Origin of the sequence: Marinomonas primoryensis (assembly GCF_013372285.1) — a bacterium.
In the GTDB taxonomy this organism is placed as follows: Bacteria; Pseudomonadota; Gammaproteobacteria; order Pseudomonadales; family Marinomonadaceae; genus Marinomonas; species Marinomonas primoryensis.
In genome coordinates this window covers 3,593,701-3,708,420 of record NZ_CP054301.1, presented here as the reverse complement: position 1 = coordinate 3,708,420, position 114,720 = coordinate 3,593,701, and the positions used below count along the sequence as shown (strand labels likewise).

Annotated in this window: 114 protein-coding genes and 1 tRNA gene (2 of these 115 cut by a window edge); 80 read left to right on the top strand and 35 right to left on the bottom strand. The window is 44.5% G+C overall.

Annotated features, from left to right (window positions below):
- Positions 1-978: the 3' portion of an aldehyde dehydrogenase (NADP(+)) gene (locus MP3633_RS17315; RefSeq protein WP_176336474.1), read on the top strand. The gene continues 531 nt to the left of window position 1, outside the view; the window shows 978 of its 1,509 coding nt (coding positions 532-1,509); its start codon lies beyond the left edge, outside the window; its stop codon occupies positions 976-978.
- A 112-nt stretch (positions 979-1,090) separates the two neighbouring features.
- On the opposite strand, the gene MP3633_RS17310 is transcribed toward MP3633_RS17315, so the two are convergent.
- Entirely contained in the window at positions 1,091-2,041 is a 951-nt protein-coding gene (locus tag MP3633_RS17310; RefSeq protein ID WP_176336473.1) for a LysR family transcriptional regulator, read from the bottom strand.
- 85 nt (positions 2,042-2,126) lie between these two features.
- Here MP3633_RS17310 and MP3633_RS17305 point away from each other — a divergent pair, with 85 nt between their 5' ends.
- The 8 genes from MP3633_RS17305 (at position 2,127) to MP3633_RS17270 (ending at position 8,997) form a co-directional block, all read left to right on the top strand.
- A complete protein-coding gene (locus tag MP3633_RS17305; protein WP_244959724.1) occupies positions 2,127-3,374 on the top strand; it encodes a multidrug effflux MFS transporter in 1,248 nt (415 codons plus the stop codon).
- A gap of 112 nt (positions 3,375-3,486) precedes the next feature.
- Complete coding sequence (locus MP3633_RS17300; RefSeq protein ID WP_217909024.1) at positions 3,487-4,830, top strand: MATE family efflux transporter; 1,344 nt, start codon at positions 3,487-3,489, stop codon at positions 4,828-4,830.
- 134 nt (positions 4,831-4,964) lie between these two features.
- Positions 4,965-5,792 (top strand): helix-turn-helix transcriptional regulator, encoded by an 828-nt coding sequence (locus MP3633_RS17295; RefSeq protein ID WP_176336470.1) that lies wholly within the window; start codon positions 4,965-4,967, stop codon positions 5,790-5,792.
- Between the two features lie 71 nt (positions 5,793-5,863).
- A complete protein-coding gene (locus MP3633_RS17290; RefSeq protein WP_176336469.1) occupies positions 5,864-6,448 on the top strand; it encodes a LysE family translocator in 585 nt (194 codons plus the stop codon).
- 126 nt (positions 6,449-6,574) lie between these two features.
- Entirely contained in the window at positions 6,575-7,252 is a 678-nt protein-coding gene (locus MP3633_RS17285; protein ID WP_176336468.1) for a MotA/TolQ/ExbB proton channel family protein, read from the top strand.
- Positions 7,242-7,664: an ExbD/TolR family protein gene (locus MP3633_RS17280; protein WP_176336467.1), complete on the top strand. Its 423-nt coding sequence runs from the start codon at positions 7,242-7,244 to the stop codon at positions 7,662-7,664. The genes MP3633_RS17285 and MP3633_RS17280 overlap by 11 nt, the downstream gene beginning before the upstream one ends.
- On the top strand, positions 7,661-8,092 hold the full coding sequence (locus tag MP3633_RS17275) for an ExbD/TolR family protein (protein WP_176336466.1): 432 nt from the start codon (positions 7,661-7,663) through the stop codon (positions 8,090-8,092). Before MP3633_RS17280 ends, MP3633_RS17275 begins: the two co-directional genes overlap by 4 nt.
- The gene (locus tag MP3633_RS17270) at positions 8,089-8,997 is read left to right on the top strand and encodes an energy transducer TonB (RefSeq protein WP_176336465.1); all 909 of its coding nucleotides are present in this window, start codon (positions 8,089-8,091) and stop codon (positions 8,995-8,997) included. Before MP3633_RS17275 ends, MP3633_RS17270 begins: the two co-directional genes overlap by 4 nt.
- Positions 8,998-9,082: 85 nt before the next feature.
- Here the strand turns inward: MP3633_RS17270 and mltA are convergent, their stop codons facing one another.
- Together mltA and MP3633_RS17260 are read right to left on the bottom strand one after the other, a co-directional pair.
- On the bottom strand, positions 9,083-10,270 hold the full coding sequence (gene mltA / locus MP3633_RS17265; RefSeq protein WP_176336464.1) for a murein transglycosylase A: 1,188 nt from the start codon (positions 10,268-10,270) through the stop codon (positions 9,083-9,085).
- A 161-nt stretch (positions 10,271-10,431) separates the two neighbouring features.
- Complete coding sequence (locus MP3633_RS17260) at positions 10,432-11,010, bottom strand: DNA-J related domain-containing protein (RefSeq protein WP_176336463.1); 579 nt, start codon at positions 11,008-11,010, stop codon at positions 10,432-10,434.
- A 108-nt stretch (positions 11,011-11,118) separates the two neighbouring features.
- On the opposite strand from MP3633_RS17260, the gene MP3633_RS17255 reads away from it, so the two are divergent.
- The 4 genes from MP3633_RS17255 to MP3633_RS17240 all read left to right on the top strand — a co-directional run bounded on the left by MP3633_RS17255 (position 11,119) and on the right by MP3633_RS17240 (position 17,485).
- On the top strand, positions 11,119-11,796 hold the full coding sequence (locus tag MP3633_RS17255; protein WP_176336462.1) for a zinc metallopeptidase: 678 nt from the start codon (positions 11,119-11,121) through the stop codon (positions 11,794-11,796).
- A 587-nt stretch (positions 11,797-12,383) separates the two neighbouring features.
- Complete coding sequence (locus tag MP3633_RS17250; RefSeq protein ID WP_176336461.1) at positions 12,384-12,863, top strand: hypothetical protein; 480 nt, start codon at positions 12,384-12,386, stop codon at positions 12,861-12,863.
- Between the two features lie 168 nt (positions 12,864-13,031).
- On the top strand, positions 13,032-14,966 hold the full coding sequence (locus MP3633_RS17245) for a bifunctional 2',3'-cyclic-nucleotide 2'-phosphodiesterase/3'-nucleotidase (RefSeq protein ID WP_176336460.1): 1,935 nt from the start codon (positions 13,032-13,034) through the stop codon (positions 14,964-14,966).
- Positions 14,967-15,262: 296 nt separating this feature from the next.
- Complete coding sequence (locus tag MP3633_RS17240) at positions 15,263-17,485, top strand: methyl-accepting chemotaxis protein (RefSeq protein ID WP_176336459.1); 2,223 nt, start codon at positions 15,263-15,265, stop codon at positions 17,483-17,485.
- Positions 17,486-17,568: 83 nt separating this feature from the next.
- Here MP3633_RS17240 and betA read toward each other — a convergent pair whose 3' ends face one another.
- The 3 genes from betA to MP3633_RS17225 all read right to left on the bottom strand — a co-directional run bounded on the left by betA (position 17,569) and on the right by MP3633_RS17225 (position 21,285).
- Positions 17,569-19,251, bottom strand: a complete 1,683-nt coding sequence (gene betA / locus MP3633_RS17235) for a choline dehydrogenase (RefSeq protein WP_176336458.1) — start codon at positions 19,249-19,251, stop codon at positions 17,569-17,571.
- Between the two features lie 12 nt (positions 19,252-19,263).
- Positions 19,264-20,721: a betaine-aldehyde dehydrogenase gene (betB, locus tag MP3633_RS17230; RefSeq protein WP_112134992.1), complete on the bottom strand. Its 1,458-nt coding sequence runs from the start codon at positions 20,719-20,721 to the stop codon at positions 19,264-19,266.
- A gap of 258 nt (positions 20,722-20,979) precedes the next feature.
- Positions 20,980-21,285: an isoamylase early set domain-containing protein gene (locus tag MP3633_RS17225; protein WP_112134990.1), complete on the bottom strand. Its 306-nt coding sequence runs from the start codon at positions 21,283-21,285 to the stop codon at positions 20,980-20,982.
- Between the two features lie 314 nt (positions 21,286-21,599).
- On the opposite strand from MP3633_RS17225, the gene MP3633_RS19055 reads away from it, so the two are divergent.
- On the top strand, positions 21,600-21,734 hold the full coding sequence (locus MP3633_RS19055; protein WP_280526385.1) for a hypothetical protein: 135 nt from the start codon (positions 21,600-21,602) through the stop codon (positions 21,732-21,734).
- A 13-nt stretch (positions 21,735-21,747) separates the two neighbouring features.
- On the opposite strand, the gene olsF is transcribed toward MP3633_RS19055, so the two are convergent.
- The 5 genes from olsF to MP3633_RS17200 form a co-directional block, all read right to left on the bottom strand.
- On the bottom strand, positions 21,748-23,478 hold the full coding sequence (olsF, locus tag MP3633_RS17220) for a bifunctional ornithine lipid synthase OlsF (protein ID WP_176336457.1): 1,731 nt from the start codon (positions 23,476-23,478) through the stop codon (positions 21,748-21,750).
- 162 nt (positions 23,479-23,640) lie between these two features.
- Positions 23,641-23,844: a hypothetical protein gene (locus MP3633_RS17215; RefSeq protein ID WP_176336456.1), complete on the bottom strand. Its 204-nt coding sequence runs from the start codon at positions 23,842-23,844 to the stop codon at positions 23,641-23,643.
- A 159-nt stretch (positions 23,845-24,003) separates the two neighbouring features.
- A complete protein-coding gene (locus MP3633_RS17210) occupies positions 24,004-24,192 on the bottom strand; it encodes a hypothetical protein (protein ID WP_112134985.1) in 189 nt (62 codons plus the stop codon).
- A gap of 128 nt (positions 24,193-24,320) precedes the next feature.
- Positions 24,321-25,016, bottom strand: coding sequence for a ChrR family anti-sigma-E factor (locus MP3633_RS17205; protein ID WP_112134983.1), 696 nt, complete (start codon positions 25,014-25,016; stop codon positions 24,321-24,323).
- A 5-nt stretch (positions 25,017-25,021) separates the two neighbouring features.
- Positions 25,022-25,597: a sigma-70 family RNA polymerase sigma factor gene (locus MP3633_RS17200; RefSeq protein ID WP_112134981.1), complete on the bottom strand. Its 576-nt coding sequence runs from the start codon at positions 25,595-25,597 to the stop codon at positions 25,022-25,024.
- 255 nt (positions 25,598-25,852) lie between these two features.
- Here MP3633_RS17200 and MP3633_RS17195 point away from each other — a divergent pair, with 255 nt between their 5' ends.
- The 10 genes from MP3633_RS17195 to MP3633_RS17150 all read left to right on the top strand — a co-directional run bounded on the left by MP3633_RS17195 (position 25,853) and on the right by MP3633_RS17150 (position 34,562).
- On the top strand, positions 25,853-26,296 hold the full coding sequence (locus MP3633_RS17195) for a nuclear transport factor 2 family protein (RefSeq protein WP_217909023.1): 444 nt from the start codon (positions 25,853-25,855) through the stop codon (positions 26,294-26,296).
- Between the two features lie 15 nt (positions 26,297-26,311).
- Complete coding sequence (locus MP3633_RS17190) at positions 26,312-27,079, top strand: SDR family NAD(P)-dependent oxidoreductase (protein ID WP_176336455.1); 768 nt, start codon at positions 26,312-26,314, stop codon at positions 27,077-27,079.
- A gap of 58 nt (positions 27,080-27,137) precedes the next feature.
- Positions 27,138-28,388 (top strand): NAD(P)/FAD-dependent oxidoreductase, encoded by a 1,251-nt coding sequence (locus MP3633_RS17185; RefSeq protein WP_176336454.1) that lies wholly within the window; start codon positions 27,138-27,140, stop codon positions 28,386-28,388.
- 5 nt (positions 28,389-28,393) lie between these two features.
- Entirely contained in the window at positions 28,394-29,200 is an 807-nt protein-coding gene (locus MP3633_RS17180; RefSeq protein WP_176336453.1) for a DUF1365 domain-containing protein, read from the top strand.
- A 26-nt stretch (positions 29,201-29,226) separates the two neighbouring features.
- Entirely contained in the window at positions 29,227-30,495 is a 1,269-nt protein-coding gene (locus tag MP3633_RS17175) for an SAM-dependent methyltransferase (RefSeq protein ID WP_176336452.1), read from the top strand.
- Between the two features lie 14 nt (positions 30,496-30,509).
- Positions 30,510-31,019, top strand: coding sequence for a DUF2878 domain-containing protein (locus tag MP3633_RS17170; protein ID WP_176336451.1), 510 nt, complete (start codon positions 30,510-30,512; stop codon positions 31,017-31,019).
- A gap of 14 nt (positions 31,020-31,033) precedes the next feature.
- A complete protein-coding gene (locus tag MP3633_RS17165; protein WP_176336450.1) occupies positions 31,034-31,762 on the top strand; it encodes a hypothetical protein in 729 nt (242 codons plus the stop codon).
- 23 nt (positions 31,763-31,785) lie between these two features.
- The gene (locus MP3633_RS17160; protein WP_244959722.1) at positions 31,786-32,346 is read left to right on the top strand and encodes a DUF3833 domain-containing protein; all 561 of its coding nucleotides are present in this window, start codon (positions 31,786-31,788) and stop codon (positions 32,344-32,346) included.
- Positions 32,347-32,572: 226 nt separating this feature from the next.
- Entirely contained in the window at positions 32,573-34,141 is a 1,569-nt protein-coding gene (locus MP3633_RS17155) for an EAL domain-containing protein (protein WP_176336449.1), read from the top strand.
- A gap of 70 nt (positions 34,142-34,211) precedes the next feature.
- Positions 34,212-34,562 (top strand): DUF6164 family protein, encoded by a 351-nt coding sequence (locus tag MP3633_RS17150; protein WP_176336448.1) that lies wholly within the window; start codon positions 34,212-34,214, stop codon positions 34,560-34,562.
- Positions 34,563-34,579: 17 nt separating this feature from the next.
- Here the strand turns inward: MP3633_RS17150 and MP3633_RS17145 are convergent, their stop codons facing one another.
- A complete protein-coding gene (locus MP3633_RS17145; RefSeq protein WP_176336447.1) occupies positions 34,580-35,545 on the bottom strand; it encodes a DMT family transporter in 966 nt (321 codons plus the stop codon).
- 112 nt (positions 35,546-35,657) lie between these two features.
- Between MP3633_RS17145 and MP3633_RS17140 the strand changes: the two genes are divergently transcribed.
- Together MP3633_RS17140 and rlmF are read left to right on the top strand one after the other, a co-directional pair.
- Positions 35,658-36,590: a LysR family transcriptional regulator gene (locus tag MP3633_RS17140; protein WP_176336446.1), complete on the top strand. Its 933-nt coding sequence runs from the start codon at positions 35,658-35,660 to the stop codon at positions 36,588-36,590.
- 72 nt (positions 36,591-36,662) lie between these two features.
- Positions 36,663-37,646, top strand: coding sequence for a 23S rRNA (adenine(1618)-N(6))-methyltransferase RlmF (gene rlmF, locus MP3633_RS17135; RefSeq protein WP_176336445.1), 984 nt, complete (start codon positions 36,663-36,665; stop codon positions 37,644-37,646).
- Positions 37,647-37,681: 35 nt separating this feature from the next.
- Here rlmF and MP3633_RS17130 read toward each other — a convergent pair whose 3' ends face one another.
- Positions 37,682-38,587 (bottom strand): pseudouridine-5'-phosphate glycosidase, encoded by a 906-nt coding sequence (locus MP3633_RS17130; RefSeq protein ID WP_176336444.1) that lies wholly within the window; start codon positions 38,585-38,587, stop codon positions 37,682-37,684.
- Positions 38,584-39,660 carry a carbohydrate kinase gene (locus MP3633_RS17125; protein ID WP_176336443.1) on the bottom strand — a complete coding sequence of 359 codons (1,077 nt, stop codon included), beginning with the start codon at positions 39,658-39,660 and terminating at the stop codon, positions 38,584-38,586. The genes MP3633_RS17130 and MP3633_RS17125 overlap by 4 nt, the downstream gene beginning before the upstream one ends.
- Before the next feature lie 190 nt (positions 39,661-39,850).
- On the opposite strand from MP3633_RS17125, the gene MP3633_RS17120 reads away from it, so the two are divergent.
- Both MP3633_RS17120 and MP3633_RS17115 read left to right on the top strand, forming a co-directional pair.
- Positions 39,851-42,157, top strand: coding sequence for a putative bifunctional diguanylate cyclase/phosphodiesterase (locus tag MP3633_RS17120; protein WP_176336442.1), 2,307 nt, complete (start codon positions 39,851-39,853; stop codon positions 42,155-42,157).
- Between the two features lie 38 nt (positions 42,158-42,195).
- A complete protein-coding gene (locus MP3633_RS17115; protein WP_176336441.1) occupies positions 42,196-42,912 on the top strand; it encodes a 1-acylglycerol-3-phosphate O-acyltransferase in 717 nt (238 codons plus the stop codon).
- Here the strand turns inward: MP3633_RS17115 and MP3633_RS17110 are convergent.
- Positions 42,909-44,267, bottom strand: a complete 1,359-nt coding sequence (locus MP3633_RS17110) for a DUF3482 domain-containing protein (protein WP_176336440.1) — start codon at positions 44,265-44,267, stop codon at positions 42,909-42,911. The two genes, MP3633_RS17115 and MP3633_RS17110, sit on opposite strands and share 4 nt — an antisense overlap.
- Positions 44,268-44,270: 3 nt before the next feature.
- On the bottom strand, positions 44,271-45,596 hold the full coding sequence (locus tag MP3633_RS17105; RefSeq protein ID WP_176336439.1) for a DUF2868 domain-containing protein: 1,326 nt from the start codon (positions 45,594-45,596) through the stop codon (positions 44,271-44,273).
- 359 nt (positions 45,597-45,955) lie between these two features.
- Here MP3633_RS17105 and MP3633_RS17100 point away from each other — a divergent pair, with 359 nt between their 5' ends.
- Positions 45,956-47,569, top strand: a complete 1,614-nt coding sequence (locus MP3633_RS17100; RefSeq protein ID WP_176336438.1) for a methyl-accepting chemotaxis protein — start codon at positions 45,956-45,958, stop codon at positions 47,567-47,569.
- A 91-nt stretch (positions 47,570-47,660) separates the two neighbouring features.
- On the opposite strand, the gene MP3633_RS17095 is transcribed toward MP3633_RS17100, so the two are convergent.
- Positions 47,661-48,116 carry an Lrp/AsnC family transcriptional regulator gene (locus MP3633_RS17095; RefSeq protein ID WP_176336437.1) on the bottom strand — a complete coding sequence of 152 codons (456 nt, stop codon included), beginning with the start codon at positions 48,114-48,116 and terminating at the stop codon, positions 47,661-47,663.
- 155 nt (positions 48,117-48,271) lie between these two features.
- Here MP3633_RS17095 and MP3633_RS17090 point away from each other — a divergent pair, with 155 nt between their 5' ends.
- The 5 genes from MP3633_RS17090 (at position 48,272) to MP3633_RS17065 (ending at position 55,095) form a co-directional block, all read left to right on the top strand.
- Positions 48,272-49,216 carry a DMT family transporter gene (locus MP3633_RS17090; protein WP_176336436.1) on the top strand — a complete coding sequence of 315 codons (945 nt, stop codon included), beginning with the start codon at positions 48,272-48,274 and terminating at the stop codon, positions 49,214-49,216.
- Between the two features lie 61 nt (positions 49,217-49,277).
- Positions 49,278-50,462 carry an amino acid aminotransferase gene (locus MP3633_RS17085; protein WP_176336435.1) on the top strand — a complete coding sequence of 395 codons (1,185 nt, stop codon included), beginning with the start codon at positions 49,278-49,280 and terminating at the stop codon, positions 50,460-50,462.
- A 96-nt stretch (positions 50,463-50,558) separates the two neighbouring features.
- Positions 50,559-51,242: a hypothetical protein gene (locus MP3633_RS17080; protein WP_176336434.1), complete on the top strand. Its 684-nt coding sequence runs from the start codon at positions 50,559-50,561 to the stop codon at positions 51,240-51,242.
- Between the two features lie 848 nt (positions 51,243-52,090).
- On the top strand, positions 52,091-53,281 hold the full coding sequence (locus MP3633_RS17070; RefSeq protein WP_176336433.1) for an SIR2 family NAD-dependent protein deacylase: 1,191 nt from the start codon (positions 52,091-52,093) through the stop codon (positions 53,279-53,281).
- Positions 53,278-55,095, top strand: a complete 1,818-nt coding sequence (locus tag MP3633_RS17065) for an ATP-binding protein (protein WP_176336432.1) — start codon at positions 53,278-53,280, stop codon at positions 55,093-55,095. Before MP3633_RS17070 ends, MP3633_RS17065 begins: the two co-directional genes overlap by 4 nt.
- A gap of 204 nt (positions 55,096-55,299) precedes the next feature.
- On the opposite strand, the gene ettA is transcribed toward MP3633_RS17065, so the two are convergent.
- Together ettA and MP3633_RS17055 are read right to left on the bottom strand one after the other, a co-directional pair.
- Positions 55,300-56,961, bottom strand: a complete 1,662-nt coding sequence (ettA, locus tag MP3633_RS17060; protein ID WP_112134933.1) for an energy-dependent translational throttle protein EttA — start codon at positions 56,959-56,961, stop codon at positions 55,300-55,302.
- 114 nt (positions 56,962-57,075) lie between these two features.
- Positions 57,076-57,981 carry a DMT family transporter gene (locus MP3633_RS17055; RefSeq protein ID WP_112134931.1) on the bottom strand — a complete coding sequence of 302 codons (906 nt, stop codon included), beginning with the start codon at positions 57,979-57,981 and terminating at the stop codon, positions 57,076-57,078.
- Between the two features lie 161 nt (positions 57,982-58,142).
- On the opposite strand from MP3633_RS17055, the gene nrdR reads away from it, so the two are divergent.
- From nrdR to MP3633_RS17015, 8 genes are all read left to right on the top strand, one after another.
- Positions 58,143-58,634: a transcriptional regulator NrdR gene (nrdR, locus tag MP3633_RS17050; protein WP_176336856.1), complete on the top strand. Its 492-nt coding sequence runs from the start codon at positions 58,143-58,145 to the stop codon at positions 58,632-58,634.
- The gene (ribD, locus tag MP3633_RS17045) at positions 58,631-59,797 is read left to right on the top strand and encodes a bifunctional diaminohydroxyphosphoribosylaminopyrimidine deaminase/5-amino-6-(5-phosphoribosylamino)uracil reductase RibD (RefSeq protein ID WP_176336431.1); all 1,167 of its coding nucleotides are present in this window, start codon (positions 58,631-58,633) and stop codon (positions 59,795-59,797) included. Before nrdR ends, ribD begins: the two co-directional genes overlap by 4 nt.
- Positions 59,798-60,065: 268 nt before the next feature.
- Positions 60,066-60,569, top strand: coding sequence for a transcription antitermination factor NusB (nusB, locus tag MP3633_RS17040; RefSeq protein ID WP_112134925.1), 504 nt, complete (start codon positions 60,066-60,068; stop codon positions 60,567-60,569).
- A gap of 411 nt (positions 60,570-60,980) precedes the next feature.
- Complete coding sequence (locus tag MP3633_RS17035) at positions 60,981-62,285, top strand: MFS transporter (RefSeq protein WP_176336430.1); 1,305 nt, start codon at positions 60,981-60,983, stop codon at positions 62,283-62,285.
- A 212-nt stretch (positions 62,286-62,497) separates the two neighbouring features.
- Complete coding sequence (locus MP3633_RS17030) at positions 62,498-62,794, top strand: DUF6172 family protein (RefSeq protein ID WP_112134920.1); 297 nt, start codon at positions 62,498-62,500, stop codon at positions 62,792-62,794.
- A 199-nt stretch (positions 62,795-62,993) separates the two neighbouring features.
- Positions 62,994-63,944 (top strand): thiamine-phosphate kinase, encoded by a 951-nt coding sequence (thiL, locus tag MP3633_RS17025; protein ID WP_176336429.1) that lies wholly within the window; start codon positions 62,994-62,996, stop codon positions 63,942-63,944.
- A 33-nt stretch (positions 63,945-63,977) separates the two neighbouring features.
- Positions 63,978-64,460 (top strand): phosphatidylglycerophosphatase A family protein, encoded by a 483-nt coding sequence (locus MP3633_RS17020; RefSeq protein WP_176336428.1) that lies wholly within the window; start codon positions 63,978-63,980, stop codon positions 64,458-64,460.
- A gap of 362 nt (positions 64,461-64,822) precedes the next feature.
- A complete protein-coding gene (locus MP3633_RS17015; RefSeq protein WP_112134914.1) occupies positions 64,823-65,572 on the top strand; it encodes a sulfite exporter TauE/SafE family protein in 750 nt (249 codons plus the stop codon).
- A 71-nt stretch (positions 65,573-65,643) separates the two neighbouring features.
- Here MP3633_RS17015 and MP3633_RS17010 read toward each other — a convergent pair whose 3' ends face one another.
- Together MP3633_RS17010 and MP3633_RS17005 are read right to left on the bottom strand one after the other, a co-directional pair.
- Positions 65,644-66,483 (bottom strand): isopenicillin N synthase family dioxygenase, encoded by an 840-nt coding sequence (locus MP3633_RS17010; protein WP_176336427.1) that lies wholly within the window; start codon positions 66,481-66,483, stop codon positions 65,644-65,646.
- A gap of 108 nt (positions 66,484-66,591) precedes the next feature.
- Positions 66,592-66,747, bottom strand: coding sequence for a hypothetical protein (locus tag MP3633_RS17005; protein ID WP_176336426.1), 156 nt, complete (start codon positions 66,745-66,747; stop codon positions 66,592-66,594).
- Positions 66,748-67,044: 297 nt separating this feature from the next.
- On the opposite strand from MP3633_RS17005, the gene MP3633_RS17000 reads away from it, so the two are divergent.
- Genes MP3633_RS17000 through pyrR form a run of 3 tightly spaced genes read left to right on the top strand, consistent with a single transcriptional unit; the run spans position 67,045 to position 68,642 of the window.
- Positions 67,045-67,617 carry a YqgE/AlgH family protein gene (locus MP3633_RS17000; RefSeq protein ID WP_244959718.1) on the top strand — a complete coding sequence of 191 codons (573 nt, stop codon included), beginning with the start codon at positions 67,045-67,047 and terminating at the stop codon, positions 67,615-67,617.
- Positions 67,617-68,090: a Holliday junction resolvase RuvX gene (gene ruvX, locus MP3633_RS16995; protein WP_176336425.1), complete on the top strand. Its 474-nt coding sequence runs from the start codon at positions 67,617-67,619 to the stop codon at positions 68,088-68,090. Before MP3633_RS17000 ends, ruvX begins: the two co-directional genes overlap by 1 nt.
- Positions 68,091-68,144: 54 nt before the next feature.
- A complete protein-coding gene (pyrR, locus tag MP3633_RS16990) occupies positions 68,145-68,642 on the top strand; it encodes a bifunctional pyr operon transcriptional regulator/uracil phosphoribosyltransferase PyrR (protein WP_112134908.1) in 498 nt (165 codons plus the stop codon).
- Here pyrR and MP3633_RS16985 read toward each other — a convergent pair.
- Positions 68,639-68,806, bottom strand: coding sequence for a hypothetical protein (locus MP3633_RS16985; protein WP_176336424.1), 168 nt, complete (start codon positions 68,804-68,806; stop codon positions 68,639-68,641). The two genes, pyrR and MP3633_RS16985, sit on opposite strands and share 4 nt — an antisense overlap.
- Before the next feature lie 71 nt (positions 68,807-68,877).
- Between MP3633_RS16985 and MP3633_RS16980 the strand changes: the two genes are divergently transcribed.
- From MP3633_RS16980 to MP3633_RS16940, 9 genes are all read left to right on the top strand, one after another.
- Positions 68,878-69,882, top strand: coding sequence for an aspartate carbamoyltransferase catalytic subunit (locus tag MP3633_RS16980; RefSeq protein WP_176336423.1), 1,005 nt, complete (start codon positions 68,878-68,880; stop codon positions 69,880-69,882).
- A gap of 1 nt (position 69,883) precedes the next feature.
- Positions 69,884-71,161: a dihydroorotase gene (locus MP3633_RS16975; protein ID WP_176336422.1), complete on the top strand. Its 1,278-nt coding sequence runs from the start codon at positions 69,884-69,886 to the stop codon at positions 71,159-71,161.
- Positions 71,162-71,280: 119 nt separating this feature from the next.
- Positions 71,281-72,387, top strand: coding sequence for a diguanylate cyclase domain-containing protein (locus MP3633_RS16970; protein WP_176336421.1), 1,107 nt, complete (start codon positions 71,281-71,283; stop codon positions 72,385-72,387).
- Positions 72,388-72,509: 122 nt separating this feature from the next.
- Entirely contained in the window at positions 72,510-73,238 is a 729-nt protein-coding gene (locus MP3633_RS16965; protein ID WP_176336420.1) for a YggS family pyridoxal phosphate-dependent enzyme, read from the top strand.
- Positions 73,239-73,320: 82 nt separating this feature from the next.
- Positions 73,321-74,148 (top strand): pyrroline-5-carboxylate reductase, encoded by an 828-nt coding sequence (gene proC, locus MP3633_RS16960; RefSeq protein WP_176336419.1) that lies wholly within the window; start codon positions 73,321-73,323, stop codon positions 74,146-74,148.
- A gap of 17 nt (positions 74,149-74,165) precedes the next feature.
- Positions 74,166-74,708 carry a YggT family protein gene (locus MP3633_RS16955; protein WP_112134900.1) on the top strand — a complete coding sequence of 181 codons (543 nt, stop codon included), beginning with the start codon at positions 74,166-74,168 and terminating at the stop codon, positions 74,706-74,708.
- Between the two features lie 167 nt (positions 74,709-74,875).
- Complete coding sequence (gene coaD / locus MP3633_RS16950) at positions 74,876-75,361, top strand: pantetheine-phosphate adenylyltransferase (protein ID WP_176336418.1); 486 nt, start codon at positions 74,876-74,878, stop codon at positions 75,359-75,361.
- 70 nt (positions 75,362-75,431) lie between these two features.
- Positions 75,432-75,683, top strand: coding sequence for a YfhL family 4Fe-4S dicluster ferredoxin (locus MP3633_RS16945; RefSeq protein WP_112134898.1), 252 nt, complete (start codon positions 75,432-75,434; stop codon positions 75,681-75,683).
- A 21-nt stretch (positions 75,684-75,704) separates the two neighbouring features.
- Entirely contained in the window at positions 75,705-77,441 is a 1,737-nt protein-coding gene (locus tag MP3633_RS16940) for a potassium/proton antiporter (protein WP_176336854.1), read from the top strand.
- A 14-nt stretch (positions 77,442-77,455) separates the two neighbouring features.
- On the opposite strand, the gene MP3633_RS16935 is transcribed toward MP3633_RS16940, so the two are convergent.
- Positions 77,456-78,556: an ion channel gene (locus MP3633_RS16935; RefSeq protein ID WP_176336417.1), complete on the bottom strand. Its 1,101-nt coding sequence runs from the start codon at positions 78,554-78,556 to the stop codon at positions 77,456-77,458.
- 14 nt (positions 78,557-78,570) lie between these two features.
- Positions 78,571-79,044 carry a tRNA (uridine(34)/cytosine(34)/5-carboxymethylaminomethyluridine(34)-2'-O)-methyltransferase TrmL gene (gene trmL, locus MP3633_RS16930; protein WP_176336416.1) on the bottom strand — a complete coding sequence of 158 codons (474 nt, stop codon included), beginning with the start codon at positions 79,042-79,044 and terminating at the stop codon, positions 78,571-78,573.
- 119 nt (positions 79,045-79,163) lie between these two features.
- Between trmL and MP3633_RS16925 the strand changes: the two genes are divergently transcribed.
- The 10 genes from MP3633_RS16925 (at position 79,164) to MP3633_RS16880 (ending at position 89,841) form a co-directional block, all read left to right on the top strand.
- A tRNA-Phe gene (locus MP3633_RS16925) sits at positions 79,164-79,239 on the top strand.
- A 238-nt stretch (positions 79,240-79,477) separates the two neighbouring features.
- Positions 79,478-82,645 carry an ATP-binding protein gene (locus tag MP3633_RS16920; RefSeq protein WP_176336415.1) on the top strand — a complete coding sequence of 1,056 codons (3,168 nt, stop codon included), beginning with the start codon at positions 79,478-79,480 and terminating at the stop codon, positions 82,643-82,645.
- A gap of 27 nt (positions 82,646-82,672) precedes the next feature.
- A complete protein-coding gene (locus MP3633_RS16915; RefSeq protein ID WP_176336414.1) occupies positions 82,673-83,020 on the top strand; it encodes an Hpt domain-containing protein in 348 nt (115 codons plus the stop codon).
- Between the two features lie 246 nt (positions 83,021-83,266).
- Complete coding sequence (ugpB, locus tag MP3633_RS16910; protein WP_176336413.1) at positions 83,267-84,568, top strand: sn-glycerol-3-phosphate ABC transporter substrate-binding protein UgpB; 1,302 nt, start codon at positions 83,267-83,269, stop codon at positions 84,566-84,568.
- A gap of 82 nt (positions 84,569-84,650) precedes the next feature.
- Complete coding sequence (gene ugpA / locus MP3633_RS16905; protein ID WP_176336412.1) at positions 84,651-85,529, top strand: sn-glycerol-3-phosphate ABC transporter permease UgpA; 879 nt, start codon at positions 84,651-84,653, stop codon at positions 85,527-85,529.
- Positions 85,526-86,374, top strand: a complete 849-nt coding sequence (gene ugpE / locus MP3633_RS16900; RefSeq protein WP_176336411.1) for a sn-glycerol-3-phosphate ABC transporter permease UgpE — start codon at positions 85,526-85,528, stop codon at positions 86,372-86,374. Before ugpA ends, ugpE begins: the two co-directional genes overlap by 4 nt.
- 2 nt (positions 86,375-86,376) lie before the next feature.
- A complete protein-coding gene (gene ugpC, locus MP3633_RS16895; RefSeq protein ID WP_176336410.1) occupies positions 86,377-87,444 on the top strand; it encodes a sn-glycerol-3-phosphate ABC transporter ATP-binding protein UgpC in 1,068 nt (355 codons plus the stop codon).
- A 7-nt stretch (positions 87,445-87,451) separates the two neighbouring features.
- The gene (locus MP3633_RS16890) at positions 87,452-88,240 is read left to right on the top strand and encodes a glycerophosphoryl diester phosphodiesterase (protein WP_176336409.1); all 789 of its coding nucleotides are present in this window, start codon (positions 87,452-87,454) and stop codon (positions 88,238-88,240) included.
- Between the two features lie 31 nt (positions 88,241-88,271).
- Complete coding sequence (locus tag MP3633_RS16885; protein ID WP_176336408.1) at positions 88,272-89,030, top strand: DeoR/GlpR family DNA-binding transcription regulator; 759 nt, start codon at positions 88,272-88,274, stop codon at positions 89,028-89,030.
- Positions 89,031-89,037: 7 nt separating this feature from the next.
- Positions 89,038-89,841: an HAD-IIB family hydrolase gene (locus MP3633_RS16880; protein WP_176336407.1), complete on the top strand. Its 804-nt coding sequence runs from the start codon at positions 89,038-89,040 to the stop codon at positions 89,839-89,841.
- Between the two features lie 3 nt (positions 89,842-89,844).
- Here the strand turns inward: MP3633_RS16880 and MP3633_RS16875 are convergent, their stop codons facing one another.
- Both MP3633_RS16875 and MP3633_RS16870 read right to left on the bottom strand, forming a co-directional pair.
- Positions 89,845-90,771: a DUF808 domain-containing protein gene (locus MP3633_RS16875; protein ID WP_176336406.1), complete on the bottom strand. Its 927-nt coding sequence runs from the start codon at positions 90,769-90,771 to the stop codon at positions 89,845-89,847.
- A 39-nt stretch (positions 90,772-90,810) separates the two neighbouring features.
- The gene (locus MP3633_RS16870; RefSeq protein WP_176336405.1) at positions 90,811-91,578 is read right to left on the bottom strand and encodes an IclR family transcriptional regulator; all 768 of its coding nucleotides are present in this window, start codon (positions 91,576-91,578) and stop codon (positions 90,811-90,813) included.
- 186 nt (positions 91,579-91,764) lie between these two features.
- Between MP3633_RS16870 and MP3633_RS16865 the strand changes: the two genes are divergently transcribed.
- From MP3633_RS16865 to MP3633_RS16855, 3 genes are all read left to right on the top strand, one after another.
- Positions 91,765-92,949, top strand: a complete 1,185-nt coding sequence (locus tag MP3633_RS16865; protein WP_112134812.1) for a GAK system CofD-like protein — start codon at positions 91,765-91,767, stop codon at positions 92,947-92,949.
- Positions 92,950-93,093: 144 nt separating this feature from the next.
- Positions 93,094-94,113 carry a response regulator gene (locus MP3633_RS16860; RefSeq protein ID WP_176336404.1) on the top strand — a complete coding sequence of 340 codons (1,020 nt, stop codon included), beginning with the start codon at positions 93,094-93,096 and terminating at the stop codon, positions 94,111-94,113.
- Entirely contained in the window at positions 94,110-94,595 is a 486-nt protein-coding gene (locus MP3633_RS16855) for a nitrogen regulation protein NR(II) (RefSeq protein ID WP_112134808.1), read from the top strand. Before MP3633_RS16860 ends, MP3633_RS16855 begins: the two co-directional genes overlap by 4 nt.
- 47 nt (positions 94,596-94,642) lie before the next feature.
- Here the strand turns inward: MP3633_RS16855 and MP3633_RS16850 are convergent, their stop codons facing one another.
- A complete protein-coding gene (locus tag MP3633_RS16850; RefSeq protein WP_176336403.1) occupies positions 94,643-95,143 on the bottom strand; it encodes an ATP-dependent zinc protease family protein in 501 nt (166 codons plus the stop codon).
- Positions 95,144-95,360: 217 nt separating this feature from the next.
- Between MP3633_RS16850 and MP3633_RS16845 the strand changes: the two genes are divergently transcribed.
- Positions 95,361-96,281 carry a D-hexose-6-phosphate mutarotase gene (locus MP3633_RS16845; protein ID WP_112134804.1) on the top strand — a complete coding sequence of 307 codons (921 nt, stop codon included), beginning with the start codon at positions 95,361-95,363 and terminating at the stop codon, positions 96,279-96,281.
- Between the two features lie 87 nt (positions 96,282-96,368).
- Here the strand turns inward: MP3633_RS16845 and MP3633_RS16840 are convergent, their stop codons facing one another.
- Positions 96,369-97,145 carry an exodeoxyribonuclease III gene (locus MP3633_RS16840; protein ID WP_112134802.1) on the bottom strand — a complete coding sequence of 259 codons (777 nt, stop codon included), beginning with the start codon at positions 97,143-97,145 and terminating at the stop codon, positions 96,369-96,371.
- 116 nt (positions 97,146-97,261) lie between these two features.
- On the opposite strand from MP3633_RS16840, the gene pyrE reads away from it, so the two are divergent.
- Positions 97,262-97,909 (top strand): orotate phosphoribosyltransferase, encoded by a 648-nt coding sequence (pyrE, locus tag MP3633_RS16835; protein WP_112141388.1) that lies wholly within the window; start codon positions 97,262-97,264, stop codon positions 97,907-97,909.
- Between the two features lie 35 nt (positions 97,910-97,944).
- On the opposite strand, the gene slmA is transcribed toward pyrE, so the two are convergent.
- From slmA to coaBC, 4 genes are all read right to left on the bottom strand, one after another.
- The gene (gene slmA, locus MP3633_RS16830; protein WP_112134800.1) at positions 97,945-98,538 is read right to left on the bottom strand and encodes a nucleoid occlusion factor SlmA; all 594 of its coding nucleotides are present in this window, start codon (positions 98,536-98,538) and stop codon (positions 97,945-97,947) included.
- A 59-nt stretch (positions 98,539-98,597) separates the two neighbouring features.
- Positions 98,598-99,506 carry an acetylglutamate kinase gene (gene argB / locus MP3633_RS16825; RefSeq protein ID WP_112134798.1) on the bottom strand — a complete coding sequence of 303 codons (909 nt, stop codon included), beginning with the start codon at positions 99,504-99,506 and terminating at the stop codon, positions 98,598-98,600.
- A 324-nt stretch (positions 99,507-99,830) separates the two neighbouring features.
- Entirely contained in the window at positions 99,831-100,289 is a 459-nt protein-coding gene (gene dut / locus MP3633_RS16820; RefSeq protein ID WP_176336402.1) for a dUTP diphosphatase, read from the bottom strand.
- Positions 100,290-100,343: 54 nt separating this feature from the next.
- The gene (gene coaBC / locus MP3633_RS16815; RefSeq protein WP_176336401.1) at positions 100,344-101,567 is read right to left on the bottom strand and encodes a bifunctional phosphopantothenoylcysteine decarboxylase/phosphopantothenate--cysteine ligase CoaBC; all 1,224 of its coding nucleotides are present in this window, start codon (positions 101,565-101,567) and stop codon (positions 100,344-100,346) included.
- Between the two features lie 92 nt (positions 101,568-101,659).
- Here coaBC and radC point away from each other — a divergent pair, with 92 nt between their 5' ends.
- The 10 genes from radC to MP3633_RS16765 all read left to right on the top strand — a co-directional run bounded on the left by radC (position 101,660) and on the right by MP3633_RS16765 (position 109,979).
- A complete protein-coding gene (gene radC, locus MP3633_RS16810) occupies positions 101,660-102,334 on the top strand; it encodes a RadC family protein (protein WP_176336400.1) in 675 nt (224 codons plus the stop codon).
- Between the two features lie 256 nt (positions 102,335-102,590).
- On the top strand, positions 102,591-102,827 hold the full coding sequence (gene rpmB, locus MP3633_RS16805) for a 50S ribosomal protein L28 (RefSeq protein WP_112134785.1): 237 nt from the start codon (positions 102,591-102,593) through the stop codon (positions 102,825-102,827).
- Positions 102,828-102,838: 11 nt separating this feature from the next.
- Positions 102,839-103,009 (top strand): 50S ribosomal protein L33, encoded by a 171-nt coding sequence (rpmG, locus tag MP3633_RS16800; protein ID WP_024023741.1) that lies wholly within the window; start codon positions 102,839-102,841, stop codon positions 103,007-103,009.
- Positions 103,010-103,127: 118 nt separating this feature from the next.
- Positions 103,128-103,946: a bifunctional DNA-formamidopyrimidine glycosylase/DNA-(apurinic or apyrimidinic site) lyase gene (mutM, locus tag MP3633_RS16795; RefSeq protein WP_176336399.1), complete on the top strand. Its 819-nt coding sequence runs from the start codon at positions 103,128-103,130 to the stop codon at positions 103,944-103,946.
- Positions 103,947-104,167: 221 nt separating this feature from the next.
- Complete coding sequence (locus tag MP3633_RS16790; RefSeq protein WP_112134782.1) at positions 104,168-105,157, top strand: BMP family lipoprotein; 990 nt, start codon at positions 104,168-104,170, stop codon at positions 105,155-105,157.
- Positions 105,158-105,361: 204 nt separating this feature from the next.
- The gene (locus MP3633_RS16785) at positions 105,362-106,912 is read left to right on the top strand and encodes an ABC transporter ATP-binding protein (protein ID WP_176336398.1); all 1,551 of its coding nucleotides are present in this window, start codon (positions 105,362-105,364) and stop codon (positions 106,910-106,912) included.
- A complete protein-coding gene (locus MP3633_RS16780) occupies positions 106,909-108,006 on the top strand; it encodes an ABC transporter permease (RefSeq protein WP_112134780.1) in 1,098 nt (365 codons plus the stop codon). The genes MP3633_RS16785 and MP3633_RS16780 overlap by 4 nt, the downstream gene beginning before the upstream one ends.
- Positions 108,007-108,015: 9 nt before the next feature.
- Positions 108,016-108,984 carry an ABC transporter permease gene (locus MP3633_RS16775; protein ID WP_176336397.1) on the top strand — a complete coding sequence of 323 codons (969 nt, stop codon included), beginning with the start codon at positions 108,016-108,018 and terminating at the stop codon, positions 108,982-108,984.
- A gap of 1 nt (position 108,985) precedes the next feature.
- A complete protein-coding gene (locus MP3633_RS16770; protein WP_176336396.1) occupies positions 108,986-109,396 on the top strand; it encodes a cytidine deaminase in 411 nt (136 codons plus the stop codon).
- A gap of 199 nt (positions 109,397-109,595) precedes the next feature.
- Complete coding sequence (locus tag MP3633_RS16765) at positions 109,596-109,979, top strand: septal ring lytic transglycosylase RlpA family protein (RefSeq protein ID WP_176336395.1); 384 nt, start codon at positions 109,596-109,598, stop codon at positions 109,977-109,979.
- 56 nt (positions 109,980-110,035) lie between these two features.
- Here the strand turns inward: MP3633_RS16765 and MP3633_RS16760 are convergent, their stop codons facing one another.
- Positions 110,036-112,444, bottom strand: a complete 2,409-nt coding sequence (locus MP3633_RS16760; protein ID WP_176336394.1) for a bifunctional acetate--CoA ligase family protein/GNAT family N-acetyltransferase — start codon at positions 112,442-112,444, stop codon at positions 110,036-110,038.
- Between the two features lie 155 nt (positions 112,445-112,599).
- Between MP3633_RS16760 and MP3633_RS16755 the strand changes: the two genes are divergently transcribed.
- Positions 112,600-113,523 (top strand): histone deacetylase family protein, encoded by a 924-nt coding sequence (locus MP3633_RS16755; protein ID WP_176336393.1) that lies wholly within the window; start codon positions 112,600-112,602, stop codon positions 113,521-113,523.
- Between the two features lie 3 nt (positions 113,524-113,526).
- Here the strand turns inward: MP3633_RS16755 and hxpB are convergent, their stop codons facing one another.
- On the bottom strand, positions 113,527-114,189 hold the full coding sequence (gene hxpB, locus MP3633_RS16750; RefSeq protein ID WP_176336392.1) for a hexitol phosphatase HxpB: 663 nt from the start codon (positions 114,187-114,189) through the stop codon (positions 113,527-113,529).
- A gap of 45 nt (positions 114,190-114,234) precedes the next feature.
- A protein-coding gene (locus MP3633_RS16745) for a GlxA family transcriptional regulator (RefSeq protein WP_176336391.1) crosses the window boundary here: on the bottom strand, positions 114,235-114,720 show its 3' portion. Its footprint extends 582 nt past the window's final position; only the last 486 of its 1,068 coding nucleotides appear in the window; its start codon lies beyond the right edge, outside the window — the gene reads right to left on this strand; the stop codon is at positions 114,235-114,237.

Below are 114,720 nucleotides of genomic sequence, written 5' to 3'. Positions count from 1 at the left end.
GTTAAAGGACATTCTGCCCATCCGGGAACGGGCGAATTAGTCGCGCAAGCGGTTGAAGCCGCGATAAAACGTTGCAAGATGCCAGCGGGTGTTTTCTCCTTGATCCAAGGGGGAAATCGTCAAGTTGGACAGTCATTAGTACAGCACCCACTGATCAAAGCCGTTGGCTTTACGGGCAGTTTAGCTGGAGGTCGAGCCTTGTTCGACTTGTGTGCTGCGCGTCCAGAGCCGATTCCTTTCTTTGGCGAATTGGGTTCTGTGAACCCAATGTTTTTGATGCCAGAAGCGGTGAAAAATCGTGCTGAAGAATTGGGTAAAGGCTGGGCTGGTTCATTGACTATGGGCGCTGGACAGTTTTGTACCAATCCCGGTATTGCGGTGATGCTGGATAACGCAGATTCAAAAGCTATGATCGCAGCAGCGAGTGCGGCGTTGTCCGACGTAGCGGCGCAAACCATGCTAACCGACGGCATTGCTGATGCCTATCGTTCTGGTGTGGCGGCGATTGATAAAACTGGTATTCCGGCGGCTGTGCGTTCGAAGGATACAGAGGATCGTACGGTACTGCCTAACTTATTCACAGTGACTGGTCAGGCTTGGTTAGATCATCCAACGCTGCATCATGAAGTTTTTGGCCCACTTGGTTTGGTTGTATTAGCAGACAGTGTTGAACAAATGGTTGAGCTTGCTCGTCATTTGGAAGGTCAACTGACGTGTACGATTCACCTTGATGAAGGTGATTATGCCGCGTGTCAGAAACTTCTTCCTGTGTTGGAACGTAAAGCGGGTCGTTTGCTCGCGAATGGTTTCCCAACGGGTGTCGAAGTGAACGATACCATGGTGCATGGCGGGCCTTATCCAGCGTCGACAAATTTCGGTGCAACTTCAGTCGGCACTTTGTCGATTCGTCGTTTCTTGCGTCCGGTTTGTTACCAAAATATTCCCAGCGCATTGTTACCGAAAGACCTCACCGAATAGCCATCCCAGGCGGCAGTTTGATGTGAGTTTTGAGCGAGTCCTGCTTTGAAAAAAGCAGTACTCGCTTTTTTTATACGTCGTTTGGTTTTGTCGCTTGGTTTATTTTGGCGTATTAGACGTTTTTGTCCGCGGGTTTTTGTTCTAATTCCGCTAAGACCAAGCGCTTGAGCTGATTCGCCAATGGCGACAATTGGCGGCCGCGCATTTGCAATAAATAGTATGGGCTCATGACAATACTGCGGTCTAATTTGAGGGTTTTAAGACCGGCATGAACCTTCTGTCCCACGAGAAGATCGCTGACTTCGCTGGCCATAGGCGCAATCGCATTAGAAGACACCAGAATGGCGATCAAGGCCAATAACGACGTACTGTTGGTGATGCTCAATGGCAGTTCGGCGCGCTCCTCCATAAACACCGCCTCCACCGCTTCGCGTATCGGCGCGCGATGAGATTGCATGACCCATTCAAAATGCACCAAATCTCGCACACCGACTTTCTCTAGATTGGCCAATGGGTGGTCTTTTCGAACGATCAGTCGGACAGACTCTGTTCGTGCTGGGTAAATTTCGAATTCATTGGCGTCGTACTGTTTTGGAATGCGCGCGAGAACAAAATCATTGTGACCCGCAATGAGATCACGAACCAAATTGTCACTGGTTTCGACATTAATATCAATTTCGGCTTTGGGGGCAATGGCGCGTAATTGTTGAATGGCAGGAATGACAAAACCAACTGCTGCGCCCGTGACGGCGCCGATGGCGGTTGTTCCGCCGCCGCCTTCTTTGAGTTCGCCGACTTCTCTGGCCAGATCTCGTAATTCGACCAGTAAATTGTGCGCGCGACGTGCAACGGCTTGACCGACTAAGGTTGGCTCCATGCCTTTTGCATGACGAACAAATAAACGCGTACCGATGGTTTGTTCAATTTCGCTTAACATACGGGATGCGGCAGGTTGCGTCATCGCCATTTCGTCAGCGGCAATACTGAGCTGACCGTGCTCGGCGATCACCGAAATTAAACGCAGTTGATTGAGCTTTAAATGTTTCGCCAGACCTATGTCCATGCTGCTCTCAGTTGTTATTTTTGTTGAAAGGTCTCAATATCGTAAACCGATTAATACACCACTACTTTATAAGGATGTTCGCTCCGTGTCGATCTTGAAAAAACGCACCAGTGCCGACGGTTTTTTACCCGAAAAAGAGTTTATCGCGCTGTTTGCTTTGATGATGTCGTTGACGGCGTTGAGTATGGATTCTATGTTGCCAGCGTTCCCAAATATCGCAACATCTTTGGGCATCGAGGATTATCAAAAAACACAATGGATCGTGTCGGCGATGATCTTTGGCATGATGTTCGGCGAGATTATTTTCGGGCCTTTGTCGGACGCAATCGGTCGGAAAAAATGCATTCTGATCGGTATTGGTATTTATATTGGCGGTTCGGTTATTGCGTTGTCCGCGTCGTCGATTGAGGTGTTTTTACTCGGCCGTGTGATTCAAGGTTTTGGTGTGTCGGGGCCAAAAATCGCGTCGCGGGCGTTGGTTCGAGATCTTTATAAAGGCGCGGCCATGGCGCGCATTATGTCGTTTGTGATGATGGTGTTTATTTTGGTGCCGTTGCTGGCGCCGTCGATCGGGCAATTGGTGATGCAGGTTGCGGATTGGCGCTGGATTTTTGCCTTGTTGGTGTTTCAAGCGTCGGTGGCGGGTGGTTGGCTGTTGCTACGCCAACCCGAAACTTTGACGAAAGAGAATCGCATCCCGCTCAATCGAAAACGCCTCATTGCCGACGTGCGCATTATTTTGAGTCGCCGCGATGTGATGGCGTTTACGGTGTTGTTGGGCTGCATTTTTGGCGGTTTGATGCTGCACATTAGTACGGCGCAATCGATATTTCAGGATGTGTATCAAACAGGTGATCGCTTCCCGTTGTACTTCGCGTTATTGGCGATTGGGTCGTCTGTTATAAATTTTTCGAATGGTAAAATTGTCCAGCGTGTTGGCATGTTACGCTGTGTGATTGCGGCATTAAGCGTGTTGTTGGCAGCGTCTTTTGTGTTGCTGTTGTCTACATTGTATTTTGATGGTGTGCCGCCTTTCGTGCTCTTCATGGGCTTGGGCATGATTATGTTTTCTTGCTTCGGCATGGTGTTCGGTAATGTGAACGCCATGGCGATGGAGCCATTGGGGAAAATAGCGGGTCTTGGCGCGTCGGTGATTTCGTCGCTATCGAGCTTTATTGCGATTGTGTTTTCGACATTGGTTGGTCAGTTTTATCATTTCACCGTGACGCCATTGGCAAGCGGCTTTGTGATTTTTTCCATCATGGCTTTAGTGATGTTGAGATATGGAAATCGATATCGACAACGCTCAGGTGAAAACGTAGATGTCGGCTGATGTGTTTTATATTTCTTTGTTTGGTAGAGATAGATGTCATCCTGTCTTCCTCTCTGCTGTTTTCAGTAAAGTAGGTTAGAATACGGGCTCAATTTATTCTATGAGTGCTTCTATGTCCTCCCAAACCTCTTCTTCGACATCCTTAGGCAAACAACTTTTTTCGATGACGTGGCCCATGATGTTTGGGATCTTGTCGTTAATGAGTTTTCAGCTTGTCGACAGTGCCTTTATTGGTCAATTAGGCATCTTGCCTTTGGCGGCGCAGGGTTTCACTTTGCCGATTCAGATGATTGTGATTGGTTTGCAAGTGGGGCTTGGCATCGCGACGACGGCGATTATTTCTCGCGCTTTGGGCGCTGGCAATACGCGTTACGCTAAGCAGCTTGGCGGTTTGGTGATGACAATGGGCAGCGTGGGTATTGTGTTTTTCTGTGTGCTGATTTGGTTTTTGCGCCATCCTATTTTGGCATTATTGAGTGCGCCAGACTCTGTATTTCCGGTTATTGATTCTTACTGGCCGCATTGGTTATTGAGTGCGTGGGTTGGCGCGTTAATTTATTTTTATTACAGTATTTGTCGCTCCAACGGGAATACACTGTTGCCCGGCATCATGATGATTGTGACCAGCGTGTTGAACTTAATATTGGACCCTATTTTTATTTTCACCCTTGATCTTGGTTTGAACGGTGCCGCCATGGCAACCACTGTAGCATTCAGTATTGGTGTGCTGATTGTGGCGCCACTGGTTGCGCGTAAACATTGGATGACCTTTGATTGGAAAGACTTGAATGTGACTAAAAGCTTGGCGTCCATTGGTCATATCATGGGGCCGGCGATGGTCAGTCAGTTGTTGCCGCCGGTGTCTTCTATGTTGGCGACGAAGTTAATCGCAGGGTTTGGTACGGCGGCAGTGGCGTCTTGGGCGCTGGGTTCACGATTTGAATTCTTTTCGATTGTCGCTGTGTTGGCGTTGACCATGTCCATGCCGCCGATGATCGGGCGTTTGTTGGGCGAGAAAAAAATCGACGACATTCGCGTTGTGGTGTGGATCTCTTGTCGTTTCATTTTGATCTTTCAGCTTGTTGTTGCACTGGCGACATTCTTTGCGTCAGGCGCGCTTTCTCGTTTATTAACCAGTGAAGAGGCCGTGTCTGAGATTCTCAATTGGCATCTGACATTGGTACCGATTAGCCTTGGTGCGTTGGGTATTTGCATGCTGATGGTGTCGGTATCGAATGCCTTGGGCAAGTCATACACGGCACTGACCATTTCGGCGTTGCGATTGTTCGCCTTTTTCTTGCCTTGCTTGTGGATTGGATCAGAAATAGCGGGTTTAAAAGGCATTTTCGTTGGCGTGTTAATTGGTAATTTACTGGCTGGATTGTGTGCTTGGAAAATGTACTTACGTGCGCTGGCGAAAGTTGAGCTGTCTGTGCAATCGAGCACTAACTCATAACGCGTCTTGCTCTTATTGCGCAATATCGTCCAATCTTTTTGCCGTCGTATTGGGTAATCTCTTCCTATTGGTAAAGCGGTTCTTGTTAGGACTGATATGAGCCAGGTCAGTTATTGAGTATAGAGGAGGTTGTGATGTCGACAGAAAATCGTTTCCAGTTTGCGAAAAGCGTGGCCTTCAACGAGGTGATGTTGCTTGAGGCATCGATGAACGATTTCACCTACGACACGCACGCGCATGAGGAATTTTCTTTTGGTGTGACCTTGTCAGGCCGTCAAGATTTCTTCGCGTTGGGCGAACATCACAAGAGCCATTCTGGCAATGTGATTGTGTTTAATCCTGAAGATGCACACGACGGCCATTCTGGCGGTGACGACACGCTGCACTACAAAATGCTCTATGTTCATCCAGATCAATTGTCTCCCATGCTGGAAAGCGCGGGCGTTCGCCGTGTAAAAGACTTTCGGGTTGAGCAAATGGTTCAAGACGATCCAGTGTTAAAAGCGCATATTTTGCGTTTAGCTCAGCTGGTTGAAGACCCAGCAACGTCAGCGTTGGAGTATTCTTCCGCATTATTTGAATTTGCTGAGTATCTTGCTCGCCAAAAAGGCATTCAGGTTGAATCTAAACTGCGTTCTAAAGACCTCGTTTTTGAACGTGTCCGAGAGTATTTACATGCGTACGTTGGCGAAGACGTTACGCTCGATGCTTTAAGCCAAGTGGCGCATATGTCGAAGTATCACTTGTTGCGCTGCTTTCGGGATTATTTTGGCATGACGCCGCATCAGTACTGGCAAAATTACCGTATTAATCGCGCTAAACAGGCGATCGAACGTGGTATGCCGTTGGCCGATGTGGCATTTATGTTTGGCTTTACGGATCTGAGTTATTTTAACCGCCGTTTCAAACCAATTTTCGGCGTCACACCTTATCAATTTAGACGGCATTTACTGCGCACCTAGCGTCATTTTACTCACACGTTAATTCTTTTCTCTTTTCTAATGCTTATCAAATTATCTTTTGAGGAATACCCATGCTCGAAATACTCGTTTATGCCTTTGGCGTCATGTACAGCCCGGGTCCTGCCAATATGTTGGCGCTGTTTGCGGGCGTTAACGGACAAGGCTGGCGCGCTTTTTTGTACTGCGTTGGTGTCGGCGTCGCCATGTTTATTCTGTTTTTACTGATTGGTTATCTTGGTGGTGGAATTATCCCACAACAATATCAATCGGTTGTTGGCATTTTGGGTGGTATTTACATCGCGTATCTTGGTGTGAAAATCATGAAGGCGAGCTTCCAGCAGACGGAGATTAAGGCGAGCGCGTCGACGATCAGTTTTAAAACGGGGCTAATTTTGCAGCTTTGTAATCCCAAATCCTTGGTGGCGATTGTGCCTATCGTGACGGTGCAATTTCCACGCTTTCATATTGAAGGTGTTCAAATTGCATTATGGTCTTTGGTTCTGGCGATCATGGCGTGTGGTTCACCGAGTGTGTATTTGTTTGCGGGAGCACGGATAAAAAAAGCGGCGATGAATCCTACCGTGATGGCATGGGTGAATCGAATCATGGCGTTGTTGTTATTTTTCGTCGCCTACCGGTTTGTGTTTGCGGCGTAAAGGAAATTGAGAGACCGAGAGTAAGCGTGGATCACTGTTCTATTTGTGCCTTTGTATAATTATGTATTGAAAATAGAGTTGAGAATGACTACCATTTGAATAATATTTTATTCAGTGGAGAGTCTTGTGGAAAATACAGTGCAACAGAAAATTGTTGATTTTTTGCAGGTCGGTGGGCCTGTTGTTTGGATATTGATGGTGTTTTCTGTCGTTGCTCTGACGATTGTTCTGTTGAAGTTATGGCAGTTTTCATCTCTTCGCGCCGAAAGCCTTAAAACCACAGAGTTGGCATTGGATGAATGGCGCCATGATAACGGTGAAGGGGCGCTTGAAAAACTCGATGAAAAACGCCCAATTGATGCTCTTGTTGGTTACACCATGCGAGCTTTGCTAAGCGCCAATCTCAGTGTTGATTTGATTCGTGAAGAAGTAGAACGCCGCGCGATGAAGCAATTGAATCAATTACGCTCTTACCTTCGTCCTTTAGAAATTATCGCGACTTTAAGCCCGCTACTTGGTTTGCTTGGTACGGTATTGGGTATGATCACCGCGTTCCAACAAATGGAAGGTGCAGGCAATCAAGTGGATCCGTCGGTTTTATCTGGTGGTATTTGGCAAGCTTTGTTAACAACGGCCGTTGGTTTGGCCGTGGCGATTCCTGTGGTGACATTACATAGCTGGTTAGAGCGTAAAGTGGAGCGCATCGCACATAATATGAATGACGCAGTGACTCAGGTTTTTACCAGCAAAGAAGCAAAGCACTTGGTTGAAAAGGCCACCAAAGAGATGCTGCATGCCGCTTAACCTTTCTCAGCCCAAACGTAAGAATGCGATTAGTTTAACGCCGCTGATTGATGTGGTTTTTATCTTATTGCTGTTCTTTATGTTGACCTCCAGTTTTGTGCCTTGGCGTATTGTTGATACGCCGCTGTCTGTTGCTTCTGAACCACGTGTTAACAGCGAAGAAAAAGACAATGTGGTTCTGACATTGAAACTAAATGATGATCAGGTTTGGATGAATGATCAACCGATTCGTTTTGCAGATCAGGCACGCTTTCAAGCGTTGATTGCCGAGCATAGCGAGGGCATTTTTATCATCAAAGCAGAAGAAGGGGTGACGCTTCAAACTCTGATGCATCTTGCCGATCGTCTAAAACTGAATGGCGCAAAAATCGTATCGATTGCGAATGCTTTTGCTATGCCGGAGATAAAATGAAAATAGGCGAAAAATACGCCGCAAGAGCCGCCAGCAACGATGACAACATGGTGCCATTAATTAATGTGGTTTTTCTAATGTTGGTCTTCTTCATGGTGGCTGGTCAAATCAGAAAAGCCGATCCTATTCCGGTGATTCCACCACATTCTATTAACGACACTCGTTCCGTGACAGACCCTAATGTGGTGATCGTGGTGGGGATTGATGACGGCTTGTATGTGGATGATCAATTGTTCGCTATAGACGAGATACAGTCTTATCTAGAAACTCAATTTATATCGACGACGAATAAAGAGGGTTTTTGGGTGCAAATTAAAGCCGATGGCGGGATTTCATTAGAAAAATTACGGCCTGTGTTTAATCAAGTGCGTTTAGCGGGTCTCACGAAAGTCAGTTTGGCAACGCAGCTAGAGCGAGGAAAAGAATGATTTCCACGCGACATTGGATTATTGCGGGTAGCTTGGCTGTCTCGGTTCACGCTGGGGCTTTTTACACGGTATTTTATAATCCGACAGAAGGTAGCCAAGCGGCGGGCTCCCAAGGTATTGAATTTGACCTTGGAATGATGGGTGACCTTGGTGCTTCTGCACAAACAACGTTGGCTCAAGAAGAGGCAAAAGAAGTGGAAGAAGTGGTTGAGGAGCCGATTGAAGAGGTTCAAGAAGAAATTGAACCAGAACCTATCGTGGAGCCAGAACCCGTTGTAGAACCTGAGCCAGAACCAATCGTTGAACCAGAGCCTGAAGTGATTCAAGCGCCAGAACCTGTTGTGGTGAAACAAAAGTCTCCTATTGAAGTAAAAAAACCAGAACCAAAACCAGAGCCTGAACCAAAACCAGAGCCTGAACCAAAACCAGAGCCTGAACCTGAGAAAAAGCCTGAGCCAAAACCGAAGCCAGAGAAAAAACTAGAACCGAAAAAAGTTGAAAAGCCTGTCGTTAAGGCTGAGCCTAAAAAAGTGGCGCCGCCTTCAATGGCGAATCAAAAAGCGACAACGGGTCGTTCTAATTCCGCCAGCAGCGGTGGTAATCCTGGCGCGAAAGCCAGCTATTTTTCTCAGCTAAAATCGGTGTTAGCACAGAATAAGCGTTACCCAAGAGCATCGCGTAGACGCAATGAAGAAGGCGTTGTGTCCTTGTCTTTTGTGGCGTATGCCGATGGTTCCGTGTCCGATGTAAAAATCACCCAAAGCTCAGGACATAGACGTCTTGATAACGCGGTATTGGATATGATCAAACGCTCTACGCCTTTGCCTCACTTTACCAAGGGCATGGTAGAGAGCGAATTACGCATCAACTTACCTGTCTCTTTTAAACTCAGTGATTTGAGGTAGTTGATCGTTTAAGAGCGATATACAGGAATAAAAAAACGCCGCGCTTTATCACTCAAGCGCGGCGTTTTCATGTCTGACGAATGGGTTACTGAGCGATCAGTTGTTGTGGTGTCGGGTGTTGAGGCAATAGCAGCCAGACTTTCCCAAATTGCTTGAGTTGACCTGCATGAAAGCGGGCTTCTTCGCCTATGCCTTGATACCAATCAATGTGCCCCGACCCTTTAATCGCGCCACCTTTGTCTTGCGCAAGCAAGAGACGAAACTCGTGTCCGATTAAGTTTCCATAAGCATCGAGCTTAGGCACTTGTGCCAACAATATTGAACCAAGAGGAATGATGCTTGGGTCAACAGCCGCAGAATATAATGGGGTTAATGGCACATTGGCGGCACCCACTGGTGCTTGAGGTCCTTCACTGAAAAACAAATAGCTTGGGTTAGTCGACAGGATTTCGCGATTACGTTCTGGATGGTCACTTAGCCACTGTCGAATACTTTGAGCTGAGATATTAGCGCGATTTATCTCGCCTCTCTCAATGAGTTCTTTGCCTAAACTTCGATAAGCGTGGCCGTTTACGCCACCCCAAGACAACAGCTTTTGTTCGCCATTTTCGTATTCAACAACGCCGGAACCTTGTACATGTAAGAAAAAATTGTCGACTAAATCGGCTGTATAGGCAATCTCCAACTGTTGCCCAGCTAGCGCGTTTTCGAAGTCAATCTCTTCTCTAGAAGGGAACTCCCCTTTGGCATTTCGTTGTGTTGGTTTACGATAAAGCGGATAGCGATACACTTCGTCAGGTAAGTGGCGCACCGATAGGATAGGGACATAATAGCCCGTGATCTGTACGTTACCTCTTTGATCTTGCCCTGCAAGTTGGTGAGCCACCAGTTGGGGTTGCTGCGTTGGGTAGCGCAGCCAATTGTCTATTTCTGTCGCCACGCGTTTTAAATCGGCGACACTCGTTTGTGTGTTTTCAAGTAAATAGGGTTTATCGGATAAGCGATTCAAATACGCGATTTGTTGCTGCAAGCCCGCTTGGAAACTGGCGTCTGGATACGGTAGCCCAGGCGGTAGGCTTTCTTTTAAATACAAGGATTCTCTTTTGAGCGCCGTGGTGTCTCGGCCATTATTTTCAAAGTCATTGGAGCTATCGATTTCATTAAAGCTGCAACTTGCCAATAAGCTAAAAGAAACAAGACAAAGTGGACGAAACAGGGAGCGATAGTGCTTTTTTTTGGGTAAAACATGCTGAAAAAAAGAAGAAAAATTCATAAGCCCTATGTCTATAAAATAAATGAGTAAAGTGAAGCCGCTTAGGGTTGGACCGCAAGTAAAGAGCGAGGTTCATCTTGAGTATTTATAGGCGCTAAAGCAATGCTTGGCGGAGAATTTTACAATTCACTTTCGAGCACGTTCTAGGGGTAGGGTAGCATTTAAAACATGAGGTATTCGTAGGCTTGTCGCAAGTCGATGAATAGATCTTGGTCTCCACCTCGGTCTGGGTGGTGTTGCTGTGCTAATTTACGGTATTGCTGCTTGATGACGGTTTTTGTTGGGTTGGTGCTTTGGATTTGCAGCGTTTTGAGTGCTGACTCTCGATCGCCGCTTAAGCTGATACCTTTATAAAAACTATTCAGCAAGTGAGATACCTCGTCTATCCCCGTTTTTTCGTATTCTTCCCAGTCTAGGTAGTAAGCGGCCAGTTTTGCGTCTACGCTATCGCTCAATGTGGTGCTGTCAGATCGATTGATTTGCGTGGCACTGACTAAGTGAATGCGCATGGCACTGATATGAAGCGTTAAGTTATCTTCTTGCCAAAGACTACTTTGGAGTTGATACAAGGCATTCATGATGAGAAAGTGCTGACGAAACAGAAGTAAGTTGTTGTCTTCTGCAAGTTGACTAAACTCTGGAAGCCGTTCTTTTAGTGCTTTAAGAATATCAAATTCACTCATACCGTTAGGGTGGTTTTTTAAGATTACTAGAATCGGTCCAACTAAAGGGTTTTTCATATCTGACTCTTATAGTGTAAGTATTACTCACAGTGTATGTGATGAGGCCGAAAAGGGTCAAAGCCGAGGCGGCTTTTTTATTAATTAGGTGCATGGTAAAAACAAAATATGTTGTGGATTATTGTTATTCTGATCGCGGTTGTGCTGATCGTTGGACCGAGCGCTTGGGTAAAATTTACGCTGAAACGCTATGCAACGGAGCGCAGGGATCTATCTGGAACAGGTGGCGAATTGGCGATGCATTTGGTGAAACGCTTCGAACTAAACGACGTAAAGGTGGAAACGACACAAGAAGGACAAGATCATTTTGACTACGGACAACACGTGGTTCGTCTTAGTCCGAGTGTGTTTAATGGTCGCTCTTTAACCGCCGTCGCAGTGGCCGCTCACGAAGTAGGACATGCGATTGCACATGAGAAGAAACAAAAAATATCGAATTTAAGCTCCCGCTATTTGCCGTTTGCCCATGCCGCACGAAAGATTACTGCAGGTTTGTTGGTCGGCTGGCCAGCCATCTCCATGTTATTACATTTACCCTATGCCGTACCGCTACATGCACTCGTTGTCGGTTTGTCGGGTCTGTTAGCCGTTATCGTGCAACTGGCGATATTGCCAGAAGAATGGGATGCCAGCTTCAATAAAGCACTACCGATTTTGAGAGAAGGCAACTACATAGCACAGGAAGATTTACCCAAAGTGAAGAAAATTCTAACTGCCTGCGCCATGACCTACGTCGCCGCAGCTTTAATAAAAGTGCTCTTCGTATGGCGATGGTTTAAGCGCTAGCGCCTTCCTTGTCATATATCTACTCGTAGGGCACGATGAGCGAAGCGTAATCTGCCGCGAAAGCGAAGCTTTCATGTATTGATGTAAGTCGCGCCTTCAGGCCGACAGATCGCGTACTCACATGACTCGAACCAAACGGCGTTTTTCTTCGAAACTATCGCCTACCTCATCAAAACGCCGTTTGGTTCATTTATGCATACAGAGATCTGTCTCTTTTATCGCTGAAACATTGGTATAGACGTATCAAACTAATAAGCATTAGGTTGTTTGCTTGCGAGATGTAATAGTTTTTCTGGTATAACTTAGTATTCAATTAATATAAGTTGGAAATATTAGAGATGACTACAGGAAAGAGTGATAAAAAATGTTCGTTTTGTGATGGTACAGGTGTAAATAAGTCAAATATCCAAGATTTAGGGGAGCCTAATGACAGTACTGTTATTCAATATCAACCTATTGAGTGCCAGCATTGCAAAGGCTCAGGTAAAGAGTAATAACCATGAATAGTTACCACTAAGAGTCATAGAAGTCTGACTTTCAGTTCGTTTTTTGATGGACTAATAAAAATCATATTATTTTGGAATGCTATGTTTAACTTTTTTAAAAAGCATAATCATGCTGAAAATGCTCATGCAAAAGCACTGGATATTTTGAGCGAAATTGGTGTTGTTGAAATGATAGGTTCTCTTCACAGGGAAGCTCTGTTAGGAAATCTTGATTCTGCAGAGATCCGAGCTTTGATGATCGGTGCATATAGAACCGTTGGAATCGGAGCTGGAATTGGGTTTTGTATTATGCAAGAAGCTCACATGCCAAAGGAAGAAATTAGCAAAATGTATTGGGGATTTGTTAATGAAAGCTCTATACGACAGATTGCTGTGAATATTTATGCTTCTCTAAATGATGTAGTGAATATGCCTCCACTTATTAGTATTGTCGAAAGAGAGAGAGAATTATTAACTAATGTGGGTTTTGATATATACCATTCATATATAAACAATATGTTAGAAAGGGCGCATGAACAGTGGCGTGTAGGAGTGCAAGGTGAAGTGGCATCCCCGACCTAAATAAAATAGCTGACCCTTTATGATTTCTTACTCACCACCCCCACAAAACCAATAAAGAAATTGTCATCAAAAAGGCATGAAGTTCGCATAAAATCGTCTTACTATGAAAGCTGACTGTTTGGTTAGTATTTTTAATAAGAAAGATATTTGAATGAATGGAGTAATGTCATGACGTTTTTTGTTCCTAAGGGCGCGACGCTTTTCGCCTCTTCTTTGCTTTTTGCTGCGATGGCGCAAGCTTCTACCATCGACTTACGAGTTATGGAAACCACGGATATTCACATGAATTTAGTGGATTACGATTACTACGGCGATAAGCAAAGCGATGCGGTGGGGTTGTCTCGCGTCGCGACGTTGATCAAGGCAGCACGCGCCGAAGTGACGAACTCTGTATTGGTCGATAACGGTGACTTATTGCAGGGCACACCATTGGGCGATTATGTTGCCAAAGGTCGAGTGCTGCGCTTTGGTGAGACGCATCCTGCGTTTAAAGCGATGAACTTGCTGGATTACGATGTGGGTAATATCGGTAACCATGAGTTCAATTACGGCTTGGACTTTTTAATGAAGAGTTTAAGTGGCGCTAATTTCCCTTACGTGAACTCAAACGTTTACGTGGACGATGGCGACAACGATGCGTCGAATGATCAGTCGTATTTCCAGCCTTATATTATTAAAGACAAAACCTTCATCGATTCTGACGGCAAAAAACAAACGGTTAAGATAGGTTACATTGGCTTTGTTCCGCCACAAATCATGACGTGGGATAAAGACAATTTAACCCATAAAGTTATAGCAAAAGACATCCTTGAAACCGCCAATAAATATGTACCTGAAATGAAAGCCAACGGCGCAGACGTGATTATCGCGATTCCACACAGTGGCATGATGAATTCGCCTTATATGAAAGGTGAAGAAAACGCGTCTTATCATTTAGCAAAAGTGGACGGCATTGATGCTGTGTTATTTGGTCACTCTCATCGTATTTTCCCCGGTGACAAAGTGTTAGATGCCTTTGACGGCGTCGATGGTGAAAAGGGGACGGTATTTGGCAAGCCAGCGACCATGCCGGGCTTTTGGGGATCTCACCTTGGGGTGATTGATTTAACGCTTGAGCCTGCTGGTGACGGCTGGAAAGTCGCCGATGGTAGAGCCGAAGTGCGCGCTATTTCACGTCGTGAAGGCCGTAAAACGGTGGCGCTGGTTGAAGCGGACGAGAGCATTAACCAAGCGGTTGAAACGGAACATCAAGGCACTTTAGTGTACATGCGCCGTAAAGTGGGGGAATCCACCGCCGACATCAATAGTTTCTTTGCGTTGGTTCAAGACGATCCTTCTATTCAGATCGTGAACAACGCGCAAGTTTGGTACGTGGAAAATATCGTTCGTGGTACGTCTTATGAAGGTATGCCGATTCTGTCTGCGGGTGCGCCATTTAAAGCGGGCGGCCGAGGCGGTCCAGATTATTATACCGATGTTCCAAAAGGCGACATCGCGCTGAAAAACGTCAGTGATTTGTATATTTATCCGAACGATTTAAAAGTGGTGAAGCTGACAGGGGCTCAAGTCGTCGAGTGGCTAGAAGCGGCGGCGGGGCAGTTTAATCAAATTGATGCCACATCAAGTGCGCCACAAAACTTGATCAATGCCGCGTTTCCAACCTATAACTTTGATGTGATCGACGGTATTTCATATCGTATCGATGTAACACAGCCTGCTCGTTACAATGCGGATGGCGAAGTGGTTCATAAAGACGCGCATCGTATTAAAGATGTGATGTTTAATGGTGAGGCATTAAGGGCGAAAGATGAGTTCTTAGTCGCAACGAATAACTATCGAGCGGGTGGTGGCGGGCATTTCCCGAATTTGTCAGGCGATACGATTGTGATTGATGCGCCAGATAAAAACCGAGATGTGGTGGCAAATTATTTGTTAAGCCAAAAAACCATTAATCCAGCAGCGGATAACAACTGGTCGTTTACGGATTTTGGTAAGGCAAAAGTGTTGTTTACTACATCACCAAAAGCGAAAGACGCAGCCAGTAAAAACATGACTTATCAGTCTTTAGATGAAAATGGTTTTGCGGTTTTTGAACTACAATAATGGTGTTCATCGCGTTTTGATAAAAAATATTGGGATGTAAGAGGGGGATCTCTTCATCCCAATTTACGTATGAACGCATAATAATGAAAAATACGTGAGGGAATAACACTTTAGGCTGAGTTGGATACAAGTATTTACGGTTTTAAGGTAGAATCCTGAAAAATCCATGACCATTATTTACTTAGAAGTGTTGTTTTTTCTAATAAAAAATATGTATCGAAATGTGACGCTTTTACCTCATTTAAAGAGGCTACAGCTTATACTTATTAACCTCTTTATAAAGAAGATGCCTGCTAATGACCTTTAAAAATAAGATACTGATTACTTTAATGTTGGTCGGGTTAATCCCTGTTTTTATCTCTTCCGCCATTTCTGTTAATTTTTCAAGCAAAGCATTAATTGACATGGGCAATAATCAATTAATGTCGTTGCAAGAAACAAAGAGCCATTCTGTTACGTCGTATCTAGACACTCTATCAAATGGCCTTTCGCTTTTGGCGGAAAACCCGATCGTGGTGCGTATGTTGCCATTGCTGGGAAATGCTTATAAAAGACTCAATAAAATCCCCGTTAATGATCAAAACCTGGATGATGTTGCGCGCTTTTATGACAGTGAATTTAAGACTCGATTGTCACCGGATGAAGCCAGTGAATTTGAATCTGATGCCTTAATATCACAACTTTCACCGGCCGCTATTCTTCTTCAAAGTGCCTATATTGCTCAAAATACCAACCCTGTTGGAGAAAAAGATAAAACGCTTAACTCACAACATATTCCAGCCTACGATGCTTTCCATCAAGGTGCACACCCATACTTACAAAAAGTGCAGCAAGAGTTTGGTTTTTATGATGTTTTTTTAATCTCAGATACTGGAGATGTTGTTTACAGTGTATTCAAAGAAATTGATTTTGGTACGTCTTTAACGACTGGCCCCTTTAAAGACTCAGGATTGGCGAAAGCATTCACCAATTCATTAAATAACGATGGCGTGAGTTTTACTGATTTCTCTCTCTATATGCCTTCGCATCAATCACCAGCAGGCTTTTTGTCGGTTCCTGTCTTTAAAAATGAAAAGCGCATTGGTGTGTTAGTTGCTCAATTTCCAATCAGCACATTAAATAACATCATGACGGAAAGAGCGGGATTGGGCGAAACCGGTGAAACCTACCTGATTGGTATGGACGGCAAGATGCGGTCTGACTCTTATCTTGATCCAGAAAACCATTCTGTCTTAGCGTCTTTTAGAAACCCAAAAGAAGGCAGTGTTGATACGGTTGTTGTGCAAGAAGCCAGCAAGGGTATTGCCAATACGAAAATGATTGAAAACTACAAAGGCAATTCTGTATTGTCTTCTTATAGCCCACTTGAATACAAAGGTTTGAAGTGGATTGTTGTCGCGGAAATGGCGGAGGATGAAGCGTTAGCCAGTGTGCATAAGCTGAATTATGTTATTTTGGCTTTGTGCTTGATTATTGCTGTTGCGATCGCCTTTATTGCACTTTGGTTCGCTCGTAGTATCTTGGCGCCTCTGGGTGCAGAGCCTAAAGAAATGCAGGCTATCGCAGAAAAAATAGCTGCTGGTGATTTGTCTATTGAGTTTAATAACACAAGTTCGCCCTCTAGTATTTATGGTGCGATGCGTACGATGTCGGAAAACTTAAATCAGCTGATTAGGCAGGTGAAAAGCAGTGCGATGTCACAGTCGGTGTCTTCATATAAATTGGCAGAAATTTCTGAAACAGCCAGTGCTAATATCCAATCTCAGCACAGTAGTACGACTGAGATTGGGAATGCTATGCAGCAAATGGTCATTTCCGTAACAGAAGTGGCTCGTAACATTTTAGATGCCACCAGCGCTGCTGGTGACGCAAAACAACGTGTTAATGATAGCAGAGAAGATCTCTTGATCGCTGTGAAAGACATGGCGCAAGTGTCGGAAGAGGTTCGTAAAGCAAGAGAGACAGTGGATAATCTGAATAAACGCACTGAAGAAATATCCAATGTCGTTTCTACTATTCAAGGTATTTCAGATCAAACAAATCTTCTGGCCCTGAATGCTGCTATTGAAGCCGCCCGGGCAGGAGAATCAGGTCGAGGCTTTGCCGTTGTTGCTGATGAAGTCCGAGGACTTGCGTCTAATACACAAAAAGAGACGGAGCAAATCGCAAGCATTATTCGCAGTTTGCAAATGGAAGCGTCCGCTGCTCAAAAAGTATTACATTCTTGTGTGGACTATGCGCAACGAGTGTCCGATACCGCCAACCATACGGCTAACTCACTTAATGAAGCCTCTAACTACGTGGACAATGTGAGTAACATGATGGAACAGGTCTCAAGCGCCTCTGAGGAGCAAGGCAGTGTTGCCAATGAGATCAGCAATAATGTTGAAGCGGTAACGGAAGCATCGTCTAGGAGTGAGCAAGCAATTTCTGAAATATCAAAATCCAGTGAAGAGATGGCAAAACTGTCGACGGATTTAGAAAAAATCATTAGTCGCTTTCGGTTGAGAGATCAATAACACTCGATTTAGCCCATAAAAAACCCCAAGGTGAGTGAATTTACCTTGGGGTTTTTTGTTATGAACGATTTAAAAGCAGTTAATTAACGCTGTTTTGTTTCGTATTCTGGGTGAATCCAAACAGGCACGTCTAGGCTTGGTAACGCGTCTTTTCCAAGAATCATATCTGCCGCTTTTTCTGCCACCATGATAGTCGGTGCGTTCAAGTTACCGTTGGTGATCGTCGGGAAAATTGACGAATCCACTACACGCAGGTTGTCAATGCCACGAACTTGGCAAGCGTCGTTCAACACCGCCATCGGATCGCTATCGCTTCCCATTTTACAAGTACAAGAAGGATGATAAGCACTTTCTACGTTCTCTTTCACCCATTGGTCGATGTCTTTATCACTTTGAATATTGATGCCGGGTTGAATCTCTTCGCCACGGTACATATCCAATGCGGATTGCTCAAGCACTTCACGAGTAAGACGAATGGTATCGCGCCAATCTTGCTTATCTTGTTCGGTTGAAATGTAATTGAACAGAATGCGTGGTTTGGCTGCTGGGTCTGCGGATTCAATCCATAACTTACCGCGACTCTCTGGTTTGTTTGGTCCAACGTGGACTTGGAAACCATGACCATCAACCGCAGCTTGGCCATCGTAACGCATAGCGGCTGGCAAGAAGTGGTATTGAATGTTTGGCCATTTCAAACCAGCACGAGAACGAATAAAACCACAAGATTCAAAATGGTTGGTTGCGCCTAAACCGCTTTTAAATAAGATCCAGCGTGTGCCGATTAAGCCTTTGCTGATCAAGTCCAGTTTGCCATTTAGCGTCACTGGTTGCTTACATCGGTATTGGAAGTAGACTTCCAAGTGATCTTGTAAGTTTTCCCCGACACCAGGCAGTTCATGTACCAGGGGGACACCGGCTTTTTCTAAAACGTCTTTTGGACCCACACCAGACAGTTGCAATAACTGTGGTGAGCCAACTGAACCTGCTGACAAAATGACTTCTTTGCTGGCATACACTTGACTGACTTGACCTTTCTTACTGAACTCAATACCAACGGCTTTTTTGCCTTCAGCGTTGTTACTTTCAAATAAGACTTTGTGGCTCAGTACGCCAGTTTTCAGTGTTAGGTTAGGGCGTTGCATAGCACGACGTAAATAAGCGTTAGACGTAGACGCCCGTACACCATTTTTCACTGTCATGTGCATTGGGCCAAAACCTTCTTGGCGATGGCCATTGTAATCCGCTGTTTCGCCGTAACCTGCTTGGTTACCTGCATCAATAAATGCTTGATACAGTGGGTTGTAGGTCATGTCGTTGCCGTTGTTGGTCGACAAGGGGCCTTCGCCGCCGCGATAAGTGTCTGCGCCGCCTTTCCAAGATTCTGCCTTCTTAAAGTAAGGTAAGCAGGTTTGGTAATTCCATCCCGCTGCGCCGTTTTCTTCCCATTGGTCAAAATCGCACGCGTGGCCGCGAACATAGACCATGCCATTGATGGAAGAAGAGCCGCCCAATACTTTACCGCGTGGGCAATGCATTTCGCGATTATCCAGGCCTGGCTCTTTGTCAGTATGAAACTGCCAAGCGTATTTATCTGAGTTCATCGGGTAAGACAAAGCGGTTGGCATCTGGATAAAAATGCTTTTATCCGAACCGCCCATTTCTAATAGTAGAACGTTGTTCTCGCCACTCTCTGTTAGTCGGTCTGCCAATACACACCCAGCAGAGCCAGCACCAACGATAATGTAATCGTATGTTTCGATTGTCATGGTGTGTCTCGCTTAGTAAGGTTTTTGAATGTCGTTGAGATCAACAAAAACGCTCTTGTTTTGTGTGTAGTGGTATAACGTATCGATGCCATTTTCACGGCCAACACCAGACTCTTTGTATCCGCCTACGGGCATTTCTGCAGGGGAAGAGCCCCATGCGTTTATCCAACAAATACCGGCCTGCATTTGATTAATGACACGGTGTGCGCGAGCGAAGTCTTTCGTGAAGACGCCAGCAGCCAAACCAAACTTGGTATCATTTGCACGCTTGATTACTTCGTCTTCATCGGTGAAGCTAAGAACCGACATCACAGGACCGAAGATCTCGTCTTGTACTTGTGGCATGTCGTCTGTGCAATCAGTAAAGACCGTTGGCGCAACAAACGCGCCTTTGTCTAAGCCATTTTCAGTGACTTGGTAACCGCCACAAAGCAAGGTTGCACCCGCGTCTTTTGCCGCCTGAATGTAACCGAGTACCTTGTGCATGTGGTCTTTCGAAATCAAAGCGCCTACTTGTGTTTCCATGTCCATTGGGTCGCCAATGATCATGGCTTCAGTGCGAGTTTTTAATTCTTTGGTGAAAGCGTCCATTATGTCTGCGTGAACGAATACGCGTGTGCCGTTGGTGCAAACTTCACCTTGTGTATAGAAATTCGCCAACATCGCTGCAGAGACAGCTTGGTCAACGGGCATGTCTGGGAAGATGATCATAGGCGATTTTCCGCCCAGTTCCATGGTCACATCTTTTAGAGACTGTGCCGATGCAGCCATGACTTTTTTGCCTGTACCGACTTCACCAGTGAAAGAGACTTTGTCGATGCCTGGGTGAGCCGTGATCATTTGACCTGTACGACCATCACCTTGAATCACGTTAAACACGCCATCTGGTAAACCGGCTTGTGTGTAGATTTCGGCTAATTTAAGAGCCGTTAAAGGCGTTTCTTCTGAAGGTTTGAAAATCATCGCGTTGCCAGCGGCCAGCGCAGGGCCAGATTTCCACATGGCGATTTGAATAGGGTAGTTCCACGCGCCGATGCCAGCGCAAACGCCTAATGGCTCGCGACGAGTGTAGAAAAAATTGCCGTTGCCAAGGTCTTGGTATTCGCCTTGTATTTTATCGGTTAGGCCTGCGTAATATTCAATGACGTCAGCGCCTGTTTCAATGTCGACACAAATGGCTTCTTGAAGCGGTTTACCGGTGTCTAGTACTTCTAAGCGTGCGAGTACTTCGTTGTTTTCACGCAGTAATTCGGCTGCTTTTTTAAGGATACGGCCACGTTCAACAGGGCTCATTGCGGCCCAGACTTTTTGCCCCTTCTTGGCGGATTCAACAGCAGCATCTAGCTCGGCTTGACCGGCGTGCTCAACGGTTGCAATCACTTCCCCTGTGGCAGGGTTAATGGTTTCAAAGTGCTCTCCGCTGGTGGATGCATGGTAGCGGCCGTGAATGTATTGCTGCTGATGTGCCATGATGTGCCTCTTATTGGTTAGTCTGTTTCGATGTTCTGTATGGAACCATCGAGGTATTAATATTTTTTGTTAAACGTACGTTCAATAAAAAACATTGTACACATTTTTGATCTGCAATGGCAGTCGAGTATCAAGAGGAAGGCGTGAAGAGGACGCTTACGAGCCGTTTATGGCGTGAATAAGCCAGTCAAAAAAAAGATTTTTGATCAGAAGAATCGCCTCTTTTTGACAGTGAAAACAAAAAGAGGCGTAGGAGAGCTATAGGCTTAATATCCCGTTTGAATCTTGGCTTAAAGGGCTCGGTACATAGGCGTCTGCCATGTCATCGTTTAGCCAGTACTGGTTGTCAATAAGGTAGCGGAATTGGTAAGTGTGATCGATTTCTAGATTTAAGGTAGAAGCAAAGACGCCCGACTTTTGTTTGCGTAATGGGTGCGCTGAAGCGTCCCAATTGTTAAAGTCACCAACCACCGAAACGTTCTGGCCGTCACCGATCATGTCTGCTGATAGGGCAAATTTCACTTTGCATTTTGGCTTGGTTTTTAAATATGTTTTCTCGATCATTTTCAGCTCCATGGCCTAGTGATAGACAAAAAATTAGGCTACTGCAAAAGCCTGAGGGTTAAAGAAACGACTCTTTAATTAAAGAACAGGCAAAACTTACGCCATATTATCTAAGTGATTAATCTACCGATAAAAAGCGTATTACGTGCTGTCTAAGCCGTCTTTGGTTGAGTAAAAATCGCCTCTATATTGGGTATTAATGCCCTGTTATTGGGCTTACGAAATGAATACAGTCCTGAGACGTAAATTCACAATTAGACGCGTTTAAATGTTCTACACTCAAAAGACACCAACAATAATAAAGAGGTGTTTTTATGGATATTCAAATGATCGTTCTCATTGCATTGAGCGTGATGCTGGTTATTAAAATTGTGTATCTGGTTGCTTTTAAACGCTCAGACCATGAGCATCATCACTCTCATGGTCACCATCACGATCCACGGTCGTGAACTAGCAATAAAGCTAGAGGTGATTCACTTCGTTGTGCCCTCGGTAGCGTTTGTTTTTCGCTTCTTTGACTGTATTGAGGTCTACCAGGACTAAACCGTCCACGCAGTAGCCAAAGTCTGAATCGACACCAAAGTCTAAGAAGCGAACTCCGCCCGACTCACATAACTCACTGTATTGCTTAAACAGCGTTGGCACACTGGCGCCAAAATGGCTGAGTTGTTCTTTTAAAACCCTGAAGTCTTCATCGTAATTGTTGCCACTAAACAGGGTTGAAATGATGTCAGCGTGCTCAGTATTGACCTGATAAGGCGTAAAAGAGCGCGCTAAGTGTTCTTTGTCTGCGAAATACAATCGGTAGAATGACACGATGAAATCTTTTGCCACTTGTGGGTAGCTATTGCTCAAACTCACGGGGCCGAACATGTAGCGTATTTCTGGATGCCGATCTAGATAAGCGCCAATGCCATACCATAAATAATCTAAGCTGCGTTTGCCCCAATATTTAGGTTGGATAAAGCTTCGTCCTAGTTCGATGCCTTGTTCAAAGTAAGGCTCCATATCACACGAATATTGGAACAGTTCTGCGCTGTATATTTTATTGGTTTTTTCTTCTTTCATGTAGCGTGCGACTTCGCCTATACGATAAGCCCCGACTATTTCTAATTCTTCTTCATCCCATAAAACCAAATGCCGATAGTGCTGGTCGAATTTATCTAGGTCAGAACGTTCTCCTGTGCCTTCGCCGACTTTACGAAAGGCAATTTCACGTAAACGCCCGATTTCTTTCATCGTGACCGACATAGGGTCGTAATTGAACAGGTAAATCTGTTTGTTGTCTTTGGTGCTACCAAGGTGCTCTGACTGTTTAAGTTCTTGTCGTATTAGCTGTCTATTCTGTGGGTGCTCAACCGTTTTTTCTGTTTTCAGCAGGGGCTTTTTTCCCTTGGCGATACGGTACAGATGGCGTTTTACCAGTTTATTTTTTTCTTTGTCACTCAATGGCAACTTAGCCAATTCTTGGATCGGAATCGCCTGGCCTACTTGCATGGGAATTTTACGGTTCTTTTGGCGAAACATTTCGTTGGCAAGTTGAAGTGTAGACAGAGGCCGATACAAAAGTGAGCTGGTGTAAAACAACATGGAATTGCGGCCACCTATGTGTACAGGTAGCAATGGACTATTGGTTTTTTGCGCCAGTTTTAAGTAGTTCTGATTCCACTGTTGGTCTTTTACGCCACTTGGCGACATACGAGACACTTCGCCAGCGGGAAAAATAATCACGGCTTCTTCATTGTGTAGACAGTTCATAATGGCTTTAAGTTGCTGACGCCCCGTTTTCCCCCCTAAATTATCGACGGGTAAAACGAGGCTTTTCAAACCATCAAATCCCATTAACAGATCATTAGCGACGATTTTGACATCCGGACGTATTTCACCAATGAGTCGGAGTAACGCCAAGCCGTCTAAAGCACCGAGAGGATGATTGGCGATGATCATCATACGGCCACTGGCAGGGATATTTCGGCGATCAACTTGACTCACTTGGTAACTAAAGTTGAAGTGATCCAGTATACGATCAATAAATTCGAAGCCAACACAGCCGTCGTTTTTTTCCAGGAATTGGTTTACTTCATTTTCGTGGAATAAGCGTTTTAAGACACTTAACGTAGGGCGTGTAATAAATGGGCTTTTATCGAAAAACTGAGGAGATTTACTGGCAATCATTTGCTCGACTTGTATCACAGTGTTGCTCCGCTCTAATAAGTATTTTTAGTTCTATTAGTGAGAGTAGAGCGTCAATATGACAGAGTCGTGACGTTTGTATGGCGAAAATATGACCAGCCATAATAGTGATTGGGAAATTAGATGAGCTTTAGGCGATGGCGAGTGTAAGCCATCGTCGAACTAGTCAGGCGGTGTGTGGTCGTTTTCTTTTTCGAATTTGTAAAAAAAGTTCCACAAACAATATAGGGTAATACCTACTGCGATGGTGGCCCAAATTGGTTCATTCGATACCCATTCAAGAGCAGACCATGCTACGCATAATAGAGTGACAACAACTCGACGCCACTTAGGGCGAAAAAAAGCGCGATCAGAATCGGTAAGCATAATATTCCTGTGTCGGTAAGAGTGTCATTGTAGAATTGTCTGGAACAATGATTTGATCCGCCAACCTATTTGCGTTTCAGAATGGGCTTAAAACAGCATTTATAGGGTTGGCGTACAAACGAAAATAGCGTGGAGTATTTTGGATAAACCAAATACTTTTTAAGCTTGCTGTGGTTTCGTTTTGCTATTTCCTAGAGATATATGGCGTGATCCTGTGAGCTGAGATTGACCGCTAACACCTGAATTGATTTTATCTATCTGCCCACCACGAGCAAGGAATTCTTGCATTTGCTTTTCAATGGATTCTGACGTCTCCGAAGCGGCCGGCTGTTTCTTCTTAGTTGCCATGATAAATAGTCCTTGTTTTTAATTTGAACAAGGACTATACCAGAATTTCACAAAATTTGCTTGTTCTAAGCGAACGTCTACAATCGTGCACCTATCATTGGCTATGGTGGCTTGGATCATGCTCCTTTTTATACATGGGAGTACGGGTGGTAACGACGAATGATTGGGTTCAAGAGACGGGTGAACCAACCTGTAAATTCAATTGGTGCGTCCAACACGGTTAAGCAAATACATTCGGCATCTTTAGTTACGATGGGCTTATGCTTATGACTAACGTCGCGATTAATAAAGTCACCTTGTCGATAAACGCCACTCTCGTCAGAAAAAGCACCTTCTAACACCAAGGTGATTTCATCTCCGGTGTGAGTATGAGTGGGCATATGTGCACCTGCTTTTACTCTTGTTAGCGCAATTTGTGCTCCACCTTCTTCGTTATAAAGCGTCGCAATTTTAAAAGAAGGTGATAAGCGTAGCCAAGTGAGGTCGTCGTAACCTTTTGTAATGAACTGGCGCAAGCTGCTAGGGATATTATAATCGTCCCATTGGCTGTGGCTGGCTTCTTGCGTTGGTTGATTATCGACACTTTTTTGAACAGGCTGTTCGCCTAGGTTCTTGAAGAAGCTGTCCTTCAAATTACTTAACTGACGACTTTCTGTTTTTGCTTGATCAAAAAGGTGCGAGCCCAGCATTTCTAGTTTTCTAATTTGCTGTTGGCATTCTGGGCAACGTTCTAAATGCGTAGACACACACAAAGAATGTACCAAAGGCAATGAACCCGCCGCGTAGTCGGTTAATATTTCTATCGATGGATGGTAGTTAATCATCGGTACTACCTCTTAACGTAAATAGTGAGTTTGTGTAAAGCAAGACGAACGCGGGACTTTATTGTGCCAAGTGGAAGCGATAACTCTTCGGCGGCTTCTTTATGGGTTTTACCCTCTAAGTATACTTTTGCTAATACTTGCTTTTGGTCTGATGGCAATTTATCTAATCCTTGTTGAATACGTTCTTGATCTCTTTTTTGCTGTGCGTCTTTAAATGGATCAGCATTTTCATCGATCACATTACGCCATAAGTATTCTGGGTCGATGTCTGATTGATGTCGGCTGTTTTTGCGTAAATAGTCGATTCGGGCATTTCTTGCCAAGGTAAAAACCCACGTATTAAGCGAAGCCGCTTCGGGCTTGTAGGTGTGAGCTTTATTCCATATACGAATCATCACCTCTTGAGCAATATCATCGGCCATTATGTTAGAACCGGGTTGTGCGGCCATACAAAATGACCTCACTCTTGGAACATAGTGATCAAACAAGCGTGCTAAGGCGGCTTGATCTCTGTGTTGAGCAATGGCAAACATGTCAGCCACTCGCTGTTCATCGGGTTGTAATGTTTTTGCGCGTTCCATTGATTGCTCCAGAAAGGAAGACGGTCATGACGCTTTGTGCGATTTGGTTTAGTTACGAGCCTAGTGTCAGTGTGGATCACTTTCATTGTAGTAAACAATAGAAAAAATACGTCTATCGAATGGTGCCTTTCTTTTTGTCTATAGCATCCGAAAAAAAATAGTGATCCAACCGTCTGTTTGATACGTTTATTAGTACCATGAGATATGAAATGAAAATCCTCTTTTTAAAAGCAACAGTGCAGGTAAGTGGCGAGTATGACGGACTCTAAAATGGACGCGAAATCTTTATTGATAGAACGTTTTAAAGCATTCTATCAAGATGTGAAGCATCCACAGCTGGATAAAATAGACGACGTTTACACGGAAGATGTGTGGTTCAAAGACCCTGTCCATGAGTTGCGAGGCGCGGACAAGTTACACGCTTACTTGTCCGCCATGTGTGTCAATGTACACAGCGGTCGTTTTGAGTATTTGGATCAGGTCGTGTCTGACAACACGGCGTATATCAAATGGAATATGCACTTTAAACACCCGAAATTAGGCAATAAAACCATTACAGTGCGCGGTGTTAGCCAGGTGCAATTTAATGAACGAATTTACTACCATGAAGATGTTTATGATCTCGGTGAGCTAATCTATGAACATGTGCCTTTATTAGGCGCTGTCGTCAAAGGGCTAAAAAAACGTTTAGCGATGTGATTTAAGGAGAAATAGGTGAGTCATACAACAGGAAATGGTGTGGTTTGGGTGACAGGAGCCAGTTCAGGAATTGGCCTTTCGCTAACCAAGCGTTATTTAGACGAAGGCTGGCGGGTTTTTGCCAGCGCAAGAAGCCAAGGTGGCCTTTCGGATTTGTTAGCGACGTATGACACTTTAACGTTTATTCCTTTTGATATCACCGATGAGAGCCAAGTGGGTTTGGTTAGAGAAACGCTGAGTCTGCACACACCTTATTTAGACTGTGCTGTGTTAAATGCGGGGACGTGTGAATATTTAGATATGACGGACACGGACCCAGACTGGAAAATGATGGATCGAGTGATGTCGGTTAACTTTTTTGGGTTGGTAAACAGTGTCGATGTCTGCTTGCCATTGCTTAAAAAGTCGGCGCGTCCTCATTTGGTTGGCGTCAGTTCTCAAGCGATTCAAGCGGCTTTCCCACAAGCGGAAGCTTATGGCGCTAGCAAAGCCGCCGTTCGATACTTCTTGTCTGCGTTAAGAATGGATTTGAAGCAGTTCGGCATCGACGTGACGTGCTTATTACCCGGTTTTGTCGACACACCATTGACTCAAAAAAATACCTTTTCCATGCCTTTCCTTATGTCAGCAGATGACGCCGCAAATCGAATGTATTCGGCGTTGGCGTCTCGCCCTTTCGAGTACGCGTTTCCGAAACGATTGTCTGCCATGTTGTGGGCCGGAAGACATTTTCCGACATTATGGCTTTCTTTGTTAGCGCCTAAAAAAAACAGCCAGCAATAGATTCAACAAATACATCAGCGTGGCTGGTTAATGACGACGTACATTAAGGAGACAATGAGTGAAAATTGCCATTATAGGATCGGGGATTTCAGGCTTAACCAGTGCCTATCTTTTGCAACAACAGCATGATGTAACGGTATTTGAATCCGCAAACCGTATTGGCGGACATACCGCCACGGTAGATGTTGAAGAAGGTGGACGTACCAGAGCCATAGACACGGGCTTTATTGTTTTTAATGACTGGACGTACCCTAATTTTATTCGTCTTATGGACGAGCTTGGCGTTCCTTCTAGAGCGACCGAAATGAGCTTTAGTGTGAGTTGCCAGCGTACTGGACTTGAATACGGCGGCAATGATCTAAATACCTTGTTTGCCCAGCGCCGTAATATTTTCAACATTCCGTTTCTTGGCATGTTGAAGGACATTTTGCGATTCAATAAAGAAGCCATCCAAGATTTAGAAAGTGGTCAGTTAAAAGAAGGTGTGACATTAGGTGAGTATCTAAAAGAAAAGGGCTATGGCGCTCGTTTTGCCAGCCATTATTTGATTCCCATGGGAAGCGCCATTTGGTCATCGACACTCGACGAAATGATGGACTTTCCATTAGTCTTTTTTGTTCGCTTCTTTAAGAATCATGGCTTGCTGAGTGTGAATGACCGTCCGCAGTGGCGTGTGATTGAAGGCGGATCATCGGCGTATTTACAGCCGTTGGTTGCTAAATTTAAAGACAGAATCCAGCTGGGAGCGCGCATCACCCATGTCCAGCGTTCGGATCATGATGTTGTGATTCAATTTGAAGGTGGCTCTCAGCAGACTTTTGATCAAGTGGTGTTCGCTTGTCATAGCGACGAAGCATTACGTTTGTTAACGGACCCAACACAAGACGAGCAAGCGATTCTTGCTGCCATTCCTTATCGAAATAACGAAGTCGTGCTGCACACTGATACCAGATTGTTGCCGAAGAAAAAATTGGCTTGGTCAAGCTGGAATTATCATCTTGGCGCGGATCGAACTAAGCCTGCGACACTCAGCTACAACATGAATATCTTGCAGCATTTCTCCAGTAACACTACGTACGTGGTGACGTTGAATCAGACCGACATGATCGACGAAGACAAAATAATAGGGCGCTATCAGTACGCTCATCCTACTTTTTCGTTGGAAGGTATTAACGCTCAGGATCGTTGGGCAGACATTAATGGTGTTAAAAATACGTGGTTCTGCGGCGCGTATTGGCGCAATGGTTTTCATGAAGATGGTTGTTGGAGCGGTGTGCGTGTCGCCAACGGACTGGGTATTACTTGGTGAACAAAATGGATGGTAAGACAGAGCGTGTTTTGAAAGACAATTACGTACCCAAACACAGCGCTATTTATCATGGCACGGTTCGTCATCGTCGATTTTCACCTCGTGGTCATGCCTTTCGCTATCGTATTTTTATGATGTACTTTGACCTAGATGAGTTAGACGATGTATTGGCGATGAGCCCTTGGTGGTCGATGACGTCTTGGTCTTTAGCGAGGTTTTCTCGTAAAGATTATTTTGGTGATTCTGCCTTACCGATCAAGCAAGCCGTGCAGGCGGAAGTGAATCAGCGTCTCGATCTGACGTTATCCGGTTCAGTGCGCATGCTCACTAACTGTCGTTATTTTGGCTTCATTATTAATCCCATCACCATTTATTACTGCTTTGATGAAAACGAGCAGCTGCAGGCCATGTTGCTTGAAGTCACCAATACACCGTGGGGCGAAAGTATTGCCTATGTATTTAAGTGTGATCCAAACCAAGTAACGCAGCGTATCCAATTTAGTAAAGCGATGCATGTGTCTCCTTTTCATCCTATGGATCATTTTTATGACTGGCGCAGTAATGTGCCTAGTAAAAAATTAGCGGTGCATATGCAAAACAAAGAGTTGGCTGGTGAAGAATGCGTGTTTGATGCCACGTTATCACTGTCTCGTATTCCGCTGACGTCGTCTTCTATGGCAAAGGTACTGTTTAGTTACCCTGTTATGACGATGCAAGTAGCATTTGGAATTTATTGGCAAGCACTTAAGCTTTGGGTGAAAAAGATTCCTTTTCACTCACACCCTACTAACTCATCGTCTACCACCAAGTAGAAAAACACATTAGGAGACTAATAATTATGAACTCCGTCAGTATGGATAATCGTAAAGTGAGCAAAAACCGAACAACAACATGGTTTGATAACCTAGCGCGTAAAATGGTATTTACCATGTTAGAACGACTTGAAGTCGGTCATCTTACCTTGGAAGAAAATGGCGAGACCTATCTATTTGGCGAAGAAAAAAAGGGTTCAAAATACATCGCTCACATTCATATCCACGACATTCATACTTACCGAGATGTGTTTTTAAACAGCAGTATTGGCGCAGGCGAAGCGTATATGAAGGGCTGGTGGTCTTCTTCGGATGTGGTTTCGGTGATTCGTTTGATGGTGGCCAACCTTAATATTATTAATAAAATGGACGCCAAGCGGCCCATTTGGAGCCGTATTGGCGCCAAAATAGCTCATAGATTAAACGCCAATACCAAAGACGGATCGAAAGAAAATATCTCGGCCCATTACGATCTTGGCAATGATTTTTTCTCGCTCTTTCTTGATCCTACAATGATGTATTCGTCTGCGGTTTATCCTCAAAAAGAGGCGTCTTTGGAAGAAGCGTCTGTTCACAAATTAGATCGTATTTGTCAGAAACTTCAACTTAGCAAAGACGATCATCTGTTAGAAATTGGAACGGGTTGGGGCGGAATGGCGATTCACGCCGCGAAACATTATGGCTGCCAAGTAACCACGACGACCATTTCTAAAGAACAATATGAATTTGCTAAATCACGAGTCGAAGCTGAAGGGTTACAAGATAAAATTACCTTGTTGCTAGAAGACTACCGAGATCTACAGGGTCAATACGACAAGTTGGTTTCTATCGAAATGATTGAAGCCGTCGGACATGAATACTATGACAGCTATTTCATGAAATGCAGTGAGCTATTAAAGTCACATGGTGTGATGGTCATTCAAGCCATTACTATTGCGGATCAACGTTATGATTATGCTCGCCGTTCTGTGGACTTTATCCAGCGTTACATTTTCCCCGGTGGTTGCTTGCCATCTAATCAAGTGATTGCTCATAAAATCGCTTCTAAAACCGACATGCAAATTATAGGGTTGGAAGACATTACTGAGCATTATGCAAGAACCCTGGCTGATTGGCGGGCGCGTTTTCATGAGGCGCGTCATGAAGTCGCCGAAATGGGCTTTGACGATGTTTTTTGCCGGATGTGGGATTTCTACCTTGCCTACTGTGAAGGCGGCTTTAAAGAACGAGCGATCAGTACTGGACAATTTATTTTTGCCAAGCCAGATCATCGGCTCTCTATTGAACAAAAATAGACGAGGCGAATAACATGCAGCGTTTAATTAATGCCGTTCTGTTTCAGCTCGTATGGTTCGTTTGTTTATTGGCTGGCAATGTTTGGGCTCTTGTGGCGACAGCAGCGTATTTATTGTTGCATGATCGCTACTTTATGCACACTCGTAGGGAGTGGCGTTTACTCGGAGTATTTTTGGCACTTGGCATCATGATTGATGGTGCTTTGTTTCAGCTAGGATTATTTTCTTTTGGCGCCAATGTTACCAGTCTGAATAGCTTCCCTCCTTTGTGGTTACTTTGTCTGTGGGTCAGTGTTGCTACTTTATTTGCTCACAGTTTGGCTTTCTTGCGTTCTCGCTATTTATTGGCTGCTACAATGGGTTTGATCGGGCCGACATTGAGTTATTTTGCCGGCGCGAATCTGGCAGGTATTACCTTAGCAGATCCGATTTGGTTATCCCTATTGGTGGTGGCGTGTGTTTGGTCAATGGTGCTGCCATTTGGGCTTTTCTTAGCCGAGAAATGGACACTATTTCAAAAGTAAGGATAAATCATACAATGAAGCGTTCTCTTAATTCTTTATCTAAAAAGTGGCCTGTAGTCATGGCACTTTTTACCTTTCTATTTAGCTCAGTTGCTATAGCTGAAGCGCTTTCTTCTAATATTGTGGGCAGTGCTTACAGTTTAAAAACAGGGGCTTTACTGTACCGCGAAACCCATCAACCGCTCAGTGATAAAACGTATAGAGTCGAATACTCAGAACCTAATGGTACTGTTTTTGGGCATAAGACAATTGACTTATCTGAGTCTGCTATAACACCCAGTTTTAGTCAGGTTAATGACCGTAATGGCGAAAGAATTGACGTTATGCAAACGAATAACACGTTGCAAATAGCGTATCAGGAAAATAGTGCCATAGAAGCAAAAAAAGACTCGGTAAAATTGGTCGCAGGAATGATCGTTGATGCGGGTTTTGATGCCTTTATTAAACAATATTGGGACGCGTTAGAAGCAGGTAATCAGATGGACATTGAATATCTGGTTCCGAGTAAGCAAACAACGTTTACTTTTCGGTTCAGTCAAGCGTCTTGTGTTCAAGGAACTCAAAAAGGGGCGGAATGTTTCTCTCTTATTCCGGTGTCTTGGTTTGTAAAGCTCGCAGTGGATCCAATCATTGTGGCATACGAACCGGTTCAAAAAAGGCTATTACGATTTACTGGCCGTGCGAATATTTGTGATTCGCAGGGTAAATACCAAAGTGTCGATATTCAATATCGCTATTTATAAGCTCGATTTTTTTAGGTGATGTTATGAAATCCATGATGAAACGTTTTTTTTCGCCGCTTACTATTGCTTTTTTGAGCGTCCTTTTACTGTCCGCGTGCTCGACACCAGATGTGTCCTTGTACGCAAAGAATGAGCCTAAATTTGAACTGCAGGATTTCTTCTCAGGATCATTAAAAGCACATGGCATTTTAAAGAATCGCAGCGGCGAAGTAATACGTTACTTTAACGCCACGCTAGAAGGTGATTGGAAAGACGGTGTTGGAACGCTTGCCGAGGTTTTTACTTTTGATGATGGCGAAATTCAAAATCGAACATGGATAATGACACCCAATGATAATGGTGAATATACCGCCACAGCGAACGACGTTATTGGTGCCGGCGATATTAAAATTGCGGGCAACGCCTTGTTTATGAATTATGTTTTACAGGTTCCTTATGACGGTGATTTACTGGAAGTCAATGTGGATGACCGCATGTACATGGTGAAAGACGGTGTAGTGATGAACGAATCTATCATGACTAAATTTGGCGTCGAAGTAGGTTATTTATCCATTGTGATTGAAAAAATAAACTCGGGCTTATAATTCTAATAAATATTGTGTGTGTGAATATAATGATGGGTTAAGTATTACTAAGATGCATTTCATTTTTAAATGAGCACTGTATTTTCTGTTTTTTCATGAAAGGCTGCCTTTGGGCGGCCTTTTTTATTGGTGTAAAGATACTTGTGTGTAATTATTTGATGACAGTAACATTTTTTTACAAATAAATTTTATTTATATCAGCGTTCATGGAATAGGAAGTTGCTTAATGTTTAAAAGTATCAACTCAATGATGTCTTCTAAAAAAAGGTGTTTCTTTTATTATGGTTTTATTTCTCTATTCCTAAGCTTGTTTGTGTTTATGTTGGGGCTTTATGCCTATCAATTAAAGAACTTAGAGGAAAGATCTGAGTCTGCAAAAAATGCATTAACACACCGAATGAATGGTATTTTTCTAGAACTGAAGCACATTGTTGATAGCAGCAAACTTTCTTGTGAAAAAGAAGACATTGATATATTACGACGTACTACATTCTATTCACCAATCTTTAAAGAGATTGGTCTGTTTAACGATGATTTTCGCGTATATTGCACAACCTACGGGCCAAGAGATATTGCTATTTTTTCGTCGATTGTGGATCGAATAAAAGACAGCAGCGAGCGTAAAACTGTTTCTTTGGTGCGCTCTCATAGTATTGGAGAAAGTACTTTTTTTGCTTTCTACCAAGGCGCACATGGTTTGGGTATCAATGGTTTGGCTCCGCCCCAAGCCCTAGCGGTAGACGTAGATTACTTGTTGTCGCCTGACCTCCCATACGAACTCACTATTGGTAAGCAAACTGTAGTGTCTAGCGAATATAGCCATAAATCGTCGGTGCTGGCTAAGCGAGTTGAGTCATTAGATGACTGGGCCATCAGTTTAGTGGTCTTTTCGCCTTTCAGCTTGTATTGGAGTCATTTGGTCTCTTTGTTGCCTTTTATTTTTATTTTTTGTGTTTTGTTTTGTCTTATTTTTTATGCTGCTCACGGTGGGATTTTATACTATCGTCACTCTTTGCCGCTGAGTATAAAAAGAGCAATCAAAGACAATGCAATAGACGTACATTTCCAGCCGATTGTGTCACTTAAAGCCGGCGAACTTCATGAAATGGAAGCGCTTATTCGATGGCACTCTCCTCATCATGGTCAAATTTCTCCCCTTGTGATTGTTGAAACAGCAGAACGCCTTGGTTTGATAGATGATCTTACTTGGATGGTGGTTCGCAAGGTGGGAGACTTTTATCGTGAGTATCCTACACAGTTAAAAGAGATAAATATTTCTGTGAATGTGGACCGATACAGTTTGCTCAAAGAAAGCTTCGCTCCAAACTTGGAAGGCATTATTACAGAGTACCCTGAGTTAAAAGGTCGTTTAGGTCTTGAGGTAACAGAAACCAGCGCATTAACGGACATTGAACTGCCACTTATGGTGAGTCGCTTCGAGTACATTAAAACATTAGGTATTCGCTTGTCTGTGGATGATTTTGGAACCGGTTATGCGGGTTTAGATTTCCTTCGTCGTTTCCCATACGACACGTTAAAGCTGGATAAAGTTTTCATCGACAGTTTAAAAGACGATCAGTTTACGCGTCAGATCTTAATCTCCATCACTAAGCTAGCAAAAGAGTTAAACATGGCGTTGGTGGCCGAAGGCGTCGAGCGCGAAGACCAACTTGAAGCAGTTCGAGCGCTAGGAGTGGATCGAGTACAAGGCTATTATTTCTGTCGTCCTCTTCCAAAGGAGCAAGTTATTGCTTGGGTCGAGGAAAACTCGACCCAAGTAGCGCCAGTTTGGTGATACAAGATTGTATTATTGTCTGGCTTCTCTTACTCTTTAGCGCTTCATTTTTCACGCTCAAGGTTATGACATGGCGACTCTGGTTTTTCGGCTTAAATATGTTCCTGATGAAGAGGCGGATGAGATACGTCAATTATTAACCGATCATGACATCGATTTTTATGAAACGAATGCAGGTCGTTGGCAGATATCCATGGCAGGACTTTGGGTTAAAGACAAAGAACAAGCATTAAAAGCATTGGCGCTTATTCGAGAAGATCAAATTCTTCGTGCCCAAACAATGCGACCTATTACGCTTGGGCAGTGGGTGTTGGGTTATCTACAGCATACTCGTCAAAATCCAGCAGAAGCTCTTTTTACCTTGGTTGCTGTTCTTCTCATCTTAGGTATCTCGATTATTCCTTTTACACTGTGGTTATAACAACCTTCAGGCTTTTCTTAAGTAGCGTTACTCAGTGGTTTTGCAAGTAAGGCCGCTTTACGTTGAACCCTTGCGCTAATCAACTGCACGTTAATGGCGCTGACGATCACAATCAACATACCGAACAAGCTTAGTAAGTCAGCGTGGGATGAACTGATACGGTTTGTCCACCAGCCGAATGCAACACAAACCTCAGTTAAAATGAACGCCATAACCGGTGTTAACGCGATAGACGCACTCACCTGTACCGTTTGCCAATACCGCATGGCTTGAGCAAAAGCGCCATAAGCAATCAGTGTATTGAGACAGCAAAATGCCGCAATCCAAGCGTCGTCTGAAGACATACTTAATAATGTGCTAGGGGATGCGAAAGGCAGCATGACGACCAATGCATAGGCATAAATTGCTAATAAAATATTGGACGGCGCTAAGCGTTGGAACAAAGACTTTTGTAATAACGCATACATAGACCATGCCGCTGCAGAGCATTGTACAATCGCAAAACCCACCCAAATTGAGCCTTGATTTCCTTGTCCCAAAATAGGATGGAAGAAAACCAACATGCCTAATCCAATACCAACGAAACACATCCACTGTTGCCAGTGAATGGTGTCTTTCAAAAAGAATAAGCCGCCTAATGCCAGAAATAGTGGGGCGATTTGGAAACTTAGTTGCGCGGAACCCGGCAGCAAAAAATTCAAGCTCCAAGCGAAGGTGGTATAGTTAACAATCAAAAACGTACCAGCCGCTGCCAGGCGTAACCAATCTTGTTTACGAAGATTTTTGAACTCTCCCAGTTTGCCGCGCTGCCACTGCCATAGCCCCAAAATGATACCCGCCACAGAGAAACGTAGCCAAGTGAGTGTAATGGGGTCCGAGAAATCCCCTGAGAGCTTTAAGGCGATTGGTAACATCCCCCAAAACAGTACGGTAATGGAGCTAAAGAAGAGCCCGTACAAAAAAGTCTGCTTGGCGGTTGGCATAACGATAACCTTATATAAAAGAAGTTGTTCTGATTTTCCATAATGGCTTTCCCCCTTCATTAAAGCCAATGCATAATAGGCCTAATCATTATGCATAAATCGGAATTTGGTTATGATCCCCAGCGCATTACAGCATTTGGACCTTAAATCACTCACAGGACTGTTATATTTACTGGAAGAGCGCAATGTGGGTCGTGCGGCGGATCGCTTGTATCTGAGCCAGTCCGCCATGAGTCGATTACTTAATCGACTGCGTGATGCCTTCAATGACCCTTTGTTTATTCGTACAGCAAAAGGCATGGTGCCAACATCGAAAGCATTAGCATTGGAAGCGCCATTAAAGCTCATGCTAGAACAAATGGCAGAGTTGTGGGCAGAGTCTGAATTCCAGCCGCAAAGCAGTTATCGTACTTTCCGTATGCAAACGACGCATTATCAAGCTCAAGCCTATATGCCCGCGATTGCAGAGCAATTCTATCGAGAAGCGCCTTTTGCTTCGTTAGAAACCAGCACGCTGACCGAAACGAGTTTGCTTAGCCAAGCGGAACACTCTCTTGATTTGGCTTTGTGTAGCGAGTACATACAGCTTCCCAATAGTTTTGAAAAAAACCTACTTGGACGTGAAAAATTTCGCTGCGTTATGTCTGCGAATCATGCATTAGCCGCGAAAGAGCACATCACGCTAGATGACTATTTGGCTTATTCTCATGTATTGGTAAATTTAGGCGGTTCTAACCCTGTGATTAGCGATGCATTGCTAGGTGAGCGAGCGAGAGAGCGTCATTTTGCATTTCGTACTCCTTATATGTTGGCAGCACTGGAAACCGTAGGCCGAACGTCTTTATTAATGAGCAACAGCGGTTTATTACCGGAACGTTTTCGAAAGCAATTTGGTTTGGTTATTAAGGACCTTCCGATGGATTTTCCTTTTATTCATTATTATTCAAGCTGGCCAAAATCTGTGGAGAACGACCCCGGTGTGATTTGGTTCAGGGGGATTTGCGAGCGGGTCGTCAAAGCCTTAATTCCTTATCCTAAAGAGTGACGGTTACGCACTTTAGTTCATGATCAGGAATTCGGTTATACTCCCCTTTTGGTTTAACTCAATGGCATCCACGTGGTCTTAAAAAGCAAGAATACGAAAAGCAAACGTACCAATAAACTAGAGCTTCATCCTCGTAATCCGCATCGTGCGCGTTATGATTTTGCGCTCTTGGCGGATTCTTGCCCCGAACTTTCTGGTTTTATCCAACTCAACCAGTATGGAAATGAGTCAGTGGATTTTGCTAATCCTAATGCGGTTAAAACCTTAAACCGAGCCTTACTCAGTCACTTTTATGGCGTTGCATTTTGGGACATTCCACCGAGTTATCTTTGTCCGCCGATTCCCGGTCGAGCCGATTACATTCATTATTTAGCCGACTTATTAGCGACCAGTAATCAAGGAGTGATCCCGCGTGGAAAAACGGTCAAGGTTTTGGACGTTGGTGTGGGAGCGAATTGTGTTTATCCCATCATCGGACATCAAGAGTATGGCTGGCAATTTGTTGGTTCCGATGTGAATCCTATTGCCGTGTCGACCTGCAATACCATTATAAAATCCAACCCCTGTTTGAAAGGCGCGGTTATTGCTCGTTTGCAAACTCACTCGGCTAAGATCTTTGATGGCGTGTGGGAAGAAAAAGACAGGTTTGATTTAACTCTGTGCAACCCTCCGTTTCATACCAGTGAATCGGCGATGATAGATGAATCACAGCGTAAATGGCGTGGTGTAAAAGGTAAAAGAGCGAGCACAGAAAAGCCTGTTTTAAATTTTGGCGGAACGGCGCCTGAATTATGGTGTGATGGAGGGGAAGCTGGCTTTGTGTCTCGAATGGTAAAAGAAAGTGTTCAATACGCCGATCGTTGTTTTTGGTTTACTTCCTTGGTGGCGCGTCAGGGGAATTTAGACACTATCTACCGTACATTAAAAGATGTTGGTGCTCGCCAGGTTAAGACGATTGACATGGCTCAAGGTCAAAAAATCAGTCGGTTTGTCGCTTGGAGCTTCCTCGAAGATGATCAAATAGACTATTGGAAAGACAACTACTGGCAGAATTAAGATGACGGCCAGTAATTGTCTTCTTATGTGCTTTTCTAGAGTGCGATGGCAATTTTAGCGGCAAGGCGAGCGTTGTTAAACACTAACTGAATATTGCTTGCTAGGCTGTCTCCGCCCGTTAATTCAGCGACGCGCGCCAATAAGAAAGGAGTAGATTCCTTTCCGGCAACGCCTTGTTCTTTCATCTCGGCTAATGCTTGATTGATGGCGGAATCGATGGCGGCTTTATCCATCGCAAATTCTTCTGGAATAGGGTTGGCAATAATCACCCCACCATGCAATTGCATTTCCCATTTTGCTTTGAGGAAATTCGCAATGTCATTTGCGGATTGTAGGTTATAGTCGACGGTTTGATCACTATCACGAGTATAAAAAGCGGGTAGAGTGTCCGTTTTGTAACCTAATACGGGAACACCTTGAGTCTCTAAATATTCACGTGTTAACGCAAGGTCTAGAATAGATTTCGCCCCAGCACACACAACAGCCACACTGGTTTTTGCTAGCTCTTGCAAATCAGCCGAGATATCAAACGTTTGCTGTGCGCCTCGATGTACACCGCCAATTCCTCCTGTTGCAAACACTTTAATACCGGCCATTGCCGCAATAATCATTGTTGCTGCTACGGTTGTTGCGCCATGTTGTTTTTGGGCAATAACAAAGGGCAAATCGCGGCGTGAGCACTTCGTTACAGACAAACCAGCTTTGGCTAAGGTGTCTATTTCTTCATCGCTTAATCCCGCTTTAAGGCGGCCATCAATGATGGCGATGGTCGCGGGTACTGCGCCGTTATCACGAATGATTTGTTCCACTTTCTTAGCGGTTTCGGCATTTTGTGGCCATGGCATACCATGAGAAATAATGGTGCTTTCAAGGGCAACAACAGGTTTGCCCGCGGCAATGGCGGCGGCAACATCAGGGTGTATATCTAGGTATTGGTTCATAGTTTTTCTATCCATTGAGTGACGTTTTGAACAGTGAGTTCTGGGTAGTTTGCATGAGCACTTTCTAATGTCATCGCCGCGCAAGCTAGGGCAAAAGAGAGTGAATCGTCGAGGCTTTTATTTTGTTGGCAAGCACTTAAATACCCCGCCAATAAAGCATCTCCTGCACCGGTATCGCTGACCGGTACCGTCGGGTAGCAGATTTTTTGTTGGCTGTGTTCTGCGCTGGTAAAAAGAACACCTTGACTGCCTAGGCTAAGCAATACTTCATCAACGCCTGCATCAAGTAAGGCTTTTGCGAGTTTATTGGGGTCTGTTTCATTTGAGTCAAGAATGGCTCTTGCTTCATCTTGATTGACTTTTAATAAGGTTAATTTCGCTAATATGGGCCGTAATCTAGGTGCTTTCGCTGTGGACACCGCGTCAGCGACAAGTTGAGCAGAAAGAGATTGTCGTGCGAGCCATTCGATGGTGTCGGAGGAAAGGTTAGCATCAATAATGATGCTATAAGCACTTTGCAGTAAAGCTTGTTTACTGCTGAGTTTTTGCGCATCGAGTGTGTCGATGATTCGCATGTCAGCAATAGCGGCTTGTAGCTGCCCACTGTCATTATTGATGGCTAAGTAGGTGCCCGTGGGTAGGGTGTCATGACGCAAGATATTATGTGTTTCTACGCCACTTGCACGAGTTTGTTCTATTAGCCAATTGCCACGTTGATCCAACCCAATAGATGCAATCAAATGTACGTGTTCACCTAGGCGTGCTAAATTTTCAGCAATATTTCGGCCTACGCCGCCGGGGCTTTGGCTGATGGTTCCTGGGTTAGAATCATGAGTGGTTAATACCGCGCTACTGTGGCCATTGATGTCCACGTTGGCGCCACCAATGACGACATAGGTATTTTGCTCTGCGAGTAAATAACCTTTTCCTAAGATATAGCCTTGCCGAGTCAGTTGCATAATGTGCCCTGCAACAGATTCTCTGCTCATTCCAAGTCGGTCGGCTAGGGCTTGCTGTGAGGCAAGTGGATCGAGCTTTATGGCTTCATAGACGCGATAAGTTTGATTTTTCATAGTCAACATAACAAATGTTTAAAGAATTAACATATGTTTATATTGAGTTATATACAAGTGCTTTTTGAGCTGATGTAGCGTAAAAGTGATATAACCCCTATTATTCTTGATCCTCCGTTGCGTTTTTAGGTTTAAGTCCAATAGCCGATTCTATAAGGTCTATGTGATTAGTATTAAAAGAGATTTCAAGGTGTTTAAAAGCTTTCAAGCACAACTCATTATGTTTGTCTTGATGTTACTTGCGCTGGCTCAGTTGGGAACCGCGCTTGCTGTGCTGTCGTCTTTAAAAGAAGACAACTATAGGCAAGGCGTGAACTCCATTGACGTATCGCGCAATGTATTTGATTTGTTTTTAGAAGCGCGTGCTGAACAGCTTACTAAAGGGGTGGAGATTTTGACCTCTGATTTTGGTTTTAAGCAAGCTGTGGCCACCAGAGAAACGGGGACTATCCGCTCTGTTTTGCAAAATCATGGTGCCCGAATTAGCGCGGATGTGTCTATTTTAGTGTCGCCGGGCGGCGAGCTTATTACGGCGACTCAAGCGGTTAATGTTAGTGGCACTATTTCTGAGCTTGTGTTTGCGGCTCGCCGCTCTGGCGGTTCGTCGATTAGTACTATGATCGCCTTGGATAATCGCGCCTATCAGCTCGTATTAGTACCAGTTAAAGCGCCGAATGTGATTGCTTGGGTCGGTATGGCGTTTTTACTAGATCAAACGTTGGCAGAACAAATTAAGAATGTCACTGGATTAGACATTAGCTTTGTTCATGAAATAGAGAGTACCCATACGCTTGATGGTGTATCGACATTACCAGAATACGAAAAAAACACCTTGTTTGACGGTATAGGCAACATCAACAGTATTCTTCAGTTGCCAATGTTTTCTACGGATGAAAAATATTTATCGTTGGGTGTTGATTTAGGTGTCACCGATCAATGGGGCGTCATTCATTTGCCTTACGGACCTTGGATAGAAAGCTACAACAGTACTCGTAATCAGTTGGTCTTAATTTTCACGGGTGCGTTGGCGTTGGCATTTTTATTTGGTGTGGTGCTTGCTCGAAATATGACGAAGCCAATCGGCCGTTTGGTCGATTATGCGACGTTGATTGGTTTGGGGGCCGATAACGAAAAAGTTAAGGCACCAGAAATAAGTGGTGAATTTGGTGTGTTATCTAACACCATGAAAACGATGCAAGACGCGATTATAAATCGAGAAGAAGAACTGACTTATCGGGCTTCTCGTGATCAGCTTACGGGATTATTCAATCAAAGTGCCGTTGAATTATATTTGAGCGAAGCTTTGCCTAAGGTTCAAGGTGGCCTGATACTCATAAATATTCGACACTTCAAAAATATTAATAACATGTTGGGCTTTGATGTTGGCAACGTTTTGTTATCAACAGTGGCGGAGCGCCTTAAAGCGTGGGGTGGCGACACTGATATGATTGCGCGCCTTAACGGCGATAAGTTTTTGCTTATTTTCGGACGCAACATTTCAGAACAAGACTGCGCGGATTTAAAGTGTTTTTTCTGCGAAGAGTTTGAAGTAGAAGAGGGTTCAAATATTCGTCTTGATATCAGCATCGCTGTACTGCCTTTCGAGCATGCAACTGCCGATGTAAACAGCGCCATGCGCCGGTTAGATATCGTTGCTGACAAAGCACGAGAAGAAAGTAATCTTTGTGTGTTCTATGAAATCGGACAAGATGAAAATCACCGTCGTCAGTTGACGATTATTCGGGATTTGCCTGCCGCCTTAGAAAGTGGTCAATTGTTTGTTGTTTACCAGCCTAAGGTTGGCCTAGCAGGCAACGATTGTCATGAGGCAGAAGCCTTGATTCGTTGGGTCCACCCTGAACTCGGTTTTGTCCCGCCGGATGAATTTATTTCTATACTTGAACACGCGGGCAGCATTCAATTATTAACCAAATGGGTATTGAACACGGTGTTGTCTCAACTGAGTCGCTGGTGGTCAGATGGTCATGAAATTCGCGTCGCGGTGAATTTGTCTGCCCATGATCTGGTGGATGAAGCATTGCCGACTATGGTTGCTCAAGCATTGAAAGCGAACCATTTACCAGAACGCGCGTTAGCACTTGAAGTCACAGAAAGCGCTGTGATGAAAGATAGAGTAAAAGTGACCAATGTGCTGAAAGCCTTGCAGAAAATGGGCGTACATCTTGCTATTGATGATTTTGGTACCGGTCAGTCTTCATTGTCCTATTTGCGTGAGTTACCCGTGAATGAAGTGAAAATCGACCGCGCCTTTATACAGTTTATCGATACCAATAAAGGCGATGAGTTTATCACTAAGGCGACCATTGATTTGTCCCATAGCCTGGGCTTTCAAGTAACAGCCGAAGGCGCTGAAAATGCGGAAGGTGTGGCACTTCTAGGGCTATATCATTGTGATAAAATACAAGGCTATTTCTTCTCTAAACCTTTGCTTGCGGAAGATTTCTTTAAATGGCGTGAAAACTTTCATAAGATTTAGCGAGAGTGACACGCTGTTAATGTGAGGCTTATTGCACTATGTTGTTTTTGATACGTATAACACTGTTATTACTATTGATTATTGGCGTTACCTTATTAGGCATTATTTTTTGTTTGCTCACCTTGCGCTCAAAAAATCGAGTGTATCATTTAGGCCGAGTATTGGCACAAGTAGGGACGCTGTTTGGTTTATCGGTTGAGGGTAGAGTTGCGTCTCAATCACAACATTCTCCTCAAGCGGTTTATGTGGCAAATCATCAGAACAACTTTGACTTATTTACCTTGGCGGCCGTCATGCCAAAAGGGGTTGTTACTGTCGGAAAATCGAGCTTACGATGGATTCCTTTTTTTGGTGCTTTGTACTGGGCCAGTGGCAATATTTTAATCAACCGTGATAACCGAAAACAAGCGATAGCGACGATAGACCAAGTGGTTGCCAGTATGAAAAGAACCGGTTTATCTATTTTGATGTTTCCAGAAGGCACACGTAGCCGAGGCCGAGGCTGGCTGCCGTTTAAGCGCGGCGCGTTTCATGCCGCGATTCAAGCAGGCGTGCCCGTCATCCCCATTGTTTGTAGCAGTACTCATCAACAAGTGAATTTGAATCGCTGGAGTAATGGTAAGGCGATTGTTGAAATGCTTGCGCCAATTGATACCGCAGACTTGCATGAAGCGGACATCATTGCGTTGATGGAAAAGTGTGAGCAACAAATGCACGACGCTCAACAACGCTTAGATCAAGAGCTTGCTCGCTAGTGTTTGTTCAAAGTAAGCGCTTTCTCTAGAACGGTTCGTATGTTTTGCAGGGTAGGATGTGACTCTGGCAGAGTGTGTTTTTCCCATTCTGGATGTTGTTGAGCTTGCTTCCAAAAAGGCTTCATTTGGTCAATAAACTCGTTATCTTTTGATGGAGTGATAAGTTGGTAAGATTGCTGAGAAGCGTGACCACGCTGATGTAAATGCTGAATGGCAGTCAAACCTCGCAAGCATAAAAGCGTGAGTGTCGCGTTATCTAGGCACAAATAGTGACGGTTCGTCAGTTTGCTTTTTAGTGTGTCTTTATAATGCTGTCCGGTTTTCCATGTGGCGCCTAAAATGGCACCTATGGTGGTGGCGGTGCCTAACGTCAAACCCGCCGACATAACATCGATTCCTGCGCCAATCGCCGCACCGGTTAATGCACTTGTTCCGGTATCAATGCCCCATTCTTTTAGCGTCTGCGCTTCGAAAATATCCTGCTGCCAACGATCATTCTGAATCGCCAATGGCGATACGACTAAATCTGCTTGCTGAAACTCATATAGGCGCAACAACTGGGTAATATAATGCTGTTCCAGTTGGCGTATTTTATTTTCGAACACGGTAGATTCTGCTATTTCTGGTGGGTACTGAGCGCATTCAAGGCGTGAGCTTGCCGCTTTGATCAGTAATTCAGCCAGTTGATTGGTTGCCATCGTCAGGCGTAATTGAGCCGCTTCTTCACGTGATGTGACCAATTGATTAACAGCGTCGTAATGCTCCGGCATTAAGCTTTGAATGCTTTGATACAAACGCTTTTCATCTTCAAAATAAAACGCGACTGAGTCGTATTTAACGACCGCATGTAAGTGGCGTTCTGCCAAAACTTTACGCCACGCGTCTAAATGCGCGCTTGGCGTCGCGCTGAAATTTAATATCGGAATAATCGGTTTATTGGCGCTGGCCAGTAACGAAAGTTCATCTAAGTATTTGCCGAGCGGGGCTTGTCGAATATCAATCACATAGAGAATGATATCGGTGCTTGTCAGCTGCTTGAGTATTTTGGCTTCTTGCTCGAATTCATCCTGCGCAAAGTGACTGTCACAAAAAGGCCCTAACCAATCTGCGCCTTGAAAGGAACGAAAAGGCTCAGCATGACGGATGTCCCATAAACCAATGGAATCTTCAAACCCCGGTGTGTCGGTTAACGTCACAATCGTTTGATGTTCTATGTTGATTTTGACGCTTTCTACATGGCGAGTGGTTCCAGCTCGGTCACTGACGTCGCCAAAGTCTTGGCGACGTAATAGAGTACGAATCAGCGATGTTTTGCCGGTATTAGCGTGACCAACGACCAAAAGAGAAATCGACACGGGTTAATCCTTTCGTAGTATTTGGGTGGAAGGCAGATGTGTTTCTCTGGCAAGACGTTGCCAATCCTCTATGAATGTAGCGTGTTTATCGCCACATATCACCAAGGATAGCGAGGTATAGGAGGCACTTACTCGAGTAAAAAAGCGTCTGCTACCGCGGTCTGGGCTTTGTTCTCCATCGACTAAAATGTAAGTAGGTTCTTGGCTGAGTACGTCTAAAAACTGATCTTGTTCTTCTCGGCTGTTTAAGAAAGATAAAGAACGGGCTGTGCTCAAATAATCCGGCCTTGACCCGCTCCATTCAAATAAGGCCCAGTGTTGTAAAAAGGCACTGTCAGCAAGAGTGCTAATGTGTTCGTCATGAGCATGGCCTTGTAACGTGGACAATGCATTGTGGTCATTGTCTAAGATTGCTCGACTTTGACTCTCTTGCTGTAAGTAACGGTTTTTAATAATACGTTCTTGCGTGCCCAGTGGTTGGGTCGCGCGTTTAAAATGATACATTCCTAAGCTTATGAGCATGAATAATAGCCTTGGCAACACGCCGTAAATCATAATGCTGGCCAGTAAAAAATTTGCCCAATGCTGTCGAGTAGACGCATTTTGTGATATGAGATCCACTCGGCTCGCCAGAATATCCAGTTGGTTAGGCAGTGAGATGCCAAACCATTGTGGAATGACGTTCAATGTTTGTGTGAGTTGAATAAACGCCTGATCACTTAATAGTGTTGTTTCCCAGACAAAATTCACCTGGTTGGTAAGCAGCAACAATAACGTCATGATCCAGCCTGCTAATAAATAACACCCCCATGCGCCATGTGAAACGCTGCTGATCAACCATTTATTAGAGTGAGCTGGACATTGCCAATGCAGATACGCCGCGCTGATGTCTTCTTCAATATGTGAGTGCTTACTTATTTTCTTGTTCAGAAAAATCAACAAGCCAAGTAAAAAGCCTTTGCTTTCACTGCGGTGGTTCATCGTTGCCATCATGGTGACAAACCAAAGCGCGAAGTTAAGCGCGTGAAAACCCAGTAATATGATGAACAACCAAAAAATATTGATCTGACTAGATTGGCTTGTTGCAAAGGCGGGAGGCACGGCGATTAAACCGAGCAAAAATGAGACGGCGAGTACACCCAAAATAACGCGATTAAAATAGCGCTTTAAGCGAGCGAATTGAGCGGAATAACTGTTGGCCTGAGGCTGGGTGTCGAGTATTTCTAGCGCGGAGGTGAGGTCGTTTGCATGAGCAGACAGTCGAAACTTGGTGTGAGTTTCTAACCAAGCCGCAAGGGCGAGTTTGGCGCGGTTTGTGGGGAAGGTCATTTTATCGCGTTACTCTTTTCAAATGTCAAAATAGTGAGGTATAGATGAGGTGTGATTATCCTCTTAATAACGCTGTTTTACTTGATGTCATAGACAAAGGCAAAAAGCGCTTTTAGATAACAGGGTATTATACCGTCTTATTTTTGGCTTCTACCTAGCTTGTTTGTCGAGTGTTAGTGAAAAAAATGACTGCCACAAAATAATAGTCTAACGCTGAACTTTTGATGTAAATCAACGTTAGAGTGACTTCAGGTTGCTTTGTGAGGTAGAAGTGTAGGGAATTGTTACATCGCATTGATTCATCATAATAGATGACCTTAATATGCAATAAATGGCATGTTTTTTTAGAGGATCAATTGATGCGTTTTAATTCCATAAGAGTAAAAAGTTCTTTGCCTACGGTTGTCATGAGTATCATATTCATCATTGCCTTGGCTTCAATGAGTTACATTATTAATCAACTAAGTGCAGCCTTGCATGCACAATCAGACTCTTATGGAAAAGCTTCTGCTGTTATTTTAAACGCGGATCGAGACTTATACCAAGCGAAGCTTGCTGAGCAGCGTATTATTGTAAGTGTTGGTAATGTAGAAGAGGAAGAGAAGGATCGAGTAGAAAATGCACAGCAAGTAAAAGATCGCTTTAATGCATTCCGTCAGTATTTGTCTACTGAACCTAAGGTTTACAAATCGTTGGGGGATTTTGATAAAGCGTTTAATACTTGGTTGAGTGCTTCGAATGCTCTTGTGGCTTTAGATGCGAGCTCTTCAGCGTTTGCCGCAACTGAACAAAAATCGAACGCCAGTTTCAGTGCATTAAGAGACATTCTTGATAAAGCAGGCGAAGCGGTTAACAAGCATGCAGAAACGACTAAAATCAGCCTAGAGAAAAAAGTAAGCGACTTTACACGCTTTGCTATTATTATCGTTGTTATCGGCTTATTTATTGTCGCTTGGTTTAGCTACAAAGTACCAAAAACACTGACTGATCAGGTGCGTTATTTAGGTCAACGTATTCGTGAAATTTCCGAAGGTGATGGTGACTTAACGCAACGTATTGAATTTTCAACAAAAGATGAATTAGGTGATCTGGCCAGTGAGTTTAATGGTTTTGTTGAACGCCTAAGAGGCATTATTAGCAATATTCATCAACAGTCGAATGCCTTGGGGGAAACCACCAGTCAATTAAATAACGCGGCGATCAAAACCACAGGTATTACCAATGCATTGGCGAATGCTTCAGCGTCTATTGTAAGTGCTGGTCATGAAATGGACATGTCAAATCAACAAATGGCGACTGTTGCTCGTGATACCGCAGATGAAGCGAAAAATTCGAATGACTTGACGCAAAATGGTTTGGCCGCCGTAAACAAATCTCAGAAGGCGATTACTGAACTTGTCTCCGATATTGAACTCGCATTGGGGCGTTCCGGTGAACTGCAGAAAAGCTCTGAAAGCATCGCGTCTGTATTAGAAGTTATCCGCAATATTGCAGAACAAACCAACTTACTGGCCTTGAACGCCGCGATTGAAGCCGCGCGTGCGGGTGAACAAGGTCGTGGTTTTGCTGTCGTTGCTGATGAAGTTCGTACCTTGGCAACTCGTACACAAGACAGCACCAATGAAATTGAATCCATGATTGAGCAACTTAAAGTCAATGTGGCCGAATCGTCTAAAGCGATTCAAAACAGTCGTAATAATGCAGAATTCACCGTGAATAATTTTGGTGAGGTAACAAAAACCTTTGATGCGTTACGTGTGTCATTCAGTAAAGTTCAGGAAATGGCGGCACAAACGGCTCAAGCGACTCAAGAGCAGTCTATAGTGTCTAATGACATCAACCAGAACATGGTGTCGCTAAAAGATCAGACCGACTCTGTGCAATCAGTAGCCGATATGATTCAGCAGCAATCACAAGATATTACCAAGTTGTATAAAGCATTGGATCAACAAGTGGGCAGCTTTAAAGTATAAATCTTAAAGCCTCATAAGATCTTTTAAAAAACCGCTTATCGAAAGATATGCGGTTTTTTTTGTTATTCATTATAAAGCGATAAAGGTAAAGCTACAGCGGCAATGGTGCGTCGCTTTTTATGGCTCGGATCGCAAAATTGCTGTGTATGTCTTTTACGTAAGGCAGATTTTGCATGGCTTTTAAAATGCTTTCATAATCCGCAAGGTCTTTCGCCACAACTTCTAGTCGGTAATCGGCAAACCCAGACACCAAATAAGCACTGATTACATTGGGCAAGTTGGCCACACTTTCCTCAAACGCTTCACTGGCTTCGCTGGTATGGCTCTTCAGGCGAACCTCAATAAACACCGTCATCGACAAGCCGACCTTTTTACGTTCAAGGCTCGCTTTGTAGCCTTTAATCACCCCTGACGATTCCAATTGTTTAACACGACGCAAGCAGGGCGACGCGGATAAGTGAATTTGCTCCGCTAGTTCGACATTACTCAGGCGGCCATCGTTTTGTAGGTGCATTAATATTTGAGTATCTGTGTTATCAATTTTCAAATTGGCATACCTGCTTTCATAAGATTAGTAAATAAGTATATTCTGCCAATAAGTTAATATTTAAGGGTATTAATGGCAAGGACATGCTCATGAGTCTATCCCTATAATGAATACATTACTTCATTTTTGAAATACGTATTTTATCAGGACGGATCATGAGCGACGTTACACATCCCAAAGTATCAGCAAATCCAAGTTATCGGCATATTGCCTCAGGGGCGACGTTAAAATTTGGACTGGTCGCGGCGTTTATTACCGCGTGTATTTGGGCCAGCTGGTTGGTCAGCGTCAAAATGGGCGCGCAATCCGCGTTGACGACGTTTGATTTAGCGTTGATGCGATATGGCATTCCTGCACTGGTGCTGTTCCCCTTTTTGTATCGCTCTCGCCGATTGTTATTAACGGTTCCTAGTTGGACCTTGTTTGGCATCGTACTGGGTGCTGGTGTGCCTTTCTTTTTCTTAAGTTCTGCTGGTATGCATTATGCGCCTGTTTCCCATGCTGGCTTATTGATTCCAGGCACGTTCCCTTTGTTCGTCACGGCCATTGCGTTTTTTGTGTTTAAAGAGCCACTGAGTCGTCCGCGTTTATTGGGTCTTATTGCCATCATGATTGGCGTCGTTGCCTTGTTGCTTATTTCTATGTGGTCACTCAACGGTGACGTGTGGAAAGGCGACTTATTGTTTATTGGCGCGAGCTTCTTTTGGGCGGTTTATACCATTTGCCTACGTGTTGCAGGTTTACCACCTTTGGCCGCCACAGGGCTGCTTGGCCTAGTGTCGACTTGTCTATTAGTAGGGTTGCTGGCAACCGGCGTGGTGTCATCCGGAATGAATTTGGTCAGCGCCAACGAATTGGCGTGGCAGTTCTTTGTTCAATCTATTCTTGTCGGCCTTTGTACAGGGTTTAGCTATGGTTACGCCATCAACTCTTTAGGCGCAGAAAGAACCGCGGCAATGGGCGCATTAACACCCGTATTAGCGTCATTGTTAGCGATTCCCTTATTGCATGAATCCATTGGTTTAGCGGCCACACTAGGTTTATGTTTTGTCTGTGTCGGCGTGGTGTTCGCAAGCGGAATCGTGAAATCGTCACGTTAACTCGTTGTTACGCAGTCTATTAAATCATTCTTTTTTCTGTTGAATTTACGAAAGGTACATCATGTTTAGTCATCTTATTCCCGCTGCTAAAGATCCTATTTTGTCTCAATCGCTGGCATGTTTGCAGGACGCTCGCACTAATAAATTGGATTTGGGTGTGGGTGTCTATCGTAATGAACAAGGCGTCACGCCAGTTTTACAATCCGTTAAAAGAGCAGAAGAGCGCTTGCTTAACACACAAGAAAGCAAAGGTTACGTAGGTTTGGCAGGATGCGAACGCTTCAATAACGCCATGATAGAGTTGCTACTGGGCGAAAATAGCAGCCGTTCGCGCGCCGTAGCCGTTCAAACACCCGGAGCCAGTGGCGCGTTACGATTACTGGCGGATGTTATCGTCATGGCGAATCCCTCCGCAAAAATATGGATGAGTGATTTAAGTTACGCTAACCATGCGCCTATCATGAAAACCGCCGGAGTAGAGGTGGCTTATTACCCTTACTTTGACCCGCAAACCAAAATGGTCAATGAAACGGCCATGTTGGCGACGCTATCAACGTTGGGTAAAAACGACGTGGTTTTGTTGCATGGCTGTTGCCACAATCCAACGGGCGCAGACTTAAGTTATCGCGCATGGCAATCGATCACGGAAATGGCCAATGCCCAAGGCTTCCTGCCATTTATCGACATGGCTTACCAAGGTTTTGGCGACGGCATGGAAGAAGACGCCGCAGGTTTTCGTTACCTTGCTGAACGCGTTCCAGCTTATTTAGTGGCCAGCTCTTGTTCAAAAAACTTTGGTTTGTATCGTGAAAGAACAGGGTTGGCTGTGATTGCGTCCAATACATTGCAACAGAGCGAATGCATTAAAAGCCGCATCATGGAATGCGCGCGCAGCTCCTACACCATGCCACCGGATCATGGCGCCGCGATCGTTCGTACTATTTTGGAAGACCAAGCATTAAAAGAGTTCTGGTTGACCGAAGTAACACAAATGAGACAACGCATTCAAGGTGTTCGATCTTCCTTAGTCGACGCTATGAAAATTCAGACTGGCACGCATCAATTTGATTTTATCGCTCAGCATAAAGGCATGTTCTCTGTCATCGGCGCAAACGCAGACCAAGTGACGCGCTTACGAGAGCAGTTTGGTGTTTACCTTGTTGATGGCGGTCGAATCAACCTAGCAGGATTGAAAGAAAGTGACGTTCCTTTCTTGGCAGAGAGTTTGTCTGCGGTTATGTCATAGATAAGTTCGCTTTTCATCAAGGAGAAATCTTGTATATTAACGCCTCTACTTCTTGTCTTCATACTTGGTGTTGAAGCATTTTTAAAGGGATCGTTGATGAATTTTACCGAGTACTCCGCCATTGTCAGTGCGTTTAAAGACGGTGCTTTTACGTCTATTCTCGATAACTACGATGATATTTGTCATGCACAAGATCAATTGATTGCCGAATTAACCAGCAAAGGCGCGGTGATAAAAGGCTGGAAAGTCGTCGACGATTCGGGCGTGTTTATTATATCGCCTATTTTTGATTTTCAGATTTTTGAAAATCAAGGAACCCAGCTACCGAAAAACGATGTATCTGGCATAGAAGTTGAAATTTGCTACCAGTGCAGCGTGCCGATCTTGGCCAGCGACATAGCATACAACGTAAACAGCAGCCAACCGCTGGTGGCCATCGAAGTGTTGCGTCCAAAAATCAACGACAGCAGTTATCCGTCTTGTGATTTTTACTACAACTACGGCATCCTCGTTTCTAGCCCTCCTATCGCTGGGGATTTTACTCTTAAAAGCGGCCACCAAAACCAAACATACAACTACTCAACCAGCGCGCCAGACTTCTTCGAACAGAAGAAGAAAGTGCTTTTGAAAGGCGTAAAAGAATGCGTTCGCCGAGGTTACATTGATGACTTCTTCTTCATGACCGGCAGTTTAAATGGACTTATCGGAACCGATATCTGCTTGGGTAAAAACGACGTTATTGGCGAACATGGCACACTGATTAGCGTGGATATTGTGTAACGCCAGTTTCTTTTTTCACAGCTACTTACCGAAAGCCGTTTACCTACAAGTAAGCGGCTTTTTTGTTTGTGGCGATATTGAATTAGAAGTGCAAACCTCATTCTGGTTTTCTGGTAGATGCTTCGAAAAAATATTACAGTTGGTTTCTATATCAGACACACAAGTACCTTCCCCTTTTGTCTTCCAAGGGGAAGGCGGAGGATGGGGTTAAGCTCTTTCTTCCCTTATGTTCGTTTTAGGTGATGAAATGCACAGAATGAGTGGCGTATTATTGAAATGCTGCTCAGACGAGGTATATTTTTTAATCAGAAATGAAGGCCTCAACGAAAGAAATAAGTGAGACAAAGGAGATCGCCATGAGTGATATTTTAAAATCTGTTCATAAGACAGCCAAAGGTCTTAATAAAGCAGGTGCGATTGATAAAGCCACCATGCGTCAGTTTGATATCTAATGCCTAACCTCTATTCATGAATTCACACCTGAGCAAGTTTTAAAACTAAGACTCGCCAACAACCTTTCTCAGCTCGTTTTGCGCAATACCTAAACGTCAGCGATAAGCTGGTTAATAAATGGAAGTAGGGCGAAAGCAAACCTAGAGGTGTCGCGCTGAAAATGCTGTCATTGGCTAAAAAAACGGAATCGAAGCGAGCGCTGCAGTTGGTTTAGATGACAGACAAGCAAGTTCCTTCCCCTTTTGTCTTTCAAGGGGAAGGCGGAGGATGGGGTTATTTTTTCGTTATTAATTAGCTGAGAAAATAGAATGGAAGAGATAATTCAAGTTTTGCTTTATTTCATTAAAGAAGACTATTCTTCTACATACTCTGAATAGCAATGAAAAAGGATATTTATGGAAGAATTTGATAATAGACTAGAAAATCTGAAAATGCTTTTAAGCTCTCAAAGCCGACAAAGTTGGCTTTTTGGTGCTGGTATAAGTTTTGGATCAAATATACCGTTAATGTACCCATTAACTACGCGGGTTGAGGGCGTTATTCAAGAAAATGCTAGTTCTATAAATAACGAATTATTGAATGCCTTAAAAGCAGATTTAAGCGACGATTGTCATATTGAGCACATTCTTAGTCATTTAGGTGATCTATTAGCTATTGGAAATCGATCTAAAGACAAAATTGCATTTATTAATACTGTTGGTTATTCAGTTGAAAATTTAAATAAACTCTATATTGAAATTATCAAAGCGATTGGGAACATTGTTAGATATGGATATGTAGCAGCTAACGCTAGCAGCGGTACAGAAGAAGAAATAGGTACTGAAATAAATTCCATTGTGAAAATTGAACCTCATTATGATTTTTTTGAAGCACTATTTAAAAATCGATCTAATTTAGAGCGGCGTTCGAAAACAACATTCTTTACTACAAACTACGATACCTTGCTTGAAGATGCTTTAGGGCTGCATAAAAAAATTGTATGCGACGGTTTTTCGGGCGGTGCGGTAGGTTTTTGGAATGCTGAGCAAGAGTTCTCTAAAGAGCGGAATGACTCTAGAACTTATTATCTCTATAAACTACATGGCTCAATTGATTGGCTCAGAGATGATGATTATGGGCTTGTTCGTGCTCGATATGGCACAAAATATCTGGAAAAAACTTCAGATATAATGATTTATCCTCAGGCGACTAAATACGTAGAAACGCAGAAAGATCCATTTGCAAGATTGTTTACAGGGTTAAGAGCAACTTTAATGGATAGCCAACAAAATACATTAATTACTTGTGGTTATAGTTTTGGAGATGACCATATAAATGCTGAAATTGAGAGTGCTCTAAGGAGTGAAGGAAATCAGACAACTGTCATTGCATTTATTGCAGAGGCTCCAAAAGAAGGAGTTGTGATCAATAAAACTTTAGATGCTTGGCTTAGTTGCCCAATAATCAGATCTAGAGTTTATGTTGCAGGGAAGTTAGGTCTTTATCATGCATCTAAAAAACCTGTTACCGAATCGCCAGAAAATGGTTATAGCTGGTGGCGTTTTGATGGATTAACTCAGTTTATTAAGACAGGGGATGCTGAATGAATGATGTTTTTCAGGAAAGATTCGAGCTAAAAATAGGGAAGATTGTAGAGGTTTCTGGTAATAGTTTACGCATAGAAATTGACGACAATGTTAGTGAACTTATTCGTGCAGTAGATGGTCAAGTCTATCCTATAGGACAAATTGGCAGCATCATTAAAGTTCATTTTGGTAGGAAGTTACTTTTTGCTTTTGTTCGATCTCTTAAAATGAGATCTGAGTTGGTCTCTGATGATAGTAGTCAATTTATAAGTGCCGCTGACGATGCTCGTATTTTAGAAGCTGATTTGTTTGGACAAGGCTCTTGGTCTGTTAAGCATTCTCGACTCGACTTTTTACGTGGCGTAGAAACATATCCACTCCCTCTTCAAAGCGCATATATTTGTTTAAATGACGAATTAGAAGCAGTTTATAAAGCAGCTGAGTCAAATGCTCAAGATGAAGCTGTGAGCCCTATGGTTCCTATTGGAAATTATATCGGGGGTAATAATGCTGTATGTAGAGCAAATATTGATAAATTGTTTGGTCATCACTTTGCAATTTTGGGGTCTACAGGTTCTGGTAAGTCAGGCACAGTAGCGTCTATTTTACATTCTGTTCTTGATCATAGACCGAAAGAGATAGTGCTCAAGCCTAAAATTGTTATGATTGATCCGCATGGTGAATATGCTAAAGCCTTTGGTGATAGAGCTAAAGTATATAGAGCTTATAATGATGCGGCTGCTGTAGATGCAGATGATACACAGTTGTTGAAGCTACCTTATTGGCTGATGTCTAGTGATGAATTGAGGTCACTCATTATCGGCAAAACAGAGCATGAAGCTACATCTCAAAATAATATTATCTATGAGGCCATCACTTATTCTAGACTACTTAATTCGGGCTATGTTCAAGATATTGGTGCTGAGCCAAATGGTGGTGTTGAAGCAATTTTAGTTGATGGTTTTACTGAAACAGACCTTTTAAACTTCGATAGGGATAAGCCTGTTCCATTTAAACTAGAACAGTTCACAAAGCATATAAATAAGGTTCAAGGACGTAAATTTGGAAAACAAGAGCTTTTGGCGGCATCTTCTGGACGAGATAAAGTGGATAATATTCTTAAGAAACTTAAAGTTCTGCGATCCAATCCACAGCTTAATTTCTTATTAGGTGAATATGATGAAATGATCTCTCCAAAGTTACAGGATATATTAGCTCAGTTTATTGGTGATGCCGATGGTAAAGACATACGAATTATCGATATATCAGGCCTTCCAAATGAAGTGGCTGGCCCTTTAACCGCTTTGATAGCTCGTTTGCTTTTTCAGTATAAACTCTGGCAAACAAGGGAAGAACGAGAGAAAGATCCTGTTTTATTTATTTGTGAAGAGGCTCATCGATATGTTCCAAATCATGGTGAAGCTCAATATAAAGAAGCGCAAGATGCCATTAGACGAATTGCAAAAGAAGGGCGCAAGTACGGTCTAGGTTTAGGCCTTATATCACAGAGACCTTCTGATGTAGAAAGCACAGTGCTGTCGCAATGTAATTCTTGGATTGTTCTTAGATTATCGAACTCCAGCGACCAAGAACACGTTGCTAAATTTTTACCTGATAGTCTGAGCGGGCTGACAAAGATGTTATCAGCACTGACCCGACGCGAAGCAATTTTCGTTGGAGAGGCAGCAGCTCTACCTAGTAGAATCAGGATACGAAAATTACCAAAAGATAAACTGCCTAACTCAAATGATATAAAATTTGCTGCAGGGTGGTCGAATGATGCAACGAGCGAAGAAAGTTTAGACACGATTGTTAATCGATGGTGTGGAAATTAATAGTTAACAGTTTCCCTATTGTGAAGCTAAGTTGACATGTTTAATACGTGGATATAGCATTACTGGTAACAACGCCCGCTACTCCTGTTATTGGAAGTCAGTGGGCTTTTTTATGTTCGTTGAATATATTTTGAGCCTTAAAAAAACCGCTTACATCACTGTAAGCGGCTTTCCATTCAAACCAAGCAATCCTATTAAATAGAATTACGCATCAATACGTTTGTATTTGATACGCGTTGGTGTTGCGTCGTTACCAGTACGTTTCTTATGGTCGATTTCGTATTCTGCGTAGTTGCCTTCGAAGAAGACGGCTTTTGAGTCGCCTTCGTACGCTAGAATGTGTGTCGCGATACGGTCTAGGAACCAACGGTCATGGGAAATAACAATCGCGGAACCAGGGAAGGCCAGTAACGCGTCTTCCAATGCACGCAATGTCTCAACGTCAAGGTCGTTGGTCGGCTCATCCAGCAGCAATACGTTGCCGCCTTCTTTAAGCAGTTTTGCAAGGTGCAAACGGTTACGCTCACCACCAGACAAATGTTTAACGAGTTTTTGTTGATCTGACCCTTTGAAGTTAAAGCGACCGATGTAAGCGCGAGATACAACTTTGTAGTTGTTCACCGTGATCATGTCTTGGCCGTCAGCGATTTCTTCAAAGACAGTTTTGTCCCCATCGAGTTCACGCATTTGATCCACGTAAGCCAGTTGGACGGTTTCGCCTATTGTTACCGTACCTGTATCAGGTTTTTCCGTGCCAGCGATCATTTTGAACAGAGTCGATTTACCCGCACCGTTACCGCCTACCACACCAACGATCGCGCCTTGTGGCACCACCATGTTGAAGTCTTCTAGTAGCATCTTGTGTTCGAAACTTTTGCTCACGCCTTCAATTTCGATGACTTTGCTACCAAGACGTGGCCCTGGTGGAATGTACAATTCGTTGGTTTCGTTACGATCTTGGAATTCTTGTGAATTCATTTCTTCGAATCGAGCCAAACGCGATTTAGATTTAGATTGACGACCTTTGGCGCCTTGACGAACCCATTCAAGCTCCGATTTGATGGCTTTTTGATGGGAAGCTTGTTGTTTTGCTTCAGTCTGTAGTCGAGCATCTTTCTGCTCTAACCAAGAAGAGTAGTTACCTTCGTATGGAATACCGTGTCCACGGTCCAATTCCAAAATCCAGCCTGCGGCGTTGTCTAGGAAGTAACGGTCATGGGTAATCGCCACAACGGTGCCCGGATAATCTTTCAAGAAACGCTCTAGCCAAGCAACCGATTCGGCGTCCAAATGGTTAGTCGGCTCGTCCAGAAGGATCATGTCTGGCTTGTTTAGCAATAGACGACAAAGCGCGACACGACGACGTTCACCACCAGAAAGATGCTCAACGCTGGCTTCCCAAGGTGGAAGGCGAAGAGCGTCAGCAGCGACTTCTAACGCGCGTTCTAAATTGTGACCTTCTTTCGATTCGATCAAAGCTTCAAGTTGACCTTGTTCTTTTGCCAGTGCATCAAAGTCGGCATCGGGTTCGGCATATTCTGCGTAAACCGCGTCTAAGCGAGCCATCGCCGTGATAACTTCTTCGAAGGCTTCTTCAACAATGCCACGTACGTTTTTGGTTGGGTCAAGGTGAGGTTCTTGTTCCAAGTAGCCGATTTTAATACCCGGCATTGGACGTGCTTCACCGTTATGTTCTGTATCAACGCCCGCCATAATACGTAAAAGCGTCGATTTACCAGAACCGTTAAGACCCAAAACACCGATCTTAGCGCCAGGGAAGAAAGAAAGAGAAATGTCTTTAAGAATTTCGCGTTTAGGTGGAACGACTTTCCCAACGCGATGCATGCTGTATACAAACTGAGCCATAAAAGAGTCAACTTATTGAATGATTGAAAATACACGTCATGGTTGCCAAATGAAGGTCGGCAAATCGATGACGAGCCAAACGAAACGAGTGCGCTAAGAATAGCACAGCTAAGGCTAATGAAGAATAATCAGAGCCGCACCTGTCACTACTAAAATCGCACCAAGCCAAGCGCCAAATGTTGGCCTTTGACCCGTGGTAACCCACAATCCCGGTAGAATAAGTACGGGAACCACCGCCGAAAGTGTGGTGACAATACCAACATTGGCGTTGCCAACGCCCCATACCAAAACGCTCATACCAATGACCATGCCAATTGTGGCGAGAGCGGCAATACCGATGAAGTCCTGTCGAGTGAGCTGCGAAAATGGAATGGCGTGTTCGGGTTGTCTGTGTCGGTAAAACAATCCGTAAGCCAACATAAGGGCTACCGCCCCCGTGGTGACTCGCAAAGCAGAGACGGCGATAGGGTCTGCACCATCCAATAGCGCGGGTTTGCTGAGCAGTGCTCCGCTGGCTTGACCCAGTGCGCCGCCGAGCGCCATCAAAATACCGACGCTCAGTTTGCCTTTGGTTTGTTCCCAAGCATGAAGGCTTTGCCGCTTACCAAACAATATGGCGATAACAACCCCGCTTAACACTAAGCCACAGGCGAAGAGTTGATTCAGCGAGAGATGCTCATTGAGAAATAACCAGCCGAGCAGAATCGACATGGGCGCATTCGTGGCAAAAATAACCCCAGTACGCCGTGGACCAAGACGATGAACGGCGGTAAACAACATGGTATCGCCAAGAAAAATACCCAGCACCCCTGACAGTATAATAAGGTCAACATGCAGCCATAATGAAGCGTTAAATCGCTGAGTTACTAAGCTGATAAACAGCAGAATGACACTGGCGATCATGATTCTCACGGTATTGAACCGCATGGTGCCAAAACGTTGTATGAGCCCCGGCGCCATTAAGCTTGAAATGGTCCAGCAAAGCGCAGCAACCAAACCTGATAGTTCTGCAAGTGGCATAAACTTCCCTATGACCTTATCCATTCTTTGATGAAACAAAATGATGAAACGCTCGCAGTAGCTCGGTAGCTAAATGATGGCGAGATTGGTATGATTTGAGCCAGAAAATGACGGCCTATACTCAGGCATTTTTACATCAAATTAGCGATATTGGAAGCACTATGCGATGCCCTTTTTGTGGAACTCAAGATACTAAAGTAGTGGATTCTCGACTGGTTTCTGAAGGCGCACAAGTTCGTCGTCGCCGTACCTGTAACCATTGCCAAGAACGCTTCACCACGTTCGAAGTGGCCGAGTTACAAATGCCAAAATTGATCAAAAGTGACGGCAGTCGTGAACCCTTTGATGAAGACAAGTTGCGCAATGGCATTATTAAAGCCATTGAAAAACGCCCCGTCAGTATCGAAGCCGTCGAAACCGCGATCTCTCGTATCAAAGAGAAAATGCAAGCCACTGGTGAACGAGAACTGCCTTCTCGTTGGACGGGTGAAGCGGTGATGGAAGAATTACAACGTCTGGATCAGGTCGCTTATGTTCGCTTTGCTTCTGTGTATCGAAGCTTCAAAGACATCAGCGAATTCCGCGAAGCGATAGATCGCCTAGAAAGCCACAGCGCCGACGCCCTAGAATCTCCTAAAGAAGACAAATCATGACAGTGAGTAACCACGAACATTGGATGGCAAAAGCCATTCAACTTGCGCAAAAAGGTCTTTATACCACTCACCCAAATCCACGAGTGGGTTGTGTGTTGGTCAAAGACGAGCAGATTATCGGACAAGGCTTTCACCTAAAAGCCGGAGAAGGTCACGCCGAAGTGAATGCACTGGTCGATGCGAAACAGGATGTCGCAGGCGCAACCGCGTATGTGACATTAGAACCTTGTAGTCATCATGGCAAAACACCGCCGTGTGCGGATGCCTTGATCAAAGCGGGTGTCGCTCGTGTTGTTTATGGCATGCAAGATCCGAATCCAGAAGTCTCTGGGCGTGGCTTAGGGAAAATCAAAAAAGCAGGTATCGACGTCATCGGTCCAGTGTTAGAAGCCGATTGCGAAGCGTTAAACCCTGGTTTTGTAAAACGCATGCGCGAAGGGCTTCCTTTCATTCGAGTGAAGCTGGCCATGAGTTTAGATGGTCGTACGGCAATGGAATCTGGCGAAAGTCAATGGATTACGGGGCCAGAAGCGCGCCTTGATGTGCAACGATTACGCGCTCAAAGTGATGCGATTGTCACGGGTATTGGGTCTGTCCTAATGGACAATCCAAGCATGACGGTTCGTATCGACAGCGACGACCAAGAAGCCGCCGCAAAAACGGTTCGTCAGCCACTTCGCGTCATCATGGACACCGCATTGTCTATTCTTCCAGAAGCAAAAATTCTATATCCAAGCGATCAGGCCTGTGTGTTTTGTGTTGAAGATGATCTAGAAATCGAGCATTTGGAAGCATTGAAGAAAAAAGGTGTCACGGTTCGTTTTTCGCCGCGCGGCGAAGACGGCCGTTTAGACTTGTTAGACGCAATGGAACAGCTCGCTGACGCTGGAATCAACGAGGTCTTGTTAGAAACGGGCTCGGAATTGGCGGGAGGTTTTTTACAAGCGGGTTTGGTCGATGAAATTGTGGTCTACATGGCACCAAAATTACTTGGCTCCAGCGCACGACCATTATTTCAACTACCATTAGAGACGATAGATGAAGCCGTCGAACTAGAACTTAAGTCGGTGAGCCAAATAGGGCAAGATTTACGCTTGGTTTATCAACCAAACTACCTAGATGACGATTTTGGCGACGACTTTGATGATGGCGTAGAAGAATAGACGAGACGTGAGTGATTGCTTTCTCAGTCTTTTTTAAGAAAATCACGGGAAACCGTGTTTTCTTAACGATATTTAGAGAACTTTGCCAAGAAACGTAGAATAAAAATTGCTATAATCGCCGGCCAAGATAAATAGTATATTTGTACCTTTGGCCATAATGACCGTAGGTGTTGTTTATTAGAACGCCTAATAGACAAAACAGGTACTTCCAAACAGGCGAAAAACGTCAGCCCATAAGGCGGCGTAGTCTGGACAACTGAGGCGAAAAATGAGCGAAGTGGAAACAACAAACGACCAAACTCCAGCACCAAAACGCAAGGAAAAGAAGCCTTCACGTTCGCAATTACGCAGTGCTTCTCGTCGTTTGGCATTACAAGCGGTCTACCAATGGCAGATGAATCAATCTGCGGTTAGCGAGATTGAAACCCAGTTCGTGATGGATCAGGACATGGATTCTTGCGACAAAGTCTACTTCCGTGAAATTTTGCAAGGCGTTACTGCCAGCGCGAAAAAATTGGATAACTTGTTTGAAGAGTTATTAGATCGCCCATTGAGCGAACTAGACCCAATTGAATTGGCCATCATGCGTATTGGTTCATTTGAATTGTCACAGCGTTTAGACGTGCCATACCGCGTAGCGATCAACGAAAGCGTTGAATTAGCAAAAGGTTTTGGCGCAACGGAAAGCCACAAGTACGTTAACGGCATTCTAGACAAACTAGCACAACGTGTTCGTCGCGAAGAAATCGCTGAACGCCGATTAGCTAAATAAAAACATCGCTATCGAAAGATAGCTAAGAGCCCTCGTTATTATCGCCAAGCAGCGATAAGGCGAGGGCTTTTTTATGTCTAATACATTGCTTTAAGTTGTGCTTCAAGGTGACAAGTGCCCAAAAGGCTGAGTCGAACTGAGCGACGTTAGTGGGCAAAATTATGGCGGTGTTAGTCGGTAACATGACAAGCAATCACTATAAATTTAAGTCCTATATTATTTCTAAGTATCTTCTTAATTTTGACGGGTCACTTTCTAGCAAAAGCTATTGTTAGAAAGGTATATGTTGAAAGCGATTGGTCATTTAAAGAGAAATGTTTGTGTTTATAAAATAAGCACCAATGTTTGCTGAGTTGTTGTTTAACAGGTTTATCTAACCCTTTTATAAAAGCGTTATGATTAGGATGTTTTATGATCCAAGTTTTGTTTAGGGTCTGGGCACTTTTACTCGGCATCGTGCTTATTATGCTGGGCAACGGCATGCATTTTACACTTATCGGTTTGCGTGGTGGGATCGAGGGGTTTTCATCCGCAGAGCTAGCGATAGTCACCTCGGGTTATTTCATGGGTTTCCTTTCAGGCGCGCGCCTTACCCCTTCGCTTATCCGTCGTGTAGGGCATGTGCGTGTTTTTGCCGCGCTAGGCAGCTTTATGTCGGCGGGGTTAATTGCTTTTCCTCTAGTGACCGAGCCTTGGGCTTGGGTGTTGCTTCGGTTGCTCGTGGGTTTTTGCATGTCGGGTATCTACGTTTCTGCGGAGAGTTGGCTGAACGATGCCACCACCAATGAGACTCGTGGCAAGGTGCTGTCGGTTTACATGATTGCACAAACACTGGGTATCATCGGAGCGCAGGGGTTACTCACATTGGGTGATGCAGGAACGTCAGTGCTCTTCATCTGTGCCTCGATCCTTGTGTCGGTTTCTTTTGCGCCCATCCTTCTTTCTGTTTCCTCTGTTCCAGCCGTTGAAGTGGCACGACCAATGCCACTGCGATCTCTCTTCGTGAGTTCGCCACTCGGCACGGTGGGGATTTTCCTATTGGGTAGCGTTTATGCGACCCAATCGGGTATGGGTGCAGTCTTTGGTAGTCAGATAGGGCTAACTGCGAACAATATCGCGCTGTTCATTGCGATGCTGTTCGCTGGTGCGCTCTTAATGCAATACCCTATTGGCTGGCTTTCGGACCGGATGGATCGACGCAAGCTGATTTTTGTGGCGTCTTGTGTCGGGGGCTTGTCCTGTGCGTTGGGGTGGTTCACGGCCGGCAGTCCTTGGGCCTTAATGGTAGCCGCTTTCTTCGCCGGTGGGGTTACAACGCCGCTTTATGCCCTTTTTCTGGCCTATACCAACGACTCTCTTTCGGCCAGTGATATGTCTTCTGCGTCTGGCGGGCTCGTTTTTACCTTCGGGTTGGGTGCTATCGCGGGGCCATTAGTCACTGGGTGGGCGATGCAAGAGGTAGGTCCGTTCGCGTTTTGGCTCGTGCTTGGTGTGACTTTTTGTGCCATCGCGCTTTATGCGTTCTATTGTATGATGCAGAAGAGTTTGGCTGTTCCGGTGGCAGAAACTGAGAGCTACTTAGGTGTTTTACCTACCGCCTCACCTGTAGCCGTTGAAGCGGCGGGTGAATGGGCAGCCGATCATGCGGAAGCCGAGCGCGAAGCCAAAGCAGAAATAGAAGCAGAAATGGAAGACCACTCAAACAAGCGTCCTTAGATCGAGTCATAGTATGCGAAAAAATAGCGTTTCAGTTTCTATAATGCTCTGACTCTATAACCATGACGATAATTTTTCTTCAGGTTGTGAATAGACCAAGGAAAAATGCTTCTAATCACTCATATTCATGGCTGCATTCCGCTTAAACCGCTATCATATGTGGTTATTAAGGTTGCTGTTACGCTGCCTTACCCAAAATTTTTAGGATTCCAATGAAAAAGACGTTTGCTCTATCTCACCCCAAGCTTTCTTACCAGCGCTTAATTGAAGCGGCTAAAAACGAAGTGAAGCAGTACATCAAAAAAGAGCGCAACAAAGCCTTGCCTGAAGGCGTGGATTTTTGGGGATTTAGTTGCAAGTTTGGTCAAACGGCAGACAAGGCGAGAGCGATTCACGAAGGTGACATTAATACCAATATTAGCGCTGCGCAAAGTCAACATTGGAAGTCTTTTTACCTTGAAGTAGTGGCAATACCAAAGACACGTGCTAAGCGTTCAGAAGAAGATTAAAACGCCACTTCCAGCCAACAATTAAACACAAAAAAAGCAGATCAGCCGTCGAGCGATCTGCTTTTTTTGTGCCTGCTGTACAGCATCATGAATGACGTCTTCCGCTTTTGTCTCTGACATCGTTATGACAATACGGTATCCTCTTGTCAGTATTTTAAGCGGTGAATGTATCCTGCGAAGACAATAAAAGGACAGAGTGTTGAAAGAATTCGAGTTGATACAAAACATCTTTCAAGCGTCGGTGATGGCGAGTACGCAGGGGCGTGGCGATCTTTTGTTGGGCATTGGTGACGATTGTGCTCAGATCCAAGTGCCACAAGGGCAAAGCTTAGTATTCTCGATGGATACCTTGGTCGAAGGGCGACACTTTCCTTTCGACGCAGACCCAGTCGATATTGGTTATCGTGCGGTGGCAACGTGCGTCAGTGATTTGGCCGCAATGGGGGCGAAACCAGCGTTCTTTACCCTAGGCCTGACCATTCCTGAATCCGATCCGCAATGGTTGGCTGGTTTAGCGCAAGGTATGGCGGAACTGGCGGAACCGATTGGCTTGGCGCTGGTGGGTGGCGATACAACAAAAGGGCCGTTAACGATTACTCTGCAAGTACATGGCTATGTGGAACCAGATTTGGCCGTAAAGCGTAGCGCAGCAAAAGTCGGGGATGATATTTATGTTACGGGGCTACTTGGCGACGCCGCGGCTGCCGTGCCGATTGTCACGGGTGAGCTGCAAGTGTCGAGTGAGCGCTTTGATTATTTTTATGATCGTTATTGGCGGCCTAAACCGAGATTGATTGTGGGTATGGCGCTGAAGCGCGTAGTGCATGCCATGATGGACATTTCCGATGGCCTTGCTCAAGATATCCAGCATATACTAAAAGCCTCAGGTGTCGGCGCGACGATCGATGCGGCTTGCTTGCCAATGTCCGCTGAGTTAAAGCAATGGCAGCCAGAGTCTGCGCTCATATTAGCGTTAACGGGCGGTGATGATTATGAACTGTGTTTTACCGCCCCAAAAGAACAAGCGACCGAGATTGCACTGATTACTCAAACGCTTAGTTTGCCTTGTACCAAAGTCGGTGAGATTGTCGAAAGTGGTTTTGTGATTCCAAACTATGATGGTGAAATAACGGGTTGGCAACACTTCTAATTTTTTTTAATTTAACGAATAGGTAATGGTTTCATGGCAAATTCTGCCCCAGCGTCTGTATGGCGTAATCCGATACATTTTTTGGCTTTTGGCCTTGGTTCTGGTGCCGCTCCCAAAGCACCTGGAACTTTTGGTACATTAGCCGCCGTTCCTATCTTTATCTGGCTTCTACAGGATTTAAGCACCACGGAATATCTAGTGATGCTGGTGGTTACCTCGTTAGTGGGTATTTATCTGTGTGGTAAAACCTCTAAAGATATGGGCGTGCATGATCATGCAGGTATTGTTTGGGACGAGTTTGTTGGCTTCTGGATCACCATGTTTCTGGCGCCTGCGGGTTGGTTTTATATTGTGTTGGGTTTTGTGCTTTTTCGTTTATTTGATATTTTGAAACCTTGGCCGATTTCTTGGGTGGATAAACACGTCCATGGTGGCTTTGGTATTATGTTTGATGACGTTCTGGCGGGGTTAATGTCGTTTGTTGTACTCCAAGCCTTGGTCCATTTCGTTTTTTAAATCGTTTACTTCGTAGACATGTAATTTTGTAGAATAAAGCCACAAGCAGCGCATGATATCGACACTGACGCGAACCCTTTGTGAGGGTGTTACTTGTGGCTTTTTATTATCTAACTTAAGTCGATAAAACCTCCAAGTTAGTCACTGATTCTGGTTCCTTCTCCTTTTGTCTTTTAAGGGGCAGACGGAGGATGGGGTTATTCTTTTAGCAGGTTTTATACACATGCTGAGACACGAGAACTTGTTAGCACCTTTCTTAACTTTGCGCACGATGGCTATCGTATTGAGGTTTTTGTGTTTTAATCCTTTCCTATAAATTGTGCTCTAATAAACCATTGATCTTTAAATATAGGCCGTTGTTGATGAATGAAATCCCTTTTGTGCTATTAGCATTTTTTATATTAGGCAGTTATGTGCAAACCATCACGGGCTTTGCCTTTGGTCTAGTGGTGATGAGTGCGGCGGCCTTGTTTTCCTTAGTGCCATTAGACGTGGCGGCTTTTGTCGTCAGTGTGTTGAGTTTAATTAATAGTGTGACGGGGTTGGCGGGCGGTTTATGGCGAGAAGCCAAGGTGAAAGTATTGTTGGTGTTCTTTCTCGGAAGTATTCCAGCGACGGTGTTTGGCGTCTATTTACTTAGCAGTTTAGAAAGTGGTGCTTTGCATTGGCTACAATTATTTCTTGGCATAACCATTATGTTAGCGTGTGGTATGAGTTTGATTAAACCGAAAAAAAATCCAACCGAGTCTAAGCCTTGGGCCTTTTTTCTGTGCGGTGGTTTTGCCGGTGTGTTGGGCGGTTTATTTTCTACGGCAGGGCCACCTATTTCGTATTTGATGTATCGTCAACCTGTGTCTTTAAACGTGATTCGAGCATCGCTGTTGAGCGTGTTTTTTATCTCTTGTCTAACTCGTATTGGGATTACGTCTGTCGCAGGGCAGGTCACTATGGAGATGATCTGGTTAAGTGTTATTGGCATACCTTGTGTGTTTTTGGCGACGCTTTTGGCAAAGCGCTACCCACCTAATGTACCGCCTGAGACGATAAAGCGTGCGGCCATGGTTTTACTATTTTTGTCAGGCATAAGTTTGTCGTTGAAAGCCGTGTTTTAATGTTGATGAGATAGAAAAAAAGCGCCCTCTAAGGCGCTTTTTTTGGTTGTAACGAACCTGTTCAAAATGTATTAAATCACACCAAGCTCAACAAGGCGTTCATGCAAATAGCTGCCAGCGGTGTGGCGTTTGGATAAAACGACTTCCGGTTTCGGATGAAGGAATAAAGGCAAAGAAATGCGTGATTTGGTTTTGTCGGCACCTTCTGGGTTGATGACGCGGTGTGACGTGGATGGGAAGTAGCCCCCAGAGGCCTCTTGTAGCATATCGCCAATATTCACGATTAGCGTGCCAAAGTCGCAAGGAACGTCCATCCACGTGCCATCTTTGGCCTTGACCTGTAAGCCAGGCTCGTTGGCGGATGGCAGGATAGTCAGTAGGTTAATGTCTTCATGAGCACCCGCTCGAATTGCGCCTAATTCTTCATCGCCTTTTAACGGTGGATAATGCAGGACACGCAGCAAGGTCTGATCACTGCCGTCCACCATGCTAGAAAGGGATTGTGAGTAGTGTTTTGCGACGTCTACCGGGGAATGTGCTTCAACCCAAGCCAGCAGCTCTGACGCTAATGTGTTGGCTTCGGCATAATATTGCGTCAGCAGGGCTTTTTTATCGGTTGGGCATTGTCCCCACGGATAATAGTGAAAATATTCTTTGATGTCTTTCTTGGTGTGACCTTTGGCTGTTTCCGAAACGTCAGGTGGAAAAAAACCATCTTGTGTGCCTTTGTTGTAAAGGTAGTTGTGTTTTTCTTCGCTATTAAAAAAGGTCTGCCATTCACTGTAGATTGCGCTGACAAGTGTTTTTTGAATAGGGTGGTTTTTTAGAACGCCAAAGCCAGTTTCTCGCAGGGATTTTACGAAATCTTCTTGCGCTGTTGCGCTGGTGTAATCTATTGCTTGTAGTTGCATGGTTGCTTCCTATTGCGCCAATGATGGGCAGTTTTGTCTTTTTAAATATAGAAGAACATTCTCTTTTATAGAGTATGTTTTGTGGTGGTAAGGACAATATAGGAAGAACTAGGAAGACCAGCCGCTGTGGAAAAAGTAGCGTAAGTCCACTGTTTCAGCTTGGTAGTGTTGTATCCATTGTGCCAAATTCACCGCGTAAAGATGACAAAGTGCCTCGACTTGAATCGATGTACTTTGAGCATTTTTCGTCGAAGTTAATGGCATTTATAGGTTCCAAGGGTGAAAAGTGTGACGGTTGGACTCTTTTTTACACGTTCAGTAACGACAGTTTACTGCTTGGAATGTGAGTTTTGAAGGCTTTCGGTAATAATTTGTGTATTTGGGGTAGGTAAATTCTCATCTTGCCCTATACTGTCTGAGACGGCAGCGCTGCTTTGCCGTCTTCTTTGCTCTTCTATATTGCCTCGTTGGCGAGTTATTTTTAGGTTCAGGTATTCAAGTACTTCTTAGGTTTAAGTCACTGGCGCGATCTTTGCGCTGTCATACATTTAAAGAGGGCACATGACTATGAATTCATTTTTCGATTCGTTTAAAAATCACTTTTTAATTTCAATGCCACACCTAGACGACCCACACTTTGAACACACCGTTATTTATCTTTGCGAACACACTACAGCGGGCGCGATGGGGATTATTATCAATCGTCCCTCAAATGTTGATTTTACTGAATTAGCGGATCACCTTGGCATTAAAATTGGTAGCCCGCGTCTAACGTCTGAACCCATTTACACGGGTGGACCAGTAGAAGCCGAACGCGGTTTTATTTTGCACACAGCAGACAAAGTTTGGAGCAATACGTTACGAGTCACCGATGAAGTGTCTTTGTCTGCCTCTTTGGAAGCGCTTGAAGAAATCGCCGAAGGCAAGGGGCCAAATGCCTTTCGCATTACATTAGGATGTGCTGGTTGGGACGCTGGGCAACTTGAGTCTGAAATTGCGAATAATGATTGGCTAGTATGTGAAGCGGATTTAGACGTATTATTCCATACACCAAGTGATATGCAATTTACCGCCGCTACGCGAGTATTGGGGATTGATATGGCAAGACTTTCACCGGATATAGGACATGGTTAATGACAGCGTCAATCTCGACAGAAACGCCTTTAAACGATAATCAGAAGCCCAATACTGTTCGCTCAGTATTGGGTTTTGACTTTGGCACGACTCGAATGGGTGTTGCTATTGGTCAGAGTATTACAGGAACGGCTCAACCGCTTGACCCGATAAAAGCCAAAGATGGTATTCCTAATTGGGATGAGATCACCAAGGTGGTAGAAGAGTGGAAGCCAGATGCTTTCGTAGTGGGCTTGCCATTAGACATGGACGGCTCAGAAAATGAGATGTGTCAAAGAGCACGTAAGTTTGCTAAACGATTGCATGGACGTTTCAACCTTCCTTACCATATGATGGACGAACGATTATCTTCCTATGAGGCTAAAGGGCAGGTGATTGCTCAGAAAGGAAACCGAAATTTTAAAGAAAACTCGGTGGATGGTTTGGCGGCTCAGATGATTTTAGAAACTTGGTTTGCCGAGACGACTAAGTGAGTGGCTGGTTGAATGGTGGTTTATTGTGAATTTAAGAACAAGGTTTGAGAAAAAATGAAGTTAGATTTAGAGCATTCTCTAGCGTCAATGAAAACGCAACTGACGGCATATTGTGAAAAGAAAAACATTGAGAATGCCATTGTTGTTGGGATTCATACTGGTGGTGTTTGGGTTGCAGAGCGTTTGATATCAGCGGTGCCAACCACTGAGCCTTTAGCGACGTTGGACATTACTTTTTATCGTGATGACTTTACGAAAGCGGGGTTGAACCCGAAGGTGAATCAAACTTCATTGCCAGCGATTGAAGATCGTCACGTCATCTTGGTCGATGATGTGCTTATGTCTGGTCGTACGATTCGCGCCGCGATGAACGAAATTTTTGACTTTGGTCGACCTGCTAGTATTACGTTAGCCATTCTTTACGATTTGGGGCAGCATGAGCTTCCTATTGCAGCGGATATTGTTGGCGAGCATTTAACGCTCAATCCTGATCAAAGGGTTAAGCTGACTGGACCAAAAACACTGGGTGTTTCTATCATTGATACCCATTAATAGTCAGAACAAAGCTTTATTTTTTGTCGAACACGTACGACAATTAACGTACGGATAAGATTGACGATGCAGCGGTTAGAAGAATGAGATCTCACCAAAAAAATACGGCGAGACAACCGTTTAATGTCATTAATGCCCGGCTGCAGTTTGTCTGTACCGGGCATTTTCCTATCCAGACTTCCTATTTTAAATAGAGTAAGACGATACCGTCTTTGCAGTTTGAGGAAAGCAAACCATGATGCGATCCGAGCCTCGGGCATTACAATTAAATGAACACGGGCAGCTTAAGCACTTTTTAACGCTGGATGGACTGGATAAAACTATTTTGACTGAGATTCTTGATCGAGCGGAATCCTTCCTTTCGATGGGCGAGCAGTCTGTTAAAAAAGTGCCTCTTTTACGCGGTAAAACCGTCGTAAATCTATTTTTTGAAAATTCCACTCGTACACGTACCACCTTTGAATTAGCTGGTAAGCGATTATCGGCTGATGTTATTAACCTCAATATTGAAACTTCTGCGACGTCTAAAGGCGAATCCTTATTGGATACCCTGAAAAATTTAGAAGCCATGCAAAGTGACATGTTCATCGTGCGTCATTCAGACAGTGGTGCGGCGCACTTTATTGCTGAACACTGTACGCCGAATGTTGCCATCATTAATGCGGGTGATGGGCGACATGCTCATCCAACGCAAGCGATGTTAGATATGTTGACGATTCGTCGTCACAAAGGCCGCTTTGTTGGACTCAAAATTGCGATCGTTGGTGATATTTTGCATTCACGTGTGGCACGCTCTCAGCTACAAGCGCTGACGACGTTAGGCGTTAGCGATATACGTCTGGTTGGACCAAAAACATTAGTGCCCAGCTTTTTCGCTGAAATGGGCGCCACGATTTGCCATGACCTAGAAGCTGGCTTAAAAGACGTCGACGTGGTGGTGATGTTACGTTTGCAAAAAGAGCGCATGAAAGGCGCTTTATTGCCGAGCGAAAGCGAATTCTATCGATTGTATGGTTTGACTGAAGAAACGTTGGCGTGGGCGAGTCCTGATGCAATCGTCATGCATCCAGGTCCAATTAACCGCGGCGTGGAAATTTCTTCGGAAGTCGCGGACGGTAAACATTCTGTAATTTTGGATCAAGTAACCAATGGCATCGCGGTGCGAATGGCAGTGATGTCTATGGCGATGAGTGGTCAGTTACAAAGTGATGATTCGTCAGTAACGAGGGATGAAAAATAGCATGAAATTACGTATTCAAAATGGTCGTATTATCGACCCGAGTCAAAACATTGATACGGTAACGGATTTGTTCATCGACAATCAAAAAATCGTAGCGATTGGCGATGCTCCAGCTGGTTTTGAAGATGCTGAGATTGTTGATGCGACAGGTCAATGGGTGTTGCCGGGTTTAGTGGATCTTGCTGTAGCGTTACGTGAACCTGGATTGACTCAAAAAGGCAGTGTCGCAACGGAAGGGCGTGCAGCAGTTTCCGGTGGTGTGACAACGTTAGTTTGTCCTCCAGATACGCGCCCTATTGTGGATACGCCTGCGGTTGCAGCGTTAATTCAAGACAAAGCCGACGAGGCGGGAATGGCCAATGTGTTTCCTATTGGCGCGTTAACGCAAGGGTTAGAGGGCGCACAGCTGAGCAACATGGTGGCATTGACGGACGCGGGTTGTATCGCAGTGTCCAATCATCGCCATCCAATGGCAAGTACTAAGGTGTTGTCTCGTGCGCTTGAGTACGCCGCGACACATGATTTATTGGTGGTGTTTCATCCTGATGAATCGAGTCTTTCTGAAGGCGGTTGTGCTCATGAAGGTCTGATGTCGACCATGCATGGTTTAGCGGGTATTCCTGAAGAAGCGGAAACCATTGCGCTGATGCGTGATTTATTACTGGTCGAAAAGACAGGAGTGCGTGCGCATTTTGCTCGTTTGTCTTGTGCCAAGTCGGTTGAAATGATCGCGGATGCAAAGGCTTCTGGATTAGATGTGACCGCCGATGTTGCCGTGCACAATTTACTATTGAATGATCAGGTATTGAGTCGGTTCGATGGTCACTATCATGTGTTGCCACCGTTGCGAGGCGATGAAGATCGTTTGACTCTAATTGAGGGAATAAAAGCGGGTGTCATTACCGCGATTTGTTCTGATCATCAGCCTCATGAAAAAATGGCGAAAATCGCTCCTTTCGCGGCCACTGAGCCTGGTATGGCGAATGTCGAAATTTTATTGCCTTTGGCTATGCTATTAATGGATGAAGGAGACCTAGAGTTCTCCACCGTGCTGACTTGCTTAACATCGGGCCCTGCTGCTTGCTTTGGTTTGGAGGCGGGTTCTTTGTCAGTAGGAAGTTTTGCCGACTTTATTTTGTTTGACAGTACGGCACGTTGGGTATGGTCGTATGATACCCGGAAGACAAAAGGCCATAATTCCCCGTACTTTGGTGATGAATTTGTTGGTCGAGTCGCCGCGACGTATATTTCTGGTCAACGTGTTTATCAGGCTGTTTGAGTCAAATAAGTAAGGCCAGATTATTTTCTTTCTCTCATTTGGCTTTACTATATCCTTTACTTTTTATCTTAGGTCGTTAATCTAGTTTCAATTATGGACAATTGTGGTTTCAGTATTTTATGCCTATAGATTCATCAAACGAATTGCTTAAGGAACGGCAGGTCTTGCGGTCTCGTGTTGCCTATCTCGAAAAAGAACGAGATTTCATCAAAGATCTGTACAGTGACATGCCCCAAATGCTGCACATGATTTCAAAGGGGGCTTTATTAAGTTCCTTGTTGAATAGCTTTAAAAATAGGCTACAGGCTCAGTTGCCCAAGGCGTATTGTCTTTTTATTGTGTGTGACAAGGACTGTTCGCAATGGCATTTACAATATGTAGACTCTATTAATGAGAGTTTACTTAGTCCAAATGGCCGATTGATTACGGTTCCTCAAGCGTTGATTACTTTTGCGGCCACTCCTTCTTGTCCTAAACGTCATGACATTAATATTCCGAATTTATCAGACTGGAAGCACTGGCAGGTCTTTTTTAAACGTCATGGTTTTTCAGATGCATCCATGGTGAGCGTTTCCGATGGTCAGGGTTCTATCTATTTAATGTTAGCATTTCAACGAGAAGACACCCTGTTAGAAGGAGAGCTGATGGCACTGGCTTTAGACAGTTATGCTTCTTGGCTGGACGCTGTATTCGAGCGAGAAAAAGCCGATTATTTATTGTTGGAAGACAGCCACCGAGATCCGTCGACAGGTCTATTGCGACGTTTTAGCTTTGATAATAGTTTTGGCATCGTTTTAAAGGACTCCCGTCGCCATTTTCAGCGCGCGGCGTTGCTTTCGCTGAAATTACTTTCGACGTCGAAAATAGATGAGGACGAGTTGAAAGTATTGGCTGATATTATGCAAGATACAGTGCGAGATAATGATCTTCTAGCGCATTATGATGAGCGTGAATTGGTTATGGGTATCCGTATTCAGCATTTAGAGGATGCCGAGATTGTGGCCACTAAACTATTGAAGTCATTGAGTGACTCTAGCCTTTCTAGCAATCGGCTAATACGTGCAGGAGTGTCTATCGGCATTGCTTTTTATCCCGAGCACTCATCATTAGAGTTGCTTCACCAGGCCGCTTCATTCGCTGCGAACTCGCTACATAACTTACCAGGATATCGCCTAGAATTTCATGGTGACTATTATGAATCTAGCTCTGAGCTTTATTCGTTATAAGCTTTTTTCTGTCTTTTAAAATAGTGCTATGATGCGCACACCATCGTTTCTCCTCTGTCTTTTTTATAAAGAGGAAACGGGGCAACTCGTTACATCTTTATAAAAAAGGAGCGTGGTGAACAATGTCGATTGAAATCGAACGAAACGAAACGGAAGACGTGAAGGTTAATTTAACCTTAGTTTCTCAACAGATTGATCAGCTGGTTCAGCAGTACAAACGAAAAGATGGTTGTGTGCGATTGTTGGCGGTCAGTAAGACAAAGCCTTTATCCGCACTAGAAGCAGCGTATAGCGCCGGCCAAAGAGCATTCGGTGAAAATTACGTGCAAGAAGCGGTGGATAAGTGTCATGCTTTAGCGCATTTAGCGGACATTGAATGGCACTTCATTGGCCCCATTCAGTCTAATAAATCCCGCCTCATAGCAGACACCATGCATTGGGTGCATTCCATTGATCGAGAAAAAATTGCTCGCCGTCTTAGTGATCAGCGTTCAGTAGATATGCCCCCACTCAATGTCTGTATTCAAGTTAACATTAGCGGCGAAGACAGTAAATCTGGGGTGACCTTGTCAGAGCTAGGTGCAATGGTTGACCTCATTAGAACGCTGCCAAACTTGTGTCTTAGAGGGCTAATGGCTATTCCCGCGCCACAAGAAAATTCTGCCGCGCAATGCGCTGTCTATGAACCTCTTGTAAAAGCCTTTATTGAATTATCCAAATCCGACAGCATGATAGACACTTTATCTATTGGTATGTCTGGAGATTTACCAGCGGCCATTCAATCTGGTAGCACCATGGTTCGTGTGGGTACGGCAATCTTTGGATCGCGTGATTATTCGGCTAAAATGTGAGGCCACCAAGTGCCATATCATTTATTGAATAAGCTGATGGGTATTTTTTGCCAGCTTAGAGAATTAAAAAATAGGATGTAAAATGACACAAAGTATTGCCTTTATTGGTGTAGGAAATATGGCCAGAGCGATTTTTAGTGGCATGCTTGCTAACGGTTATCCGGCTGAAAAAATCATTGGTACATCGAGAACCCCAGAAAAACGCGATTACTATCATGAACAATATGGTATTACCATGTTGGCTGACAATGACATGGCTGTAAATCAGGCAGATGTGGTTGTTTTGTGTGTTAAACCTGCGCAAATGCAGGCGGTAATTGAAGACTTTTCGGCGCAGGTACGTGACGATCAACTGTTTATCTCGGTTGCAGCGGGTGTTGAATTGGACTCATTGGCTTATTGGTTAGGTAAATCTGTGGCGATTGTCCGCAGTATGCCTAATACGCCTTCTCAATTAGGCGCAGGGATGACAGGCTTAATAGCCAATGAATACACCACTGAAGGGCAAAAAACGCAAGTGAGTGAGCTTTTTTCTAGTATTGGTCACTCTGTGTGGATAGAAGAGGAAGAGCATATGCATACCGTGACCAGCTTGTCAGGCAGCGCACCCGCTTATTTTTTTCGATTCCTTGAAGCCATGATTGAAAATGGTAAAGAACAGGGACTTGATGAAAAGACAAGCCGAGCATTAGCCAGTCATGCCATGTTAGGGGCTGCTCGAATGGTGATAGAGCTGGATGAGCCAATTGCTCAGTTACGTAACAATATTACGTCGCCGAAGGGAACAACAGAGCAAGCTTTGTTGTCTTTTGAAGCCTCTAATATTGATAAAATAGTCGCAGATGCAATGACGGCCTGCGTTAACCGATCAAAAAAAATGGCGAACGATTTTTCCGCTAAGAAAGACTAATTTAAGGAATATTGAACATGTATTCAGATCCATTTGTTATGTTAGTGAAGGTTATTTTTAATCTTTTCTTGTTTGTTGTTTTACTGCGTTTAGTGCTTCAGCTAACGCGAGCCGATTTTTATAATCCTATTAGTCAAAGCATCGTCAAAGTGACCAGCCCTATTGTTCTTCCTTTGCGCAAAGTGATTCCATCGATAGGTCGTTTGGACACGGCTTCTCTTGTTCTCGCATTTTCTGTCCAGCTCTTGACGGTTGTTTTTGTTGTACTGATTAAAGGTGCGGTTATTTCTCCCGCCAGCTATGCTATTTATACTTTTGCTGGCACTTTGTATCATTTGCTGGATTTGTATTTTTGGGCAATGCTGATTTCAGTGATTTTAAGCTGGGTTGCCCCTGGAGCTAACCACCCTGGCGCTTTGTTAGTTGGACAAATTACAGCGCCTTTGTATCGCACTTGTCAGCGGGTCATTCCTACAATAGGTGGACTGGATTTATCGCCTATTTTCATCTTTCTTGCGATTTCCTTTTTGAAGCAAGTATTGGCTCCTTACAGTATTTAATACCGTAAACTTGTGAGGGTCAGGCGCGAAAAAAATACGCGCCTTAATCGGTGAATTGAGAACAAGGTCGTATTCCTATATGATGCGACCCCTAAACGGGAATGAGTGCGAAAAAACTTGTCAGTTACCAGACTCGTTCTCCCTTATTAATTTTTTGGATGAAAGCTATGAGTACGATTGCGGTTTATCCGGGCACATTTGACCCTATTACGAACGGCCATACGGATTTGGTTGAGCGCGCATCAAAACTATTTGAAAAAGTGATCGTGGCCGTGGCTGCGAGTCCTAAAAAGCGCCCAGCGTTGTCTCATGAATTGCGTATTTCATTGGCTAAAAAAGTATTGGGTCATTTGTCCAATGTGGAAGTGGTTGGCTTTGACAATTTATTGACCGAATTTACTCGTTCAGTCAGTGGCAAAGTCGTGATTCGCGGCTTGCGTGCGGTATCGGATTTTGAATATGAATTTCAATTAGCCAATATGAACCGTGCGATTGCACCCGATGTGGAAAGTATTTTTTTGACACCTTCAGAAAAATACTCTTATATTTCGTCGACATTGGTTCGCGAAATAGCCTCTTTGAACGGTGATTTTGGACAATTTGTAAATCCAGAAGTTAAGCGTGTTCTACAAGAGCATTATCAAACGATTTAATGTCAATTTTTCAAGTTCCGCTGTTTGACGACGTAACTAAAGACAATACAGCGGGTCTTAGGAGAGAAGAATGTCTCTTATTATTACCGATGAATGCATTAATTGTGATGTGTGTGAGCCTGAGTGTCCGAATGAAGCGATTTCTCAAGGTGACGAAATCTATGTAATAGACCCATCAAAATGCACTGAGTGTATAGGGCACTTTGATGAACCGCAGTGTCAGCAGGTTTGTCCGGTTGATTGCATTCCGTTGGATCCTAATTTCAAAGAAACGGAAGAGCAGTTAATGGAGAAATACTTAACGCTTACGGGTCAACTTTAAACGAACAGGGCTGTTCTCACTATCGACACAAATGCTTTTATTTTTTTAGCTGGGATATTGCTGTTAATCAGTATTCTAGCCAGTTCTTTTACTGTTCGTGTTGGCTTACCTTTACTACTTGTTTTTCTCGGGATGGGAATGCTTGCAGGGGAAGATGGGGTAGGCGGACTGGACTTTGACAATCCAAATCTTGCCTTTTTTGTTGGTAATTTTGCTTTAGCCGTTATCTTGTTAGACGGCGGTATGCAGACCAAAACCAGCACCTTCCGCGTGGCATTATGGCCATCTTTATCTCTTGCTACATTAGGTGTTGTTTTCACTACGGCGGCCGTTGGTATTTTCGCTGCGTGGTTATTAGACGTAAAGCTCATTTATGGTTTGTTGCTCGGTGCGATCGTTGGCTCTACAGATGCGGCGGCAGTCTTTAGTTTATTGCGTAATAGCGGCGTTAAATTGAATGAACGAGTTGGCGGCACACTAGAAATAGAGTCCGGAGCCAATGATCCAATGGCTATTCTGTTGGTGGTCATGCTAACCGGTCTGCTGCAAAGCTCCGACCATCTGAGTATTTTGGCCTTTTTGGGGCAAATGGCTCAGCAATTTTCGATAGGTGGTTTGTTCGGCTTTCTCGGCGGCAAATTCTTATTAATGATTTTACGCCGTGTTCCGCTTATCGAAGGTTTGTATGCGTTGCTTATTATCTCGTTTGGTTTGGCAATTTTTTCTGGCGTGAACATGATTGGTGGCAGTGGATTTCTTGCTGTGTATTTGGTCGGGTTAACAGTAGGTAATGGGCGAATCAAACACCTTGAGTCAATTTCTCAGGTTATGGACGGCTTAGCTTGGTTGGCTCAGGCTAGCATGTTCTTGTTACTTGGGCTTCTCGTTACGCCATCCAGTTTGTTGGCTCATGGCTGGCAAGCGGTCGGTATTGCTGCGTTTCTTATTTTTGTGGCCCGCCCCGTGGCCGTTATGATTTGTTTGTTGCCATTTGATTTTCGCTGGCCTGAGCGTGTGTATATTAGTTGGGTGGGGCTGCGCGGTGCGGTGCCGATTGTGTTGGCTCTGTATCCTATTATTGCGGGTCTTTCTAATTCAGAGTTATTATTCGAGATTACTTTTACGGTTGTACTGATCTCTTTGTTGCTGCAAGGGTCAACGGTGCCTCACGTTGCTCGGTGGTTAAAACTAGAAGTGCCACCGGCGCCGGCGCCCACCACTCGTTTTTCTTTAATCAATGATGCTAATTCGAATCACTCGTTGGAATTGTATGAATTTCTGATTCAGGCAGAAGGCGTCCGTATTCCCGCATCAATTGTACGGAATGTGCCCAGCGAAACCGTCTCTACACCTCAGCTTGTTTCTCTCGTTCGCGATCAGCAACCAATCGTGGTAAATACCGATACCGTACTGCAATCAGGTGATAAAATTTGGATGTTACTGCATCCTGAGGATGTGAATGACGTTGCGCAAATTTTTTCTCATCAAGCGTCTTCTTCATTCTTATTACAGGATTTTTTTGGTGAGTTTGCGATTCGTGGTGATGCGTCTTTATTGGATTTAGCGAAAGTTTATGGCGTTCCAATTGAAGGTATTGAAGAAACAGACACAGCGGCGGCGCTGTTACAGCGTCAGCTGGGTAAGCATCTTGTTGTGGGTGATCGGGTGCGTTTCGGTAATATTCGTCTAACAATAAGACAGATGAACGGCAGCCAGATTGAAATAATCGGGCTTAAGTTGCAAGATAAGCAAGTTTAAGCCTTTGATTTTATTTATATAAAGTATTGACGAATTTCTTCTAATGACGGAATCACTTGATCATCATTTATTAAAATAATTAAGCCTTCTGCCTCTATTATCGAATAGGTTTGCGGATGGGTAATAATGTCCCCATTTTTTTGCACATAACCAAGCGCAGTACCAATGTTCTTTTGAATTAATGTGGTGACGACTTGCGCCCAAGTAACGTCCTTTAAACGCACATTGAGTCGAATCGTATGATCCCCTTGGTGGCGAAATAAGTCTTCCAGTACTTGTTCTGTGCCTGGTGCAATTAGAGAACGCACTAGCATTTCAGGGTAAGCTCTAACAGGCCTAATAACGGCTTTCGCGCCCGCTGCTTTGAATCTAGGTCGATTTGAGTCATTTATGGCTTCTGCCATGATGAAGGCCGTAGGGGCTAATTCTTGAATGCGATGTAATGTATCGAAGGTCGAGCTGTCACAGTGGCTGTCTTGTGTATCCTGGCAAAGCACAATAATGTATTTGGCTTTCTGTACTCCGGCTGACGTTAACATGCCGTCGTCTAATGCATCTCCAGTATGATGAACAACACCTTGTGATCTAAGCTCAATAGGTAGGCCTTCTGGAAACGCTGTTGTCAAAATTTGCACTGGAATGTCGACAAGTTCTGGCGTTTGGCTGATCTGACTGATCAGCAGTCCCAAATAGCGCTCTGAATCGTATTTTGGAGTATTAATGATAAGTATATGGTTTTGCATATCGTCCCACTTTATACGGCCCTTAATGCGCATTTCTTTGCGCATTAGCCTGAGTTCAACATAGTCACTGGCGATGAGTGCGAGCAGGGTAATTCCCAGACCGTAAATTAATAGAATGGTTGAAAACTGCCCCCAGAAAGTAACGGCAGAGATATCACCGTAGCCTGTGGTGCTCGCTGACGTCATTGTCAGCCAGAAGGCTTGCCACCAATCGAGGTCTTCAAAGAATACCATCGCTAAACTGTGCAGTGCGATGACACCAGCTAACAAGATAAAGCGCTTTTTTATGTCACTGGTTTCATGTAAATGCACTTTTTTCCGGAATTTATGACGGCTGTTCTTTCGTTTTAGGAGCAATCCTAGAGAATTCATTGTACCTCTGCTTATTATTCGCTATCTGATGGCATGGCGTAGTTAAGCTGACGCCAAGATTCATAAACCATAACGGCAACCGTATTAGACAGATTCAAACTACGAGAGCTGGCTTGCATCGGCAACCGCAGTCGCTGAGCGGGGGGTAATGCCTCGATAAACTCCGCCGGCAACCCCCGTGTTTCAGGACCAAAGACGAGAACATCGTTTTCAACAAAACGGGCTTCGCTGTGGATACGGCTACCTTTTGTCGTCAGCGCATAAACAGTGCCTATCTCATTTTGATCGACAAAAGACTGAAAGTTTGGATAGCGTTTAAGGCGAGTAAACTCATGGTAATCCAATCCTGCTCTGCGCAGTTTTTTGTCTTCAAGCTCAAAGCCAAATGGTTCGATGAGATGCAAATGGTAGCCCGTATTGGCACACAGGCGAATGACATTGCCGGTGTTTGGTGGAATCTCTGGTTGGTAAAGTACAACGTGAAGCATAAGTTTATCTCCTTGATATAGGAAGATAATACCAGACGAGCAGAAGAAACTAAGTTTTTAATTTTTTTTCAAAAAAACTATTGACCCGTAAAAAGGTTTCTCTATAATACGCCCCACTTGCCCGGATAGCTCAGTCGGTAGAGCAGAGGATTGAAAATCCTCGTGTCGGCGGTTCGATTCCGTCTCCGGGCACCATGATTTAAAAGAAAGCCTGCTATTTATAGCGGGCTTTTTTTTGCCTAAAATTTATCTATCTCTCTCCTGTTTACTGTGAAATGAGCGGCTCTCTGACTCACTTTCAAACCCTCCTATCTAGCCAATGCCTATTTTTAGCGTTTAGGCGCCGTATTTATTACATAATGTAACTAATATTTGATCTTCAATCTGCATGGCTTTGGTTATGCTTAAAAGGTCTTTGATGGGGTAAATGGGTATGAAAAAAGCAATGATGGTCGTGGCATTGACTGCTCTAGGGTATTTTCTCCTAGGCGTTGCTGGTCTCGCAGTCTCCATTCCACCTGGTTACGCCACTATTATTTGGCCGGCCGCTGGGCTGGCTGTTACTGCGGTTATGCTTTTTCCAAGACAAGCGCCATGGGGGGTTTTTATAGGCTCTTTGTTGGTGAATACATGGGCAACATGGTCAAACTATCAGACGATAACGTGGTTACTTCCTACCCTTATTGCTCTGGGGTCTACTTTACAATCTTGTGTTGGTGCCTATTTGGTTAGGCGTTTTATTGGTATCCCTTTCTTGTTCCATCAAACTCGCTTGGTATTTCGCTTTCTCTTTTTGGCCGGTATTTTATCAACCTTGATTGGCGCCAGTGTTGGTTCTTTGTCTCTGCTTTCGCTTGGTGTTATTAGCAAAGAAGACGTATTCACAAATTGGCTGGTTTGGTGGGGCGGTGACATGATAGGGGTTCTAGTGATAGTCCCTTGGCTCGCAGCGTGTTTTCCGCGTTTTTTCGGTAATGATTTTAAACACCCTTTGCGTTTGTTGGGTTGTTTTCTCTTTGTTTTGGTTATTACTGCGGCGCTTTCCTTGGGGAGTAGTTATTCAGAATGGAGCAAGCAAACAAAGGAGTTTCGTACCAATGCTGAACTGTTAGAAGTGCTATTGAATAACCGTATTAAGAATACGGTGGATATGTTGCACAGCTTTGTAGGTTTGATCAATGGCAGTGAGAATATTGAGGCGAAAGAGTTTGAAGTGTTTGCGGACAGCGTTATGGCGCGAGAAGACTCTATTCTTGCTGTGTCATTGAACTTTGCGGTTTCGGGTGATGATATTCCTCGCTTTGAAAGAGAAACACAAAAAAGCTATCCAAATAATGTCTTTCAAGTAAAGGAAAGAGGCATTGATGGGACGCTTTTACCGGTTAGTCCAAGGTCACAGCATATAGTGGTGACCTTTCTGAGTCCGTTAAAAGGTAATGAGGCTGCTTTGGGCTACGATGTTTATTCTCAATCGGATCGACGCTTTGCGCTTGATGAAGCCATTTCCGCAAAACAAGTCTATCCAACGGCACCCATTAAAATGGTCCAAAACAGTGATGGCGTGCTTTTATTTTTGCCTTTTTTTCATAACGCAACTGGTGCTTTTTTAGGGGTTGCTACGGCAGGGATAGGCTTGGAGTCATTAACGGATACTATTTTTCAGCGAGGCTTGTTGCCCAATACCGATCTGTACTTGGTTGACCTTCATGAAGGTGTTCATGAACCAATTTTAATTGCTAAAAGCGAAGCGGCCAATTTACCTTTAAATGAGCTTCTTGCTCGTTACAAAGCCGATGATTTTAATCACGCTGTGTGCTTGGATATTATGGTTGGTGCTAAAAGATGGCGTTTATTTCAAATCAGTGAAAGTTACTTCTTTAAACAGCCTTGGATTGTGCAATTTATTTTAGTGTGTGGTTTTTTAGTGACGGGTTTATTTGGTTGGTTTTTATTGATTGTGGGTAGTCATGCGGCCGAAGTTGAAAGTAAGGTGCAGCTAAGAACGAAGGATTTACGATTAGCTAATGAAAGCTTGAAAGCATCTGAATTAGAGCAAAGTAAGGCGAAAGAGGAAGCGGAAGAAGCAAACCGTGCTAAGAGCGAGTTTTTAGCGAATATGAGCCACGAAATTCGAACACCGTTAAATGGCGTTATTGGCTGCCTTTCTTTATTAATGAGCACTAAGTTGGAAGCGGAGCAAGCGCATTTAGCCAAATTATCGCAGCACAGTGCTGAATCTCTTTTAGAAATTATTAATGATATTCTGGATTTATCTAAGATCGAGATGGGAAACCTTGTGTTAGAAAAACACGCTTTTGAGTTGCAAGACTTGATTGAAGAAGTGACGCATCTCTTTGTTTTAAAGGCCGAAGAAAAAGGCATCGTATTGAACTCTCCTGCGACTCCTATTCCTGAACTAAGCTTGATAGGTGATCGATTGCGCCTTAAGCAGGTGTTGGTGAACTTTATGGGTAATGCCATTAAATTTACGCAGGATGGGGAAGTTGCGCTGCGGATTATTGTTGAATCGTTAGCGGATGATACGATTACTTTGCGAGTTTCTATTGTGGACACGGGCATTGGTATTTCTAAAGAAAGTCAAAAGCATCTGTTCCATCGCTTTCAGCAAGCGGATGGCTCGACGACTCGTAAATTTGGCGGAACTGGACTTGGGTTGGCGATTAGCAAAGAGATAGTGGACGTCATGGGTGGTGACATCGGTTTAACGTCAGCAGAAGGAGAAGGCGCGACATTTTGGTTTAACGTGCCTCTCGCGTTTGAGCCTAGTGTAGTGCCGCCTAAAAAGATTAGTCATGACGTAAACGTTACTTTGGTATATCGAAATAAAACGGGGCGTGAGTACATTAGTGCATTGCTGGATTCATTTGGGGTGACTTATGATTCTTATGACAGCCTAGTTCATGCTATTACTGAGGGTAAATGGACGAGTCATGCTGTGCTGATGGATCTGGATGCATTACAGCATGCCGCTTCCTCTGATGTTTTGGTGTTTGATAATCTCTGCCAAAAGCAGCAATTAAAACGAGTACTCTTTCATAGTCGTAATAATGTTGATTATGATTTAGAGTCCTATACAGAATCATTAGTTAAGCCAATATTTCGTCATTCATTGCTGAATGTATTAGAAAAACTAAAACCTTTACGTGAAGGAGATCTCAGCATGGCGGTAAAAGAAGTCGAAACAACGCCTGAAGGCCGGCCAATATTTAACGCAAAAGTATTGTTAGCAGAAGATAATCTTACCAATCAAATTGTGGCCTGCGGTTTGCTGAAGTTATATGGCGTGGAGGTCGTGGTGGCTGAAAATGGCCAAAAAGCGGTCGAGCTGGCGCAATCAACTCGGTTTGACCTAATCTTTATGGATTGTCAGATGCCGATTATGGATGGTTACGAAGCAACGCGTACTATTCGTCAGCTTATCGATGGGAAAACGCCCGCCGACGTTGCCATTGTTGCGCTGAGTGCCAATGCCATGAAAGGGGATGAAGACGAGTGCTTTGCCGCTGGTATGAATGCCCATATTGCAAAGCCAATCTCACAAGACAAGCTGATCTCGATACTTAAAAAATGGCTTCCTTAGATAATATTATACAGAGGTTTCTTTACCATGTTTGAGGCAAAGGTATTTGATAATACAGATTATGAAAGTCGGCTGGCGTGTAATCATGAATTGATGGTGTTGGTCGCCGGAGAGTTTATTAAAGAAGCCGCTGGATTATTGGACACTTTACAGACTCATATGGAGCGTCAAGATTTGCATAATTTTGATCTTGTGGTGCATCGACTAAAAGGCGCCGCTTTAGAGGTGTCTGCATATCGGTTCTGTCGGTTAATTGGTGAAGTAGAAGCCTTAGTGACACAGCGCAACAGTGACGCACTTCCGAAAAGCCTTATGGCGTTGAGGGAGGAGTTTAGGTCATTAGTGTTTGTTTTGAATCAGGAACTCCTAATGTAGTGCTGCTATAGATGCCCAAGCATATTTTAATTTTTAATGATTACGCCTTTCGTTTTACTATCAGGTTATGATTTCTCTGCATTTTTAGTTTCATTTCTGTGTTTATCCCCTATTTAGTTTCTCTTTATGTTTCATTTGAATTGTAATTGTATTTCAAATGAAACCTAACTATCATCAAAGTGAAACATTTGCTCTTTATAGTCGTTCTTTCTTTTCTAATAAAAACTCATTGTGAGGAACACGGAAATGCATAAATTGAAATTAGCGTCGGTGGTTGTTGGTTTGTCTGTTGCTGGTTCAGCATTGGCAGCGACGGAAGTAGAATGGTGGCACGCAATGGGTGGTGCCAATGGTGAAAAAGTTAATGAAATCGCTAAAAACTTTAACGATTCTCAAGATGCGTACGAAGTAAAGCCGGTTTATAAAGGCAATTATACAGAAACCATGACGTCTGCTATTGCCGCGTTCCGCGCAAAGCAGCAGCCTGCTATCGTTCAAGTATTTGAAGTGGGCACCGCTAGCATGATGGCGGCGAAAGGTGCGATTTATCCTGTTCATCAATTGATGCGTGAATCCGGTCAACCGTTTGATGAAAGTACGTATTTAAGCGCAGTCACAGGCTATTACACCAGCAGTGAAGGCAAAATGTTGTCCATGCCGTTCAACAGTTCAACGCCTGTTTTGTACTACAACAAAGATTTGTTTAAAAAAGCGGGCATTAGCCAAGCGCCGAAAACGTGGCAAGATGTAGAAAGTGTGTCTAAGAAACTTCAAGCGTCTGGTGTGACGTGTGGTTTCACCACGTCTTGGCAGTCTTGGGTTCAATTAGAAAACTTCAGTGCACGCCACAATGTACCATTTGCATCACTTGATAATGGTTTTGGCGGTTTGAAAACAGAGTTGAAGTTTAATGGTCCTCTTCAAGTGGCTCATGTTAAGAAAATGGGCGAATGGCAAAAAAGTGGTGTTTTTAGTTACTCAGGACGCACAAACGATGGCGCCGCTAAATTCTATAGCCAAGAATGCGCTATGTTTACCGAGTCGTCTGCCGGTTATGCGGGTATCAAACGTAATGCCAAATTTGATTTTGGTGTCGCAGAGCTTCCTTATTGGGAAGGCAAAGTAAAGCAGCCTTCTAATACCATTATCGGTGGCGCTTCTTTGTGGGTTCTTCAAGGTCACACTAAAGAGGAATACAAAGGCGTTGCGTCTTTCCTAAGCTACTTGTCTCGTGCGTCTGTTCAGGCGGATTGGCATCAATTCTCTGGTTATCTGCCAATCACTCACGCGGCGTATGATTTGACCAAAGGGCAAGGTTTCTATGCAGCTAACCCAGGCACAGAAACGGGTGTTATTCAGATGACAACCGGTACACCAACCGCCAACACGAAAGGCCTGCGTTTGGGTAATTTTGTTCAAATTCGTGGCGTGATCGATGAAGCACTTGAGACTGTATGGAGTGGTGATGTTGATGCTCAAACCGCATTAGACACTGCGGTAGAGCGTGGCAACTCTTTACTTCGTAAGTTTGAAAAAGCGAACGATTAATCAAATCAATCGCCCTTATGATGTGTCATAAGGGCGATTTTTTTAGGCGTTATTTGTCGTTTTATTTTTTTTGGATACTTCTATGACGGTTACCTTCCCTCAAAAAGGCCTCCCTTGGTTATTGTTGCTACCTCAGTTGGTGGTGACAGCGATTTTTTTTCTGTGGCCTGCCGAACAAGCGTTAGAGCAAGCGTTTTACATAGAAGACGCATTCGGTTTAAGTCGCGAGTTTGTTGGTTTTGAAAACTTTATCGATTTATTTACCGATCCACTGTATTACCAATCTATTTTAACCACGTTATTTTTTAGTTTTTCGGTTGCCGTTGTTGGCATGTCGGTTGCGCTATTACTGGCGGTGATGGCGGATCGTATTATTCGGGGTAAGTTGGCGTATCAAACCTTGTTGATTTGGCCTTACGCGGTCGCTCCTGCCTTAGCGGGTGTGCTTTGGTGGATATTATTTGACCCTAGCATGGGGCCGATTGCCTTGTGGCTAAAGTCTGCTGGTGTGGATTGGAACCATTATCTTAATGGCAACCAAGCCATGATTTTGGTGGTGATTGCGTCAACGTGGAAGCAGGTTAGTTACAATTTTTTATTCTTTCTGGCTGGATTACAAGCGGTGCCTCGTTCATTGATCGAAGCGGCGGCGATCGATGGGGCGAGTCCATTTAAGCGTTTTTGGACCATTGTCTTTCCTCTTCTGTCTCCAACGACGTTTTTCCTGTTAGTCGTTAACCTTGTGTACGCCTTTTTTGAAACCTTTGGTGTGATCGATGCCACAACCAAAGGTGGCCCAGGACAAAGTACGACAACCTTGGTTTATAAAGTGTTTGATGATGGTTTTGTTGGTTTAGATCTTGGTGGTTCTGCGGCTCAATCTGTTGTTTTGATGGGAATTGTCGGTCTTATGACCGTTATTCAGTTTCGTTTTATTGAGCGTAAGGTGCAGTACTCATGATCGAAAATCGACCTTGGTTAACGGTTACTAGCCACGCGACGTTAATGGTGGGTATTGCTTTGGTTGCCTTGCCAGTGTGGATGGCATTGGTGGCTTCAACGCATCCAGCCTCCGCTTTTGGTGTCGGTCATATTCCTTTGTGGTTTGGTGATGCGGGTGTGGAAACATGGAAGACGGTGTTGTTTGAAAAAGCCGGTAATGGCGTGGAAACGCCTGTTTTTTTGATGATGCTAAACTCGTTGGTGATGGCGCTGGGGATTACCTTTGGCAAAATTGCCATTTCGTTGTTGTCTGCTTATGCCATTGTTTTCTTTCGCTTTCCATTCCGAAACTTTTGTTTTTGGGTCATTTTCATGACGCTAATGCTTCCTGTCGAAGTACGAATTGTACCGACTTATGAGGTAGTGGCGAATCTTGATTTACTGAACAGTTATACGGGGTTAACGCTGCCATTAATTGCCAGTGCGACGGCAACGTTTTTGTTTCGGCAGTGCTTTTTGAGTATCCCAGGTGAATTGGTTGAAGCGGCAAGAATGGATGGCGCTGGGCCGTGGCGTTTCTTTTTTGATATTTTGCTGCCCCTGTCTCGGACAAATATTGCGGCATTGTTTGTGATTTTATTCATATATGGTTGGAATCAATATTTATGGCCTTTGCTGATTACGACAGACGACGCTTATTACACCTTGGTAATGAGTATTAAGCGTATGTTATCGGTTACCGATGGCGACATTGCGTGGAATCAGATTATGGCGACGACTTTACTTGCGATGTTGCCGCCTGTTGCGGTGGTTATTGGTATGCAGAAGTTGTTTGTTAAAGGTTTAGTGGATTCGGAGAAGTAGTGATGACGGATGTAATTTTAGAAAAAATTGGTAAAACTTACCCTAACGGTTATCACGCCATTCCCAGTGTGGATCTTTCTATTGAAGAAGGTGAATTCATTGTTTTAGTCGGTCCATCAGGTTGTGGTAAATCGACGTTGCTGCGTATGGTGGCGGGCTTGGAAAGTATTTCTGACGGTGAACTGCGTATTCGTGGCGCGCGCATGAATGAAAAAGAACCAGCAGAACGTGATATCGCGATGGTGTTCCAGAATTACGCCTTGTATCCGCATATGACGGTTTACAACAATATGGCGTATGGTTTGAAAAATCGTGGTGTGCCGAAAGAGCAGATCGAAGAAAAAGTATCAGGCGTCGCTGAGATGTTGGGCTTAACCGAATTATTACAGCGTAAACCGGGTCAGTTATCTGGCGGTCAGCGTCAGCGGGTGGCAATGGGGCGTGCGATGGTGCGAGACCCGAAAGTATTTTTATTCGATGAGCCATTGTCGAATCTTGATGCCAAGTTACGTGTACAGATGCGAGTTGAGATCCGTCAGTTACAGCGTAAATTAGGAACGACGACGTTGTACGTGACGCACGATCAGGTTGAAGCCATGACGTTGGCGGATCGATTGGTAGTATTGAATAAAGGCAGAGCCGAACAGATTGGTACGCCAATGGATATATACAATAAACCGGCAACCCCTTTTGTGGCGGCGTTTATTGGTTCTCCGTCTATGAATTTGATGGACGCCAATGTGACGGAGCAAGGCATAAAAATCACTGAAACGTTTACCTTGCCACTCTCTCATGAGCACCGCGGTGCCATTGTATGGGGTATTCGCCCAGAGCATCTAGAGGTGTCCGATGAGCAAAATGCTGATTTCGCTTTGCGTATTCAAGCGGTAGAATCACTGGGCGCTGAGACATTGATACATGGTGTGTTAGAAGCTGAATCTGGTAAAGGGGAGCCGATGGTTGTTCGTTTGGCTGGACCGCATTTACCAGACATAAATAGCCTAATGTGGCTAACTGCGCCTGTACAATATTGGCACTTATTTGACGCAAAAACTCAACAAAGATTGTGAGAGTAACATGCAAAATGACAAAGTTTTAAATGACAAGGTTTCAAACGATCATGCTTCGAAAGATCGTGTATTGAACACAAAAGTGATGGGGCATCGTGGCGCTGCTTTGTTGGCACCTGAAAACACCTTGGCTTCCATTCGTGCAGCGGCTGACGCTGGCGCGACATGGGTGGAAATTGATGTGTACTTAATCGCCGAAGGCGGGTTGGTCATTTTCCATGACGATACGCTGGACCGTTGTACCAATGGGACTGGTGTTACACGAGATGCGCGACCTGCAGATGTGGCTGAATTAGATGCCGGGTCTTGGTTTTCTGCGGATTTTGCAGGTGAAAAGGTCCCCACTTTGTTAGACGCACTGGAGTGCATTCAATCTTTAAACCTAGGTTTGAATCTTGAAATTAAACACGATGGCGCGGACGTTGAAAACATTGTTCCTACTGTGCTGGCAATGCTACGAGATCATTGGGAAGACAATGATAATTTAATGATCTCAAGCTTCAATCACGCCGCTTTACAGTTGTGCTACGACATCGATGTTGATCGTCATTTGGCTCAACTCTATGAAGACATTCCAGAAGACTGGCAGGCTCAACTTGAAGGCATTAAAGCGTACAGCTTAAATTGCGATTATTCTCGATTGACACAGTCGCAGGCGCAAGCCGTAAAAGCGGCAGGTTATAAATTACTGTGTTACACCGCTAATGATCCACGAAAAGTAGAATCCCATTGGGCGTGGGGAATGGATGCGGTAATTACCGATGATCCAACAAAATTTGCCTTTCTATCGGCTTAGTTACTTTTATCTGTTTATTTAGGGTTATTTTGTGGGTTTGAATGAGCGACAAAACCAGATATTAAACTGGGTGCAACAAGAAGACGCTTTGTTGGTGGAAGACATGGTGGCACGGTTTAATGTGTCATCGCAAACCATACGAAAAGACATTAATCAGCTGGCCGAACGTCATTTGATTCGTCGCACTCATGGTGGCATTTCACCGGTTTCCAGTGCAGAAAATTTGCCTTTTGACCATCGTCAATTTTTGAATGGCGATGCGAAAACGTCGATTGCGGCGCAAGTGGCTCAGTTGATTCCAGATGGTGCGTCGGTGTTTTTAGGCATTGGTACGACCGTCGAATACGTCGCTAAAGCCTTGGTGTCGCACCAAAACCTTCAAGTGTTTACTAATAATTTAACGGTGGCCGGCATTCTTGGTAATTACCCCAACATTCGAGTGCGGGTGTTGGCGGGTAAATTGCGGCATCAGCATCATGATCTAGTCGGCGAAGAGACTCTGTCGGGTTTGCGACAGTATTATTTTGACTATGGTGTATTGGGCTGTGGTGGCATGGATGAAGACCAAGGTATTTTGGATTTCGACCCTGAAGAAGCCGCTGTAAGTCGGGTTTTAGTAGAGCAAAGTCGCTATAGCGTGCTGGTGGCGGATCAACATAAATGGGGACGTAAAGCCATGGCGCGCGTGCAGCCATTTTCGGCGATTGATTGGTTTTTTAGTGATGCTCTAAGTGAAGAGCAAACCCGTTTACTCACCTCTCATGGTGTTCAAATTCAACTTTGTTCTTAGGACGAATATGTCTATATCTGCTCTTTCTGCACTAGCAAATCATGATTGCCAAGGGTTACGGTTTATTTTAACGGATTTTGACGACACCCTTACTTGGGAAGGGCAGTTACCTGTTGAGACACTGCACGCGTTGGCCCAACTGGAAGTGAATGGGCTTAAGGTGATTCCTGTTACAGGCGGCTGCGCGGGTTGGTCTGATATGATCGCCAGATCTTTCCCTGTTGATGGTGTGATTACCGAGGGCGGTGCGTGTTTTATTGGTAAAACCGCGGATCGACACCTTACGTATGCCTTTTGGCGTGACGAGTTCGAAATGCGTGCTGAACAAGCGCGTTTGCTTGCTCAAGTTAATCAGGTGTTAATCCAGTTTCCTCGACTGCGCTTGGCAAGAGATCAGTCTTATCGGTTGACGGATGTGGCGATTGATTACGCGCAAGATATTACACCGCCTGCGATAGAAGATAAAAACGCCTGTCTTGCTGCCTTGATTGCGCTGGGTCTCAATGCAAAGGCGAGCTCGATACACATTAATGTCTGCTCTCAAGGTTACGATAAATTTTCTATGGCTCAGCGCGTATTGAGTCAAGTTTATGGCTTAAGTGACGCTGAGCAACAACAACAAGTGCTGTATGTTGGTGATGCGCCTAACGATGAGAGCATGTTTGCCCGTTTTCCGCTAAGCGTTGGAGTGGCTAATATTGCTGAGCATTTGTCGATCATGCGCCACCGGCCTCGTTATCAAACGACTCAGCCTGGCGGGTTGGGCTTTGCAGAGTTGGCGGATTTCGTACTATCGGCTCGCCGTGTTTAAGCGTTAATGCTCTGATTCTTTGCTTTGTGGTTTTTTCGGCAAAAATGATGCGATCAAGACAGCTACGCTACCAATAATCAGTCCGACCAATAAGCTTACGCCAGTATTGATGACACTTGTCATAACTGGAAGTTGGGCGATGTCACCAGAGACCGCCAGTTCAGCAACGTGATGCAATACTGGCAAGCCGTGTACAAAAATACCACCACCAACCAAGAACATGGCAATGGTACCGACTATGGTAAGCAGTCGGATTAGCATGGGGGCGCCTTTCAATATCACGAAACCCAGTTGTTGAATGATTTTTTTGCTGGATTGATGCAGGTGTAAGCCAATATCGTCAAGGCGAACAATGAGTCCAACCAACAAATACACGCCAACAGTAACAACGAACGCAATCAGACTGACGACGAGGGCCTGTGTTATTAGGTCTTGGTCCGCCACCGTACCAAGGGCGATGACGATAATTTCAGCTGACAGCACAAAGTCTGTTCGAATAGCGCCACGCACTTTGCCTTTTTCTAGTGTTAAGAGCTCGGCGTCGCTTTTGGCTTGTTGTATATTGTTTCTAAGGGTGTCTTTTTCGTCTTTGTTGTTTTTGAAAGAGTGTAATATTTTCTCGGCGCCTTCAAAGCACAGGTATAAACCACCAGCCATTAGTAAAGGTTGAATCAACCAAGGCATAAAGGCACTGATGGCCAGAGCGAGTGGTACGAGGATAAGCTTGTTTAGGAAGGAGCCTTTGGCAACGGCCCAAACGACAGGGAGTTCGCGATCTGCTTTCACTCCAGACACTTGCTCAGCATTTAGAGCAAGGTCATCTCCCAATACTCCTGCGGTCTTTTTTACGGCAACTTTAGAGAAAATCGCGACATCATCGAGCAATGTCGTTATGTCATCCAGTAACGCCAATAAACCTGTCATAGCCATGGTCATTTTCTCTTTAAAATTGAACGTTATCGATGTTGATTAGTCGCATGCACCAAGTCGTTTTGAAATAGTGTACGCGGCGTGCTTAACATGTACTTTCATTTCTTCATAGGTTTGGTCACTGGTGCGAAAGGCGGGAGCGGTCACACTAATGGCGGCAATGGCTTCGTTACGAGTATTGAAGATAGGCGCAGCGGCACATTTTATCCCCATCTCGTGCTCTTCTAAATCGAGTGAAATACCTGTTTTTTGAACTTGTTGTAGATCGACTCGTAATGCCTGCGGTGTAATCAAGGTATGGTCTGTGTGACGGATAAAAGATTGCGCGGCGATGACGGTCTCTTGTTTGTCTTCAGGCAAAAAAGCCAGCATCGCTTTACCGACACCTGTACAATAAACAGGGCCTTTTTTCCCTACGGCAGAGTATAAACGCAAGCTTTTAGGGCTTTCGAGTTTATCAATATAAATAACATCTGCGCCGTCTAAAACCGCGAGGTGAATGGTTTCTTGTGTTTTTGACCACAAGTCTCGCATCGGAGCAGCGGCAACGTCTCGAATGTCTAAGTTTGCCCATGTACGATGAGCAAGAGCAAGTAATTGATAGCCCGGATAGTAGGCTTGTTTATGTTCATCAAAGCGGACGAGACCATGCTCAAGTAACGTATTCAATTGTCTGTGGGCGGTGGCTTTTGGGAGCTCAGAAAGGTCGACTAATTCTGCAAAACGTAATGGCACAGGTGAAGTGCAAACATGGTTAAGCATGTTGAGTGCTTTGCTAAGTGATGATCCCGAGGTTTTGGTTTCCATGACGCTTCCTGACAGTAATACATGCTATTGTTTTGTATAAGTTGGTTTTCATTTTAACACTGTGTGGCGAGAATATAACGCTTAAACAGATTTTAAGCGTCAGCAGATGAACGTTCTGTTGTCACTGTTTTATTTTTAGTTGATTATTCGTACTATTCGACAGTTTTTATTATTATGAGGATGTTTATGACGGGCTCTTTGCGTATTTGGCGTCGTATGGTTATGCCGGATTTGGTTCGTGCCCATCGTTATCAGAGTTTGCCTGAACAAGGGCCAAAAGTGTTGTTTTTTAGTGGCGGCTCAGCATTAAATAAAATCAGCCGTGTCTTTAAAGAGTACACGCATCATTCTATTCATCTAGTGACTCCCTTTGATTCTGGCGGCAGCTCCGCTCGATTACGCGCTGAGTTTGATATTCCTGCTGTGGGGGATTTGCGCAGTCGTTTGATGGCGTTGGCGGATGAAACGGTTATGGGGCAGCCTGAAGTGTATGATTTGTTTACGCATCGTCTTGCCCAATATGAAGAGCCATTGGCGCTAAGGGCACAATTACAGCTACTGGTGTCGGGAGAGCATCCTCTTATTGAGTGTATTCCGAATCCGATGAAAGCTTTGATACAAACCCAGTTAGCCGTTACTCAAGCGCGTATTCATGATGCCTTTGATTTGCGCGGGGCAAGCATTGGTAACCTTATCATGGCGGGTGGTTACTTAAACAATCAGCAGCAATTAGATCCTATCGTTTTTTTATTCTCTCGATTGGTGAAAACACTAGGCGATGTGAAAACAACGCTGGATGCGAGCTTTCATTTAGGCGTTGAATTAGAAAATGGCGACATCGTCTTAGGACAACATAATATTACAGGCAAAGAAAAAGGGACCTTACCTAGCCCTATAAAACGTATGTGGTTGAATAAAGGGTTGCGTGAAATAGTTCATACGAATCAGCATATTGGTGATGATCGTAAGGACGCTATCGAAGGTGCGGATTTAATTTGTTATCCCCCTGGTAGCTTCTACAGTAGTTTACTGGCTAATCTCATGCCTGAAGGCGTTGGACGATCCATTTGTCAGAATCCGAATCCTAAAGTGTATTTGCCTAACCTTGGTGTAGATCCTGAGCAGCAAGGACTACCATTAATGGAAAGAATTAAGCGCTTGATCGTAACGGTTTTGGCAGATGTTAAAGCAGAGGCGCACTTTTCAGCATTGGATTATTTGCTGCTCGATGATGTGTATGATTATGGTGTGGTGGATGTTAACCAACTGAATGACCTCAATATTATGGTGATTAAAACACCATTGATTGCTGAAAAAGTAGATAAGTACGATGAACGGCTAGTGGCAAAAGCATTACTTTCATTCGCTTAACCTTTAGGTTTGGATAGCAAAGAAGGGGATGTGCTATTATTTGAGCAACTGTATGTTACTTGAAATAACATTTTTGTAATTTAAGAAACAAGGTCTTAGGTGTCATAGTAGACCGTAGACGCCTTGTTTAAGAAGAGAGTGGAAATGAGTACACGAGTACTAATATGTGATGATTCCAAGTTGGCAAGGAAGCAACTCGCAAGAGTGTTGCCAGCCGATTGGGATGTTGAAGTCGAATTTGCTGAGGATGGCCAAGATGCGTTGGATATCTTGTCTTCTTCTGCGTTTGATTTGTTGTTTCTAGATTTAAACATGCCTGTCAAAGATGGTTATGAAACCCTTGAGGCACTGCAGTCTTTTGAGCAAGCGCCAGCTGTAATTGTTGTGTCGGGCGATGTACAGCCAAAAGCAATTCAACGAGTGAAAGATATGGGGGCGATTGCCTTCCATAAAAAGCCGGCCTCATCGGAAGAATTACGCAGTCTGTTGTTGTCTTTGGGATTGATGACGGATGGCGATGACAAGGAAAGTAAACCGACTATTGCCACGCCAACGGCAGCAGAACAATTTACGCTCAATGACTGTTTGCAAGAAGTGTCGAATATTGCCATGGGTCGAGCGGCCAGTGTTTTGGCTGAAATGCTGAATGTGTTTATCAAGTTGCCAGTACCGACAGTGAACATTCTGGAAGTGGGCGAGTTGCAAATGGCGTTGGATTACAGCGTGAAGGACGACAGTTGTTCGGCGGTATCGCAAGGTTTTGTCGGCTCTGGCATTGCGTTTGAAACACTGCTGATCTTTAGCGATTCTAGTTTTTCTGATATGGCGAAACTGTTGGGCGTCACAGAGGAAATCACCAGAGAGTTGGAAACAGAGCTGTTGATGGATGTGTCTTCAATACTGGTTGGCCCATTTATGGCAGCCATCGGTAAGCAGCTGAACATCGATTTCAGTCACAGTCATCCTATGTTATTGGGGCAGCATGTCAAAATCGCCGACTTAATTAACGTTAAGAAAGCGACATGGAAACGCACGCTAGCTGTTGAGATTGTGTATGAAGTGGAAAACTACCAAATCAGCTGCGATTTAATGCTGCTCTTTACGGAAGATTCTGTGCCAACGCTAGAAAATCTATTGTCCTTTTTGGTTGAGGAAGACGAATGAGTAATAATGCGGACGGTTTAGCAGATCTTCATTGGATGTTTGATATGCTTCACCATATCGATGTTGGGCTGGTAGTGTTGGATTCATCTTACCAAGTGCAGCTTTGGAATAGCTTCATGGAAAACCACAGCGGCGTCAGCTCGTCGATTGCAAAAGAGCAATCGTTATTGGCGCTGTATCCTGAGTTGGATACAGGATGGTTACGTCAAAAACTAGACAATGTATTTGGCTTAAAAACCCCTATTTTTGTCTCTTGGGAACAGCGCCCGTTTTTGTTTCCTTTTAAGAGCTATCGACCTATCACTGGCATTGCTGACAAAATGTACCAAAACGTAGCAATACGTCCGCTGTCCAGTCCAGATGGATCGATTAAACAGGTGTGTTTGGTGGTTTATGATGTGACGGACGTTGCGACCAATAAAATGGCACTTTCGGCGGCCAATCATAAATTACAGCGTTTGAGTCAGGCGCTGTCTAGATAACCGGTATCGCCTTCCTTTTTTCATTAAGAAGGAAGACGTTCACCTCATTATTTTTTAGCTGGCTTCTTACTTGCTTCTTTGTAGAACTCAGTTAATGCTTCTGGTGTTTTATCACCATGAAGGCACAGTCCTTCTGGATCAATCAGCACGCGGCCATTCATCGCTTCTCGACCCAACAACATACGGTATCCCATTGTGTCTCTGTTGGTGAGTGTAACTTCTACTTCCCATAATTTGTCGCCAAGAGAAAGTGACGTGCGAATGACCGGGCGTTGTTCTTTGTCTCCACTTGAGCTTTTTATGACTCTGTGATCAATCAATGGTGCTTGACAGTGAATCGTAGCTTTGCGGTTGTCTTGTAATGGATGCACTTCAAAGCTGACCCATTTCTCTTTGTCACGCGCAAAGCGTTTAATATTGATCGCGTGCATTGACGATGTTTTTGCGCCAGAATCAACGCGGGCTTTGATGGCGGGAATATTAAGTGAAGGAAACGCGCACCACTCGTCGCTGCCAATGACCATTTTTGGTTCGTTTAGTTGATTCATAACAATATGGCACCTTATAAAAAAGATAATATAAGAAGGTTTTAAACCGTCTTGTAGTTGCTGTGTTTTATAGCGTAAAAGCGTGATTAGGTTAAGTCTTTATTGATATCTAGCAGAGTTAATCTCTCTATTGAATTGTCAGTATAAGCACAAACTATTGTAATCGTGTTATCTGAAGTTACTATGTGCATACAAAAATACTTTATTGGAGTTGTGGATGAATGGCCGACTGATGCAAGAGTTGGAAGAGCTGGGTGGTGAAATACGCCCTGCAAGCTTAAAAAAATGCGATGAAATCATCATCGATCAGCCAGGCTTTAGCGCTATTATTGCGTTATGGGGTGGTCATTTGGAAAGCTTTGTTCCTGCTGGTCAAGAGGATCTGTTGTTTCAATCTACAAATCAGGGTGGAGAAGGACGTTTTGCACGTCGTCATTTTGGTGTTCCTGTTTGCTGGCCTTGGTTCGGTGCTCATGACATGCAGAGTGATTACCCCGCCCATGGTCTTGCGCGTTATTTTCGTTGGGAATTTATTGAGGCTGGGCATTTTAAGAATGGCGATGTGAAAATTGTGATTCGTTTGGCATCGGAAGACCATCCATTGATTGAAGAAATGTGGCCATTCGCTTTTGAGCTCCGTCAAGTTTTTCGTTTTTCGAGTAAAGGTTTTAGAGTGAATTTTTCTGCGGCTAACTTGTCTGATAAGCCTATGCCTATTAGTGAAGCGCTCCATACTTATTTTAATGTCTCAGACAACCAAACAGCCGAAGTGCATGGTTTGGATCAAGTGTCGTATGTTGATAAGTTTGATAACGGTAGTCGCCAACTACAACAAGGTGTAGTGACGCCTTGCGGCCCTATAGATAGAGTGTATTTGTCTGCACCAGATGTATGTGAAATACAAGATCCCGGTTTTCAACGAAAACTGATTATTCAAACAGAGGGTAGTAACAGTACCGTATTGTGGAATCCAGGCGCCGATATTGCTAAACAGCGAACGGATATGGAGGATGGAGATTATCGCTGCTTCGTATGTGTGGAAGCGGCTAATGCACTTAGCAATGCGTATGAGATCGCCCCAGGCGAGATTCATCAGCTCAAATTAAAAGTGAAGTACAAGCCACTTTTTGATGAATAATCTAAAGGTTGGGTAAAAAAAACCGCAGGTCATGCCTAGCGGTTTTTTACTTTTTGGATTCTGGCGTTATCTGTGCGACGGTAAGGCTTAATCTATATTGTATTCCATAATCAATGGCGCATGATCTGAAAAACGCTGGCCTTTGTATATAGAACCGCCTTGAATCAGGTTTTTAATGCCTGGTGTGGCGATTTGATAGTCTAGACGACCACCTTCATCCAATTTCCAAGCGCGCTCGTAATCAGGCCACCAAGTGTATTGCTTGTCTTGTTTATTAACTTGGCGAAAAGCGTCAATGTATTCCATTTCATTGAATATTTCGTTTATCCATTTACGCTCTTCTGGTAAAAAACCAGAGTTGCGTTGGTTAACGAACCAACTACTAACATCAATAGGTGAGCGTGCGACATTTGCTGTACCGCAAAAAATAAATTCGCGGCGCTTTCGTCGAGTCTTCACTAGATGGCTTTTAAAGCCTTCCATAAAGCGGTATTTGTGCTCTTGTAAAGCATCCTCATGGTTAGAGCCATGGGGGGTTAAGAAAGCTCCTATGCTGACTTTTTCGAAGTCCGCTTGAATAAAACGCCCTTCAAAGTCGCATTCAGGGAATCCCATGCCTGTCATAATCGCTTTAGGCATCGTTTTACAATAGATGGCAACACCTGCTTGCTCTGGATTTTCCATAGAGTCAAAGAAGTATGTATTGTACCCAGGCGGGAAAAACACACTGTCGTTCAGAGTGCGTTCATCGGCTTGTATGTCTTGTAGACACACAACATCTGGGTCCTGGCGAACCATCCATTCAAAAAAGCCGCGATCGGCTGCTTGTCTTATACCGTTTACATTAAGGCTGATGACCTTCATTTCTGGTCCCTACAATTCCTAGCCGTGTGTTATATTAGCGCCTATCCAATGTTGGCATGGCTTCGCTCGTTCTTGGCGGCGCTTTGTTGTGTATTATTTATCTTTCTGGAGTTGGCATGAAACCTTACCAAAGAGACTTTATTGAATTCGCTATTGAGCAAAACGTGTTGCGCTTTGGCGAATTTACTCTTAAATCTGGCCGTGTGAGTCCTTACTTTTTTAATGCAGGTCTGTTTAATTCAGGACAAGCATTAGCTAAGTTAGGGCGCTTTTACGCAGCCTCATTAATGGAATCAAATGTTCCATTTGATGTTCTATTTGGTCCTGCCTACAAGGGCATTCCATTAGCAACAACAACCGCTGTTGCTTTGTATGATCATCATAACGTAGACACACCATACGTTTTCAACCGCAAAGAAGCAAAAACTCACGGTGAAGGTGGTTCTCTTGTCGGAGCCCCTTTAGCTGGTAAGGTCATGATTATCGATGACGTGATTACCGCAGGAACCGCCATTCGAGAAGTCATGGCCATAATCCAGCAAGTTGATGCGCTGCCTGCTGGTGTGCTTATCGCCTTAGATCGTCAAGAACGAGGCCAAGGTGAATTGTCTGCCATTCAAGAAGTCGAACGCGACTTCAGTATGCCAGTCATTAGTATAGTGTCTTTAAATGACATCATGACGTACTTAGCAGAACAGGATTCTCCTGAGTTTGCAGAACATCTTGGCGCCGTGAAAGCGTATCGCGACCAATACGGCATTTAATGCTGAGTTCTAAGGTTTGGGGTTTTCCTCAAGCCTTAGCGATTTAGCATCAAAGTTTGTGCCAATACAGTCCATTGTTCTTGCCAAATATCCATTGGCTTCACTTTAAACTCACTTCGCACGTAATGACGTATTTTCCCTTCAATAATGGCAATAAGAAAATTCGCACAGGGTGCAACGCCCATCGCTGGTCTCAAACCTTGTTTTAAGTCTGCTTCGCGGATGATCTGCTTTAACTGCGTTTCTATGCGATCAAATACTTGAGTAATACGCACGCGTAAACGTTCTGTTTCACCTGCTAGTGCGTCTGCTGTAAGCAAACGACACATGCCTGGATTTTGTTCTGCAAACCCAAGTACCAGCGTAACGATCATCTCCACACGAGGGATGACATTGGCTTCCTCTTGAATAATACGGTTAATTCGGGTGAATAATGTTTCTTCAATGAACTCGATTAAGCCTTCGAACATCTTCGCTTTACTAGGAAAGTGGCGGTACAGCGCCGCTTCCGATACACCAACTTGCTTAGCCAGAGCGGCCGTCGTTATGCGCGCTCCTGGGCTACTCTCGAGCATTTGAGCCAGCGCTTGCAATATTTGTGTGCGGCGATCGTTTTTCTTGTTACTCATTGTCGTGTCCAGTTTGTAACCCGTATTATTAATTCATTATATCAATAACAGCGTAGGCCTTATTCGCCAACTTTTGTATTTGATATTAATGTGCCGACACCCGTATCGGTAAAAATTTCCAGCAAAGTCGCATGTGGAACACGGCCGTCGATAATGTGAGCACTGGTCACGCCTGCGTTCACCGCAGAGAGCGCGCAGCTGATTTTTGGAAGCATGCCGCCATAAATAGTGCCGTCAGCAATTAATGCATCGACTTGCGCCGTACTTAACCCCGTTAACACATTGCCTTGTTTGTCTTGTACGCCCGAAATATTGGTTAGCAGCATGAGCTTTTCAGCGCCAACGGCCTCAGCTACTTTTCCTGCGACAAGGTCGGCATTGATATTGTAAGAGTTGCCATGATCATCCACGCCAATAGGAGCAATAACTGGGATCAGATCACTGTTCTCAAAGAATTTTAAGAAACTGGTGTCGATACTTAATACTTCGCCAACGTGGCCAATATCTACCTGTTCTGGCGTTGTCATGCCTTCTGCTTGGTGTTTTACAAAAAGCTTTTTCGCTTTAATAAAGCGGCTGTCTTTTCCTGTGATACCGATGGCTTTGCCGCCCGCTTCACAAATTAAGTTGACGATTTCTTTGTTTACTTGCCCGCCAAGCACCATCTCAACCACATCCATGGTGGCTGAATCGGTAACACGCATGCCATTAATGAATTTTGACTCTATGTTTAGCTTTGTCAGCATGTCGCCAATTTGTGGGCCGCCCCCATGAACAACAATCGGGTTAATACCAATTGCTTTCATTAAAACGATGTCTCGTGCGAACCCAGCTTGTAGGGTTTCATCTGTCATGGCATTGCCGCCGTATTTGATGACCAACGTCTTACCAGCGAAGCGTTGAATGTAAGGGAGCGATTCGCTCAATACCTTAGCAACATCTAAAGCAGATTCACGAGAAAAAGCCACGGATTACGTACTCCTGTAAACAAAAAGAATCGCGTTATAAAAAAATAAATTATCTTGATCTGTCCTGAAAATGGATCAGCAAATAGTTTATCTGGCTGCTGTGGCAAAACGATGACAGTCAAGGCAGACATCGAGAGTAAGCAACCACTTAGGGTTGAAATAATAGCGTGATCTTGGTGGATTAACTATAAAAATTTGTATGAAACTTACGAAGTTTAGGCTTATGAAAGTAAATTTTCTTGTGGCAATGAAAGATGGGTGAGTGAATCGAGTAATAAAGCTAAAAAAGGTGAGATATTCTCACCTTTTTTGAGCGTTTTTTACTTATTTAGTGCCAGTGTGACCAAAGCCACCTTCGCCACGTTCGGTACTTTTAAATTCTGTCACAATATTAAATTCTGCCTGTACAACTGGCAGTAAAACAAGTTGAGCAACACGTTCACCTGGCTCAATAGTAAATGTCGTATTTCCACGATTCCAGCAAGAAATCATCAGTTCACCTTGGTAATCAGAATCGATAAGACCGACCAAATTGCCCAAAACAATACCGTGTTTGTGGCCTAATCCTGAGCGTGGCAATATCGTCGCGGCGAAATTAGAATCTTGGATGTAAATAGAAAGCCCAGTCGGCAGTAATGTTGTTTCACCTGGCGCAAGATCGATCGCGGTGTCTAAGCAAGCGCGAAGGTCTAATCCCGCCGAGCCTTCTGTTGCATAAGTTGGCAATGGAATCTCTTTGCCGATTTTGTCGCTTAGGATTTTCAATTGAATCGCTTGTTTCATTATCTTCTCTTCTATTTTCTTAATTGATGGTCGGAGTAGGTGGTCGTTAAGGGATTAACGAGAGGGTTGTGAGTGCTCGTGAATAAAGTGTACGAGTTGACTGGCTAATTCGCTCTTAGTGGCTTTAGCTGGCTCCCAGACTTTATTCGCAGTAATCACGGTGACTTGGTTCTCGTCTTGATTAAAACCAATGTCGGAGCGAGACACGTCATTGGCGATAATGATGTCTAAGCCTTTACGTTCAAGTTTGCTCTTCGCGTATTCGATCACGTTTTGCGTTTCTGCAGCAAAGCCGACCATAATTTTGGCGCGTTTTTGCTGGGCAAGTGTTGCAATAATGTCTGGATTTTTTACGAAAGTGAGTTGAAGTTCATCCGTATTGGATTGTTTTTTCATTTTTTGGTTGCTGGCCATTTTCATTTTAAAGTCGGCAACCGCCGCGGCACCAATAAATACATCCGCTTGGCTTTGCATGGCGTGCTCGCACGCGGCTAGCATGTCATTGGCGCTTTTGACGGCCACTAAATTAACGCCAACGGGTGCTGTTATCTGAACAGGGCCGCTGATCAGCGTAACACTCGCGCCGCGGGCTATGGCTGCAGCAGCAAGGGCATAGCCCATTTTTCCTGAGCTGTGATTGCTGATGAAGCGCACAGGATCAATCGCTTCCATCGTCGGTCCGGCGGTAATAACCCAATGTTGTCCGACAAGGTCTTGCTCAAGCATTGTGTTTTGGAAGTGGTGTGTTATCGCAGTAAAAACATCGGCGGGTTCACTCATGCGACCAGGGCCTATGTCGCCACACGCTTGAGCGCCATCGGCAGGACCAATACTTAGCACGCCACGTTGGGTTAGCAGAGCCGAATTCGCTTGGGTGGCAGGGTGGCGCCACATGGCTTGATTCATTGCGGGGGCAATCAGTACGGGAGACTCGGTAGCGATGCATAAAGTGCTTAGTAAGTCGTTTGCCATGCCTTGAGTGTAACGTGCCATGAAGTCAGCTGAGGCGGGCGCGATGACAATTAAATCAGCCCATTTTGCTAGTTCAATGTGTCCCATGCCCGCTTCGGCGTTTGGGTCCAATAAGGTACTGCGTACAGGATTTCCAGAGATCGCTTGTAGTGTCATTTCCGTCACGAAGGCTTTGGCGCCTTCCGTCAAAACGACTTGCACTTCTGCACCCGCTTTGGTCAGTAAGCGAATTAGCTCGATGCTCTTATAAGCAGCAATACCACCAGTAATGCCTAATAGAATGCGTTTTTGAGTGAGGTTTGACATAAAAAACTTCTCAATACGTTCAGTGGAAGATAAAGTTAGCTAGAGGCAGGACGCCTTTTAAAGCAAGATTATCATGGATCAAGGAGCAGATCATGAGTATTAAACATTGGCCTGAACAAGAAAGGCCCCGCGAAAAGCTCATCCACCAAGGTGCTGGTGCATTAAGTGACTCTGAATTACTGGCGATTTTTCTTCGCACAGGTACGCGAGGCGTTAGCGCTGTGGAACTGGCTCGGCAAATTTTATCTCAATTTGGTGGCCTGCGGTCTTTAATGTCGGCGAGTCGGGAAGAATTTTGCAAGGGTTTTGGATTGGGCGATGCCAAATATACTCAGTTGCAAGCCGTGTTAGAAATGTCCAAACGGCATTTACAAGAGCAATTAATGCGTGAAACGGTATTCACCAGTGCCGAACACGTTCGAACTTACCTTTCCTCGCAATTACGTCATTCTCATCGGGAAGTATTTGCCGTCTTGTTTCTCGATACTCAACATCGATTGATTCGTTATGAAGAGCTCTTCATGGGCACCATAGACGCTGCCGCTGTGTATCCACGAGAAGTGGTCAAAGCCGCATTGCACTATAATGCCGCCGCCGTGATTTTGGCTCACAACCACCCAAGCGGCGTAGCCGAGCCAAGTCAGGCTGATATTAGCATCACGGATAAAATCAAACGCGCTTTGGATCTTGTTGATGTTCGCCTGTTGGATCACTTTGTCGTTGGAGATGGTGCGCCGGTTTCCTTGGCAGAAAGAGGGTTGCTATAGCTTAAAAATTCAATCATGGGTGGTGTTGCCGTTTAGATTTGTAGGTGTGTGACGGGTTATTACGGCTGTGATTGTCTTTTACGCTTACTAAATGATCAGTTTTCTTACAAAAGGTTTGCTCAATGGGTTGGCTTATGGGAAAATGCGCGCCGCTATATCCTCGGTATGGGATTTTTTTGGTTCACAAGGAATCATGCTCCGCCTGAGGAAGTGAAACACTTCCAATAATCTTCTGGATAGCAAAAGGTATTTAATTATGTCTCGCGTATGTCAAGTTACTGGGAAGCGTCCTGTTACAGGAAATAACGTTTCTCACTCAAAGCGTCGTACTAAGCGTCGTTTTCTTCCAAACCTTCATTGGCACCGTTTTTGGGTCGAAGGTGAAAACCGCTACATCCGTATACGTGTATCTTCTAAAGGTATCCGTATTATCGATAAAAAAGGCATCGAAACAGTTCTTACTGAAATGCGTGCCAACGGCGAAAAAGTATAAGGATCTGAATCATGGCTTCTAAAGGCGCTCGCGATTTAATTCGCATGGTATCTTCTGCTGGTACTGGTCACTTTTACACGACTGACAAGAACAAGCGAAATACTCCGGACAAACTTGAAATGAGAAAGTTTGATCCAGTTGTACGTAAACACGTTATGTACAAAGAAGCGAAAATTAAATAATTTTCGATTTCTTAAGAAAGAACCGACTCCTAGAGTCGGTTTTTTTGTATCTAGTAGAAGCATTTTGTTCTTTTGGTCAGTATTGTTTGTGCTTGCTTAATTATCGCCGAGGTCACTGATGCCTGAATTACCGGAAGTGGAAACCACACTACGTGGTATAGAGTCTCATCTTGTTGGGCGCTCGCTTGCTAACGTCGATATTCGTCAGCCAAAACTGCGTTGGCTGATTACGCCTGAGCTAAGTTCAGGCATGGTAGGTCAGGAAATTACACACTTAACTCGACGTGGTAAGTACATTGGTATTCATACCACCAAAGGGACGTTAATTGTTCATCTTGGCATGTCTGGTAGTTTGTATTTTGTACCCGCCGATACGCCGCCGCTTTTTCATGATCATGTAGATTTTTGTTTTACCGACGATGATGTGTGGCTGAGATATACGGATCCACGTCGTTTTGGCGCTATTTTATGGACGACGGATGACTGGAATGAACACGAGCTCATTCGGCATTTAGGCCCTGAGCCGTTATCAGATCTTTTCAATGCCGATATGTTGTATGCACGAGCCAAAGGCCGAAAAGTGCCTATTAAGACCTTTATTATGGACAGCAAAGTCGTTGTGGGCGTGGGCAATATCTACGCAAATGAAGCTTTGTTTAAAGCGGGTATTCGACCTGATCGTTTAGCTGGTAAGATAAGTAAGGTGCGTTTAGCGCGCTTGGTTGAGTGCATTAAAGTCGTGCTTGCCGCGGCAATCAAGCAAGGTGGAACGACATTAAAAGACTTTGTTGGTGGCGATGGTAAACCTGGTTACTTCAAGCAAGAATTAGCCGTTTACGGTCGAGCGAATAAACCTTGTGCTGTTTGTCATGCTCCGTTGAAAGAGATTCGGCAAGCTCAGCGCAGCACCGTTTTTTGTGTGAACTGTCAAACTTGATCGTATTGGGCATAATAATTGCTGGCATATGCTATTGATCAAGTGGCTATAAAAAGTGACTATAAAAAATGATTATAGACATTAGGTTTTTGCACTATGAGTAAAAATATTGCTTAAAATGTGCAGATTTTATTGCGGTATTTTGTTAATGGGTTTATTTTTGACCAGTTAGGCAAGATTTAAACTGCCTAGATTCAATTACATATATAAGAGGAATTGGAATGAAAGGTGTCTTTTTTGCGTCCGTCACGGCTTTGGCCATCTCAGCAAGTATGGCTCAAGCAGCAGACCCTGCGGTTGTTTACGATCAAGCGGGTAAATTCGACAAATCTTTTAACGAAGGTGTTTACAACGGCGTTAAAAAATACACGACAGACAGCGGCATTCAGGTTCGAGAGTTTGAGCCTAAAAATGAAGCCCAAGTAGAGCAAGGTTTACGCCGTCTTGCCAAACGAGGTTACTCGCCAATCGTTACTGTTGGTTTCAATATGACATCTGCGGTTGAGAAAGTGGCGAAAGATTTCCCTAACATCAACTTTACGCTTATCGATGGTGTGATCGATCTTCCGAACGTTCAGTCTGTTATCTTTAAAGAGCATGAAGGATCATTCCTTGTGGGTGCTTTGGCTGCCATGGCGTCTAAAACCGACATGGTTGGTTTTATCGGCGGTATGGATATTCCTCTTATCCGTAAATTTGGCTGTGGTTATGAGCAAGGCGTTAAATACGCGTCTTCTAGCGCAACCGTTTTTCAAAATATGACAGGCTCTACTGGTGCAGCGTTTAACGATCCAACGAAAGGGTCTGAACTTGCTAAGAGTCAGTTCTCTAAAGGCGCAGATGTTGTATTTGCTGCCGCTGGTGGTACCGGCATCGGTGTGTATCAGGCTGCGAAAGATGAAGGTAAATTGGCCATTGGTGTTGATTCAAACCAAAACCATATTCAACCAGGCACAATGCTAACGTCTATGGTTAAGCGTGTAGATCAAGCCGCTTATAAAACATACAAAGACGCGGCAGCAGGTACTTGGAAGCCAGGTATGGTGGTTCTAGGTTTGGCTGAGGGCGGTGTTGATTGGGCGCTTGATGATAACAATGCAAGCCTCGTCTCAGCGGACATGAAAGCGAAGCTAAAAGACATTCGCGCTAAGATTGTTAGCGGTGACATAAAAGTCCATGACTACATGTCAGACAATACTTGTAACTATTAAGTTACATAGAAAAACAGTTGCCCGTTATTAGCGGGCAGCTGTTTTTTTTGCTCTAGTATTCTTACTGAATGATGCAGCGATGAATTTGGATTGCAGACATTGATTACTATGTAAAAGAAGTAGTAACAAAAAACATACTGAGTGTTTTTGCCCATGAGGTACATTGAGTGTGTTCCATTTTAAGCAGATGAATTACTTTTAGATATGACAAATAAAACAATGCCTTACGCAATTGAATTGCGCGATATCAGCAAACGCTTTGGTGCCGTTCAGGCCAACAAAGATATTTGCTTACAAGTTCCTGCAGGTACGATTCACGGCATTATTGGTGAAAACGGCGCGGGAAAGTCCACCTTGATGAGTATCATCTATGGCTTTTATGAAGCCGATACTGGGCACATAGAAGTGGATGGTAAGCGTGTCGATATACGCAGTTCCCAAGATGCCATCAATGCGGGTATAGGTATGGTGCATCAGCATTTCATGCTGGTTGAGAATTTTAGTGTGCTTGAGAATGTGATCTTGGGTGCAGAAGGCGGTGCCTTGTTGAAAAACGGCATAGACACGGCTCGTGTGGAATTGCAGCGCCTCGCAAAAGAATACAGTTTGGACATTGATGTAGACGCAATCGTTGAAGAACTTCCGGTTGGTTTGCAGCAGCGAGTTGAAATATTAAAAGCGCTTTATCGTGGTGCTCGTATCCTCATATTGGATGAGCCAACGGGTGTGTTAACCCCGCAAGAAGCGGATCATCTTTTCCGTATTCTTAAAGCGCTAAAAGATCAGGGTGTTACCGTATTGTTAATTACGCATAAATTGCGTGAGATTATGGCGTCTACGGACAATATTTCCGTGATGCGCCAAGGACAGATGGTCGCTCATCGTGAAACCTCACAGACAAATAAAGAGGAATTGGCTGAGTTAATGGTAGGTAAGAAAGTGCGCCTAACCGTAGACAAAGGCGACGCCAAGCCAAGTGATGTTTTCCTTTCTGCTCGAAACTTATCTTTGTTTGACAGCCAAGGCGTGAAGCGCTTGAAGAATGTAAGTTTAGAGCTTCGTGCGGGTGAAATTCTTGGCATTGCAGGGGTTTCTGGTAATGGCCAAAGTGAATTATTGAATGTACTTTCTGGCATTGAGCCAATGAGCGAAGGTGAAATTCACGTTGCTGGTCAGGTTATCACGGCGAAAGCGCCAAAAGATGCGGCTGAAATGCGTGAGCTTAAAATGGCACATGTTCCAGAAGATCGACATAAAATGGGCCTAGTAACCGGTTTTGAAGCTTATGAAGCCGCTGTACTCGGTTATCACAATTCTGAAGCTTATAACGGTAAAATTCTCATGCACCGCAAGGTCATGATTGATGAGTGTAGTGAGCGAATGGCTGCTTGGGATGTTCGGCCACCAAATCCACATTTGAAAACCGCAAATTTTTCGGGCGGTAATCAGCAAAAGATCGTTATTGCTCGTGAAGTCGAGCAGAACCCAGATATTCTCTTGATCGGCCAACCGACACGCGGTGTCGATATTGGGGCGATTGAAAATATACACGAACAGATTGTGAAACTAAGGGACTCAGGCAAAGCTATTTTGTTGGTCTCTGTTGAATTGGATGAAATTATGGCACTGAGTGATCGCATTTTAGTGATGTTTGATGGTGCGATTGTGGGCGAACTTGATGCAAAAGACGCTGACGAACGAACTTTGGGTCTAATGATGGCGAATGCTCACAACGAAGAAGAGGTGTCCGCATGAGTCAGGCGAAAGTTCCTGCTTGGGTCAACATGGCTCTTATCCCTATCCTTAATATTACACTCGCCTTTTTGGTTTCTGGTTTGGTGATCTTAGCCATCGGTGAAAACCCGCTCGAAGCCGCAGGCTATTTGATATACGGCGCTTTTGGTTACGATGAAGGGGTTGGTTATACTCTGTATTATGCGACAAACCTTATCTTTACCGGTTTGGCTGTATCGGTAGCTTTTAAAGGCGGCTTATTCAATATCGGTGGTGAAGGCCAAGCGTATATTGGTGGGTTGGGTGTTGGCTTGGTGTGTTTGTCCCTAGACAAAACCATGCCTTTTTATGTTATTGCACCTTTGGCGATTATTGGTGCGGGTGTCTTTGGTGCGGCTTGGGCGTATATCCCTGCGTATTTACAAGCGCGTCGTGGCAGCCACATCGTTATCACTACTATCATGTTTAACTTCATAGCCTCCTCTTTGATGGTTTACCTCATCGTTAACTGGTTAAAAGAAGACGGCCGTATGGCTCCGAATAGCCGCACGTTTGATGAAAATGCGTGGCTACCTTACCTGCATGAATTTTTATCGCCATTGGGTATTGAAATAGGTGATTCACCGCTTAACTTTGCTTTTGTGATTGCTTTGATCTGTTGTGTGCTTGTTTGGGCATTACTCTGGCATACGCGCTGGGGTTATCAGTTGCGTACGTTGGGAACCAACCCGACAGCGGCGCGCTACGCAGGCATCGATACCGCTAAAGTGACCATTTGGGCGATGCTCATTTCTGGTGGTTTAGCGGGTTTTGTTGGCATCAACGAAATCATGGGTGTAAACCACAGTTTGTTGCTTAACTTCACTGCGGGTTATGGCTTTGCGGGCATTGCCGTTTCTTTGATGGGACGTAATCATCCGGTTGGTATCATTCTGGCCGCCATACTGTTTGGTGCCTTGTATCAAGGCGGGGCTGAGTTGGCGTTTGAAATTCCGACGATCACACCTGAAATCGTAGTCGTTATTCAAGGTTTGGTTATTTTATTCTCTGGTGCGCTTGAACACATGTTTAAAGATCGTATCGAAGGCTTTTTTATTCGCAGAGCGGTAGCGTAGGGAAAAAATATGTTTGAAACATTGATACTTATGTTAGACGCAACGATGCGGGTGTCTACTCCTTTGATTTTTGCTGCGTTAGCGGGTTTGTATTCCGAGCGAGCTGGCATTGTTGATATTGGCTTAGAAGGTAAAATTCTAGGCAGTGCTTTTGCGGCAGCGGCGGGAGCGGCGGTATTTGGATCGGCTTGGATCGGTTTGTGTTTTGGTATTATGGCGTCTGTTTCATTGGCGATGGTTCACGGCTTTGCATGTATTACACACCGAGGCGATCATATCGTCTCAGGTGTAGCGATTAATACAATAGTGGCAGGGCTAACAGTAACCTTATCGATGGACTGGTTCGGTATGGGTGGTCAAACACCGACGTTGTCTGGAGACTCGCGCTTCTTATCCATTACCTTACCTTTTGCTGATGCTTTGGCTGATGTGCCTGTGATTGGTCTGATCTATTCCGAACTACTCAGCGGTCATAATATTTTGGTTTATCTGGCTTTTGCGATGGTGCCTGTGACCTATTGGGCAATTTACAAAACACGTTTTGGTTTACGTCTTCGCGCTGTGGGTGAAAACCCACATGCGGTGGATACTGCGGGTATTTCGGTGGCCTTCATTCGTTATCGTGCCTTGATTATTTGTGGCATCTTGTGTGGCATCGCCGGAGCGTATTTATCGACGGCTCATAATGCCGGTTTCTTGAAAGACATGAGCGCAGGTAAAGGTTATATGGCGCTGGCGGCGCTGATTTTCGGTAAATGGCGTCCTGTTCCCGTGTTGCTTGCCTGTTTGCTGTTTGGCTTCTTAGACGCTGTTGCTATTCGTATGCAAGGGGTGGTGATTCCTGGCATTGGCGAAGTACCCGTTCAGGCAATCGAAGTATTACCGTATGTATTAACGGTATTGTTATTGGCGGGTTTCATCGGCAAAGCCGTTGGGCCAAAAGCCATCGGGCGCCCCTATGTGAAAGAGCGAGCCTAATATGTCTAATGTAAAGCAAAGTGAAAATCTGATCGAGCTTGCCAAAAATGCGATGAGTAAGGCGTATGTTCCTTACTCTCATTTTCAGGTTGGTGCGGCCATTTTAACCAAGAGTGGTAAATTTTACTCTGGTTGTAATGTTGAAAATGCGGCGTATCCAGAAGGGACTTGTGCTGAAGCCGGTGCGATTGCGTCTATGGTTCTTGATGGCGAAACACAAATCAAAGATATTTATGTGATTGGTCATGGCGATGCTTTGGTCACACCTTGTGGAGGCTGCCGTCAGAAGATCCGTGAATTTTCTTCCGCTGATACCATGATTCATATTTGTGGTGCGCAAGGCGTACGCAAAACCCTCTCAATGGAAGCATTGTTACCGTTTTCGTTTGGGCCTGAAAACCTTAAACAGTAAAAAAGAGACAACAAAACAGAGAACAGCAAGCCAGCTAAGGTTTGGTGTGAGTATCAAAAAACCACGTTTAACGTGGTTTTTTTGTTTTTGTGTACTTTTTATCGACAGAAACAAGACAGAGGTAGGGTCGATAAGCAAACATGTAATCGAGTAATATGACCCTTTGTAATTAAGACGACCAAAAGGAAAAGAAAATACAATGCGAAAAATCAGTATCTTGTGTTGGGTTATGTTGTCGCTTGTTTTGACAGCCTGTGCGAGTGGCCCTATTAGTCGATCTGACTCAAAGGGCTTTGAAGAAAGCGGCGAAGCCAGTTATTACGCAATGAAATATCAAGGGCGAAAAACCGCCAGTGGTGAATTGTTTGATCAAAAAGCCATGACGGCCGCCCATAAACGTTTGCCTTTTGGTTCTAAAGTCAAAGTGACGAACATCGCGAATGGTAAGAGTGTTGTGGTGCGGGTTAATGACCGTGGGCCGTTCGTAAGAGGTCGTATTATCGACTTGAGTAAATCGGCATTTCAGCGAATCGGCAATACGCGTTCTGGTGTTATTAAGGTTGAAATCGAAGTTTTACGTTGAGACCTTTGCACAACGACTTCGCTCGTGACATTGTGAAAAAGGTCTCGGTTCTATTATTAGGAAGTGTCTCGGCATTTTTCAAGCAAGGTTGGCGTGAGTTTGATGGTGACGATCATTTGTCCGAAGTCATCTTCATCACGTTTGATGCTGAATCCAAGATGACGACAGAAATCGAGCATGTGTTTATTTTCCGCCAAAACGATGCCTTTCATGACCCTAATGCCTTTGTCAGCGGCGACTTGAAACAGCTGTCGCATTAGGTAAGAAGCCAATCCTAGACCTTGGAACTCATCCCCCAATACCACGGCAAACTCACAGCTCTGGTCATCAAAATTATCGATATAGCGCGCCGTGCCAATCAGCAAATCTTGCCCATCTCGATGAATGACCGCCAGTAGCGCCATTTCACGGTCGTAATCGATGTGCGACATGCTGGAGAGCATGCGCGGTGTCAGTTCTTCGATATTTGATATAAAGCGAAAATAACGTGTTTCATGGGACATGCTGCGAACGAAGTCTGCGAGGATTCCTGAATCCCGAGGTAACACCGGTCTCACGGTGGCGACGTCATTATTTTTCAGTAGATGTTCTGACACCCATTGCCTTGGATAAGGGTGAATCGCAAGGTGTTCATAACGTCGCCAATTCTTACAAGAGCGCAGATTGGCGGTGACATTCGCATACACACTGCCACTGTCGTGAATCCTCACATCGGCCAATTCTAAATGTTCAATTTCTGGTAACTCACACACCATGGTCGATAAGTTGCGCAGCAAGCTTTCTAGTTCAAACGACGCTTCGTCGGGAAAAGCTCGCTGGATTAAGTCTTTGGCCAAAATGGTATTAAGCGGTGGTAAGGCGACGGCTTCGGCTTGTTTGTGTTGTTGAGCGCCTTCTAACGACAAGCCAATAGCAGGACCAAAGACGGCGTCTTGGAATACCCGTAAATGAACCGGTGCAGACAACTGATGAGAAGCCTGACGGCGAGAAATTAAGCGAATGTGGAACAACTCAAAAGTCTCACGCAGTTCATCGGCGTGTGGCGTGTGTTGGCCGCTTTTGAGGAATTGATTCAGCGTTTGAGTTGCTTCAGACACATCAATTTTAAAACGAAACGCATGGCTGTCTGGGGTTTGTTTGGCGAGTAACTGATTGCGTTGGAATTGTACTAAAAATTGAAAGCCTTCGATGGCCGTTTCTGGGGTTCGAAATGTTGGAATGCCCGCTTCATTAATGCGCGTACGCATTTTGGTCATGTTACCGCCGCCAAGCAAACACACCATCACCAGTTTCTTCTGGGTGCGGTGCAGTTGGGTAATCAAATCGTATAAAGAATCTATATCGATCAAAGCTGTTGGACTCAAGGTAAGCAGCACCGCGCCGCATTCTTGGCTACTAAGGGCGTCTGCAGCGAGGTCAATAAACAAGTCCGTTGCGCAACTTGCCCAGACGGTGGTGACAGGGCCAATACCACCGCGCCCGGCCATGGTAGATTCCAGTTTATCGCGTAATTCGCCTTGTGGACTGAGTAAGTCGATATCGAGCTCTATCGCACGTTGTGCGGCCAGTTCACCCGGACCAGCGCCGTTGCCGATAATTAATAGTGATCCGTCTTTAACGCGACGGGCGTTGGTCATGACCGACGCGGCAGCAATCAAATCATTTAAGCGACGACCACGCACAGCACCCGTTCGGCTCAGGGCCGCATCTAATACTCGCTCATCGGCGCCGATAGAGTGTTCTGTCACCACGGCAACTGGCTTACTTCGCCCCGTGGCTCGCAGGCTACTAAGGAAACGCGTTGGTCGACCTATTTTTTGTAAATACATCAAGATGGCTTGGCTGTCGAAATCGGTGGATAAATAATCCAAAACTTGCGATGGCATCACGTCGACCGGTGTGCCCATCGACACGACTTGAGAGAAGCCAATGCCTTGCCATGTCGCCCAATCGACTAAAGCACTGGCAACGGTGCCAGATTGGGACATCAGCGCCAACCTTCCGGGCAATGGCTGCGTTAAACCCAACCAAGCGAATACGCCTTGCTTGGGTCGACAAACACCGAAGCTGTTGGGGCCGAGTAAGCGCACATTGTGCTGGCGTAACACTTCGACTAACGTGTCTTCTGGCTCGCTGGTCCAAGACAGCATTAATAAAGAGCCAATGCCAGCCTGACCACACGACGCAATAATGTCTTCCATTGAGGTGTTTGAATAGGTGCCGACGAGCACCGCTAGATCAGGGCTTTTTGGTAATGCATCCAGTGTTGAGAATAGAGGAAAAGAGAAGGGTGTTGTCGGTTCGATGCCAACTAAGCTAATAGGGCATTTTTTGCCAGTACTGACTTTTTCAGCCTTAGACAAAGACTGCAACAGGGCCAGCATCAGGGGGTCTTGAGCGTCTTCCCCTGTCAAAATTACCATCGACGTTGGGGCGAGTAGCGGTTGCAAGGCATGTTGGCTCACTCGATATTCTCCTGATGCGTAATAAGTATTTTATGACAGTAGCACAGTCTGCTTAAAGACGAATTGTAGACCATGGTAGGGTAGACTGTCTTTGTGCTTTTATGGCTTTATACTGGACGATTAAAGACAATAATAAGAACCCATTTGGATATGACATGACGACCGCCTATATCACACACACGTATTGCGACAAGCATGACATGGGAGACGATCATCCCGAATCTCCGCAACGGCTTGGTGCAATCCAGAACCGTTTGATCACGGGGCAGTTGATGGACTTTCTACGTCGTCTTGAAGCGACGCCCGCTACTCGCGAGCAGCTTATTGCAACGCATGATCAAGCGTATGTAGACTCTATCTTTGCCCGAGCGCCAGAAGAAGGGCATTTAGAAATTGAGCCGGAAACCTTGATGATGCCGCACACATTAGACGCCGCGTTGTTCGCAGCAGGGTCGGTTGTTCAAGCAGTGGATTTGGTGATGGCAGGCGAGATGGATAATGCTTTTTGCGCGATTCGTCCACCGGGCCATCATGCCGAATACGACAAGGCCATGGGCTTCTGTTTTTTTAATAACATCGCAGTGGGGGCTCGCCATGCAGTGCGTCATCATGGGTTAGAGCGAGTTGCCATCGTAGATTTTGATGTTCACCATGGTAATGGTACGGAAGACATTTTTAAAGATGATCCAAACGTGCTTTATGCGTCTAGCTACCAACACCCGTTTTATCCTTACAGCGATCCGGGCGCTTCCCACGACAATATTTTACACATGCCGCTTGAAGCAGGTTCTGGTAGTGACGCCTTTCAAGCCATCATCACAGAGCAACTATTACCGGCCTTGGATGCGTTCAAACCTCAGCTTGTGATGATTTCAGCAGGCTTTGATGCGCACAAAGAAGACCCAATGGGACAACTTAGATTGAGTGAATCAGACTTTACTTGGATCACAGACCGTTTGATGGACGTGGCAGAACGTCATTGCGAAGGAAAAGTCGTATCTGTGCTAGAAGGAGGTTACAACATCGATGCATTAGGCCGCGCCGCGTTTTGCCATATTAAAAGCTTGATGAAACTTTGATGCTCATTTTTGAGGTAACAACGCTTTCCCCATAGACTGATTAAATTCAGTCAGGCTTCGTAGCTTGAGTGCTGCAAGGTCAAATTTTGTATGGTTGAACTCGTCAGTATGCGGAATGGCGATTGGCTGAATGCCAGCCGCTAATGCAGCTTTTATACCGCCGAGTGAATCCTCAAAGGCTATGCATTGGTCTGCGTTGATGTTGAGTTTTGCTAATGTGAGCTGATAAACGTCTGGGGCCGGTTTCCCTTGGCTTACTTCTTCTGCTGATGTGTAAGTCATAAAATAGTCAGCAATATCTAAACGCTGTAGTACGCTTGGAATGATGCTTTTGGGTGAATTCGTTGCCAGACCAATCTTTATATCGGCTTGCTGTAGTGAGATCAGCAAATCATGAACGCCGCTCATTGCCTTGCCTTGAGTCTCGATCAGATATTTGACTCGCTCAACAACGCGATTTTCTATTGCCTTAAGAGAAACGCCTTCCCACGGTTGTTTTGCATACCAAAATTCAGTGACTTCTTTGGTTGTCATTGCAGCGGTGAGTCCCGCTAAATCCGGTGAAACATTCACTCCAACCGACGTAAATACATCGTACTCTGCCTGTTTCCAGAACGGCTCTGAATCTATCAGTAATCCATCCATATCAAAAATGACGGCTTGCATTGTTACCTACTTTTTTGGCTATTTAATAGAGTGTGCTGACGACATTTAATTTTGGCTAGCTTGAGAGGTGCGGCGTGTATCAATTGGAGACTTACCAAAAAAACGATGGTAAGTGCGACTGAAGTGGGCCGAACTGACGAAGCCACAGGCAACAGAAACTTCAAATATACTTAAGTTGGACTGTTGTATCAGCTGGCGAGCGTGCGTTAGGCGATGTTCCATATAATAACGCGCAGGAGTGACGCCTACATTGCTCTTAAATAGCCTCTCGATTTGTCGTCGAGAAATACCGACGAGTTGCGCTAGTTCATCGATGCTTAATGGGTCTTCAATATTGCTTTCCATCAACAAAATGGCTTCTTTAATACAATTTGGGATGTGTGGCTCGGACATTAAAAAATGGTTAGTGACTTTAGTATTTGTACTAGTGGATCGGTCCGAACCAATCACTTCTGCGACAGCCTGAGAATAGTCTGTTCCATAAGAGGTGGTAATGAAATGAAGCATCATATCTAGGGCGCTGTTGGGGCC

What these genes read in the sequence shown, in the direction of transcription:
- MP3633_RS17310 (WP_176336473.1), bottom strand. Translation starts at nt 2,041, where the DNA reads ATGGACATAGGTCTGGCGAAACATTTAAAGCTCAATCAACTGCGTTTA.
- MP3633_RS17300 (WP_217909024.1), top strand. Translation starts at nt 3,487, where the DNA reads ATGTCCTCCCAAACCTCTTCTTCGACATCCTTAGGCAAACAACTTTTT.
- MP3633_RS17295 (WP_176336470.1), top strand. Translation starts at nt 4,965, where the DNA reads ATGTCGACAGAAAATCGTTTCCAGTTTGCGAAAAGCGTGGCCTTCAAC.
- MP3633_RS17290 (WP_176336469.1), top strand. Translation starts at nt 5,864, where the DNA reads ATGCTCGAAATACTCGTTTATGCCTTTGGCGTCATGTACAGCCCGGGT.
- MP3633_RS17280 (WP_176336467.1), top strand. Translation starts at nt 7,242, where the DNA reads ATGCCGCTTAACCTTTCTCAGCCCAAACGTAAGAATGCGATTAGTTTA.
- MP3633_RS17275 (WP_176336466.1), top strand. Translation starts at nt 7,661, where the DNA reads ATGAAAATAGGCGAAAAATACGCCGCAAGAGCCGCCAGCAACGATGAC.
- MP3633_RS17270 (WP_176336465.1), top strand. Translation starts at nt 8,089, where the DNA reads ATGATTTCCACGCGACATTGGATTATTGCGGGTAGCTTGGCTGTCTCG.
- mltA (WP_176336464.1), bottom strand. Translation starts at nt 10,270, where the DNA reads ATGAATTTTTCTTCTTTTTTTCAGCATGTTTTACCCAAAAAAAAGCAC.
- MP3633_RS17260 (WP_176336463.1), bottom strand. Translation starts at nt 11,010, where the DNA reads ATGAAAAACCCTTTAGTTGGACCGATTCTAGTAATCTTAAAAAACCAC.
- MP3633_RS17255 (WP_176336462.1), top strand. Translation starts at nt 11,119, where the DNA reads ATGTTGTGGATTATTGTTATTCTGATCGCGGTTGTGCTGATCGTTGGA.
- MP3633_RS17250 (WP_176336461.1), top strand. Translation starts at nt 12,384, where the DNA reads ATGTTTAACTTTTTTAAAAAGCATAATCATGCTGAAAATGCTCATGCA.
- MP3633_RS17245 (WP_176336460.1), top strand. Translation starts at nt 13,032, where the DNA reads ATGACGTTTTTTGTTCCTAAGGGCGCGACGCTTTTCGCCTCTTCTTTG.
- MP3633_RS17240 (WP_176336459.1), top strand. Translation starts at nt 15,263, where the DNA reads ATGACCTTTAAAAATAAGATACTGATTACTTTAATGTTGGTCGGGTTA.
- betA (WP_176336458.1), bottom strand. Translation starts at nt 19,251, where the DNA reads ATGACAATCGAAACATACGATTACATTATCGTTGGTGCTGGCTCTGCT.
- betB (WP_112134992.1), bottom strand. Translation starts at nt 20,721, where the DNA reads ATGGCACATCAGCAGCAATACATTCACGGCCGCTACCATGCATCCACC.
- MP3633_RS17225 (WP_112134990.1), bottom strand. Translation starts at nt 21,285, where the DNA reads ATGATCGAGAAAACATATTTAAAAACCAAGCCAAAATGCAAAGTGAAA.
- MP3633_RS19055 (WP_280526385.1), top strand. Translation starts at nt 21,600, where the DNA reads ATGGATATTCAAATGATCGTTCTCATTGCATTGAGCGTGATGCTGGTT.
- MP3633_RS17215 (WP_176336456.1), bottom strand. Translation starts at nt 23,844, where the DNA reads ATGCTTACCGATTCTGATCGCGCTTTTTTTCGCCCTAAGTGGCGTCGA.
- MP3633_RS17210 (WP_112134985.1), bottom strand. Translation starts at nt 24,192, where the DNA reads ATGGCAACTAAGAAGAAACAGCCGGCCGCTTCGGAGACGTCAGAATCC.
- MP3633_RS17205 (WP_112134983.1), bottom strand. Translation starts at nt 25,016, where the DNA reads ATGATTAACTACCATCCATCGATAGAAATATTAACCGACTACGCGGCG.
- MP3633_RS17200 (WP_112134981.1), bottom strand. Translation starts at nt 25,597, where the DNA reads ATGGAACGCGCAAAAACATTACAACCCGATGAACAGCGAGTGGCTGAC.
- MP3633_RS17195 (WP_217909023.1), top strand. Translation starts at nt 25,853, where the DNA reads ATGACGGACTCTAAAATGGACGCGAAATCTTTATTGATAGAACGTTTT.
- MP3633_RS17180 (WP_176336453.1), top strand. Translation starts at nt 28,394, where the DNA reads ATGGATGGTAAGACAGAGCGTGTTTTGAAAGACAATTACGTACCCAAA.
- MP3633_RS17175 (WP_176336452.1), top strand. Translation starts at nt 29,227, where the DNA reads ATGAACTCCGTCAGTATGGATAATCGTAAAGTGAGCAAAAACCGAACA.
- MP3633_RS17170 (WP_176336451.1), top strand. Translation starts at nt 30,510, where the DNA reads ATGCAGCGTTTAATTAATGCCGTTCTGTTTCAGCTCGTATGGTTCGTT.
- MP3633_RS17165 (WP_176336450.1), top strand. Translation starts at nt 31,034, where the DNA reads ATGAAGCGTTCTCTTAATTCTTTATCTAAAAAGTGGCCTGTAGTCATG.
- MP3633_RS17160 (WP_244959722.1), top strand. Translation starts at nt 31,786, where the DNA reads ATGAAATCCATGATGAAACGTTTTTTTTCGCCGCTTACTATTGCTTTT.
- MP3633_RS17155 (WP_176336449.1), top strand. Translation starts at nt 32,573, where the DNA reads ATGTTTAAAAGTATCAACTCAATGATGTCTTCTAAAAAAAGGTGTTTC.
- MP3633_RS17150 (WP_176336448.1), top strand. Translation starts at nt 34,212, where the DNA reads ATGGCGACTCTGGTTTTTCGGCTTAAATATGTTCCTGATGAAGAGGCG.
- MP3633_RS17145 (WP_176336447.1), bottom strand. Translation starts at nt 35,545, where the DNA reads ATGCCAACCGCCAAGCAGACTTTTTTGTACGGGCTCTTCTTTAGCTCC.
- MP3633_RS17140 (WP_176336446.1), top strand. Translation starts at nt 35,658, where the DNA reads ATGATCCCCAGCGCATTACAGCATTTGGACCTTAAATCACTCACAGGA.
- MP3633_RS17130 (WP_176336444.1), bottom strand. Translation starts at nt 38,587, where the DNA reads ATGAACCAATACCTAGATATACACCCTGATGTTGCCGCCGCCATTGCC.
- MP3633_RS17125 (WP_176336443.1), bottom strand. Translation starts at nt 39,660, where the DNA reads ATGAAAAATCAAACTTATCGCGTCTATGAAGCCATAAAGCTCGATCCA.
- MP3633_RS17115 (WP_176336441.1), top strand. Translation starts at nt 42,196, where the DNA reads ATGTTGTTTTTGATACGTATAACACTGTTATTACTATTGATTATTGGC.
- MP3633_RS17105 (WP_176336439.1), bottom strand. Translation starts at nt 45,596, where the DNA reads ATGACCTTCCCCACAAACCGCGCCAAACTCGCCCTTGCGGCTTGGTTA.
- MP3633_RS17100 (WP_176336438.1), top strand. Translation starts at nt 45,956, where the DNA reads ATGCGTTTTAATTCCATAAGAGTAAAAAGTTCTTTGCCTACGGTTGTC.
- MP3633_RS17090 (WP_176336436.1), top strand. Translation starts at nt 48,272, where the DNA reads ATGAGCGACGTTACACATCCCAAAGTATCAGCAAATCCAAGTTATCGG.
- MP3633_RS17085 (WP_176336435.1), top strand. Translation starts at nt 49,278, where the DNA reads ATGTTTAGTCATCTTATTCCCGCTGCTAAAGATCCTATTTTGTCTCAA.
- MP3633_RS17080 (WP_176336434.1), top strand. Translation starts at nt 50,559, where the DNA reads ATGAATTTTACCGAGTACTCCGCCATTGTCAGTGCGTTTAAAGACGGT.
- MP3633_RS17070 (WP_176336433.1), top strand. Translation starts at nt 52,091, where the DNA reads ATGGAAGAATTTGATAATAGACTAGAAAATCTGAAAATGCTTTTAAGC.
- MP3633_RS17065 (WP_176336432.1), top strand. Translation starts at nt 53,278, where the DNA reads ATGAATGATGTTTTTCAGGAAAGATTCGAGCTAAAAATAGGGAAGATT.
- ettA (WP_112134933.1), bottom strand. Translation starts at nt 56,961, where the DNA reads ATGGCTCAGTTTGTATACAGCATGCATCGCGTTGGGAAAGTCGTTCCA.
- MP3633_RS17055 (WP_112134931.1), bottom strand. Translation starts at nt 57,981, where the DNA reads ATGCCACTTGCAGAACTATCAGGTTTGGTTGCTGCGCTTTGCTGGACC.
- nrdR (WP_176336856.1), top strand. Translation starts at nt 58,143, where the DNA reads ATGCGATGCCCTTTTTGTGGAACTCAAGATACTAAAGTAGTGGATTCT.
- ribD (WP_176336431.1), top strand. Translation starts at nt 58,631, where the DNA reads ATGACAGTGAGTAACCACGAACATTGGATGGCAAAAGCCATTCAACTT.
- nusB (WP_112134925.1), top strand. Translation starts at nt 60,066, where the DNA reads ATGAGCGAAGTGGAAACAACAAACGACCAAACTCCAGCACCAAAACGC.
- MP3633_RS17035 (WP_176336430.1), top strand. Translation starts at nt 60,981, where the DNA reads ATGATCCAAGTTTTGTTTAGGGTCTGGGCACTTTTACTCGGCATCGTG.
- MP3633_RS17030 (WP_112134920.1), top strand. Translation starts at nt 62,498, where the DNA reads ATGAAAAAGACGTTTGCTCTATCTCACCCCAAGCTTTCTTACCAGCGC.
- MP3633_RS17020 (WP_176336428.1), top strand. Translation starts at nt 63,978, where the DNA reads ATGGCAAATTCTGCCCCAGCGTCTGTATGGCGTAATCCGATACATTTT.
- MP3633_RS17015 (WP_112134914.1), top strand. Translation starts at nt 64,823, where the DNA reads ATGAATGAAATCCCTTTTGTGCTATTAGCATTTTTTATATTAGGCAGT.
- MP3633_RS17010 (WP_176336427.1), bottom strand. Translation starts at nt 66,483, where the DNA reads ATGCAACTACAAGCAATAGATTACACCAGCGCAACAGCGCAAGAAGAT.
- MP3633_RS17005 (WP_176336426.1), bottom strand. Translation starts at nt 66,747, where the DNA reads ATGCCATTAACTTCGACGAAAAATGCTCAAAGTACATCGATTCAAGTC.
- MP3633_RS17000 (WP_244959718.1), top strand. Translation starts at nt 67,045, where the DNA reads ATGACTATGAATTCATTTTTCGATTCGTTTAAAAATCACTTTTTAATT.
- ruvX (WP_176336425.1), top strand. Translation starts at nt 67,617, where the DNA reads ATGACAGCGTCAATCTCGACAGAAACGCCTTTAAACGATAATCAGAAG.
- pyrR (WP_112134908.1), top strand. Translation starts at nt 68,145, where the DNA reads ATGAAGTTAGATTTAGAGCATTCTCTAGCGTCAATGAAAACGCAACTG.
- MP3633_RS16985 (WP_176336424.1), bottom strand. Translation starts at nt 68,806, where the DNA reads ATGCCCGGTACAGACAAACTGCAGCCGGGCATTAATGACATTAAACGG.
- MP3633_RS16980 (WP_176336423.1), top strand. Translation starts at nt 68,878, where the DNA reads ATGATGCGATCCGAGCCTCGGGCATTACAATTAAATGAACACGGGCAG.
- MP3633_RS16975 (WP_176336422.1), top strand. Translation starts at nt 69,884, where the DNA reads ATGAAATTACGTATTCAAAATGGTCGTATTATCGACCCGAGTCAAAAC.
- MP3633_RS16970 (WP_176336421.1), top strand. Translation starts at nt 71,281, where the DNA reads ATGCCTATAGATTCATCAAACGAATTGCTTAAGGAACGGCAGGTCTTG.
- MP3633_RS16965 (WP_176336420.1), top strand. Translation starts at nt 72,510, where the DNA reads ATGTCGATTGAAATCGAACGAAACGAAACGGAAGACGTGAAGGTTAAT.
- proC (WP_176336419.1), top strand. Translation starts at nt 73,321, where the DNA reads ATGACACAAAGTATTGCCTTTATTGGTGTAGGAAATATGGCCAGAGCG.
- MP3633_RS16955 (WP_112134900.1), top strand. Translation starts at nt 74,166, where the DNA reads ATGTATTCAGATCCATTTGTTATGTTAGTGAAGGTTATTTTTAATCTT.
- coaD (WP_176336418.1), top strand. Translation starts at nt 74,876, where the DNA reads ATGAGTACGATTGCGGTTTATCCGGGCACATTTGACCCTATTACGAAC.
- MP3633_RS16945 (WP_112134898.1), top strand. Translation starts at nt 75,432, where the DNA reads ATGTCTCTTATTATTACCGATGAATGCATTAATTGTGATGTGTGTGAG.
- MP3633_RS16935 (WP_176336417.1), bottom strand. Translation starts at nt 78,556, where the DNA reads ATGAATTCTCTAGGATTGCTCCTAAAACGAAAGAACAGCCGTCATAAA.
- trmL (WP_176336416.1), bottom strand. Translation starts at nt 79,044, where the DNA reads ATGCTTCACGTTGTACTTTACCAACCAGAGATTCCACCAAACACCGGC.
- MP3633_RS16920 (WP_176336415.1), top strand. Translation starts at nt 79,478, where the DNA reads ATGAAAAAAGCAATGATGGTCGTGGCATTGACTGCTCTAGGGTATTTT.
- MP3633_RS16915 (WP_176336414.1), top strand. Translation starts at nt 82,673, where the DNA reads ATGTTTGAGGCAAAGGTATTTGATAATACAGATTATGAAAGTCGGCTG.
- ugpB (WP_176336413.1), top strand. Translation starts at nt 83,267, where the DNA reads ATGCATAAATTGAAATTAGCGTCGGTGGTTGTTGGTTTGTCTGTTGCT.
- ugpA (WP_176336412.1), top strand. Translation starts at nt 84,651, where the DNA reads ATGACGGTTACCTTCCCTCAAAAAGGCCTCCCTTGGTTATTGTTGCTA.
- ugpE (WP_176336411.1), top strand. Translation starts at nt 85,526, where the DNA reads ATGATCGAAAATCGACCTTGGTTAACGGTTACTAGCCACGCGACGTTA.
- ugpC (WP_176336410.1), top strand. Translation starts at nt 86,377, where the DNA reads ATGACGGATGTAATTTTAGAAAAAATTGGTAAAACTTACCCTAACGGT.
- MP3633_RS16890 (WP_176336409.1), top strand. Translation starts at nt 87,452, where the DNA reads ATGCAAAATGACAAAGTTTTAAATGACAAGGTTTCAAACGATCATGCT.
- MP3633_RS16880 (WP_176336407.1), top strand. Translation starts at nt 89,038, where the DNA reads ATGTCTATATCTGCTCTTTCTGCACTAGCAAATCATGATTGCCAAGGG.
- MP3633_RS16875 (WP_176336406.1), bottom strand. Translation starts at nt 90,771, where the DNA reads ATGGCTATGACAGGTTTATTGGCGTTACTGGATGACATAACGACATTG.
- MP3633_RS16870 (WP_176336405.1), bottom strand. Translation starts at nt 91,578, where the DNA reads ATGGAAACCAAAACCTCGGGATCATCACTTAGCAAAGCACTCAACATG.
- MP3633_RS16865 (WP_112134812.1), top strand. Translation starts at nt 91,765, where the DNA reads ATGACGGGCTCTTTGCGTATTTGGCGTCGTATGGTTATGCCGGATTTG.
- MP3633_RS16860 (WP_176336404.1), top strand. Translation starts at nt 93,094, where the DNA reads ATGAGTACACGAGTACTAATATGTGATGATTCCAAGTTGGCAAGGAAG.
- MP3633_RS16855 (WP_112134808.1), top strand. Translation starts at nt 94,110, where the DNA reads ATGAGTAATAATGCGGACGGTTTAGCAGATCTTCATTGGATGTTTGAT.
- MP3633_RS16850 (WP_176336403.1), bottom strand. Translation starts at nt 95,143, where the DNA reads ATGAATCAACTAAACGAACCAAAAATGGTCATTGGCAGCGACGAGTGG.
- MP3633_RS16845 (WP_112134804.1), top strand. Translation starts at nt 95,361, where the DNA reads ATGAATGGCCGACTGATGCAAGAGTTGGAAGAGCTGGGTGGTGAAATA.
- MP3633_RS16840 (WP_112134802.1), bottom strand. Translation starts at nt 97,145, where the DNA reads ATGAAGGTCATCAGCCTTAATGTAAACGGTATAAGACAAGCAGCCGAT.
- pyrE (WP_112141388.1), top strand. Translation starts at nt 97,262, where the DNA reads ATGAAACCTTACCAAAGAGACTTTATTGAATTCGCTATTGAGCAAAAC.
- slmA (WP_112134800.1), bottom strand. Translation starts at nt 98,538, where the DNA reads ATGAGTAACAAGAAAAACGATCGCCGCACACAAATATTGCAAGCGCTG.
- dut (WP_176336402.1), bottom strand. Translation starts at nt 100,289, where the DNA reads ATGAAACAAGCGATTCAATTGAAAATCCTAAGCGACAAAATCGGCAAA.
- coaBC (WP_176336401.1), bottom strand. Translation starts at nt 101,567, where the DNA reads ATGTCAAACCTCACTCAAAAACGCATTCTATTAGGCATTACTGGTGGT.
- radC (WP_176336400.1), top strand. Translation starts at nt 101,660, where the DNA reads ATGAGTATTAAACATTGGCCTGAACAAGAAAGGCCCCGCGAAAAGCTC.
- rpmB (WP_112134785.1), top strand. Translation starts at nt 102,591, where the DNA reads ATGTCTCGCGTATGTCAAGTTACTGGGAAGCGTCCTGTTACAGGAAAT.
- rpmG (WP_024023741.1), top strand. Translation starts at nt 102,839, where the DNA reads ATGGCTTCTAAAGGCGCTCGCGATTTAATTCGCATGGTATCTTCTGCT.
- mutM (WP_176336399.1), top strand. Translation starts at nt 103,128, where the DNA reads ATGCCTGAATTACCGGAAGTGGAAACCACACTACGTGGTATAGAGTCT.
- MP3633_RS16790 (WP_112134782.1), top strand. Translation starts at nt 104,168, where the DNA reads ATGAAAGGTGTCTTTTTTGCGTCCGTCACGGCTTTGGCCATCTCAGCA.
- MP3633_RS16785 (WP_176336398.1), top strand. Translation starts at nt 105,362, where the DNA reads ATGACAAATAAAACAATGCCTTACGCAATTGAATTGCGCGATATCAGC.
- MP3633_RS16780 (WP_112134780.1), top strand. Translation starts at nt 106,909, where the DNA reads ATGAGTCAGGCGAAAGTTCCTGCTTGGGTCAACATGGCTCTTATCCCT.
- MP3633_RS16775 (WP_176336397.1), top strand. Translation starts at nt 108,016, where the DNA reads ATGTTTGAAACATTGATACTTATGTTAGACGCAACGATGCGGGTGTCT.
- MP3633_RS16770 (WP_176336396.1), top strand. Translation starts at nt 108,986, where the DNA reads ATGTCTAATGTAAAGCAAAGTGAAAATCTGATCGAGCTTGCCAAAAAT.
- MP3633_RS16765 (WP_176336395.1), top strand. Translation starts at nt 109,596, where the DNA reads ATGCGAAAAATCAGTATCTTGTGTTGGGTTATGTTGTCGCTTGTTTTG.
- MP3633_RS16755 (WP_176336393.1), top strand. Translation starts at nt 112,600, where the DNA reads ATGACGACCGCCTATATCACACACACGTATTGCGACAAGCATGACATG.
- hxpB (WP_176336392.1), bottom strand. Translation starts at nt 114,189, where the DNA reads ATGCAAGCCGTCATTTTTGATATGGATGGATTACTGATAGATTCAGAG.